Genomic DNA, 115,343 nt, shown 5'->3' on the forward strand with positions numbered 1-115,343 from the left:
TGGGCCGCAGCAAGGCCTTTGGCGAGGCCGACCGGCGCTGGCTGGCCGAGTTCGGCATTGCACTGGAATCCTGTGGCATTTCGCGCCATACCCCGCACGTTTTCCTGTCCGGCGCGCTGACGCTCTATGCCGCCGGTCAGCCCTTGTTGTCTGCCGCCTTGTTGCAAAGCGGCCTGGCACTGGCACCGGAAGCGCTGCTGCAGGTGGATGCAGTACGCGGGGCCGTGCAGATGGTGCGCATAGTGGAAAACCTCAGCGTGTTTGAAGTGCTGACCCGACAAGCCGAGCCCGTACTCACCATCTGGGTGCCGGGTTACCCGCACCGGCGCTGGCTGGACGCGGTGGGGCATGTGCTGGCCTTGCTGCGCTTGCCGGTGCAGGTGGCCTGCGATCTGGACCCGTCCGGCGTAGCCATTGCGCTGCAAGTGGGCGAACTGGCCGGCAAGGCCGGTTGCGCCTGGCAACCCTGGCGCATGCAGGCCGACGACCTGACCCTGGCCTGTGGCGGCCAGCCACTGAGTGCCGACGATCAGCAAGCCCTGGCACGTCTGGCTGGCCGCAGCCTGCCGCCCATGCTGGCCGACCTGGTCGCCGCCATGCTGGAGCGTCAGCTCAAGGTGGAGCAAGAGGCGCTGTTCATCGCCCATGCGGGAGATGCAACGGCCAGTTGATGACAATACCGAGCGCTTGCTTGATAATCGGAACATCCATCATCAAGCGGAGCGCCCATGCGTACCCTGACATCCTTGCTTGGCAATTCCCAGAAACTGGACGGCGGTGCCATGTTCGGCAATGCGCCACGCGCCATGTGGAGCCAATGGCTGGCCCCGGACGAGGCACACCGTGTGCCGCTGGCCTGTCGCTGCCTGCTGGTGCGTGAAGAGGACGGCCGCCGCATTCTGCTGGAAGCCGGTATCGGCGCATTTTTTGCGCCGGAACTCAAAGCCCGCTACGGGGTGGTGGAAGACGGCCATGTGCTGCTGGACAATCTGGCCGCTGCCGGTTGCAGCCACGAAGACATCGACGTAGTAATACTGTCCCACCTGCATTTCGACCATGTCGGCGGCCTGCTGTCCGCCTGGGATGGCAGCCCGGCGCGTTTGCTGTTCCCCAAGGCGCAATTCGTGGTCAGCCGCAGCGCCTGGCAGCGTGCCAAAGAGCCACATGCGCGTGACCGCGCGTCGTTTATTCCCGAACTGATTACCTTGCTGGAAAACAGTGGCCGACTGGTGCTGACCGATGGCGAGACACCGGCCTGCCTGCCGGCTGATTACCGCTTTCATCTGAGCGACGGCCACACACCGGGCATGCTGCTGACCGAAATTCCGCTGGAAGACGGGCCGGTTGTCTATGCTGCCGACCTCATTCCCGGCGCGCCCTGGGTGCATGTGCCCATCACCATGGGTTACGACCGCTTTCCGGAGCAGCTGACCGACGAAAAACGCCAGTTGCTGGAAGGCTTGCTTGCCCGGCAAGGGCGGCTATTCTTCACCCACGACCCGCAGTACGCCATGGCCTGGGTAAACCGCGATGCCAAAGGCCGTTTCCATGCCGCAGACCATATGCCACGCCTGACGGCACTGGCGCGCTGACTGTGGCATTTGTTTAACATTCTTGACAGGGCAGGGCGGCCCGGCTGCCGCGGCCAGCCAGCTGTATAAAGCAGGAGGAATGTTGGCTAAGTCATTGTGTTGTTTGATCAAATAATACGACAATATTATTGATATTTTCAGGTAAGTTATTGTTTATTTGATTGTATCCAATATTGTTTGATCAATTTGCAATGAAAATATTCAACAGGATATCGACAGCGCCCCCATGTCCCGCTTATGCTGCTATGCAGATTGATGCTGATGTCCGCCCACCTGATACGTGCAGGGTGCCATGTTGCTGGCAACATGCTGGCGGGCGTCAATGGGGAATACATCTCGTGGGGGATGTCGTTGACCGGGGCTACGGCTCCGGTTTTTTTTTGCCTGGCTTGTGATGCAGACACAAGACGTAGTGTCGAAACCAACAGTGATGTAATGCACCCCAATCCCCGTGGCGCGCGGCGCGTGTTTACGTGGCGGGGCTGCCCGCCGTGCAGGCAGGGGAGCTGCGTCGCCAGCCCCCCTGCACCCCCAGGCGACCCCGGGTTGCGCGAATTCCCGCTCTTTCCGGGCCGGGCAAGGCGCCGCCGAACTCGCCATTCGCTAACGTCGAATGGCTCAAACAGGGCGGCGGCTTAAAACCTTGCCCAATCCCGGCTACAGCGGCGCGCGCCACGGGGGAATGCTGCGTTGGCCGCGTAAATTCTTAGCGACAATATCCTGAGTCGAATATGTCGTGCATTCACCAGCCAGGTAGCGTAAAGCCAGTAAAAGCCTTGTTTGCAGCAGGCGGTTCAGTTTGATTGAAATGTTGCGCCGCAAAACAGTTGCCAGCCTTCCGCCCGGCATGGCATGGTTGAAACCATGAGCTCACCGCGTTCTTCCCATACTGCCGCTTACTGTCTGCTTACCCTGGCTGCCCTGTTCTGGGCTGGCAACTTCGTCTTGGGCCGTGCCGTCCATGCCAGCATTCCTCCGTTCACCCTGGCTTTTGGCCGCTGGCTGATTGCGCTGGCCGTGCTGCTGCCTGTCGGCCTCAAGCCCATGCTGGCGCAGCGCCCGCTGTGGCAGCCGCACTGGCGACGCATCATCCTGCTGGCCTTGCTGGGCATTGCCAGTTTCAATTCGCTGGTTTACCTGGGTTTGCAGTCCACCAGCGCCACCAATGGCGTGCTGCTCAACTCCTTTATTCCCATCCTGATCGTGCTGCTGGGCGCGCTGTTTTTCCACCTGCCGCTCAATCGTCGCCAGTTGGCTGCGGTGTTGCTGTCTTTTGCCGGGGTGTTGCTGCTGGTGGCGCATGGTGAACCATCCCGCTTGCTGACGCTGGATATCAACCATGGCGATGCGCTGGTGTTTACCGCCATGCTGGCCTGGGCCGTGTATACCCTGTTGTTGCGTGGCCTGCCCGCCGGGCTGGATCGGCTGGGCTTGCTCACCCTGCTGGTGGCCATCGGCCTGCTGGCCATCCTGCCGCTGTTTTTGCTGGAATATGCCCAGGGGCGGCGGGCGGTGCTGAATGTCACCACGCTGGCCAGTTTTGCCTATGTCGGCACCCTGCCCTCGGTGCTGGCTTATCATTTTTACAATCAGGGCGTGGCGCGGGTTGGTGCGGCGCGGGCCGGCAGTTTCATTCATCTGATGCCGGCTTTTGGTGCCGTGTTGTCCATGTTATTGCTGGGTGAGGCCATTCATGGTTATCACCTGCTGGGGATTGCTGCCATTCTGGGCGGCGTGTTGTTGTCGGCGCGCAGCGCAGGACGTTAACAGCGGCTGACAAAACTGCTGCGTCGGCGCGCCTTGCATCAGGGACGCGATGCTATTTTGTTAGCCGCTCTCAATGAACTACAGGCTGCGCTGGGCGCGGCCGGGAAAGGTTGAATCATGAGTCGTTTCTGGAGTCCGGTGGTGCATCAGCTCACCCCCTATGTGCCGGGCGAGCAGCCCAAGCTGGATACGCTGATCAAACTCAATACCAATGAAAACCCCTACGGGCCGTCGCCCAGGGTGCTGGCGGCCATCCGCGCTGCCACCGATGACAGCCTGCGCCTGTACCCGGACCCGAGCGGCGACAAGCTGAAGAATGCGATTGCCGGCTACCACGGTGTCAGCCGCCCGCAGGTGTTCGTGGGTAACAGCTCGGACGAGGTGCTGGGCATCGTGTTTCAGGCCCTGCTCAAGCACGAACAGCCCTTGCTGATGCCGGACATCAGCTATGGTTTTTATCCGGTGTACTGCGGCCTGTTCGGTATTCAGGCGCAACAGGTTCCGCTGGATGACAGCCTGTCCATCCGGGTGGAGGACTACCGCCAGCCCTGCGGCGGGGTGATTCTGGCCAATCCGAATGCGCCCACTGGCCGCCTGCTGCCGCTGTCTGCCATCCGCCAGCTGCTGGATGACCATCCCGACCAGGTGGTGGTGATCGACGAAGCCTATGTCGATTTTGGTGGTGAAACTGCCATCGCGCTGGTGAATGACTATCCCAACCTGCTGGTGGTGCACACCCTGTCCAAATCGCGCTCGCTGGCCGGGCTGCGTGTGGGCTATGCGGTGGGCGATGCCACGCTGATCGAGGCGCTGGAGCGGGTGAAAAACAGCTTCAACGCCTATCCGCTGGACCGGCTGGCGCTGGCCGGGGCGGTGGCTTCGTTCGAAGACGACGACTACTTCCGCCACACCTGCCAGGCGGTGATGCGCACGCGGGAACAACTGACAGCGCAATTGCAGGCACTGGGCTTTGAAGTATTGCCCTCGGCGGCCAATTTCGTGTTTGCCCGCCATCCGCAGCACGATGCCGCCATGCTGGCCACCGGCTTGCGCCAGCAGGCGGTAATCGTGCGCCATTTCACTGCGCCGCGTATCAACCAGTACCTGCGCATCAGCATTGGTACCGATGCCGAATGCGCACGGCTGGTACAAGTGCTGGGCAGTTTGCTGTCCTGAGACAGCAGGCCGATTTCAACCTCGGAAAGGAAGCGACATGAGCGAGCAAGACCGCGCCGCCGGCAAGGCCCGCCGCACCCAGGTGATGGGTGAGGCCTTTGTCGAACGGGCGATGAGCAATCTGGATGGCTTTTCCGCCCCCTTGCAGGACTGGCTGAACGAACACGCCTGGGGCAGCACCTGGCAGCGCGAGGGGCTGGACCTGAAAACCCGCAGCCTGATCACCTGCGCCATGCTGGCAGCGCTGGGCCGCAGCACCGAGCTGAAAGGCCATGTGCGCGGTGCCATCAACAACGGTGCCAGCCTGGTGGAAATCCGCGAGGTACTGTTGCACAGCGCGGTGTACGGCGGCGCCCCGGCGGCGGTAGAGGCTTTCCGCAGTGCGCGCGAAGTGCTGAACGAGCTGGGACTCAAACTGGAAGAATAGGCTGACTGGCGGCAGGGTTGATTTTCTGCCGCCAGGCCCCACACTGAGTGCATCTCCACCCCGGCGGCCGGTCGCAGCATTGGCCGCCTTTGCCTGAAGGACATGAAGATGGCATCTGTAACCCTGCGTGGTAACCCGGTTGAAGTGGCAGGTACCCTGCCGGTCAAGGGCGACAAGGCTCCGGCCCTGACGCTGACCAACGGTGATCTGGCTGACGTGACCCTGGCCGACTTTGCCGGCAAGAAGAAAATCGTCAACATCTTCCCCAGCGTGGATACCCCGACTTGCGCCACTTCGGTACGCAAGTTCAACGAAAAAGCCGCTGGCAAGGCCGACACCGTAGTGCTGTGCGTTTCTGCCGACCTGCCGTTTGCACAAAAGCGTTTCTGCGGCGCCGAAGGCATCGAGAACGTGGTGAACCTGTCCACCTTCCGCAATGCCGACTTCCTGCAAGCCTGGGGCGTGAAGCTGGCTTCCGGCCCGCTGGCAGGCCTGACTGCCCGCGCCGTGGTGGTGCTGGATGCCGACAACACCGTGCTGCATAGCGAGCTGGTGGCCGAAATCGGCAGCGAACCCAACTACGAAGCCGCGCTGGCGGTGCTGTAAGCAGCCTGTTTTGTTGACAAGCCCCTCTCGCTTTCCATAAGGAAAGCGAGGCCCCCTTACAGGGTAAGGGCGGGGGGATAGGGAATAAATGGAAGGCTGCGAAAGTAATCAGTGAATCGAAAGGCCCGGCTTTGCCGGGTCCAGTGCAATCGAATCAAATAACTTTGTCAGCAGCCTGAACGGCAGCCCATGATGGCTGCCGTTTTTGTTTCTTGCACCTCAGTGCTGTGGCTGCAAGCGGAACCAGCTGAGCGCCTGGTGCAGTACCCCGGCAGACTCCGCCAGTTGGTGCATGACAGGGTGGGCATTGCGCATTTGTTCGTCGATGCTGCTGGCCAGGTGGGCCAGTTCAAAACCATGCTGGCGAATGCTGTTGCCGGCCTCGCTCTGTTGCTGGCGCACCTGGCTGATCTGGCCCATCAGCTGGTCCAGCTCGGCCAGCGACTGGTCCACGCCGGACAGGGCAGTGTCCAGTGCCTGCTGGGCATGCTGGTTGTCATGGCTGGCCTTGCCGGCGGTATCAATGGCGTCGCCCAGCGACTGCTTTACCGTTTCCACCTGCGACAGGCAGTCAAAAATGCGCGAAGTGGCGCTGGCGGTGCGCTCGGACAGCTTGCGTACCTCATCCGCCACCACGGCAAAACCCCGGCCCTGCTCGCCGGCACGGGCAGCTTCAATTGCTGCATTGAGCGCCAGCAGATTGGTCTGGTCGGCTACATCGCGAATCAGGGTGCTGATCTGGGCGATATCGCCAATCGACTGGTTCAGCTGCTGCATTTCCTGCATGGCGGAATCAATGCGAGCGGCCAGGTCCTGCATGGCAGAAGCATTGGCACTGCACAGCTGGCGGGCATGCTCCGTGCGTTGCAGCGCCTGTTGCGATCCGCTTTCTGCCTGGGCAATGAATTGCGCCACGCTCTCGGCCTGGCTGGCAATCTGCGCGGCTGCTTCGTTGCTCAGATTGGCCTTGCCGCTTTGCAAGCGGCTGGCGTCGGCCGCCTGGCTGGTGATTAGCTGCAATTGCTGGCTGTCACGCTGATTGCGGCTGGCGTGCTGATGCACATTGCTCAACAGCTCGCCCAGTCGTTCAAGAAAGCGGTTGATGCGTGCGGCCATTTGCGCCAGTTCATCCTGCCCCTGCTCCGGCAAGCGGGCAGCCAGGTTGCCTTCACTCAGTGCATCCACGGCACGTCCCATGGCGGCCATCTGCATTTTCAAGCGCCGTGCCAGTGCCAGCTGAATCAGCACCACCGCCACACTGGCCAGCAGCAAAGGCCCCAGAATGATGATGGCTAGCTGTTGCAGCATGGCATGCATGGCTGCTTCTTCGGCTGCCTGATCCTTGCCGGCCAGCACCAGTTGCTGGTCTAGCAGTGCCACCAGCGGCACCAGGCTTTGCTGATAGGCCTGTTCCGGAATCGACAGCGCATCTTGTGGCGCGGTTTCGGCAATGGTCAGCGCGCTTTCCAGATTCTTGGCGTATTGCTGCCACAGCATATTGCTTTGCTGTGCAAACTTTTCCGCGCTGTCCGCAGGCAAGGCCGCTGCAATGCGGCTACCCAGTTGCTTGACCTGCTGCTTGACCTGTTGCAGATGCTTGGCTGTTTCCGGCTGCAAGGGGTCGGCACGGGACAGGCTGAGCACGCTGGCCTTGAACTGGTAAAGATTGGCCGACAGTTGCTGATGCTGGCTGTAGTCATCCACATGCCGGGTGAGGGAGAACAATTGCTGACTGGTAACGGCCAGCACAATCAGCAGGCTGGCCACGGTAAACAGGATGGTCAGCCATAAACGCTTGATAAGAGACATGATTGCAGCTTCTGCACAATGGATGCTGCGCAGTGTAGACCCTGAGAATGACAGTTCCATGACATGACTTAATGCCAAATGCTTAGAATTGCCTGTGAAATGGCTACATCATTTACAAGCAGGTCTTGGCAATCCGGGCCGGACATCATGCAACAGGGCCTTTGTCACCACCATGCGCCAGAGGCAGGAACCGGCAACCGGGCAGGGCATACAGCAAGCCGCTGCGCGCTCAGCCCTGTCGTATTGCTGTGGCCAGTTCATTGCATCTTCATTGCATCAGCGTTTGGCGCTGATGTTGTCCTTGGCTGCAGTGGAGGGCACGGGCAAGGCAAACACCCGTGACGGCAGCTTGAATTGCAACAGCTTGAGCAAGGCCAGTGGCCCATCTCCAGCGCTGGTGCGCAGGATGTAACGTGCGGTCAAGCCATCTGGCAGGGCAAAGTCCAGTTGAAAACGGGCTTTGTCCAGTTGCACCACCCTGGCTTTTTCCAGCAAGCGGACGAAGGCCCAGCGGCCGCTGAATTCCAGCGTTTGCCGTGTGCCGGTAGCCAGCGACAGCCACTGCAAATAAGTGCCACCGGGCTGCCCGGTCTGCGGCCAATGCATGGCTACCCAGGCCTCGTGCTGGTTGAAGTACTTCAATGCCTGGCCATCAATCATCAGCGTGGTTTCGGCCAGGCCCGGCATGGCAACCGGGCGCAGCTCAAACTGATAGCCGGCATCGCCTTCGGCATACAGCAGGCTGGACAGGCGGCTCAGTGCATTCACCGCATTGAGAAAGTCGGCATCGAAAGGCGCGGCATTCTGCAAGGTGGGGCTGGGCAGCCATTGATCGCCTTCCTGCACCAGCGCTCCAGCCAGTGTACTGCCCAGAAAGCGGGCAATCGCGCCTTGTTCCGGGGCCAGAAAGCCGGTCAGCACCGGAATGGAGCTGTCGTTATCGCTGGCATTGAAGGGAAAGCGCCCGGCCAGCTGACTACCCCAGGGCAGGTAGATGCTACGGCGCCACAAATCATTGATGTCAAAGGCTGCAGGCAGCATCACTACCTGATTGGCACTATCCAGCGGGCTGACAAACAGCTGCTGCGCAAAACCAGCCCATTCTGCCCCCAGGCTGGCCGCCAGCATGGCCGCGTACTCCTGGCCATGGGCCAGCGCATTCTGTTCGCCCTTGAACAGCGCTTGAGCCAGCTGGCGGGAAGCGGCATCGGGGTTGGGCGAGGAGGCCAGCTGTTGCAGCTTCAGCCGCACCGAGGTGACGGATTCCAGATAGCGCGCCAGGCTGATTGTCTGGCTGGCTTGTGCATCATCCGGCGCAGTCAGCCGCAACAAGGGCCCAAAGGCACGAGCCAGCGGGGCGGAAGGCTGTGTCTGCTGCATGGCCGCCTTGTCACCGGACTTGCCCACCAGTGCGCGGGTTTTGTCCAGCAAGTCACTGGCCAGGGACTTTTCCGCCATGCCAGCCTGCCCCTGATACTGGATCATGCTCATCAAGGCCAGCAGCGGCGAGCGCTGCGGGTCGGCATAAGTGCTCAATTGCTCCACCGTGCTGGACAGACTGTTGGCAGATTGCCAGCGCAGCCCGTTCAGCCAGCGTTGCCAGGCGGCGGCGTAGTCATTGAAATAACGTTGCTGCAAGCGGGTTTTCAGCAGGCTGCCTTTACTGCGTGCAGCTTCTGCCCCCATCACCCATAGCGCCTCGCCGCCCTGTTTCGGGTCGGCATTTTCGATGGCCGTGCGGACATGGCCATCCCATGCTTCGCGGGTATAGGCACCGGGCAGGGTGCCGGGCAGAAGGAACAGGCCACGGCTATCCACCCCCGGCAGCAGGCTACTGGCGGTGCGGGCCGGATATTTGTCAGCCGCCTGTTGCAGGATGGACTGGTAAATCGTTTCGTCGCCATGCTCCACCCCGTTGAGGCCAAGCAAGGTCTGTCGGGCAGCGGATACCACGGCAGGGCTGGCCGCCAGCTTCCATTCCGGGTGTGCCGCCAGATGCTGCGCATAAAAGCGCATGATGTCTGCTTGCGGCTGGCCGTCGGATCCACTGCGCAGGCGTAGTTGATCCGACAGGAATACCGCCTGCGTGCGGGACGGTGTGTCCAGCATCAAATAGCCTTTCAGGCTGTCAAACCCCACCTTGCTGGCCAGCGCAATCGCCTCGCCCCCGCCGGATAGCGGCAGCTTGTTCAGCTCAAGCAAAACGCGCTGGATATCCTGTTGCGCAGGCGTAATCACCCACTGCCGGGCAGCCTTGCCGTAAGCGGCAAACAGCGGTGCCTGCACCTTGTCATTCAGGTTCAGGCCAAAGCGCGACAGCAGGGGAATACCGGCGTTGGCTTGCTGTGACAGCTGCTGCAATAACTGTTGGCTGCTCAGCAAGGCTGGCAAGGCCTGCCTGATGGTGCGGGCGGCATTCAGCTGGGCGATGCGGGCCTGGGCGTCCATCACCAGGGTGTGATTGCGCACGGCGGACACGCCCACCGCCACCGCCAGCAGCAGGGACAGGGCACACACAAGCCAGCCGATGAGGTCGGTCAGCGCAAGACGATGGCGGCGCGGTGCACATTGCACACAATCCTCCACCACATGGCCTGCAATATGCGGTAAGTCAGCACCGGCAATCCACGCCAGGCGAATGATGTGCTGCCCGTCTGGCAGGTGGCGGCTGATCTGCGCCAGGGATTCGGCCAGATCATCAATCACGCCGGGCTGATCCAGCGCAGCGGAAAAGGCCAGCGTGGCCGGGCCTTGATGCGCCAGCAAGGCTGCCTGGCCGTCAATGGCGCTCTGCCAGACCAGCTGGCGCAAGTCGGCCCGCGTTTGTGCCGCATCGCCGGGTTGGGTCAGCACGCAGGAAATGCCCTGCTCCGGTACCGTCCAGCCAGTGAGGGCAAGGCAGACCGGCAGCCGCCACTGACAGCGTGCATTCAAATCCAGCAGCTGTTGCAGCTGCATACTCCCGGTTTTCGGCAATGTGTCCGCCACCAGGGTGACGGCATCCAGCGGCACACGCCAACGGCCACGCAAACGGGCGAGGCGCTTTGCAGGCTGTTCCGGGGTGATGCGCAGCAGCAAGGCATCCGGGCTATCCAGCCAGAGCGGTGCCGGGGGCTGGTCGACATCCGCCAGGCTGGACACTACCTTCTCCGGCAATAGCATTGCCACCCATGGCTTGATGCTGCGCCATTTGCCCGGGTACTGATGTCGCATGTATTGCAGAACGGAATCCAGGCCCTCCGACCTGCCATCCATAGTGGTGTTGGCACGGTGAAAGCGAGGCACCGCCAACGCAGCAGGCCCCCGGATCAGCAGCACTAACCAGACAAACACCGCCAGGGTTGGCAGTAACACGGCCCAGAAGAAAAGACTGGTTTGCAACAAGAAGCCATCCGTCGGCCCCTGAAACAGCGTTTTGCCATACAACCAGACCAGCAACAGCGCCAGTGCTCCAATTGCAAACAGGATGAGGGGTATCCAGTAAACGCGGCGCGGGGTAGGGGAAGAGCTTGGCAGGCTGGTCATGGCGATGGCCTCTCACGTTTGGCAATGCAATTCAAAGGACATTCACGCTTACACACGGTCAGCGCTGGCGGAGTTATTGCAAATCAATATGTGGTTTGAGTGACTACTGGCCGGCCTATGCGCCCTGCCTTTGTCGTTACTGGTGGAAAACGCTGGGTGTTATTTGCTTTCATCACCATCCAGTAAATCTGATTTGGACCAATTGCATTCATTGCTGGGTGTATTTGAGTTGTATGCGCCAGAGTCAATTCTGAAATGGTATCTTTTTTTTCTATTCTTGGATAAATATACAAGGCTTGGTACATCGCCTCCTTGCCAAGTGTAAGTGTAATAGCCGGTTCTTTTTTTGTTAACAATTTCTGCATAGGTGTATGAATAACTAATAAGCCTTGCGCCTGGGGCAGTAAGATCTTCATAAGATAGAAATTTCAAAGGTATTCTGGGGCCATTTTTATACTGAATAAAACCAGCGCGCCTTGGATTGTCAAAGTCCAAACTTAGGCTGATAAATATTGGACCTTCCTTTTCTAAGGATGAAAAACAAGCGGTGTCTAATGGATTTTTTTTTGTTGAGATTGTATTGCTAGAATTGGCAATGCCTGCAATAAATACAATAGAAGATGCTAAGGTAGTGAGCATTTTTGACATGTACATGTCCTTGAAATTGACTAAGTAGGGCAATGTTTAATATTTTGAGATTTATGGTCTTTGTAAAATGTAGGGTAAATTGAGCGAATGGATGGTCTCGATATATTTCTTTCTTTCAACCCCATTTTTATCTGTAACTTTTTCTTTTTCGCTATCTCTGCGCCAGGTAAAGGTGATGTTTACACTGTCTTTGGGTGGAATGGCATCATGTAAAATCCATTTGCAGTACTCCAAGGCGTGTAGTCGTCGCTCAAGTCCGTTGATGTATGGATCAAGAACCCAACCATTGACACCCTTGCTAACTTTGACGCCATCAATAATAGATGTGCCTCGATCACACAGGTCGTGCATGCTGGTGAAATTTAGTATTTTTTTGCTGATCCAGTAAAAGCCGCTGCTATCGATGCAGCCAAATAGATTATTGATGGACGGAGGTTTTGTATTTTTTAGGCCCGGTGCTCCTGGCTTTGCAACCAGATTGTCCGGGTCCCAGCCTAATTTCGCATATACGCCAAGCTGTGCATCTGGGGCGGATGGTATTCCTCGGAATTTGCCATATTCCTCATAGGCCTCGAAGTGAGTGAGTTGAATAATGCCGCGCCCCCAATAGGGCTTGTATTTTGCGCTTTGAAGATGTGGCTCGGCTAAAAATGCCAGATAACTGGTTTCTGGAATGGTCTGGGAAATAAAATGGGCTAATCTGCCTTTGCTGTGTAATATTCCATATTTGTTAAAGCCTTGGCATAGTGCCTTTGTCCAGGTTTTGGCTGTGGAGAATGCTGCTTCCCAACTCTTGGATTCGGTTTTGAATTGTGTGCCGTGAAGGTATTTGAGCGTTCTTGGCAGTAATTGCGCAAACTCAAACTCCGACAGCCAATTACATTTCCTGAAATGCAGGATGAACTCCCTGGGGTTGAAGAACCAGACATCTTCCGTTATCGCGCCCTGGTAAAATGCCTTGCTGGCATTGTCTACAGTAGGTAGACAAGCACTGGGGAATTTATTGTTGTTGTCGACGAATCGCTGCCAGAAGCAGGCTTTGTCCAGGTCGTCCATTAATTTCTGGAATTTGCTATTGTCTAGTGGTATGGGGTTGAGCGGGGATGCCACTTTGCGCCATTGTTGGCGCACTGCCTTCTTTGCTTTGTCCCATTCGCTGGGAATTTTGCAAATCATTTTTGATAGTTTGCTACTGACAGCCGGGTCAGTTAATGCCCGTTGTAATGCGGCTGCGTTTTTCTCACTGCCCGCTGGATACAGTAGTGAATGAATGATTTTGCTATCACACAGGCCGTTATCAACCGGGTCATCATCGATGAGGGTCCAGTCTGCCCAGTCCGGGAAATCGCCATCACTAAATACGGTAATGGGCTTTGCGCCCTGGGCGGGTGCGGCATTGAGATTGACCCAGGCCAGGCCCTGTGGTGTGTCAATCTGATGCCAGTGTGGAATGTCATGGCCAATTTTCTGGGTGTTGACCTCATCAATGATGCGCCCAAATTTCAGCATTTCATAAATTGCGCTGGGGGCGATTTTTTTATACTGTTCGCCCATCTTGACTGCTCGGTTATAGAGCTTGTATTCGTATGCCTGGTAGAATTTGTTGTCTTTGGCGCGCTGTGGGATGCTGATGTATTGATTGTCTTTTAATAACTTGCTGCTTATCGTGACTTCACCCTTCTCAAATTTGATGGTGACGTATAAATCTGTCGTACTCGGTGTTGGGTTTTTGAGGGTGGATGCGCTGTAATCTGGCGCTGTCGCCTGGAAATATAAGGGAGTGCCTGCCGGGATGTAGTAGTGGGTATCGCCGTAAACAATGTTTTTCCGGCCGGATTTGGCGAGGTTCAGCTTGCCGCTGCTGCGACCGGTGATTTTCTTTACATTTGCGCCGCTGCAAAATATTTCAAAATGGATGCCGCTATTGTCTGCCACGTTACCGACATGGCCAATCAGGTCTTTTCTATAGACGGGGCTACCCTTGGCGTAGGCTGTCTTGATTGCTTCATTGATGACTTGCAGGTGTTGATAGCAGGAGTAATACACAATGCAGCCTTCTGCCTCGCTGCCAATCTGGGTTTCATGCCTGATGATCACCACTCCGCTGGAGTTGGCGTGCTCGCTGAGGTCTGTCCCTTTGTCCTCGGCGTAATACATGACGGCACCGTCGGCAATCGCCCATACGGCGTTGTTGTCCCCCGATCCGACAAAGCCGGTAATGTGCAGGCCGGGGTGCCATTGGCCGGATTTCCCTACTGGAAATCCGCCCCTGTCGCGATTGGGCATCATGTTTTCCAGCCATGCCCTATCTTCTTTCTGGGTGGTGGTTTGCGCGTGTGCTGGTTTTAGTAGTACAGGTGGTCCGATTAACATGTTTATTCCTTGTTCGGATTGAAAGATGAGCTGGCGAATAATCAATACCCTTCATTCCGAGTAGTTCTGATCAAGGCTTAATTCGGTTTTGGGGAATGCGCTGACTGGATTAGCCAGCCCCGCCTTCCCCTCATTACTCAGCGTGCCGTGCAGCTTGATATCCCCAAACACTTCAACCCCCTTGGCGCTGATGCGGATGCCATGGCCGCCGGCTGCCAGTTCGATGCTGTCGTGCCCGGCCACGCTGATGTGCTGGTTGCTGTTCAGCCGCAGGGACTTGGCGGCGGACACCGCCAGCGGGCCGCCTTGTGCCTGAATGTCCACGCTGCCCTGGTTGGCATAGAAGCGTGCGCCGCCGCTGCGGGCAAACAGGCTGATGGCGCCGTTGGCATTACTGCGGATGTCGCCCAGGGCGGCTTGGCTGATGTGCTGCCCGGCGGTGACGGCGTAGGTGCTGCCTGCCGATTGCTGGATGGTGTGCGGGGTGGTGAGGCCGATGCCGGCCGGGGCGCTGATCAGGATGCCGGCCTGTGCCAGCTGTTTGAGCGACTGTTGCAGCAGGTCGACCTGGGCCTGGACATCCGGCGGCAGCGCTCTGGCGGTGGTGGCGGCATCGGCCAGGGCTTTGGCCAGCCGGTTGGCCTGTTCCAGCTGGTGCAGCGCTGCGGCCATGTCCAGTTGCGGGGTAGCGGCGACGGATTTGCTTTCGGCAGTGATGAGCAGGCCTTTGCCGGCGCGGATGGCTCCCCAGTGGTCGGTGCGCAGTTCAAACCCTTCGCCGCGTGGCGCGCGGGCGGCATCCACCAGGTGGCCGATATTCAGCTGGCTTTTACCGTATTCGCTGGCCAGCTTGATGTGTTCCTTGCCCTGCAAATCCTCCATGCGCAGCTTGTTGTTGGCCTTGGTGCGGATGACATTGCGGCTGTGCCATTGGCTGGTGATGTGGTCTGGCCGCTCGTTGTCATGGGTGATGGCGGCGATGTAGGGGTGGTCGGGGTCGCCATCGCTGAAGGCGAGGTGAACGATGGTGCCGGCGTGGATGGGCATGTGAAAACCGAATTGCCGTCCGGCAAACGGTTTGGCCAGCCGCACCGCGCGCGAATCGCCGCCGGGGCTCCAGTTGTCCAGGTCGAACAGGAAGCGCACGCGGTAGCGGCCATGCTCGTCGATGAAAGGGTAGTGATAGCTGTTATTGCCCGGGCTCACCACCATGGCGGGCAGGGTGCCGTGAATGCGCGGTTTGGGAAGCAGGGCGGGCCGCCAGACGCGATCCGCCGGAATGGCGCTAAAGCTGTTCTGGTAGGCGCTGTCGCGGCTGCCGTGGTGGCTGACGCGGCTGATCAGCCAGCCGTGCGGGGCGTCGGCAAAAGCCTGCGTCAGTTTCAGCACGGTACCGGGCTGCAGCCAGCTGACATTGCTGTCGCCACTGGCCATGCATTGCCGGCTGACCGACAGCTGGTGACGGATCTGCGCCAGCCGGGTGGATTCCTCGTCATCGCGATTATCATCGCCCCAGTCGTAGTCCTCGCCATGCGCGGCGGGCACCTCCCCGGCAAACCCGGCACGGCCATCGGGCAGTGGACTGGCGGCCATGTCGTTGAAGTTGCGCCGCCGCGCAGCCTGCAGCATAGGACTGTGCCGGATGTTGAAGGCGGTGACCGCCTCGGTGCCGACACTTTCCAGCCCGGCCTGCTCGCGCAGGGCGACCGGGTGCAGATGATTGCGGCTGTAGTGCTCCAGGTCGTTGCCAAGCAGGATGACATCCTTGCCGTCGCTGGACTGGCTGAACTGGAAGAAGATGCCGGCCTGCGCGGCCAGACGGGAGAGAAAAGCCAGATCGGTTTCGCGGAACTGGGTGAGGTGCTCGTACACCGCTTGTGCGCCGGTCAGGGTGAAACGGAAATCGCTGCCATCCAGCCCATGCTGGCGCAGCAAGGCTTCCATCACCTGCGCCACCGTCATGTTCTGGAACAGGCGGGTGGTGCGACTGTCCTGCAGCAAGGCCAGGCGCGGGCCGATGTCGAAGGTGTACAGCGTTTCTTCCCGGCTGCTGCGGCCGCGCTGCGCCTGACGCACCACCCCGTGCCAGCTGCGCTGTCCTGCCTGCGCGTCCGGCAGTGGCGGGATGCCGGGAATGCGCAGCGGCGGTGCGGTGGATTGCGGGGTGAGGGTGAAGGTGACCGGCTGGCCGATCAGCGGGGCGAGGGGCAGGTCGCGGTCTGGCAATGTCACTGCCACGCTGAGGTGGTAAGGGCTGTCCAGTGCTTCTTCAAGCTGAAAGGAATGCACGGACGGGGTGAGCTGGAAACGGGTGGGGAAGGTGAGCTGGTAGGGGTTGCGCATGGGCTGGGGCCTGGGGTGGGTCAGATGGTGACCTGCCATTCCTGGCAGTCGTGAATGAGGCGTGGATGAACAGGGCAGCGGCACAGCACCAGATCATTGTTGAGTGCCAGGGTTTTGCCCTTGATATTGTTTTGCCCCAGCGAGCCGCGCGGGCCGGCCATGGCGATGACTCCGATACTGTTGCAGACGTCACAACGCACCCTGGCTCCGATGAAGGACACCGGGATGCCACGCAATGTCGGTCCATCAAGCATGCCTTCAACGACTTCGCCGCGGCCGGTAATACGGCAGCCCTGGCGGATGACAAATCTCATGTGCTGGCTCCTGTTGTGCCTGCTTCGGGTGGCAGAGCAATCCCTGCCCAGTGCTGGTTTTCCTGCCGGGTATGCCAGCCAACCGCTTGCTGCCTTAGCATCGCGGCTTCCAGTGCCATTGCCGCCATGATCCAGCAGCCCAATGCACCGGGATTTCCCCAGTAGGGCTCATGCTCCAGGGCGTCGATTTGCCAGCCTGCTGCGGACAGTTCTTCCGGGCTGTTACGGTTCAGGCTGAAAAAGGAGGTGGGTGGACTGGCCAGTGCAGCATTGCGCTGTGCCAAAGCAAGATGTTCGGGTGCGCGGAACAGCACCGGTCGGGACAGGCTGGCACCTGCACCGGTATGGCTTGCCAGCATGGCAAAGGCGGCTTCGGCAGCGGGTGGGCCATGGCTTGCCCCGAAGCTGGCCGCAGGCGTGGCGATGCCTGCCAGCAGGTGATAGCCGCTGTGTTGCCGGGCATGGAGTGCATCAATCACCAGATCGATGTCATCCGGGCTGTGCAAGCGCTGAGGCTGGGACGTCAGCAAGATGCCCTGTTCGCTGGCATGCTGCCGAAAGCGTAACCACGCGTCTTCGCCGCCATGCCAGGAAACCGCGACTGGTGTGTGCCACACCGTGGGCGGCCAATCGGCCATCATGGCAGCCAGTTTGGCGGGGAGGTATTGGGCCGCGGGAAGGGGTTGTTCCTGTTCTTCCTCCCCGGATGGCATGTCGGATGCTGTTGCATCGTCCGCTAGCAGGATGTCGATTTCTTCGCCGGTTTCATCATCGGCAACTACCTCGTCGTCAGCCGCATAAGCCTGCCATCTGGCTGCGTCTGTATCTTGCTGGCCATCTTCTGCTTCGGTGGTGGATTCCGGCTCTGCCAGATAGGGCGGTGCTGCGGATTCGAACTGCGGTACTGCTAACAGATTGCAGAAAGGCACCGGTTTTGCCCTTTCTTGCCGGAGCAGAACCTGGCGATCCCCCGCGTGGATGCAGGCCGGGCCAAGCAAGGCGATATGCGGGATATAAAGCCGTGCTTTGCGGCGCTGTTCTTCCTGGTGATACGCGGCAAGATGCAAGGCATTGCGGTGATCCACAACCCAGCCTGCCAGCAGCCAGCCGCTGTAGCGCAACAGTGTCCAGAAGCAGGACAAAATGAAACCGGGCGCGGCAGCCTTGAGCCAGAAGCCGGTCAGCGGAGCGTCCTTGGTGCTGTTGACCGCAGTGGTGTAAAAGCTGAGCAGCGTCGAGAGGATGGTGCAGGCAACAATCAACATGACATAGCGCGGCCAGCGGGGTTTGCCCGGTTTGGCCTCTTGCCGTAGTTGGTTTTCGGATGCCTGCATGCCGTGGTGACCCGTCGCTTGGGACTATGGATCGGGCATTAAACTGTGTGACATTTGCATCAGCAATGTCCACTCAGCCAGTTTTACCGGTCAGCCTTGTCTAAAGAATGGTTGGACTGCGTCGGGAGTAGCGCAATGGCCGTGCGCCCTTGCAAGGCGGGAAGGGGTGTCGGTGGACAAGTTCAAGTTGTTACCACCAGCTGGTAAGAATCTATTCCCCCGTCGCCGGGATGATGCTTGATCAGACAAGCGGAGCAGGTGGAGATTAAAGAAGGGAAATGCCCACCCGGTTGGCAGGCCATGGTAATCAGCGGCTGCTCAGTAATACGCAGGGCTGGTCATCAAGTTCGAATTGCGCATCCACCACCATGCCCAGCCGCGTGTGGGCTTTGAGCGAGGCCTGGTTGTCGGCATGTATGAACAGCACGGCCTGCTGGCCGGGCAGCTGCTGCTGTAGCTGCTGCCACATGGCGCTCAGCAAGCCCTGGCCGCGTGCCCGTGGGGCAAGGCAAACCGGGCCATAGAAATAGAATGGCCCGGTGGCATGATGCAGCCTGGCCATCTGCACCGCCACCGGGCTGTCCTGATGCTTGCTGCTACTGGTAAACACTACGCCCAGCAGGCCGGAAGCGTCTTCCGCCAGCACTATCGGCATGCCGTCGGCCAAGGCCTGTGTCAGCCAGTGGCTGATTTTTTCCAGCGGGAAATCGCCATGCAGGCTACCGCCCTGGCTGCTGCTTTCGGGCAACATCAGCGCGGCAATGTCCGCTGCGTCACTCTCTTTGGCATTACGCAACCGTGGCGGCATGGCTTTATCTCCTGCAGGAATTCATTCCAGATTCGGTTTGTGCTTGTTGGCTACGCGAATGTAGTGCTCGGCGGAATACTTGAAGTAGGCCAACTCCTGTTCGGTCAGCTTGCGGGCCTGTTTTACCGGATTGCCCAGGTACAGATAACCCGACTCCAGCCGCTTGCCCGGTGGTACCAGGCTACCGGCGCCAATCAGCACCCGGTCTTCGATGATGGCGCGGTCCAGAATGATACTGCCAATGCCTACCAGCACTTCATCGCCAATGGTACAGCCGTGCAGGGTGACGTGATGGCCGATGGTGACATGCTTGCCGATGTTTAGCGGTGCGCCGACAGGGTCGCTATCGCGCTTGTGGGTGACGTGCAGCATGGCAAAGTCCTGGATATTGCTGCCTGCACCGATATGAATGGCGTTGACGTCGCCACGGATCACGGCAAAGGGCCAAACCGAGGCATTCTCCGCCAGCGTGACATCGCCAATCACCACGGCTGCAGGGTCGATATAGCAGGAGTCGGCAATCTGCGGCGTGCTGCCATCGTAGGGGCGGATATTGCGATTCATCAGAACGTCCTCATCTAACAGGTTCGAGATTCCCTATCATATAGCAATGGCGGTAGCCTGTTGGCCTGCTACCGTCTATTCCGATACCGGCACCGTTCCCCGCCAGCGGCTGCCATTTGCCACAGAAAGTGAACAATGAGCCTGAATCCGCTCCTCGACTTTACCGGACTGCCACGTTTTGCCGAGATTCGTCCGGAACACATCAGCCCGGCCATCGCGCAATTGCTGAGCGAGGCCCGTCACACCGTGGCGCAGCTGACCGCCCATGTGGATAGCCCGAACTGGGAGAACTTTGTCGACCCGCTTACCGACGCCACCGAACGCCTGTCGCGCGCCTGGGGCGTGGTGGGGCATCTGAATGCGGTGGTGAATACGCCGGAACTGCGTGATGCCTACAATGCCAATATCGCGCCGATTTCCGAATTCTGGACCGAACTGGGACAGAACCTGGCCCTGCTCGGCCAGTTCAAGGCCATTGAGGCCAGCCCGGACTATGCCGGCTACAATGCCGCACGGCAGAAGATCATCCAGAACGATTTGCGTGATTTCCGCCTGTCCGGTGCCGAGCTGCCGGAAGCACAGCGCCAGCGCTATGCCGCCATCCAGAGCCGTCTGGCCGAGTTGTCCGCCCGTTTCGAACAGAACGTGATGGACGCCACCGACGCCTTCAGCCTGTATCTGGAAGACGCCAGCGACCTGGATGGCGTGCCGGAAGACGCGCTGGCCCTGTTTGCAGCTGCCGCTCAGGCTGATGAACAAACCGGTTACAAGATCACCCTGCAGTTCCCGTTTTACTTCCCGGTAATGCAGTACGCGCACAACCGCGCGCTGCGCCAGAAGCTGTACGACGCCTATGTGAAGCGCGCGTCGGAGTTCGGCCTGCCCGAGCACGACAATACCGAAATCATCCGCGAAAAATTGCAGCTCACCCGTGAAGAAGCCCAACTGCTGGGTTTTGCCAATTATGCCGAGCTGTCCTTGTTCACCAAGATGGCGGAAAGCCCAGCGCAAGTCATTGCTTTCCTGCGTGACCTGGCAGCCCGTGCCAAGCCTTTTGCACTGAAAGACCGTGCCGAGCTGGAAGCCTTTGCCAGCAAGGAGCTGGGTCTCTCCGACCTGCAAGCCTGGGATATTGCTTACGCTGCCGAAAAACTGCGCGTGGCACGCTATGCCTTCTCCGAGCAGGAAGTGAAGCAGTACTTCCCGGAAAGCAAGGTGCTGCCCGGCCTGTTCGGGGTGGTCAACACCCTGTATGGGGTGCAGGTGCGCGAAAGCAGCGCCCCGGTATGGCATGACGATGTGCGCTTCTACGACATCCTCAAGGATGGCCAGCTGGTAGGCAGCTTTTACTTCGATCTGTACTCGCGCGAGGGCAAGCGCCCCGGTGCCTGGATGGATGACGCCCGTGGCCGTCGCAAGAAGGGCGACACCATGCAAACCCCGGTGGCCTACCTCACCTGCAATTTCACCCGCCCGGTGGGTGACAAGCCGGCGCTGTTCACCCACGACGAAGTAATCACCCTGTTCCATGAGTTTGGTCATGGCCTGCACCATATGCTGACGCAAGTGGAGGAGCTGGGTGTTTCCGGCATCAATGGCGTGGAATGGGATGCGGTGGAGCTGCCCAGCCAGTTCATGGAAAACTTCTGCTGGGAATGGGAGGTGTTGCAAGGCATGACCGCCCATGCCGAAACCGGCGAAACCCTGCCGCGTGCGCTGTTCGACAAGATGCTGGCCGCCAAGAACTTCCAGAGCGGCATGATGACGGTGCGCCAGCTGGAGTTTTCCTTGTTCGACATGCTGCTGTACACCGATTTTGATGCCAGCACCGGCGACTGGCTGGCGCTGCTCGATACCGTCCGTCAGGAAGTGGCGGTGAACTTCCCGCCGTCTTACAACCGCTTCCCCAACAGCTTCAGCCATATCTTTGCCGGTGGGTATTCGGCAGGCTATTACAGCTACAAGTGGGCGGAAGTGCTGTCGGCTGATGCCTATGCCGCTTTCGAAGAAGCAGGTGGTGCCAATGCCGCCACCGGAAAGCGCTTCTGGGATGAGATTCTGGCAGTGGGCGGCAGCCGCTCGGCGCTGGAATCCTTCCGTGCCTTCCGTGGCCGCGACCCGCAGATTGACGCGCTGTTGCGCCATTCCGGCATGGTGGAAGAAGCCGCCTGAAGCGCTGACAAATATTTGCACGGGGGAGGGAACTCCCCTGATTTGCGCTGGCTCTAATCTTTGCTCAACGGGTTATCTCCAAGAGCAGCAAGCGAGCCAGACGCTTATCCCTGCCCCCAAGGACATCGATATCGTGTCTTTTCCTGCCCCCAATCCCCCTTGGGGGTATTTTTTTGGCTGTCGCAAGCGCAAATGAAAACACCGCCTGATGGCGGTGTTGTCTGGTGCTTTCAGTGAGATGACGTCTCCGGGATTCTTGCCGATGGTGGCTGGTACGGCTGGCTGCCATCAGACGGGAATCGCCATTTCACTAAAATCAGTTGCCGGGGCCGTTTTCCGTCTTCTCTGTCTGGCCGAGGCGATGGCGCTGGGCAAAGCCCGGAGTGCGCAGGGTAAAGGCATCGCTGAAAGGGCGCAGGGTAGAGCGGTGAGGATTCTTGGTCGGGCAGAGGGGATGTTGCTGGGAATGCAGGGGTTTGGATTGTCTGGACAATTTGTTTCTCCGGTGATGAACACAGGACCATTCTAGCTGCGCTGCCGTGCAATGACAAATTTGATCAAATATCTGTTGTTTATTTGCCAGATCAACCATTTGAAAAACAAGGTTAAACCGGCGGCAGCAAGGGGGCTGAGCGTCCCCGGCAAGGGGCTGACAAGCAGTGAACCGCGTATCGCCATCCTGTTGCGAAGTTAATCGGGTAAGATGGCGTCGATTTTTCAAACACGCATGCGGCGGCGCAGTCCGGCCGCACTGCTTGCATGGCCTGCTTGTCGTCGCCGCATGAGTGACATTGTGTGTGCCATGCTGTTTATGTGCCGTGGAGCACGCTCTGCGTGCATGCCTTCCTAGTTGATGGGGACATGATGATCTTCAACCGTTCCATCCGGCCAGAGCGCCTCACCTTGCTGGTGTCGCTGGGGCTGGTGCTGTTTTACAACCTGCCATTCTGGCGCGAGATGTTGCGCATTGTCGGCCCGCTGGATGGCCATGGCATCAAACTGCTGCTGGAATCCTTCCTGCTGGTGACGGCGTTTTACAACCTCGTGCTGTCGCTATTCAACTGGCCTTATGTCGGCAAGCCGCTGATTGCCCTGTTATTGCTGACGACTTCGTTCATTACCTATTTCATGAACCAGTATGGGGTGATGATTGATGTACACATGGTGCAGAACGCGGTACAGACCGATCACAAGGAAGTGCGCGATCTGCTGACCATGAAAATGGCGCTGTTTGTCGTGCTGCTGGGCCTGCTGCCCAGCTGGTGGCTGTTTACGCGCCATATCCAGTGGCGCTCCCCGTTGCGTGAGGGCGGGGTGAGGCTGCTGACCCTGCTGGTATCGGCGGCGGTGCTGGTGGGCATTGCCTTTGCGGCGTATCAGGATTTTGCGTCCTTGTTCCGCAATAACCGTCAGCTGCGCCATTACCTGACGCCCTTCAACTATATCCAGGCCACTAACGGTTATATCCAGGACCACTACAATAGTGGTCCCATTGTGGTCAGCCCGCTGGGTGAAGATGCCAAACGCGATGCCAGCTGGCAGCAGCACAAGCGCAAGACAGTCTTCGTGCTGGTGGTGGGGGAAACCGCCCGCGCCGATCATTTTTCACTCAATGGCTACCCACGCAACACCAATCCGAAACTGTCGGCGCAGCCGGGTTTGATCAACCTGCCAAATGTGCATTCCTGCGGTACCGAAACGGCTGTCTCGGTACCCTGCATGTTCTCCGATATCGGACGTGACAATTACAGCGGGGACAAGGCAGCACGTCAGGAAAACGTGCTGGATGTGCTCAAGCGCGCCGGTTATAACGTGATCTGGCGGGATAACCAGTCCGGCTGCAAGGATGTGTGCAACCGGGTGACGCTGGAAGATGTCACCACCAGCAAGGACGACAAGCTGTGCAGCACTGGCGAGTGCTGGGATGAAATTCTGCTGCAGAACCTGCAGCAGAAGATTGACCAGTCCGACCGCGACATCGTGCTGGTGCTGCACCAGATGGGCAGCCATGGTCCGGCCTATTACAAGCGTTACCCGCCGGCCATGGAGCAGTTCAAACCGGTATGCCAGACCAGCGAGCTGTCACGCTGCCCGCGCGAGCAGATCGTCAACGGCTTTGACAACACCATTCTGTACACCGATACGGTGCTGTCCGGCCTGATAGATTTCCTGCGTGCCAACCAGCAGCGCTATAACACCGGCATGCTTTACATGTCCGACCATGGTGAATCGCTGGGCGAAAACGGCATGTATCTGCACGGTACGCCGTATCTGCTGGCACCGGAGGCGCAAAAGCATATTGGTGCGATGATGTGGTTTTCCGACAGCTTCCAGCAGGAAGTCGGGCTGAACCAGCGCTGTCTGGAAGGTCGCAAGGCCGAGCCGTATTCCCACGACAACCTGTTCCACTCGCTGCTGGGTGTGCTGGGTGTGCACACCAGTGTTTATAACAAGCAACTGGACATGTTTGCGCCTTGCCGGCAATCGTCGTGATTTCTGATTCAGATGCAGCCGCCGATGCGTGCGGTTGCCCTAAGTAAACGAGAACTGAAGATATGCAATTAGCCACCTGGAACGTCAACTCACTCAAGGTCCGTCTGCCTCAGGTGCTGGAATGGCTTGCGCAAAGCCCGGTAGACGTACTGTGCCTGCAAGAATTGAAAATGGATCAGGATGTGTTTCCGCTGGCCGAGATCGAGGCCGCCGGTTACCGTGCCGCCTGGTTCGGCCAGAAAACCTATAACGGCGTGGCCATTCTGGTACGCGCGCCCTTGCAGCTGGACGATGTGGTGCAAGGCATTCCCGGCTATGACGACCCGCAACGCCGGGTGATTGCTGCCACGGTAAACGGCGTGCGCGTGATTTGTGGCTACTTCGTCAATGGCGAGGCGGTTGACTCACCGAAGTACCCGTACAAGCTGGAATGGCTGGGCAAACTGCATGACTACGTGGCCGATGAGCTGACGCGTCATCCGCAATTGGCTTTGCTGGGCGACTACAATATCGCCCCGGAAGACCGCGATGTATACGACCCGGAAAGCTGGCACGAGCAAGTACTGTGCAGCACGCCGGAGCGCGCGGCGTTCCGTGGCCTGATCAGCCTGGGCCTGGCCGACAGCTTCCGCCTGTTCAACCAGGAGGACAAGCAGTACAGCTGGTGGGATTACCGCGCCATGATGTTCCGCCGCAACAAGGGCGTGCGTATCGACCACATCCTGATTACTCCGGCCCTGCAGGCGCGGGCGGTGGAGTGCGTCATCGACAAGACGCCGCGCAAATGGGAACGCCCGTCCGACCATACGCCCGTGGTGCTCACGCTGGCAGATTAACCGTATCCCGAGCCGATGACTGACAGACCCCTCTTGCTTGCCGGATGGAAAGTGAAAGGGGTTGATGAGCAGATGGGAACGCTGCGGAATCAGTCACTTGCTTGAACGGCCCGAAAGGGCCGTTTTGCATTTCAGTACTTGGCGGATGAAGGCAAAGCTTGGTCTAGCTCAAATGAAAGCATATTAGCATTTGCTAAAATTTGTTGCCAAATAGCTAATCCGAGGTGCCATCATGAGCCGCAACCACCCACCGCTTCCGTGCAACCCCTACTACGAAGGGGTGCCGGACTACATGACCGAAGTCTACGACTGGGCCTATGTCAATCCGCGCCGCGCAGCGCTGCTCGACCGTAACCTGGTGGTCAGCACGCTGCTGTTTCTCAATGACCAGCGCCTGATGCAGCGCTACTTGCAGCAAATCCGCCCCGGCATGCGGGTGTGGCAGGTGGCGCATGTCTATGGAGATCTGGTACAGAAAGCCGCGGCCAAGGTGCGCAAGCATGGCGAATTCATTCTGACCGATATCACCCCGGTACAGGTTGAACATGGTGTGCGCAAGCTCGCCTGCTACCCGCAGGCACGCGTGGAGCGGGCCGATGCCGCCAGCTACCGGCTGGAACAACCGGCAGACCTGATCTGCAGCTTCTTTTTACTGCATGAAGTGCCGGACGATCTCAAGCACCGCATTGTCGACAACATGCTTTCCCAGCTGCCAGCTGGCGGCAAGGCCGTGTTTGTCGACTATCACAAGCCAGCACCCTGGCAGCCCATCGGCTGGTTGCTCAAGTGGGTCAACCGCGTGCTGGAACCCTTTGCCGAGGAGCTGTGGCGCAATGAAATTTCCAGTTATGCCAGTCAGGCCGAAGATTTTGACTGGCACAAGGAGACGCTGTTTGGTGGCGTGTATCAGGTACTGACCGTCACGCGACGCTAATCCTGTACGTAGCGTTACATGACCTTACATAGCACTCACAGACGGCCAGATTGGGCAGGGCTAGGATACGACTCATGGAAACACCACTGCGGTGTCTCGGAAAGAACACTCCCCACTTGATATTGGAGAACGCAACATGAAAAAACTGACCCTGCTCGTTTTGTCTGCCGCCTTCGGTCTGAGCTCCGCTGCTGGTTTCGCCGCCACCAACGCTTCCGCTCCGGCTGCTGCTTCCGCACCGAAAGCCAAAGCTGCCAAGATTCACCACGCCAAGAAAGGCGTGAAGAAGGTAGAAGCTTCCGCTCAGAAAGCCCAGGCTGCTGACGCTTCCGCTCCGGCTAAAAAGGCTGCCAAAAAGCACCACGCCAAAAAGCACGCTGCCAAGAAAGTAGACGCTTCCGCTCAGAAAGCCCAGGCTGCTGACGCTTCCGCACCGGCTAAAAAGGCTGTGAAAAAGCACCACGCCAAAAAGCACGCTGCCAAGAAAGTAGACGCTTCCGCTCAGAAAGCCCAGGCTGCTGACGCTTCCGCACCGGCTAAAAAGGCTGTGAAAAAGCATCACGCCAAAAAGCACGCTGCCAAGAAAGTAGACGCTTCCGCTCAGAAAGCCCAGGCTGCTGACGCTTCCGCACCGGCTAAAAAGGCTGCCAAAAAGCACCACGCCAAAAAGCATGCTGCCAAGAAAGTAGACGCTTCCGCTCAGAAAGCCCAAGCTGCTGACGCTTCCGCACCGGCTAAAAAGGCTGCCAAAAAGCACCACGCCAAAAAGCACCACGCCAAAAAGCATGCTGCCAAGAAAGTAGAAGCTTCTGCTCAGAAAGCCCAGGCTGCTGACGCTTCCGCACCGGCTAAAAAGGCTGTGAAAAAGCACCACGCTAAAAAGCATGCTGCCAAGAAAGTAGAAGCTTCCGCTCAGAAAGCCCAGGCTGCTGACGCTTCCGCTCCGGCTAAAAAGGCTGCCAAAAAGCACCACGCCAAAAAGCACGCTGCCAAGAAAGTAGAAGCTTCCGCTCAGAAAGCCCAGGCTGCTGATGCTTCCGCTCCGGCCAAGAAGCACGCTGCCAAAAAACATCACGCTAAAAAGCACGCTGCCAAGAAAGCCGCTCCGGCTTCCGCAGCAAACTAATCAGACGTCAGCGTCTGGCTCGCAATAAGAAAAGGGAGGCTTCGGCCTCCCTTTTTTGCATCTGCCATTTCCGCTGATGCCACTGCTGTGGTGTACCGGCAAAGAAAAACGCCATCCGGCAGGATGGCGTTTTGTCATTTCCCCGGAAAAAGCGGAATCATTTTTCCACAAAAGCACGTTCGATGGCGTAGTCGCCCGGTTCGCCCATACGCGGCGATTCCTTGAAACCCATGCCATTCAGGATTTCGCACAGGTCGTGCAGCATGGACGGGCTACCGCAGATCAGCACGCGGTCGTTTTCCGGGTTCAGCTGCGGTAGGCCGATGTCGGCGCACATTTTGCCGTTGGTGATCAGGTCGGTCAGGCGGCCCTGATTGCGGAACGGTTCGCGGGTAACGGTCGGGTAGTAAATCAGCTTTTCTTTCACGATATCGCCAAAGAACTCGTTTTCCGGCAGTTCTTTGGTGATGTAGTCGTGATAGCCCAGCTCATTCACCCAGCGTACGCCGTGGGTCAGGATGACTTTGTCGTAGCGTTCGTAGACTTCCGGGTCCTTGATGATGGACATGAACGGTGCCAGGCCGGTACCGGTGGACAACAGATACAGGTTCTTGCCCGGCAGCAGGTTGTCTTGCACCAGGGTGCCAGTGGGCTTCTTGCTGATCAGCACGGTGTCGCCAACTTGCAGGTGTTGCAGTTTGGAGGTCAGCGGGCCGTCTTGTACCTTGATGCTGTAAAACTCCAGATGCTCTTCGTAGTTGGAGCTGACAATGGAGTAGGCACGCATCAGCGGCTTGCCGTTTACTTCCAGGCCGATCATGACGAATTGGCCGTTGATGAAGCGCAGGCCGGCATCGCGGGTGCAGGTGAAGGTGAACAGGGTGTCGTTCCAGTGGTGAACCGACAATACCTTTTCAGCGGTCAAATTGGGGGAGGACATATAAATTGCTGCTCGCTATCCAATAGAAATCAAGGAATGAGTGGTTGCGGCGATTTTACCCTTTTCAGGGACGCTTGACTAAACATTGCTAGCTGTTCTCACTATGTCATTAAACATAATGATCAAATCGCCACGACGCAAAGCCTGCAACAGCTTTTGGCATGCTATGGCGGGCATACGGCGGGAAAGTCAACTGGAACAGGATGTTACCTTAAAGAGTGGGGCAGCCCTAACGATTTCTTTCCGCTGTGTTTATTCCTGTTTGTTCTTAGCAATGCGTTGATTTAGATCAGCGAATTGTATTGCGCGCTGCGCTAGTGCATAAAACTGTAGCCAGGCGGCTGTTGTCAGACAGTGTACAGTCAGATGCCAATTTGCCATTCTGATGTCATCTTTTTTGTATGGTGCAAAGCCGGACGCGTACAATCTGCTGTCCTGCTGACAGAAAGCGGAGCAAGCAATGAAGCTGTGTGTGATTCCCGGAGACGGGATCGGCCACGAGGTGGTTCCCGTTGCCGTGGGTGTGCTGCAAGCGGTGCTGCCAGGTTTGCAACTGGTGTTTGCCGATGCCGGCTGGGAAACCTTCCGGCGCCAGGGCAAGGCCTTGCCGGACAAGACGCTGGAGGCTGCGCGCGAGTGTGGTGCCGTGTTTTTCGGGGCGGTGAGTTCTCCCATGCAACTGGTTGAAGGGTATCGCTCCCCCATTGTCCAGTTGCGGCGTGAACTCGGCTGTCATGCCAATATCCGTCCCACGCTCAGCCTGCCGCTGACAGTGTGCCGGCAGGGAATCGACCTGATCATCGTCCGGGAAAATACCGAAGACCTTTACGTTGGGGACGAGCAGTCCGATGGCGAAGTGGCGGTTGCCATCAAGCGCATCACGCGTACTGCATCACTCCGCGTTGCCAGAAGTGCGTTTGAACTGGCCAGACATGCCGGCCGCCAGCGCATCACCATTATCCACAAGGCAAATATCCTGCCACGCACCGATGGCCTGTTTCGCGACTGTGCCCGCGAGGTGGCGCGGGAATATCCGGAAATTGTCGTGGATGAAATGCTGGTGGATACCGCGGCCATGCGTTTGGCGCAATCTCCGGAAAGCTTTGACATGCTGCTGGCTCCCAATCTGTACGGCGATATCCTGTCAGACCTGGTCGCTGCTTTTGCCGGTGGTTTGGGGCTGGCACCATCGCTGAATCTGGGCGTGACCGCCGCCATTGCCGAGCCGGTGCATGGTTCTGCCCCGGATATTGCCGGGCAGGGGATTGCCAATCCGTTGGCGGCCATTCTCAGTGCTGCCATGTTGCTGCGTATCTGGTGGCAGCGGGCTGATCTGGCCATGAGGGTGGAACAGGCGGTTCTGGCGACCTTGCAGGATGGCATTGCCACGCCAGATGTGATTTCGCCGGGGGTGAGTACGCAGCATCTGGCGCGGGCGGTGATCGACAGGTTGAAACAGGCGCAGGGATAGAGAAGCAGAAATAGAAAGAGGGCGGCTTGACCGGCCGCCCTCTGTGGTGTGTCACTGCATGCTTGAAAAGAAGGATTTGCGGGATAACGCAAACATCACATACAAGTCTTCACCCTGCCTGGCCCCGAACATGTCTGCCAACGATGCTCTTGACTGCAGCCTTGCAGGTCTACCAAAGAACAGGCTGTATGCACAGCACAAGATAAGCCTCAAACAACTGATGTTACGGTAGTGCTGCCCGGTTTCGTCTGGGCGGTAACATCATGCTCGCTACCTGTTACGGCAGCGCAGAGGGGAATTTCTTCCCGGTTTACTCATCATGCTTTAGCAAAGTCTGTTGTTTCGTGTCTGGCGTACCGACTACCTGTCGTCTGATGCATCCGCAATGGACGCTTGCTGCGCTCTCGGGCAAGCTTGAACTGCCCGCCATCAGTCCTGAAAAGGCGATGGGTTCTGAACGCCGGTGTGAACAAGGTTGTCGGAATCCGGCCAATGACTCATCCCAAACCCTCCCTGTTACTGAATGATTTCAGTATAGGCCTGACATTGGCGGACTCAAGTTTTTTTTCGGTCCCGGTGCAGTTTTTTCTATGCCATTGTTCTGATTGTTTGCCAGCGAAGGCTTGGCCAGCGCTGCGATTTTGCAACGCAGGCCAGGCTGGCGACTCAGCCGGTCTGCGCTTCCAGTCTGGCCACTTGTGCTGGCTGATTGGGATGCAGGTGTCGCTCGAACTGACGGGTGGCGGCAGCCCAGGAATATTGCTCGGCCACGGTCCGAACATGCTCACGGTCCAGTTTGAGCGCTTCCAGACAAGCGTGACGCAGATCGTCGTGCAATACGCCAGCGCCGCTGTGGCCCACCACATCGCGCGGTCCGGCTACCGGATAAGCGGCTACCGGTGTGCCGCAGGCCATGGCTTCCAGCAGTACCAAGCCAAAGGTGTCGGTCAGGCTGGGGAAAACAAAGACATCCGCGGCGCGGTAGAAGCGGGCCAGCTCGGGCTGGGGAAACACACCGGCAAAGTGGACCTCGGGGTATTCGCGTTGCAGCCGGGACAGTAGCGGGCCATCCCCCACCACCCATTTGCTGCCGGGCAGGTCCAGTTTCAGGAAAGCCTCGATGTTTTTTTCCACCGCAACGCGCCCGATATAGACAAAGCGCGGCGCACGGCTTTCTTCCAGCCGGTCACGTTCACCCGGGCTGAACATGCCGATGTCCACGCCGCGGCTCCACAGCACCACTTTGTCAAAGCCGCGGGCACGCAGGTCGTCGGCAATGGACTGGGTGGGCACCATGGTGGCGGCGCCTGCATTGTGGAAGCGACGCATCCAGGCATAGCTGATGGACAGCGGCAGGCGGGTGCGGGCGGCGATGTATTCCGGAAAACGGGTGTGATAAGCCGTGGTGAACAGTAGCTTGTGGCGCAGGCAGTAACGGCGGGCGGCCAGACCAAGCGGGCCTTCCGTGGCAATGTGGATGGCATGCGGCGCCAGTGCTGCGATGCGTTGTGCCACCTGGCGGTAAGGCAGGATGGATAGCCGGATGTCCGGGTAGGTGGGGCAGGGCAGGGTGTGGAATTCCAGCGGGGTGATCATTTCAACCTGATGCCCGAAGGCAGTCAGTTCGCGGCAGGTTTCGGTCAGGGTGCGGACTACGCCGTTGACCTGGGGCTGCCAGGCGTCGGTCACGATCAGGATGCGCATGGGGTCTCCTGGCTGGGGTCGGACTGCGAAGGGATGGTGTCGTGGTATTGCAGGGCCTGCGGGACGGGTATGCCGGGTTGGCCCAGCGGGCTGTGTTCAATGCCGGCTTGCGGTTTGTCCTGGGACGCGCGCACTTTACGGCTGGTTTTCTCCGGCTGGCTCAGCAGCGTGGTCCAGTACACCACTTCCAGCCGGCCATCGGCATGTTCAACCAGGGCTGACAGGCTTTCCACCCAGTCGCCACTGTTGCCGTACAGTACCCCGTCGATGTCGCGGATTTCCGCCTTGTGGATGTGGCCGCAGATCACCCCGTCGTAATGGCGGCGGCGCGCTTCTCCGGCCAGGATTTTTTCAAAGTCACTGATGAAGTTCACCGCGTTCTTCACCTTGTGCTTGAGGTATTGCGACAGCGACCAGTAAGGCAGGTCCAGCTGCTTGCGCAGCCAGTTGAAGCCGCGATTTAGTTGCAGGATGACGGTGTAGAGCGAGTCGCCCACATAGGCCAGCCACTTGATGTGCTGGATGACGCCATCGAATTCGTCGCCGTGGATGATGAGCAGGCGCTTGCCGTCGGCGGTGACATGTTCGGCTTCGCGCCGGATGGCGATGCCGCCAAAATCCAGCCCGGTGTAATGACGGGCGGCTTCGTCATGATTACCCGGTACGTACACCACCTGACAGCCCTTGCGCGCCTTGCGTAGTACTTTCTGCACCACATCGTTGTGGCTTTGCTTCCAGTACCAGGATTTCTTCAGCTGCCAGCCGTCTACGATATCGCCCACCAGATAGAGGTGGTCGGATTCGTTGTGCTTGAGAAAGTCCAGCAGATGGTCGGCGCGACAGCCGGCAGTGCCCAGATGGACGTCGGAAATCCAGATGGCGCGGTAGTGGCGCGGTTTGACAGTGTCGGTGGCGGGCTGCATATCGGGTCCGTTCTACCGTGGTGTACAGCGCCATGCTGCATGTGCCAGATGACGGGGCGATGAGGCTTTGGTGACGGCTGCATGACGCAGGCGGTTTAAGTCGGGTTTAAGGCAGATGTGCTTTACTGGCGCAAGCCAGGCTGGGGCTCGCTTGATCAGCGCCATGGTTTTTGGGGGTGGGATCGTGTTGCAATAAGCCAGCCAGTCGGCTGTGATGGCGTTAGAGACAAGGAAATCAACATGCGCATACTGGTGGTGGAAGATGACCCGCTGATTGGCGATGGCCTGAAAATGGGACTGAGCCAGCTGGGCTTCGCAGTGGACTGGTTCCGGCAGGGGCGTGAAGGCCTGGCGGCACTGACCGCTGCGCCATTTGATGCCGTGGTGCTGGACCTGGGCCTGCCGGGCATGGACGGCATGGATATCCTGACCGCCTGGCGCAAGGCCGGGCAGGATGTGCCGGTGCTGGTATTGACGGCGCGTGATGCACTGGATGACCGGCTCAAGGGGCTGGATGCCGGTGCCGATGACTATCTGGTCAAACCCTTTGCCCTCAGTGAAGTGGCTGCCCGGCTGCGGGCCTTGATTCGCCGCCGCCACGGCCAGACCAGCAATCGCCTGAGTCATGGCCGGGTGAGCATGGACCCGGTGGCGCGCACGGCCTGGCTGGGTGAGGTGCCACTGGAGCTGACCGCCCGTGAACTGGCCTTGCTGGAGCTGCTGCTGTCCAGCAAGGACCGGGTGCTGCCGCGCGAGCTGATCGAAGAAAAACTGTATGGCTGGGGGCAGGAGCTTGAAAGCAATGCGGTGGAAGTGTATGTGCACCACCTGCGCAAGAAACTGGGCGCGGCATTCATCCGCACCCAGCGCGGGGTGGGCTATGCACTGGGTGAGCCGGCATGACACGCCAGCCTACCTTGCAACGGCGCCTGGCCATCCTGCTGCTGGTGACCGTGCCCCTGATCTGGCTGGTGTCCACCGGGGTGGCGGCCTATGTGGCGCACCACGAAGTGGACGAATTGTACGATACCCAACTGACCTTGTTTGCCCGCCAGTTGCTGATCGTGAACATGGGCGAGCATGGTGACGACCTGCCCTTGCTGCCCAAAACCAAAAAGCTGATCCGTGGCGGTGATCGCGGTGAAGCCGAGGACGACGACATCGGCCTTGCCGTGTGGAATGCCGATGGCAGCCTGCTGCTGAGCGATGGCAAGGGACGGCGCTTTACCTTTGATGCCGGCCGGCGTGGCTTCTACAGCGTGCGCGGTGATGACGGCAAGGATGAATGGCGTCTGTTTTATCTGCCTGCACCTGATGGCACGCGACTGGTGGCCGTCGGTCAGCGACAGAAGCTGCGCCACGAGGTGGTCATCAAGGTGATAGAAGGGCAGCTGCTGCCCTGGTTGCTGGGACTGCCGGTGCTGTTGTTGCTGATTTTGTGGGCCGTGCGCAAAGGCTTGCGGCCCTTGCAGCAGGTGGCAGGCGAACTGGGCCGGCGCAGTGCGCTGGACAGCACGCCATTGTCGGAAAACGTGCCCGGTGAAGTGCTGCCCATGGTGCAGGCACTCAATGCCCTGTTTGCCCGCATTGCCGAGGCCATGGAGCATGAACGGCGTTTTACCGCCGATGCCGCCCATGAGTTGCGTACTCCGCTGGCCGCCCTGCAGGTGCAGGCCGAGGTGATGGCACTGATGCCGGACGAAGCCGGACGGCAACATGCCCTGCAGCAATTGCAGCTGGGCATACAGCGCGCCACCCGCCTGCTGGCGCAGCTGCTGGCACTCTCCCGGCTGGACCCCATGCAGGGATTGCCAAGCCGTCAGCCGGTGGACTGGCAGCAAGTCAGCCGTGATGCGCTAAGCGACGTGACTGCTGCGGCTGCCACAAAAGACACGGTGCTGGAAACCCACTGGCAGATCAGCCCGGAAGCGGTATTGCCATTAAGCGGCGATGCCACCTTGCTGACGCTGTTATTGCGCAATCTGCTGGACAATGCGGTGCGCTACTGCCCGGCAGGCAGCCGGGTCGAACTGCTGCTGTCGGCGGATGAAGTGGTGGTGCAGGACAATGGACCGGGCATTGAAGCCCAGTGGCTTTCACGGGTGCAGGAGCGTTTTTTCCGCCCGCCGGGGCAGGAAATGCCGGGTAGCGGGCTGGGTTTGTCGATTGTCGAGCGCATTGCCAGCTTGCATGGCCTGCGCATGCAACTGAGCAACCGGGGTGAGGGCGGATTGCGTGTCAGCCTGCATCGGGCGGCTTAGGTGCTGCGACAATCTGTCGCATTGTCATGGGCCGTCAAGGGCTTTAAGGTAGCAAGCAATGCCGGATGACAGGTTTTGCCCCCTGTAACGGCACACTCCAAGGTGTGATTGCCCGCCCCGACCAGGCGGGCTTTCTTTTTGTCGCAGCCAGTTGCTCAGGCTGGCTTGCCACCCGCGCTGGTGGCAGGCAAGTGCCAGTACAGTGCATTGCACACCGCTCCGGCCACTGCGCCCACATAGTAGTTGAACACCGGGTCGTACAAGGCAGGTTGCAGCCAGCGGCTGTAATACAGGGTGATGACCCCGCCTATCAGTGCGCCGGGCAAGGCAGCCAGCAACAGCAGACGCCAGCGCGGCCAGCGCGTTTGCCACTGGCTGATGCTGGCCTCCAGCGACAGCCGCAACAGCACCAGCAACACACCGGCCAAGGCTGCGGGCAAGGCACCCAGCATGTAGGCGAGCATGGGCATGACGCCGGTCGCCAGCAAGCCCACCAGCGGCCCCAGCGCAATAAACAGGGTCAGGCCGCAGCCTGCAAGTTTCAAATGTTTCATCCGCACGCGTTCGACAAAAAGTGTTGCAAGACTAGCAGACTGTCGCGATGGCGACGAGCCATGCGCAGACAGTGGTGCGGCATTATGTCGCAGCCACCAATCCGGCGGTGGAATGCTAAAGTGTCGGCCATGCTGGCCCAATTATTATCTTCTTCTGCGCGCCTGGTGGCCGACCTGCCCGATGCGGTGCGCCTGATTGCCCGTTTGCGCTGGCTGATGCTGGCTGCCGGCCTTGTCTTGCTGCTGCTGTGTGCGGCCAGCGGCCTGAGTTTGCCCTGGCTGCTGCTGTTGCAGGCGCTGGCCACCCTGGCCGGGTTCAACTTCATCCTTGGCCGCAATGTGGCGCGTCATGGCTCGCCCTTGCTCATGCTGCGCCTGGGCCTGCTGGCCGACGTGCTGGCGCTGACCGAGTGCCTGGCCTTCAGCGGTGGTGCGGCCAATCCGCTGGCCTCCCTGTATTTGCCGCCGGTGCTGTTTGCCGCCTTGTTGTCGCCGGGGCTGTTTGCCTGGGGACTGTCACTGCTCAGCATGCTGGCCTATGCCTTGCTGTTTGCCTGGCATTTGCCCTGGCCCTTGCAGGGCAGTGATGCCGCCTATGCCTTTTCCCTGCATCTGGTGGGGATGTGGCTGACCTTTGCCCTGTCCGCGCTGCTGATCACCAGCTTTGTGTCCTGGCTGGCCCGTCAACTGGCTGCACGCGAGGCCGCACTGGCCGCTGCACGGGAAACCCAGTTGCGCGATGAACAACTGCTGGCAGTGGGGATGCAGGCGGCCGGTGCCGCCCACTCCCTGTCCACCCCCATCAACACCCTCAGCCTGCTGGTGGATGACATGCTGCAACAATATGCGGCGGATGCGAACCTGCAAGAGGATCTGCGCCTGATGCGGGCCCAGCTGGGCAGTTGTGCCCAGGCACTCAGCCGCTTGAAGCAGGGTATTGCCCAGAGCGATACCGCCCAGCCGCTGTTTGCCACGCTGGCCCAGCAGCTGTCCGGCTGGCGCAGCTTGCGGCCGGATGTCCAGCTGCAATGGCAGGCTGCTGCCGGGCCGGACCCGCAGGTACGGCTGGATGCCGCGTTCTGGCCGGCGTTTTTCAACCTCATCAATAATGCCGCCGAAGCCGGTGGCGGTGCCTTGACGGTGACGGCCGCGCTGTCCGGCAACTGGCTGCAACTGGACATCATCAATCCGGTTGGCTGTCTGTCTGCCGCGCAGTTGCAACGCGCTGGCCTGGCACCGCTGACATCCGACAAACCGGCGGGAATGGGACTGGGCGTCATGCTCAGCCATGCCACGCTGGCGCGGCTGAACGGTACGCTGACCCTGGATAACCGACCGGAAGGTGGCGTGCACGCCTGTGTACGCCTGCCCTTGCGGCTGGAGGAATGAGCATGGCTCTGGATTTTTTGCTGGTGGATGATGACGAGGCCTTCAGCAGCGTGCTGGCGCGTTCGCTGGGCCGGCGTGGCTTCCGGGTGGAATGTGCGGCGGACGGCGCGCAAGCCTTGCAGCTGCGCGATGAGCCGCCGCTGCGCATTGTGCTGGACCTGAATCTGGAAGGGGAAAGCGGCTTGCGCTTGTTGCCGGACTTGCGCCAGCGCTATCCGCAGGCTGCGGTGGTGGTGCTCACCGGTTATGCCAGCATTGCCACTGCGGTGGAGGCCACCAAGCTGGGCGCGGTGCAGTATCTGGCCAAGCCGGCCAGCGTGGAGGATATCCTGGCGGCTTTCCAGCAAGTGGCAGCCAACCCGGAGTTGCCATTATCCCCGCAGCCCATGTCGCTGCGTCGTGTTACCTGGGAGCATCTGCAACGGGTGCTGAACGAACATGATGGCAATATTTCCGCCACCGCCCGCTCCATGGGCATGCACCGACGCACCTTGCAACGCATGCTGGCCAAGCGGCCGGTGAAAAGCTAAAACGCATCAGCTGTTGCATGTAAATGACAGCTGAAAATCTGCCAGCTGGAAACAAGCTTTCCATCTGGCTTTGCGCCAGTCCTGCAAGCAGCACGCGTCCTGTGCTGCACATTCGCCGCAATGCCGCTACTGTCCGGCATCTCCTCCACTGATGTACCAAGCAAGCGCTCGGATGTTTCCAATGTCATGAATGGAAACATCGGTTTTCATCAGCAGCTCTTTCCGGATTGCATCAGAAAAAATGATTGGAGCCCTCGCCATGAAATGCATATGGTCTTTTGATGGACTCACAAACCACGACAATAGAGGGGAACAAGATGCGTGGACAAATGATGGAGCAGCCGCTGCTGATCTCCGCCTTGCTGCAACATGCCGAAACCTATCATGGCGACAGTGAAATCGTGTCGCGTACCGTGGAAGGCCCGATTCACCGCTACACCTACCGCGAGGCAGCACGCCGCAGCCGGCAACTGGCCAATGCGCTGGCCGGCCTGGGAGTAGGGCATGGCGATACGGTGGGCACGCTGGCGTGGAACGGCTACCGCCACTACGAAATCTACTTTGCCACCTCCGGTTCCGGGGCCATTTGTCACACGGTCAATCCGCGCCTGTTTGCCGAGCAGATCAGCTACATCATCAATCACGGCGAAGACAAGGTGCTGATGTTCGACCTGAGCTTCCTGTCGGTGGTGGAGCAGATTGCCGCCGAACTGGCCACCGTGCAGCACTTTGTCCTGCTGACCGACCGCGCCCACATGCCGCGCGAGTCCACACTGGACAACCTGTTGTGCTACGAAGACCTGGTCAACAGCCATAGCGACCACTACCAGTGGCCGGACTTCGACGAAAATACCGCTTCCAGCCTGTGCTACACCTCGGGCACTACCGGCAACCCCAAGGGCGTGCTGTATTCGCACCGCTCCACCGTGCTGCATGCCTTTGCCAGTTCGCTGCCGGACAGCCTGGATATCTCGGCCCAGGGTGCCATCATGCCGGTGGTGCCGATGTTCCACGTCAATGGCTGGGGCCTGCCTTACAGCTGCACCATGAACGGGGCCAAGCTGGTGTTGCCCGGCCCCAAGATGGATGGCGTCAATCTGTACGAGCTGATCGAGACCGAAGGCGTCACCATGGCGGCAGGCGTGCCCACCATCTGGATGATGCTGTTGCAGCACTGCCAGAAGAACCACCTGAAGATTCACAGCCTCAAGCGTGTGATTGTCGGCGGTTCGGCCGCGCCGGAAAGCATGGTGGACCAGCTGGCCGAACACGGTGCCGAACTGCGCCAGCTGTGGGGCATGACCGAGCTGTCGCCCTGTGGCACAACCAGTACGCCCAAATTCAAGCACAACGGCTGCGACACACCGACACTACGTGCACTGCAAACCAAGCAGGGCCGTCCCATTTACGGCGTGGCCATCCGCATTGTCGATGACGAAGGCAAGCCGCTGCCCAACGATGGTGTGGCCTTCGGCAATTTGCAGGTGAAGGGTTCCTGGGTGCTGTCCCGCTACTTCAAGCGCGAGCTGGACGATTCCCATACCGAGGACGGCTGGTTCAATACCGGCGATGTGGTCACCATCGACCGTGACGGCTACATGAAGATCACCGACCGCACCAAGGACGTGATCAAGTCCGGCGGTGAATGGATCAGCTCCATCGAACTGGAAAACATCCTGGTGGGACACCCGGCGGTGGCCGAGGCGGCCGCCATCGGTGTGGTGCATCCCAAGTGGGATGAACGCCCGCTGATGGTGGTGGTGCTCAAGCCCGGTGCCAGCGCGACCCGCGAAGAGTTGATCGGCTTTTATGAAGGCAAGATCGCCAAGTGGTGGACGCCGGACGATGTGGTGTTCCTGGATGAGCTGCCACACACCGCCACCGGCAAATTGCAAAAGATGAAACTGCGTGAAATGTTCAAGGATTATCAGTGGGCTTGAGTGCTGACTGCTGCTGACAAAAGCTGGTAGAGAACCCGGGCCAAGGCGCGCCGACGCAGACAGTACAGAAAGTACGGCAAGGAGGCGCAACGCAGGCGCGGAGGTTTTGTCAGCGGGTCTAAGCCGCTGAATTGAATGGACAGAATAGAGCATTTGCGCTAAATTGTGCATCGCACTGAAGGTCGCAAGACCTTTTGTGGTGTTAGCCCCTCGAAGCATCAAGCTGGCAACCCCAGCCAGATGTTTCTTCCTCGTGTTGGCCCCTGAGAACCCTCAGGGGATTTTTTTTGCCTGTCGTTCTCCCTGCCCCTCTTTCTTGCACCCTGCACGCCTGCTGCAAAGCCGCTTTGCTGTTCTGGATCAAAATGTAAATAAGTATTTCATAATTTAATGTCAAGATTGTTGGCAGCCAGGTGTCCGCTGCCAGAAAGTGCTTGCGCTCATGCTTGGGACATCACCATTTTCGCCAGGGGGAAAAAATGAAATCCTTGCGCAGTAAACTTATTGTATTCAATGCCTTGCTGATGGCGGTGTTCGGGCTGGTGCTGGTGCTGATTGTATTCATCCAGATGCGCGGCGAAATTCTCAATGGCCTGAACCATGAATTCGACTCCGCGCTGAAAGGGCAGGGCAGCGTGGTGAAAACCTGGCTGGATGAAAAGAAACAGGAAATCGCCGCCCAGGCCGAGGTGGCCACACAGGCCGATGCCCTGCGCTTTCTCAAAGTGGGCGCGCGCGCTGGCTTCAATGTCAATTACGCGGGTTTTGCCGATGGCCGCTCGGTGTTTTCCGATGACTGGCAGGCACCTGCCGACTACAAGGTCACCACGCGTGACTGGTATCAGCAGGCATTGGCCGCAGGCAAGCCGGTGGTGACCGAACCCTATGTGGATGAAGCCAGCAAGAAGCTCACCATCACGGTGGCGGCGCCTATCTTGCAAGGGGGCAAGCCAGTCGGTGTGGCCGGTGGTGATGTGTTTGTCGACAGTCTGGTGCAGTCGGTACTGTCCTTGAAAGTCAGGGGCAATGGCTATGCCTTCATCACCGACGGCAAGGGCACCATCCTCGCGCATCCGCAGGCCGGGCTTACGCTCAAGCCCATCAGCACGCTGGCACCAACGCTGAATGCTGCCCGGCTGGCCGAGCTGGCGGGCAGCCAAAGCCTGCAGCAGGTGGAGCTGGATGGTCAGGACATGCTGTTATCGATACAGCGCATTCCGGGGAGTGACTGGCTGATTGGCCTCGCCACGCACCGTGCTGACATCCTGGCACCGCTCAATACCCTGCTGCTGACCGTGGCCGGCTTGAGTGCGCTGATTTTCGTGCTGCTGATTCCGTTGGCCGGGGTGCTGCTGGGACGCATGCTGGGCGGGCTGGTGGCATTGCAACAGGCCATGCAGGATATTGCCCACGGCGAAGGCGACCTGACACTGCGGCTGAAAATAACAGGTCAGGATGAAATTGCAGCCACGGCGACGGCATTCAACCAGTTTGTCGAGCAGCTGGGCAGGCTGTTCCGCGGGCTACGCGACGATGCCGGCGGGGTGGTAGTGGGCGTGAGCCAGGTATCCGGACAGGTGGGCGAGGTGGCCGAGCGGGCGCGTGGTATTTCCGATATGTCCTCCTCCAGTGCGGCCACGCTGGAGCAGATTACGGTCAGCATCGCCCAGATTGCCGACCACGCGCGTGAAGCCGCGGTGCTGGCCACCCGTACCGGCCAGGGCCTGGATGCCGGGGCCAACGGCATGCATCAGCTGGCCAGCGGCATGGAAAGCACCGGCCAGTCGGTGTGTGCGCTGGAAGGCATGCTGGCCGCGCTGGAGCAGCGCTCGCAGCAGATTTCCGGCATTACCGAGGTGATTCGCGATATTGCCGATCAAACCAATCTTTTGGCGCTGAATGCTGCCATCGAGGCCGCCCGTGCCGGTGAACAAGGTCGTGGCTTTGCCGTGGTGGCCGACGAAGTACGCAAACTGGCGGAACGCACGGCCCAGGCCACGGTGGAAATAGCCGGCATGGTCAGCGCCATCCGCACGGAAACCGGCAAGGCGGTGGACGACGTCCAGCGCACGGTGCATGTGGTGAATGACGGTGTGCAGCTGACGCGTGATGCGGTGGCCAATATCCAGTCCATCCGCCATTCCATGCAGGACGTGGTGAGCAAGATGTCGGAAATATCCCATTCCACCCAGGAGCAGCACAACGCCAGTACGCTGATTGCGCAAAGCTCGGAACAGATCAACAGCCGGGTGCTGGAGAACGATGACATGCTGCAACAAGCCAGCCATACCTTGCAGGGGCTGGCCGACAAGGCCGGACAAATGAATGGCCAGTTTGCCAAATTCCACTTGTAGGCTTTTACAATGGCGGGGCTGCTGATGTGCCGGATGCATGGCAGCATCGATCAGGAGCGCCGCCATGAACTTGTCCCCACTGGCCTTGCGGGCCGCCACCTTGCTGGCGGAACACAATCTGCCCGCTGCCTTGCAGGCGGCGCAGGCCTGTTTGCAGGCCGAGCCGGACAATGCGCCGGTGTGGAATCTGCTGGGCGTCTGCGCGGCCCGGCTGGGGCAGGGCGAACTGGCCGAACAATGCTGGCAGCAGGCTTTGCAGCTGGATGCCAGCGTGGCCGATGCCCATTACAACCTGGGCTGCCTGTACGCTGAAACCGGTCGGCCGGAACAGGCCGAACAGCACTACCGCGCCGAATTGCAGCGTCAGCCGGACCACCCGGCAAGCCTCGGCAATCTGGCCAGTCTGCTGGCCGATGGCGGCAGGCCGGACGCAGCGCAAGCTTGCTGGGAAGCATTGCTGCGCGTGCAGCCACACGATGGCGCTGCTCTGGCCGGGTTGGCGCAGTGTCATCAGCAGCGGGGCAACCCTGCTGCTGCCGAGGCTTGCTGGGAGCAGTTGCTGCAGCAAGATCCGCATCACCTGGTTGCCCTCAACAATCTGGCCCTGCTCCACCAGCAGCAACAGCGTTGGGCGCAGGCCGACAGCCTGCTGCAGCACGCCTTGCAACAGCCAGACCCGCCTGCAGAAATCTGGCTGAATCAGGCCAATGGCCTGTTGCTGCAAGGCAAGGCCGAAGCTGCACATGCGCTGCTGCAGCAAGGCATTGCACACCATCCGGTAGCGGCGGCCTTGCACGACGCTTTGGGCATGGCCTGCAGCGAACTACGCCTGGCCGATGCCGCAGAGCAAGCCTTGCGCACGGCCGTGCAACTGGCCCCGCAGCAGCCGCGCTTCCGGCAAAACCTGGGCTATCTGCTGCTGTCGCAACAGCGCTGGGACGAAGGCTGGCCGCTGCTGGAGGCCCGCTTGCAACGTACGCCGGGCAGCGCCGCTGTGCCGCAGATAGCTTCGCAGTGCTGGCAGGGTGAGGCACTGGCGGGGAAACACCTGCTGGTGTGGTTCGAACAGGGGCTGGGTGATGCGCTGCAATTCTGTCGCTATCTGCCCTTGCTGCAGCCCGCCCGTTTGACCGTGGTATGCCGTCCCGAACTGTTGCGCCTGCTGCAAAGCCTGCAACTGGATTGTCCGGTGGACTGGCTAGCCATGCAGCGGCTGGACATGGACTTGCCCGCGCATGATTGCCATGTATTTGCCATGAGCCTGCCGCGCTGGCTGGCTGCCGACCCGGCCTCCGTGGCAGCGGCCCGTTTTGTGATGCAGTCAGCCGCCAGGGCGCGGCCGGCTACGCGGCCTCGCAAGCTGGGTCTGGTATGGCGCGGGCATGCCCGTCATCCGTTCGACCATCATCGCTCGCTGCCGGATGTGCGACTGCTGGAACCCTTGCTGACCTTGCCCGGTATGGAATGGACCAGCCTGCAATTGCCGGTGCAGGCCGCCGAGCAGCAATGGCTGATGGGGTTTGCCAACTGCCAGGCAGCGGAAAACGGGCTGGATGATCTGGCCGCCACGGCGGCGGTACTGGGCGGGCTGGATGGCCTGGTGACGGTGGATACCGCCATGGCGCATCTGGCCGCCAGTCTGGGCTTGCCTACCTGGCTGCTCTTGTCTGCCAGCCACACCGACTGGCGCTGGGGCTGGCAGGGCGAAACCAGTGTCTGGTATCCCTCCATGCGCCTGCGCCGTCAGCAGGCTGCAGGGGATTGGACCGGGCTGATCAGCTGTCTTGCTGCCGAGCTGGCGCTGCCCGCAGCCTGATGTCTCAGTGAGGAGCGGGCGACAGCCACTTGCCCGGATTCATCAGCCCCTGCGGGTCCAGCAGTTGCTTCACCCCTTGCATCAGCTGCAAGGCAACCGGGTCCTGATAGCGTTGCAGCCAGTGGCCCTTGAGCTGGCCCACGCCGTGTTCTGCCGCCAGCGTGCCCTGATGGCGGTAGACCAGATCGTAAACAATGGCGTTGACACTGGCTTCGTCGGCGAACAGTTCCGCGTTATCGGGCCGGGTGTAGCTGATGTTGTAGTGCAGGTTGCCGTCGCCGGCATGGCCAAAGGCGATGATGCGCACGCTGGGAAAAGCGGCGCGCAGTGCTGCTTCGCATTCGGCCAGGAAGGCCGGAATGGCGGAGCTGGGCACGCCGATATCGTGCTTGATGCTGGCACCGTCGCGCTTCTGGGTTTCTGACATGGCTTCGCGCAGCTGCCACAGTTGCTGGCGCTCGGCCTCGCTGTGCGCCAGTACGCCATCGGCCAGCTGTTGCGTGCTCAGCCATTCCACCAGCTGTTGTTGCAGCGGATGACTGTCGCCACTGTCGGACAGCTCCATCAGCACCGCCCAGGGCTGGATGAAGGGCAACTGGCCCGGATGGTATTTTTCCAGCAGCTGCTGGCAGGGCTGCGACATGATTTCAAAGGTGGTCAGCCGGTCGCCAAAGGCCTGGCGCAAGGCGGACAGCAGGTCGATGGCAGCCTGGCTGCCATCCACGCCCAGCCAGGCGGTGGCGTGGGCGGTGGGCCGCGGGAACAGCTTGAGCGTGGCGGCAGTAATCAGCCCCAGCTGCCCTTCCGCGCCGATAAACAGCTGCTTCACGTCCAGCCCGCTGGTGTCCTTGCGCAGGCCGGACAGCTGGTGCAGCACGCGTCCATCGGGCAGCACCACTTCCAGCCCCAGCGTCAGTTCGCGCATGGTGCCGTAGCGCAGCACCGCCAGCCCGCCGGCATTGGTCGACAGGTTGCCGCCAATCTGGCAGCTGCCTTCACTGGCCAGCGACAGCGGAAACAGCCGGTCGGCATCGGCGGCCAGTTGTTGCAGCGTGGCCAGCGTCATGCCGGCTTCCACCGTGATGCTGTTGTTGGCGGTGTCGATGGCGCGCAGGCGGTTGAGGCGCTGCATGGCCACCACCAGTTGCTGTCCGGAGCCATCCGGCGTGGCCGCACCGCAAGTCGAGGTGTTGCCGCCTTGGGGCACCACGGCCACCTGCTGGCGCTGGCACAGCTGCAGCAGGGCCGCCACTTCGGCGGTGCTGCCCGGCAACACCACGGCCAGGGGCTGGCCCTGATAGCGGCGACGGTAGTCCAGCGTATAGGGTGCGGTATCTTCCGGCCGGATCAGCACATGGGCCGCACCGACAATGGCTGCCACGGCATCAAGGATGTGGGGCATTTCAGCCATGCTCCTGTTGCGCACGCAAGGCATCCGGCAGACCGTCGTGTTTGCCCTGCAACTGGCCGGGGCAATCTTGCCAATGGCGGTGGCCAAGTGCGCTGTTGCGCGCAGGGTGCAGCGGGTAGTGCAACTGATTGTCTTCGCGATTACGGTCCCCTACGCACAGCAGCCGCACATCGTGCGCCGTGTTGTTGAGGAAGCTGTGGGCAATGCCACTGCCGGCTGGAAAGCCTACTGCATCGCCGGGCTGCAGGCGGTGCAGCACGCCATCCAGCCAGACATCCGGTTCGCCTTCCAGTACGTAGACGAACTCGTCTTCAGTCTTTTCTGCATGGGGCCAGGAGGTGCGGCGGCCCGGTGGTAGCAATTCGTGGTGAATGCCAATGCGTTGCAGCCCAAAAAAACGTCCCAGAGGTGAGCCGATGGACAGCAATTCGCTGCTATCCGGGTAACTGGCGTTGTCCGGCTCTTGCAGTTCGCGCCAGTGTTTGATGCAGGATGGCCGTTCCATCATCTGTCCTCTTGCTGATATCAGTCCGGAATTTCCGCGGCCATCAGCTCGTCCGGATGCTGCCAGCCGGGCAACTGGCTGATGCGTTCCAGCCAGGCAGCCACGTGCGGCCAGCCGGCAATATCCAGCCCGGCATCGCCCAGCCACCACAGGTAGGCGCTGGCCGACAGGTCGGCAATGGTCAGTGTGCTGCCAATCAGGTAGGCATGACGGCTCAGCGTGCTTTCCAGCTCGTTCAGGTCCGCCTTCACCCTTTGTTCCAGCCAGTCGGTGACTTCGGCCGGCTGCGGGAAGAATTTGCGTGCCAGGCGCAGGTTGGGCAGGGAAAAGCCGATGCGATTGCTTTCCCAGCACAGCCATTCACGTACCAGCTGGCGCTCGCCCGGCGCGCCATCCAGCCGGCCGTAACTGTCGGCCAGCCATTGCAGGATGGCATTGGACTGGCACATCGGCGTGCCATCGGCCACCAGTACCGGTACTTCGCCAAAGCGGCTGGCGGCACGGAAGTCTTCCGGCCGCTCGGCACGTGGCAGGGCCAGGTCCACATGCACGTAGTCATGGGAAACATCGGCCAGCATCAGCGCCAGGCGTACTTTGTAGCTGTGTCCGGAAAAACAGTTGCCGTACAGGGTAAGAGTGGTCATGTAGTGAGGTCTTGTCGTGATGTTGATGATGCTTGTTCAGTTGCCGTGGCCAGATGCAGTGTCTGCGCCTGCGCCATTGCCGTCAACGGGCTTCACCCGCCGCCAGCCTGCGGAGGCCAGCCAGGCGGCAACAAAGGCGAAGGGGACGCAAAACAAGGCCGGATTGGCATAAGGGAACAGCGGGTGTGCATGGCCCAGCATGCCCACCCAGACTGCGGGTCCGGTCAGGATGCAAAGCAGGGCGGCCAGCATGCCGCCATAGCCGCCAGCCAGCACGCCGGACACGCGCAGCCCAGGCCAGTACAGGCCCAGCAACAGTACCGGGAAATTGCTGGACGCGGCGATGGCAAAGGCCAGCCCTACCAGAAAGGCAATGTTCAGGTTCTGGAAGCTGCTGGACAGCAGCAGTGCCACCACGCCAAGCACTACACTGGCCAGCCGCGACAGCTGCCATTCTCGCTTGGGGTCGGCCTTGCCATGGCATAGCCACAGCGCGTACAGGTCGTGGCTGATGGTACTGGCACCGCTGATGGCCAGGCCGGCCACCACTGCCAGAATGGTGGCAAAGGCCACCCCGGCAATCAGTGCTTGCAACCAGTTGCCACCCAGCAGGCTGGCCAGATGCAGCGCCGCCATATTGCCACCGCCCAGCAGTTTGCCTGCCGCGTCGTGAAAGCGGCTTTCCGGAGCCAGCAGGACCAGCGCACCATAGCCAATGATGATGTTGAGGCAGAAGAACAGGCCGATCAGGCAGGTAGCCCAGCCAGCCGAACGACGTGCGGTCCTGCTATCGGCCACGGTGAAAAAGCGCATCAGCACATGCGGCAGCCCCAGCAGGCCGAGACTGAGCCCGAGCCCCAGCGATAGCGCCTCCACCGGATTGGCCAGTGATTTGCCTGGCAGCAGCAACTGGCCGTGGTCGATTTGTGCGACGCGGGCAAACAAGGCAGGTGCACTGAAACCGAAGCGGGACAGTACACCACCGGCCAGCACCAGCGCACACAGCAACATCAGCACGGCCTTGACCATCTGGATCCAGCTGGTGGCCAGCATGCCGCCCAGCGCCACCTGCAGCACCATCAGGACAATGACCAGCCCCACCGCAAACAGATAGGGCAGGCCAAACAGCAATTGCAGTAATTTGCCTGCGCCAACCAGTTGCACGATCAGATAGCACACCGTCACGGTCAGCGAGCTGATGATGCCCAGCAGGCGTACGCGCGGGTCGTCAAAGCGACTGTTGAGCACCTCTGCCACGCTGTAACGTCCCAGTGCGCGCAGCTTGTCGGCCAGCAACAGCATCAAGAGGGGCCAGCCGGCCAGCGTACCCACGGCATAAACCAGTGAATCGTAGCCCTGGCCCACATACATGCCGATGGCACCCAGAAAGGCAGCGGCCGACAGATAGTCTCCAGCCAGTGCCAAACCGTTTTGCCAGGCAGGTAACTGCCCGCCGGCGGTATAAAAATCACCGGAGGAGTGGGTGCGTCTGGCTGCAAACAGGGTCAACAACAGGCTGGAGGCGACAAACAGCAGGAAAAACATACTGGCTGCCGTCATTCGGATTGCTTCCGGTCGCTGACGCCAACCTGCCACACGGTAATGGCCAGAAACAGTGCAAACAGCAGCAGGGCCAGCAAGATGCTGCGCGGCCAGCCCGCCACACTGCCCACTAACAGACCGGGGGCGCAGGCGATGAGCAGAAAGTAGCCCAGACAGCACAGCAGTATCAGTACGGCCAGGCTGCCGGGGCGGAGAATGCAAGACTTCATCATGAACGGTATCGCACAGGCGGAACGCAGCGGCGAGCCAGCGGGCTGCTGCTGGCCGAAACTATTTTTGCCAGTAGGTTTTGACATTAACGAATTCGTACAGGCCGAATTCGGACAATTCACGGCCATAGCCAGACGCCTTCACGCCGCCAAACGGCAGGCGCAAATCGGAGCTGGTATGACGGTTGATGAACACACTGCCCACTTCCAGCTGGCGCGCCAGCTCCCAGCCATGGGCGGTATCAGCGGTGTAGATGGAAGCGCCCAGACCAAACGGCGTGTCATTGGCCAGCCGGATGGCATCGGCCTCATCGCGTGCACGCAGGATGCTGGCCACCGGGCCGAATACTTCTTCGTGATACACGCGGCAGGACGCATTGACATGGTCCAGCACCGTGGCCGGGTAGAAAAAACCCGGCGGAGGTGGCAGCTGTCCTCCCAGCAACAGGCTGGCACCCTGATGACAGGCATCCATCACCTGTGCATGCAGGGCTTCACGCAGGTCGCCGCGGGTGAGGGGGGAGAGCGTAGTGGCAGGATGGCGCGGGTCGCCGGGGCGCAACTGGCTGGCAGCCGCGACAAAAGCGGAGACAAAGGCTTCGGCAATTTCCGGTACCACAATCATGCGTTTGGCCGCGTTGCAGCTTTGCCCGGCATCGCGAAAACGCGAGTTGACGGCATCTTGCGCGGCGGCTTCCACATCGGCATCGGCCAGCACGATGAAAGGATTGCTGCCGCCCAGCTCCAGCACCGTTTTTTTCAGATGCTTGCCAGCCAGACTGGCAATGATGCGTCCGGTATGGGTGGAGCCGGTAAAGGCCACTGCGTCGCTGCGCCGGATGGCTTCTTCAACCAGTTCATGATCTATCCAGGCAATATCCAGACAATCCAGCCCGGCTGCCCGGACCAGCTCCAGCAACAACTGTGTGCACTGCGGCACCGAGGGGGCCGGTTTGACCAGGCAGGTGTTACCCGCCATCAGGGCCGGCACGGCAAAACGCAGTAGTTGCCAGATCGGATAATTCCACGGCATCACGGCCAGTACACAGCCCAAGGGTTCAAATGCCACCCCGCTCTGGCTGGCCTGAGTGGGAATGGCTTGCGGTGCCAGCAGGGTGGGTGCCAGCTCGGCGTAATAGCGGATCAGCTGGGCCGATTTGTCGATTTCCGCCAGGCACTCTGCCGTGCGCTTGCCGACTTCCAGTGTAACCAGCGCCGCCAGTTGCTCGCGGTGTGCCTCCAGCTGGGTTGCCAGTTGCAGCAGGTGTTCGGCGCGTTGCGCCACCGAGAGCGATGCCCAGCGCGATTGGGCGGCTTTCAGGCGATCCAGGGTATGGTCGAGTTGGTCCCGGCTCCAGCCCGGACGGGTAAATACCACTTCTGCGGTGGCGGGGTTACAGCTGGTAAAGGCATTCATGGCCGGCAGGCAAAGGAATCAGCAAGAGCTGGGACTGTAACAAATCGCCCTGGCTTGTGACAGGGTTTTGTCATGTTTGCGCGCTGGGGTGCAGACAGCGCAAGCGGGCCGGGGGAGTGGACGCCGCCACATGCATCCAGACAAAAAAAGGGCCCCGTGGGGACGGGGCCGAATCTTTCAGGTGAGTGCATGGGTCAATCAAAAGAGACTTGCAGATAGAAACACCTCCTGCAATCACCCGGTTTGTACAAGCGCATGACTGCAATCGGTCTGGCGATTCTAACCAGCAGTTGCTGCGATGTTTACTGGCTTTTAGACGGTATCTGCCGACTTGCCAGATGCTCATGTCACACCGGCAACCGAAGTCAGGCCAAGTTGCAGGCCAATCACGATGGCGTGGGTCCGGTTGTTGGCATTGAGCTTGCGGATGATATTGGCGACGTGGAATTTCACCGTACGCTCGCTGATGCCCAGAATGGTGGCAATTTCCCAGTTGGTCTTGCCATGGCTCATCCAGTGGAAAATGTCGAACTCACGCTGGGACAGCGGCATGGTGGCCGGTGCTGCCGGGGCCAGATTGGCCACCCGGCCTGCTGCCTGGCGCAAATGCAGCAACAAGGCATTCAGCATTTCCGTCAGCTGGCTGTCCTTGCCGATTTCACTGCCGGAAACCGACAGTACACACACCAGGTTCTGGCGCTCGGACAGTGCGCTGAAACTTACCCCGTTGCCCATGCCGATTGAATTGAGTTCCTGGATGAACTGCTTTTCCTGCTGCCCCTTGGCGCGGGAAAACTTGTCAGCCCAGTGGATGGGCCCCTGGCCCATGACCGAGCGCAGGATGGGATCGCAACTGATGTAGTTGTGATCCATGTAATGGGACACCCAGTCTTCGGGAAAACTGACATTGACCACCTTTTCCACCCGCTGCAACTGCTGGTGCTGGTTGATGCGCCCAAGGGTAATCACCATGTGCTTGGTGGGCAGTTGGGTCTGCAGGTGGTCCAGATAGAGTTTGAATTCGTTTTCGGTTTCTATCTGCCCTGCATCGTGTATCCACTCCAGCAGGGTTTTCTGGCTGGATGGGGTCAGGTTGGCCGGTAGTGGCTGTGTGAACGGAAGCTTGTTGTGCATGATGACGTGACCTTCATATTCGGGTGGTCAGGACGGTGGTCCGCTTCTAACGTTCCAGCGTTAATCATCAAGAGGTGGCTCCGTGACATCGTGCCTGGCTCCATTGCGATGGTTGCTGGTTGATCTGGAGTGTATTAAGCACTTGGCAAGTGAAACCAGTGGGCAGAATGCCAAGTAGAGCGATCGGCATGCTGAATAAGTAATTTCTCTGTACTTGCTGGGATTTGGAGGAAATTTCTGGCTGTTTTGAACGGAATTTCCGGCAATCAAGTCGATTCCTGGATGGCTTGTTGCATCTCTTTCCGTGCAGCCTGCGTCACGGGGATGAATGCTACCCGCGTCGCTCTTGATCAAAAGCATGGTGAATGGAGGGCTGACGAGTGCAAGATGCCGGTATGCAGTCATGACATGACCAAGGACTGCGCTGAGAGAGTGGTGGGTAGCTGATTGCACAATCTTGATCAAAAGGCTGTTGCCAAGCCCGTTTTCCCTGCTATCACTTGATGGATAAGCTTGGAAATTTGACGTGAAACTGGGTGTTTATTTTTGAAAGTGAAGCCTGATTCTGTGCTGCCTGCATGGGCAGACCGAACCGGTTTGTGAAATTTGAAACAGATTACTGGTATTTCAGCGCGGAAAGGAAAGTCAAACTTCATTATTCACTGGAACTGGTGTACGCTTTTTAAAGAAGAACTACTTAATAATGAAGCTGGCAAATCATGTGGCTGGGGCGGGGATGGTCTTCATCAAAGCAGCCGTATGGGTTTAATGCCGCTCAGGGAACGTTTCTGCTATGGATACTTTAAAAGCTTTGATGGTCTTCATGACCACCGCCGAGAACGGCAGCTTCTCGGATGCTGCAAGAAAACTCGGCGTATCGCCGGCGGCTATCAGTCAAAGCATTGCCCGACTGGAGCAGGAGCTGGAGGTGCGTCTGTTCAACCGGACCACCAGGCAGTTGACGCTGACCGAGGATGGTCGTCGTTTTTACGCCCAGTGCCGAGGACCGGTGAACAATCTGGATTCGGCCATCAACCAGCTCAAGGCCAGTCGTGACGAGCCGGCTGGCCATCTGCGCGTGAGCATGCCCAATTCTTTTGGCCGTCGTTTCATTCTTCCCATCATGGGCGAATTCTGCGAACGCTATCCCAAGGTGCGGGTGTTTTTTGGCCTGGACGACCATTTCAGCGATTTGATCGAAGATGGTTACGACGTTGGCGTGCGTATCGGCATGATGCCGGATAGCCGCATGGTGGCGCGCAACCTGGCGCAGATTCCGCAGTATGTGGTGGCGTCGCCCGAATACTGGGACAAGAACGGCCGCCCGGAAACGACCGAAGAATTGAGCAACCACGATTGCATCAACTTCCAGTTTCCTACCTCCGGCCGTTTGTACAAGTGGGAATTCGACCGCCGCGGCGAGCGTATTCCGCTGGAAGTGACCGGCACGTATACCCTGAACGAGATGGAAGCCGTGTGTGAGCTGGCACGTCTGGGCATGGGTGTGGCACAGCTGCCGGGGCACGAGGTGGTGCACCTGATTCGCAGTGGCGAGCTGGAGCCGGTACTGACCGATGTGGTGTCGCTGGAGCGTTCCATTTACATCTGCTTCCCGCATCGCGACCACATCGCGCCGCGTACCCGCGTCTTTGTGGACTTTGTGGTGGAGAAGCTGGCCGATCATCCGGATATCATGGCGGATCTGCCGGGGCTGGATTTGTCCGCCAAACGCAAGGCGGCAGCGCAGCTCATGGGCTGATGCCAGTCTGTTTGCCAATAAACAAAGCCCGGCATGTGCCGGGCTTTTTGCTGTTTGTCTGTCAGACCCGTTTACACGGCCATGAAGCGTTGCAGCGGTGTGGCGCTCCAGTCCACGCTGTCCAGCAGGTTCTTCACGATCAGCCCCAGCTCGGTATCCCCTTCAATCACCAGTTTGCGGTTGAAGAACAGGGTGTCCGGGTCTTCTTCGCGCAGCATCATGCGGGCAAAGTCGGCCAGGTTGGCCGCCAGGCGCAGGTCGGGTTCTGACGGGGTGCTGTCCACGCTGAAACGCGCGTCGTCTGCGGTGAAGCGCAGGCGCATGTCGGCATCCAGAATATGGACTTCAAAGCTGTGCCCGGCCAGCAGGCTCATGTCTACCGGCAGGATGTCGCGCTTTTTCAGTTGATTGAGCGTGGTGACCAGCGCCCAGCAGGGCGGTGTGCTGGGCAGTTTGCCCAGTATGCTGGCCAGCTTTGCCGGCAGGGTCAGGTCAGGAATGTGCATGGCTGGTTTCTCCTATGGCGCTGATGCCGGCACTGCCGCGCCAGTAACCGTCCACCAGCAGGCTGTCGGAATACGGGCTGAGGTCCACTTCGCCGGTAGTGCGTGATTCGATGGCAGCAACAGCCTGCTGGTAGCCCTGTACTACCTGGGCCGTGTGTTGCCACTGCGGGCTGATGCGCAGGGCGGTAATGCCCATGGCGCTGATGTCGGCCAGGTGTGGCAGCAGGGACTGGCAGCCGTCGGACATGGTCTGGATGCCGTTGATGGTGAGGAAGGCCTGTTGTTCGCGCGTGTTCAGGCGCAGGCCGTCCGGGTGCTCCATGCAGCGGAACTGGCAGTCGTCCTTGGACAGGTTGTAATGCCGCGCGGTGAAGCAGCGCGCGGACAGTGCCAGTGGCAGCCTGCCCCAGGCAAACAGCTCGGTTTCGATCTGTACGCCATTGAACGCCGCCTGACCCAGTACAGCAGACAGGGTGTCGCGGTCCATTTCCACCGGCGGAATCCAGCGCCGCGCGCCCAGTGAGCGGATCAGCGCCAGGGTGTCGGCGTTGTAGATATTCAGGTGATGACCGGCAACAAAGGGCTGGCCTTGTTGCTGCGCCAGCCGGGCTGCGCCCAGATCATTGGCTTCCAGCTGCAGTTCGCCGTTTTCCACCAGCTTGCGCAGGCGGCGCAAGTCGGATTCGCTTTCGATCAGCGCCTGGCTGGACAGCACCACCTGGCGTCCGCTCTGGGCCAGTTCGCGTCCCAGGCTGATCCAGTCCTGGCCGCGCAATTGCTGGCGGCGCGAGCAGACCGCCTCGCCCAGATAAATGGTTTCCAGCGGCCAGTCGGCGGCCTCGCTGTAAAAGCGCAGGATATCGTCGCGGGACCAGTAAAACAGTACCGGGCCCAGTGTCAGTTGCAATTTTTTCATATCAGGCCTGCTTGTGAGGCCGGCAAGGCAGCTTGCCCGCCGGCACACGGTATGTCATTTCCAGGGCCGGTTGTAGGCACCCAGCGTCTGCTGCTGGCCTTCCGCCAGCTTGGACAGGGCCTGGGTCCAGGCGGGCTTGACGGCAAAGCGCTGCTTGTCCCGGCCTGCGGCATCCAGCGCCTCGCGCAGCGTGCGGGTGACCTGGGCCACGTAGGCCGGGCTGCGCTGGCGGCCTTCCACCTTGATGGCCGCCACGCCGATGTCGATGATCTGCGGCAGCATGCTCATCACGTTCAGGCTGGTGGGTTCTTCCAGTGCGTAGTAGGTATCGCCTTCCACTTCAAAGCGCCCTTTGCACAAGGTGGGGTAGCCCGCCGGTTCGCCCTGCTGGTATTCGTCGATCAGGATGCCGTTCAGCCTTGCTCCCAGTGCTTGCTGGCCATGTTCCCAGCGCACGAACTTGGCTGGCGAGCACACGCCATGGCTGTTGGGTGATTCGCCGGTGGCATAGCTGGACAGCAGGCAGCGGCCTTCCACCATCACGCACAGGCTGCCAAAGCCGAATACCTCGATTTCCACATTGGTGTGGTCAATCACCTGCTTGACCTGATCCAGCGTCAGCACGCGCGGCAGGACAGCTCGGCGGATGTCGAACATGTCCTGGGCCAGCTTGATGGCTTCGTAATTGGTGGCGGAGCTTTGCACCGACATGTGCAGGCGCAGGTCCGGGTAACGGTCGCGCGCGTATTTCATCAGGCCGATGTCGGCCAGGATGATGGCGTCCACGCCCAGTGCCGCACCTTCGTCGATGGCGCGATGCCAGCGGCTGATGTCGCCGCCCTGGGCATAGGTGTTGATGGCCAGCAGCACCTTGCGGCCATGCTGGTGCGCGTAGTGGATGCCTTCGCGGGCGGTACGGTCGTCAAAATTCAGCCCGGCAAAGTTACGGGCATTGGTATCGTTTTTCAGGCCGAGGTAGACGGTGTCGGCACCGTTATCCACGGCTGCCTTGAGGGCAGGCAGGCTGCCCGCCGGACAAACCAGCTCCGGCAGGGGGCGTGTGGCAGGCATGATGGCAAAATGTCGGCAATTGAAACCGCCAGACATTAGCAGAGCGTTGCAGCGCGGGACTTGTTCTGGGTCAAGTCGCCGGGATGGTGTGGGGCTGGGCGTGGCCGGGATGGCACAGGCCATCCCTCATCCTGGAGTCCGGGTCAGAACGGCAGCACCAGTTTGGTCTTGGCCACCAGCACGATATACGCCACCACCAGCAGCGCACAGAGCAGGGCGATGCTGCGTATCTGCTTGGTGCGGCCGCGCTTCAGCGCAATGGTACCCAGCGCCACATAAGCCAGCAGGCCGGCTATCTTGGCCAGCAGCCATGGCGTTTGCAGCAGCGGCCAGCCGCCCACCACCACCAGGGTGATGCCCAGTGCCAGCAGCGCGGTATCAATCACATGCGGCAGGATGCGCAGCAGCTTGCTGGCCAGGATTTGCTGTTTGTCGGCCAGCATCAGCCCGCCACGCAGCGCGAACAGGGTGATGGTGAGATAGGCCATGCCCATGTGGGCGTGTTTGAGAATCTGGTAAGTGTTCATGCCTGCGTCTGCCATTTATGCCTTCTGCATGGGGTGATGAGGGCCAAAGGCTGATGGTACACTGAAGCCTTCGTTTCATCAGCGTTCCCGACCATGCTTTTTCTCTATCAGTCCAATCGCCTGGAGCAATTGGGCCAGCTTTATGCCGCCATGTTGCAGGCACAGCCGCTGAGCGACCCGTTTGCCGCCGAAACGGTGATCGTGCAAAGCCGGGGCATGGGGCGCTGGATGACGCTGGACCTGGCGCAGCAATGCGGCATTGCCGCCAATACCGACTTTGTCTTGCCCGCTGCCTTTGCCTGGCGGCTGATGCAAAAGGCCATTCCCGGCTTGCCACGCAAGTCATCGTTCAGCCCGGAAGTGCTGAGCTGGCGGCTGATGGAACTGCTGCCCACCCTGCAAGGCGAGGTGTTTGCCCCCTTGCAGCGCTATGCCGCCGGTGGCGAGGCCGCTGCGTTCGAGCTGGCTGGCAAGGTGGCTGATATTTTCGACCAGTACCTGGTGTTCCGCCCGGACTGGATCCGCGCCTGGGAAGCCGGAGAACGGCTGGATCTGGGCGATGACGAAGCCTGGCAGGCCGCGCTGTGGCAGCAACTGGCAGCACAGGACCCGGCCCGTCACCGCGTACGCATGCTGGATGAATTCTTTGCCGCCTTGCGGCCGGAACACCTGCCGGAGCGCATCACCCTGTTCGGCATTGCCAGCCTGGCACCGATGTATCTGGCGCTGATCAAGCGGCTGGCCGAACTGACCGATGTCTGCCTGTTCACCCTCAACCCCTGCGAAGCTTACTGGGGCGATATTGTCGATAACCGGCGCAAGCTCAAGCTGCGGGAAAAGGGTGATCTGTTCGCCACCGAAGGCCACCCGCTGCTGGCCTCGCTGGGCAAGCAGGGGCGCGACTTTTTCGAGCTGATTGCCGCTGATGCCGAGCTGGACGCCCGGCCCTTGTTTGCCGAACCGGCCGGTGACAGCCTGCTGGCGCGCTTGCAGCGCGACATCCTGCAATTGCAGATGCCGGGCGAGGATGGCCAGTGGCTGGCGGCGGATGACGGCTCGGTGGAGCTGCATGCCACCCACGGTCCGATGCGCGAACTGGAAGTACTGAAAGACCGCCTGCTGGCCATGCTGGCGGAAGACCCCTCGCTCAGCAGCGCCGACATTGCCGTGCTCACCCCCGATATCAACAGCTATGCACCGTATATCGACGCGGTGTTTGGCAAGCGCGACGATGCGCCCAGCCTGCCCTATGCCATTGCCGACCGGCAGGTGGAGCGGGAAGAACCCTTGCTGGCCGCCATCGGCACGCTGTTGCAGTTGCTGGATTCCCGCTTTGCTGCCGATCAGGTATTGGCTTTGCTGGACAGCCCGGCGCTGTTGCAACGCTTTGGCCTGCAAGCCGAAGACCTGCCCTTCATCCAGGACTGGGTGCGGCAGAGCGGCATCCGCTGGGGCCGGGATGCCGCGCACAAGGCGGCACTGGGCCTGCCGGCCGACCCGCTGTTTACCTGGCGCTGGGGGCTGGACCGCCTGCTGTTGGGCAGCATCCTGCCACCGGCCATGGCCGGGGATGACAGCGGCCTGTTTGCCAACCTGCTGCCGCAGGGTGGCGCGGGCGGGCAACTGGCCGAGGTGCTGGCCCGTTTTGCCAACTGTTATGCCGTGCTGGATGAATTGGCGGTCAGCTGGGCCACGCCAGCCAATGCCGCCGACTGGGCGCTGCGTCTGCTGGAAGGCATTGACCGGCTGTTTGCCGTGGATGACGAAGGCGAAGCCGCGCTGGGTGTGGTGCGCGATGCGCTGCAGGAACTGGTGGACGATGCCGCCATGGCCGGTTTCACCCAGGCCTTCAGCCTGCCGGTATTGCGCGACTGGCTGCAACGCAAGCTCACCATGGCCTCGCCGCTGGGCTTTTTGTCCGGTGGCGTCACCTTTTGCGCCATGGTGCCGATGCGTTCCATTCCCTTCAAGGTGCTGTGCCTGATCGGCATGAATGACGGGGCATATCCGCGTGACGAGCGCCCGGTCAGCTTCGACCTGGTGGCGCGTCATCCGCGCCGGGGCGACCGTTCACGCCGCTTTGACGACCGCTACCTGTTTCTGGAAGCCATCCTGTCGGCCCGCCAGCGGCTGTATCTGTCCTATGTCGGCCTGTCTGCCCGCAATAACGAGCCGCTGCCGCCCTCGGCGCTGATTGCCGAATTGCTGGACTGCTTCAAGGCCATGTGTGGCGAAGCCGCTGCGGCACAACTGCTGGTGCGACATCCCTTGCAACCGTTCTCGCCGCGCTGCTACGACGGTAGCAATCCCCAGCTTGCCAGTTTCGACCCGAGCTATGCTGCCGCACTGGCGGCACCGCCAGCCCAGCCGCAGCCCTTTGCCTGCGTGCTGCCACCCTTGCAGTCGCTTGCGGTGGTTCACGTCAATGACTTCATCCGCTTCTGGAAGAACCCGCCGCGCGCCTGGCTGGCCGAGCGGCTGTCCATCCGCTTGCAAGGACAGGAAGAAGAACTGCCGGTACGCGAACCCTTCAGCGTGGACCGCGATGCCAGCCGCACCATGCGCACCCAGCTGGTACAGCGCATGCTGGCCGGCAAACCGGTGGCACCGGTGCGCCAGCGTCTGGTGGGGGCCGGCTTGCTACCACCCGCACAACTGGGGCAGGCCTGGCTGGGCAGCGAAACCGCCAGCGCAGCGCGTCTGGCGCATCGCCTGCCTGCTGTGCTGACCGAAGCCACCTTGCCGCCGCTGCCCATCAGCCTCACCCTGCATGGCACCACGCTGGCCGGGGAACTGGGAGGGCTGCGCCCGGAAGGGCAGATCCGGCTGGTGATTGGCAAGATGAATGCCGCCGAACGGCTGGAGTGGTGGCTGACCCACCTGCTGCTGTGTGCCACCCGTCCGGCAGGCATTGCCTGCCAGTCCATGCTGTACGACGACAGCGGCCATTACCGACTGGATGACGAAGCGGATGCCGCCGGGCTGCTGGAAGCCTGGGTGGTGCGCTGGCAGCAGGGCCAGCAACAGCCATTGCCCTTCTTTGGCCGCACCAGCTGGGCCTATGCCGAACAGCTGTTCAAGCAGAACGATGCCCCGCAGCTGGCACTGGAAAAGGCGCTGGACAAGTGGGACCCCAGCTTTGTCGGTGACTTTGCCGCCCCGCAATGTGAAGAACCGGTCAACCGGCTGGTGTTCCGTCACCAGGACCCGCTGGCCGATCCGCTGTTTGCCCAATTGGCAGAAACCCTGTTGCTGCCACTGGTGGCCAGACTGGAGGGGCAGGCATGAGTCTGCAAGTACTGGACGCCCTCAACTGCCCGCTGGCAGGCGTCAATCTGATCGAAGCCTCGGCGGGTACGGGCAAGACCTGGACCATCGCCGCGCTTTACCTGCGTTTGCTGCTGGAAGATGTGGACGGCGAAGCGCCGCCGGGCATCGACAGCCTGCTGGTGGTGACCTACACCAAGGCCGCCACTGCCGAGCTGCGTGAACGCCTGCGCCAGCAACTGAGTGATTTTCTCGAGGTATTACAGGACAAGCCCACCGGCAACCCCTTCTTGCAGGCGCTGGCGGCCCGTTTTGCGCCGGGCAGCGTGCGGGAACTGGCCATGCAGCGCTTGCAAGCGGCCATCAGCGGTTTTGATGCCGCCGCCATCTACACCATTCACGGCTTCTGCCAGCGCGTGCTGACCGACGCCGCCTTTGAAAGCGGGCAAACCTTTGCTGCCGAACTGGTCAGCGATGACGACCGCCTGCTGGTGGAAGTGGTGGACGACTTCTGGCGTCAGCGCGTGGTAACCAGCCCCTTGCTGTCGCAGGTGCTGGCCGAGGCCGGGGAAACGCCCGATGGCTGGCTGGCAGAAATCCGCCCCTGGCTGGCCAAACCCTATTTGCAGCTGGTGCAGCCTGCCGCGCATGATTTGCAGCAGGCCTTGCAGCAGGTGGAACAGCACTGGCACGCGCTGGCCGCCGACCCGGCTACTATCCAGGCCGGGTTTGATCTCTTGCTGGCAACGGCAGGTTTCAAGGCCACCAGTCACAGCCCGGCCCAGCTGGAGCGCAGCATGGACGAGCTGCAACAGTGGCTGGCCGAACCGGACAGCCTGCCCATTATCGGCAAGGATGCGCTCAAACAGCTCACCCGGCTGACTCCGGCCGCGCTGGCCAAGGGCATGAAGAAAGGCTTTGTCGCGCCTGAGCATGCATTGTTCCAGCGCATTGGCGACTGGCTGGAGGCCTGGGACGGCTATCTCGCCCAGCTGCAACTGTCGCTGGCGGGCCTCAAGCTGGAACTGATTGACTGGGTCAACCAGGAGCTGGCGCGCCGTCGCAGTCAGGAGCGGGTGCGCAGCTTTGACGACCTGCTCACCGAACTGGGCGACGCGCTGGCCGACCCGGTTGGCGGTGCACAGCTGGCTGCGGCGGTGGCGCGCAGCTTCCGCGTGGCGCTGATTGATGAATTCCAGGATACCGACCCCATCCAGTACAGCATTTTCCAGCAGTGTTTTGCCGTGCAGCAGCGGCCGCTGTTTCTGGTGGGCGACCCCAAGCAGGCCATTTACAGCTTCCGCGGGGCGGATATCTTTGCCTATCTGGACGCCCGCAGCGACGCCCCCAGCGCCCAGCACTACTCGCTGGATACCAACCGCCGTTCCGACGTGCCGCTGGTACACACCGTCAACCAGCTGTTCAGCCGCACGCGTCCGTTCCTGCTGGATGAAATTGCCTACCAGCCAGTGCATGCTGCGCCCAGCTCCGGTGCGGTACTGGAGGTGGACGACGATGATGCCGCATTTACCGTGCTGTGGCAGGAGCCAGAAACCGACAAGCCGCTGAACAAGGACAGTGCCGCCCGAGCCAGTGCGCAGGGCTGCGCCCATGAAATTGCCCGCCTGTTGACGCTGGCCGGGCAAGACCGGGCCGCCATCATCAAGAATGCCCAGCGTCGTCCGCTGCGTGGCGGTGATATTGCCGTGCTGGTGTCCACCCACCGCCAGGGCGACCAGATGCGCCAGGCGCTGGCTGAACGCGGCGTGCCCAGCGTGGCGCTTACCCAGGAAAGTGTGTTTGCCAGCCGGGAGGCCGGTGAGATGCTGGCCCTGCTGCGCGCCTGGGCCGAGCCGGCCAGTGAAAGCCGCCTGCGTGCGGCACTGGTGACCGAACTGTACGGGCTGGATGCCACCTCATTGCTGGCCGACGTGGAAGACGAAGCGCGCTGGGAGGCCCGTTTGCTGGCCAATGCGGCCGATCATCAGCGCTGGCTGGAACATGGCTTCATGCGCGCCTGGCGGCAGTTCATGGCGCGCGAGCAACTGGCCGTGCGCCTGCTGCCCTTGCCCGATGGCGAGCGGCGGCTGACCAATCTGTCCCATCTGGCCGAGCTGCTGCAAAGCGAAACCGACCGCCGCCATGGCATGGCACCCTTGCTGGCCTGGCTGGAGGGCAGGGTGGCCAACCCGCCAGGCGGTGAAGAAGCCATGCTGCGGCTGGAAAGTGATGCCGCGCTGGTGAAAATCGTCACCATCCACACCTCCAAAGGCCTGCAATATCCGGTGGTGTTCTGCCCTTATCTGTGGGATGGCGCGCTGGAACGACGCAATACCAGTTTCTGGCGCTACCGTGCCGCTGAACGCGCCATGCTGGCACCGGACGTGCTGGCCGACGCCGCCGTGCGTCAGCAAGCCGCCAGTGAAATGCTGGCGGAAAAACTGCGCCTGCTCTACGTGGCGCTGACCCGTGCCCAGCACCGGCAATACCTGGCCTGGGGCTGGGTGAAGGACATGCACACCGCCGCGCTGTCCTGGTTGCTGCATGCGCAGGATTGCCCCGATCTGGCTGCGCTGCGCGAGCTGGAGCTCACCGCCGCCCAGCTAGCCAGCCAGCTGGTGACGTGGCAGCAAGCCCTGCCACAGGCCATGACATTGCGCGCGCTGGAGCAGGGGCTCAACCCCTTGCCTCTGGCGCAAGACAGCCGGCAGGACTATAGTGCGCGCCTGTTCGAGCGGACGGTTTACAGCCCTTGGCGAGTGGCCAGCTTCACCTCGCTTGCCCACGGGCAGAGCGGCAAGTCCAGCGAGCGACCCGACCACGACAGCACGCCGCAGCAAGTTGTGCCAGCGCAGCAGGAAGATGCGTTGCCGCCGGATAGCCCGTTTGCCTTTCCGCGTGGCGCGCGCGCTGGTACTTGCCTGCACGCCATGTTCGAAAACATCGACTTCGGCATGGCTGATGAAGAACTGCAGGCCCCGGTGGCCGAGCAATTGCGACGCCATGGTTTTGCCGAGGAATGGCAGCCAGCCGCCATGCAGTTGCTGCGCCAGACGCTGGATGCCGAACTCGACCCCGGTGTGCGCTTGTCGGCGGTGCCTGCCGGACAAAAGCTGGTGGAAATGGAATTCACCCTGCCGGTACGGCAACTGGACGTTGCCGCCCTGCGTGCGGTGCTGGCCGACCCTGCCCATGGCCTGGCCGAGCCGCTGCGCCAGGCCGCAGCGGAGCTGGATTTCCACACCGTGCGCGGCTATCTCAAGGGCTTCATCGACCTGGTGTTTGCCGTGGACGGCCGCTTTTATCTGGTGGATTACAAGTCCAACCACCTGGGCAATCAGCCGGACGACTATGCCCCGGCGCAACTGGTGCAGTCGGTGGCGCGTGAACATTATTATTTGCAGTACCTGATTTACTGCGTGGCGCTGCGTCGCTATTTCAGCGCCCGCCAGCAGGATTTTGCCAGCCGCTTTGCCGGGGTGCGTTATCTCTATCTGCGCGGCATGGGGCAGCCCGGTATGGGGGTGTGGTGCGACCAGCCTTCCGCCAGCCTGTTGGCTGCGCTGGATGATTTGCTGCGTTGACGGGAAGGGGTTGAAGGGAATGGGCATTGCCTTGCCATTGGCATGGAGTAGACTGCTAAACATCAGCCCCGCCTCACAAGGCGGGCAAGCACAATGGCTGCGATGCGGCCGGGGAGACAGGAATGTTTGAATCGGCAGAAATCGGCCACGCCATCGACAAGGACACTTATCGCCAGCAGGTGCCGGTATTGCGCGAAGCGCTGCTGGACGTGCAGTACGACCTGAAGGAAAAGGCCGATTTCCCGGTGTTGATCCTGATTCACGGTTTTGACGGCGCGGGCCGTGGCGAAACCATGAACCTGATCAACGAATGGCTGGACCCGCGGCTGATCGACACCGTGGCCTTCTCCACGGCCAATGACGAAGAACGCGCCCGCCCGTGGATGTGGCGCTACTGGCAGAAGCTGCCGGCCAAGGGACGTATCGGCATGTTTTTTGGTTCTTACTACTCGGATGCCCTGTTCGACCGGGTGTACGAGCAGATCGACCACGACGCCTTCGACCGCGAAATATTCGACATCATGCGGCTGGAACGCATGATCAGCCAGGATGGCGCGCTGATTCTGAAATTCTGGTTCCACCTGACCAAGGACAAGCAGCGCAAGCGCCTGAAAGAACTGGAAAAAGACCCGGCCACCCGTTGGCGCGTGACGGCGGACGACAAGGCCAATATGGAGCGCTACGACACCATACGCAAATATGGCGAGCACATGATCCGCCTCACCAATACCGCCTACGCGCCGTGGATCGTGGTGGATGGCGAGGATGCCAATTTCCGCAGCCTGACCGTAGGGCAGACCATTCTCAAGGCCATCCGCAACCGCATGAGCCAGAACGGCCATGTGGTGGATGCCTCGGAAGCGCCGCCCTTGCTGGCCCCGATTGACGACAAGGTGATCCTGGACACACTCAAGCTGGACCAGGACATGGACAAGGCCACCTATAAGAAACGGCTGGCCGAGCTGCAAGGCAGGCTCAACAGCCTTACCCGCGACGAACGCTTTCGCAATCATTCGCTGGTACTTGCCTTTGAAGGCAATGATGCCGCCGGCAAGGGCGGTACCATCCGTCGCATTACCCAGGCACTGGATGCCCGCAGCTACCGGGTGATTCCGGTGGCCGCCCCCACCGAGGAAGAGCGCGCCAAACCCTGGCTGTGGCGCTTCTGGCGCCGGGTGCCGGGCAAGGGCGGCATCACCATCTTCGACCGCACCTGGTATGGCCGCGTGCTGGTGGAACGGGTGGAAGGCTTTGCCCGCGAACCGGACTGGATGCGGGCCTATTACGAAATCAACGACTTCGAGCACCAGCTGTGCGAAAACGGAGCCATCGTGCTGAAGTTCTGGCTGGCCATCAGCAATGAAGAACAGATGGCCCGCTTCAAGCTGCGCGAAGAAACCGGCTTCAAGCGTTTCAAGATTACCGAGGAAGACTGGCGCAACCGTGAAAAATGGGATGCCTACAAACTGGCAGTCAGCGATATGGTCGATCGCACCAGCACCAGCAAGGTGCCGTGGACACTGGTGGAAGCCAACAACAAATACTATGCCCGCATCAAGGTGCTCAGCACCATTTGCAATGCGCTGGAGGCCAGACTGGGTGCGTAGTGTCCTGTTGCTGCTGTGCTGCCTGCTGCTGATGCCGGTGCAGGCGGCTGAAGTCAATCTGCGGGCCGGGGTGGTGGTGGACAATGCCGGCCCCTATAACTTCACGCCGGACAGCCCGATGGCCGGTATCTACCGCGAGGTGCTGGAGCATATCGGCAAGCACAGCGGCGTGCGTTTTGACATCGAATATTACCCGGCCCTGCGCATCGAGCAGTTGTTCGAGGTAGGCAGGCTGGACGTTGAAGTCGGGGTCAATCCCTCCTGGCGCAGTATGTCACCGGTGGGCGGGTTTTATACCCAGCCCATCGGCACCCTGGAGTTCCAGCTATGCAGCCGACCGGGCGGCAGCCGGCTGCGCAATCTGGAAGAACTGCGTGGCCAGCGCATCGGCCTGTTGCAAGGGCAGCCGCTGGTCAGCTTTGCCGCCGATTTGCAGCGCTATGGCATACGCTATGAAATGTCCCAGGGCGAGAACGAGGCACTGAGCAAGCTGCGCCTGGGGCGCTTGCAGGCGCTGGTGCTGGAAAAGCGCCAGATTGAGCGCATGAACATGATTCCCGAAGAGCTGCGCTGCGAGCCGGGCGGGGTGATTGCCGTGCAGCCGGTGATGCTGCGCATACACCCGCAATATCGCCAGTGGCTGCCGGCACTCAATCGCGCCATCGCCCAACTGCAGGCCAGTGGCAGACTCAAGGCCATTTTCCAGAAACCACGCGGATGAACACCGTTTTAGCTACCCCGACCGAGCCGCAGCTGGCCACCCAATTGCGCCAGTTGTTCCTGCGGCTGGACCCGGCACTGGATGACAGCGTACTGGCCCTGCTGGGTGAACTGGCTGCCGCCAACCAGAGCGGACACGTCTGCCTGCCCATCGGCCACCGTCCGGAGCGACAGCGCTTGCAAGCCTCGCCGCTGCTGGGGGAGCCGGGCAGTTATGCACCCCTGATTCTGGATGCCGCCAGCCGCTTGTACTTTGCCCATCACTGGTTTGACGAACAGTGCCTTGCCCGGCAACTGGCCCGCCTGGCTGCCACGCCGCTGCCACAGGACGCCCATGCAGTCGCCCAGGTACTGGAGCAGCTGTTTCCCCCCGGCCAGAGCACAGGACCGGACCGGCAAAAGCAGGCCGCAGCCCTGGCTGCACGCCAGCGCCTGCTGGTGGTGTCCGGCGGCCCCGGCACCGGTAAAACCACCACGGTGGTGCGTTTGCTGGCCATGTTGGCCATGCTGGCGGAACGACCACTGGTCATGGCCATGGCCGCGCCCACCGGCAAGGCCGCTGCCCGCATGAGCGAGTCAGTGCGCAACGCCCGTGACACGCTGCCGGTGGCCGACGCCATTCGCCAGCAGCTACCGTTACAGGCACAAACCCTGCATCGACTGCTTGGTTTGCGACCGGGCAGCGCCCAGCCGCGCTTTCATGCAGCCCAGCCACTGCCGCTGGATGTGTTGGTGGTGGATGAAGCCTCGATGATCGACCTTGGCATGATGGCGCGCCTGCTGGATGCACTGCCGTCACAGGCCAGGCTGATTTTGCTGGGCGACCGCGACCAGCTGGCCTCGGTGGATGCCGGTGCCGTACTGGGCGACCTGTGCACGCAGGTGGCCTACCGGCCGGCTACCCGTGATTGGCTGCAACATGCCGGTGCCGGGGAGCTGCCCCCGGACGAAGGTAAAGCAGGGCTGCTGGCGGACAGCGTGGTATTGCTCACCCATAGCCACCGCTTTCGCGCTGACTCGGGTATCGGCAGGCTGGCCGCGCTGGTCAACCATGGGGATGCCCTGGCAGCCTGGGCCTTGCTGCAAGCCGGGCAATACCCGGACATTGCCGCGCTCGCCCAGCTGGACGATGCCGCGCTATGGCAGCAACGCCAACCGTATCTGGCTGCCATTGCCACAGACCAGCCACTGGCCCAGATACAGGCAGCGTTTTCGCAGTTCATGCTGCTGGCCGCCCAGCGCAGCCAGGTTGCCCTGGTCAACCAGCGCATGGAACAACTGCTGGAGCAGCAAAACCGCAAACAGGCCGGGCGCGACTGGTATGCCGGTCGGCCGGTGATGATTACTGCCAATGATTACGGCCTTGGCCTGTTCAATGGCGACATCGGTTTTACCGTCGTGCGAGACAGGGGCCTGCGGGTTGCATTTCCGGCGGCCGACGGCAGCTGGCGCGAATTTGCACCGGGGCGCCTGCCGCAGCATGAAACGGTGTTTGCCATGACTGTCCACAAAAGCCAGGGCTCGGAATTCGACACCGTCTGGCTGCGATTGCCAGCCACACCGGGGCCGCTGCTTGATCGCGCCCTGGTATACACCGCCATTACCCGTGCCCGTCGCCAGTTTGCGGTGTGCGGTGACGAGGAAACCTGGCTGCAGGGCGTGAGGCTGGCCCCGGTACGGCATTCCGGTCTGGCAGATCTGTTGCTGGACGGGGGGCGATGATTTTCTGCAACACTTCCAAATGGAATAATCGGATTTCAGCGGCAAGATGCTGAAAAAGTTGGGCAAATCCGGTTTTGCATCCTATGATGGCGCCTTCCCGCAATAGGCAGTCTGTTCGGAGTCATCATGCAAGTGGATGGAGTCCTGGGGTATCTGGCCAAGATCACCCGTTTCGATCGCAGCGCATTCACCCCGTTGTTTATCGCAGGTCAGCCCATGGGCTGTGTCAACCAGGTATGGCTGGCGCGGCTGCTGGAGAGCGAAGCCGCCTTGTTCCGCTTGCAGGCGGATGGTTTGCACTGCACGGTAGAGGGCGATTACGCCGCCATCAGCCATCAGCTGGACCAGGCCGCAAAACGCTGGCAAGCCGCCGGCTGGCTCAATGGCTGGCGCAATGAAAACTTTACCGCCTTCCTGCCGGATGCCACGCCGCTGTTCGAACTGGAACGCGCCGCCTTCCGTCCGCTAGGCCTGACCAGCCGTGCCGTACACCTGAACGGACTCACTCGACTGCCAGATGGCGAAGTACGCATGTGGCTGGGCCGCCGCAGCCCGGACAAGGCGGTAGACCCCAACCGCATGGACAATATGATGGGTGGCGGTATTGCTGCCGGCGAGTCCATCGAGCTGGCGCTGGAACGTGAAGGCTGGGAAGAGGCAGGTATTCCCGCCGACAAGCTGGAACTGTTGCCGCAAACCGGCGTGCTGCTGGCCGAGCGCCCGGTGCAGCGCGGTCTGCATCGCGAGTGGCTGCATGTGTACGACCTGTGGCTGTCTGGCAAGGAAGAGCCTTGCAATCAGGATGGCGAGGTGGCCGAGCATGTCTGTGTGCCACTGGCCGAAGTCGAGAATTTGCTGGTGGCAGAGCGCTTCATGATTGATGCCGCCCTGGTGGCCATTGATTGCCTGCTGCGCTTGCAGTATTGGGGCCCGCACAATCAGCAGGTGGCAGATGCCATGGCTGATTTACGCTTCCAGCCCGGTTTTGCCGAACACGCGGCGCACTGACAGCGGACTTTGCCCGTCCATGCACATGCCGGCCAAGAGGCCGGCTTTTTTGTGTCCGCTTCACGATCAGGGGCAGGTCTGGCATCATGTGCCGATCGTCGCAATAATTCCATTGGAAACCCCCTCGACTGGAGTGCATGATGTACCGATTGCGCCTGATTTCGCGTGAATTTGGCGTAGATGACACCGGGCCGTGGCATTCTACGCACGAGCAGGCACGCAAGGCCGCCAAGCTGATGTATCTGTTGTACAAGGGCAAGATCCGCGTCGAGATTCACCGGGTGGTAGACTTGCGTACCCGCAAAATGGAAAAAGTCGAAGACCTGCAATAAGCCCTGCTGGCAACATGACGGGTCAACAGCGTCGTCCCTAGGCTTTTGCCTGACAACACCCTCCACTTGGCATGCGCAGTCAATGCCTTGTCTTTACTGAATTTTCAGTCTTTCTTTAAATGGCTGTCTTCTTGCTTATTCTCGTCTACTAGTCCTAAGTATTACTTAGTATTTTTGAGAAATTTCCCCAATACTGTTCAGAAGTAGTTTGCTAGAAAAAGACAAATGCCAACGTACCCTCTGGCTGGGTGGTATTGGCTCATGCATTCGATGGTAGCTGCCACACCCTGCCTGGCTCGCCTTGCTTCTGGACGAGTGACCGGAGGCCGGCACATCGAATACTGAACAGTGGGAATGCCATGCACTTCTTGTTTCGCTGCTTCGTCATCTGCTGTTGTTTGCAGGCCATGCCCGGCATGGCGGCAACCTCGCTTGCTGCACCGACTACTGCTCCGCAGCCACTCACCTTGCTGGCTCAGCCACTCAATGTGCCAGGGCTGCTGGAGCTGACGCCGGAGGAAAGCAAGTGGCTGCATGACAAGCAAGTGCTGCGTCTTGGTGTTGCCCGCGATTTGCCGCCCTTTGACATCAGCAATATGAGCGGCACCTTTCAGGGCGTGAGTGCCGATGTGCTTGGCTATCTGGGCCAGACGCTGAAAGTAAAGCCCGTTGTGGTGAGCTATGCCAGCCGTCAACTGGCCATGGAAGCAGTGATGCGCGGTGAGATTGATTTGCTCAGTGCGGTCACGCCCTTCGAACTGCAACTCAACAAGTTGCAGCTGAGCAAGCCCTATCTGCGCGACATGCCTGTGCTGGTGGGGTTTGAGGAACCCAATCCGCACAAGGTGCGCATTGGCATGCGTCATCTCTACCATTCCCCTGCGCTGGCCAGGGAGGTCTACCCTGAGGCGGATATCAGTTATTTCGAGTCGGTAGCCAAAGGCTTGGCTGCCTTGCAAGCCCACCAGATTGACCTGTTCATGGGCGACGCCACCGCCATCAATTACGAAGCCAATCAGAATCTGGTGGATGACCTGCGCATCATTCGCCGTGCGCGCTGGGACAGTAACTGGTCCTTTGCCATGCCAGGTGGCAGTGGGCCCTTGCAAACGGCGGTCAACAAAGCGCTAGGACAGTTGGGCCAGGCCCAGCAGTTGCAATTGATGCAGCGCTGGAGTGGCGGCGCCATGTTCTTGCAGCCCTATGCCTTCCCCATCAACTTCACGCCGGCGGAGCGGGAATGGCTCAAACAGCACCCTGTGCTGCGAATTGCGGCCAGCCATACACTGGCACCGATTTCCTTTTTTGATGACCAAGGCGAATGGCGGGGTGCCACCGCCGAGCTGCTGGAGCTGATTGCGCCTCGCATCGGGGTGCGACTGGAAGTGAAGAAGTCGCACTCGCTGGAAAACACCATGGAAATGATGCGCTACAAGCAGGTTGACCTTGCGGTCACGCCAGTGCGCATTGGTGGTGAACACAAGTCGGGCCTGCTGCTGTCTGATCCGGTGACCTATCTTTCCTACAATCTGGTCATTCGCAACAATGCCGATGCGCCACGCAGTGTGGAAGACCTGCACAACAAGGTGATTGCGGTCAATCGCGGCCTGGTGGAAGCCATGGGCTGGGGCAAGGTACTGCCCGGTGCCATTTTCAAGGAGGTGAATAACCCGGTATCGGCATTCGACTTGGTGGAAAACGGCAAGGCCGACATGGCGCTGGTGGCCACCATGAACAGCCGTTACTACCTGCCCTTGCTGTTCAACGGCAAGCTGCGCGAGGTCAATATCACCGGCCTGCCCACCAATGCGCTGACGCTAGCCGTGCAGGCAGACGAGCCGATGCTGCGCGACATCATCAACAAGGCCTTGTTCAGCATCGGGCCGGAAAGCCTGGACAATCTGTTCAACGAACGCTGGCGCACCAATGTAGGGGCCAGCAACCAAAGCTGGTATGACTACAGCCTGGGGCTGATCTATCTGGTGATCGGAGTAGCCAGCATCCTGTTGCTGGTGTCCCTGGCCTGGAACAGCCGTTTGCGCAAGCAGATCGTCAAGCGGCAAACCGCCGAAAAAGCCCTTAACGACCAACTCAACTTCATGACCACGCTGATCGATGTCACCCCTTATCCGGTTTATGTGCTGGACCGAAAGGGCTTGCTCATCAGCTGCAACGAGCATTATTTGCAGGCGCTGGCGCTGACGCGTGAAGAGGCCATGAGCCATCGCGACAATATTGGCGGCCTCATCGACATTGATGACAAGACCCGCACCACACTGGCCCAGGATTACCAGCTGGCCATCGAATACGGTGTACCCATCCAGCGGGACCGGGAGGTCATGCTGAACAAGCAGCATGTCTCTGCCTTTCACTGGATCCAGCCGTTCCGCGATACCGAAGGGGTGATTCGCGGCGTGATATGCGGCTGGATTGACATCAGCGAACGGCGCCGGCTGATTGAAGAACTGCAAGCCGCCAAGGATCAGGCCGACAAGGCCAGCCAGGCCAAGACCACCTTCCTGGCCACCATGAGCCATGAAATCCGCACGCCGATGAGCGCCGTCATCGGCATGCTGGAGCTGGCCTTGCGTCAGGCCGAACACGGCATGGTCGACCGGCCGTCCTTGCAGGTGGCGTATGACTCGGCACAGGGGCTGTTGGGGCTGATTGGCGACATTCTGGATATCGTGCGCATCGAATCCGGTCATCTCAGCCTGAACCCGGAGCCTTGCAACCTGCTGGAGCTGTCCCAGTCCGTGGTGCGCGTTTTTGACGGACTGGCGCGGCAAAAGCAGCTGGGACTGTTTCTGGATGTGGAGCCGCCAGACCCGGCACAGTGGCAGGTCATGCTCGACCCGCTGCGCTTCAAGCAGATCCTGTCCAATCTGCTCAGCAATGCCATCAAGTTCACCACCCAGGGCAGCGTCAATGTCCGGGTCCGCCAAAGCCTGCTGCCCGATCAGCAGTTGCTGGTGCACATCCGCGTCACCGATACCGGTATCGGCATTTCCGAAGAAGACCAGCAGCGCCTGTTCATGCCGTTTGGCCAGGCACGTGGCACGGCACGCAATGTACACAGCGGGACGGGCCTGGGGCTGGTGATCAGCCGCACCCTGTGTGAAATGATGCAAGGCTCGCTCAACCTCAGCAGTCGCCTGTATGACGGCACCCGGCTGGATATCGAACTCAGGTTGCCGCTGTCGGAACAGGCCTATGTCCCGCCTGCGCCGGCCAGTCAGACCCCGGGCAGCAACGGGCTGGCCGATGAACTGGCCTTGCGCATCCTGGTGGTGGACGACAATGCGGCAAACCGGCTGCTGTTGGCCCAGCAACTGCGCTATCTGGGACACCAGACCAGCACGGCCACCCACGGCCGCGAAGGCCTGATGCTGTGGCAGCAGGGGCAGTTCCACGTGGTATTTACCGACTGCAACATGCCGGAAATGAATGGCTATCAGCTGGCACAGGCGATCCGGCAGCAAGAAGAACAGGAGCAACGCCCGCCTGTGTTGTTGCTGGGCTTCACCGCCAATGCCCTGCCGGACGAAAAGGCACGCTGTCTGGCTGCCGGTATGGACGACTGCCTGTTCAAACCCGTCAGCCTCTCCGGCCTGCGCGTCTGCCTGCAGCATCACATGAAAGACCGGCTGGAACTGGAAGAAAGCATCCCCGCCGTCAGTTACAGCCTGAATGAACTGGAGTTCATGGAAGACGAGCAGCTCCATCAGTTGCTGTCGCATCTGCGGCAAGGCTTGCAGGATGACACCGAGGCGCTCAGATCCCTCGTACTGCTGGGCAACAGCCCGGGGGTGGCCCGCCAGGCACACCAGATCAAGGGAGCCGCCCGCATCATCAGTGCCAGCCAGGTGATCAACAGCTGTCAGGCGCTGGAAGCCTATTGCCACGCGCATGAAGACATCAGCGAAGCCCTGCCACAGGTGCAAGCCCTGTATGCCGCGGTGGATGATTTGCAGGCGGTACTAGACAAGCAACTGCAAGCGCTCAGTTCGGCACAGGCCAATCAGGGTTCTTCATCCTGAGCCAGAACAGGACTGTTGCACCTGTCGTGCATTGACCGCGGCATGGTACTAGACTGATGACTTCAGAACCTTGCACGGACACCATCCGGCAAGCTGATATACCCGTTACAATCCGTGATGTTCATGTGCTTAAGGCCGTGGCCTGGGCACAGCTGTATATCACCGACGGAAGGAATTCCCTTATGCAAGGCAAACAAGCCATTATTGATTTGCTCAACACGCTGCTGGCTGGAGAGCTCACCGCGGTCGACCAGTACTTGCTGCATGGTGAAATGTATGCCGACATGGGCCTTGGCAAACTGGCGGAAAAGGCATTGCACGAATCCGCCCACGAGCGCGAACACGCGCAGGCCATCATCCAGCGCATCCTGTTTCTGGAAGGCAAGCCCGACCTGAGCAAGCGCGAAGCACTGCACATCGGCAAGACTGTTCCCGACATGCTCAAGGCAGACCTTGCACTGGAGTACAAGGTCACTGCTGCCTTGAAGCAAGGCATTGCCCAGTGTGAACAGGCAGAAGACTTTGTCAGCCGTGAAATGCTGGTACTGCAACTGGATGACACCGAAATGGACCACGCCTATTTCCTGGAAAAACAGCTGCGACTGATTGACCTGACCGGCCTGCCCAACTACCTGCAAAGCCAGATGGCGTAAGGACACCCATGAAAGCAGACAAATCCGTCATCAAGCTGCTCAACCACGTCTTGCGCAACGAACTGACCGCCATCAACCAGTATTTCCTGCACGCCCGCATGTTCCGTAACTGGGGCCTGGAGAGGCTGAACGACTACCAGTACAAGCAATCCATCCGCGTGATGAAGGAAGCGGATGAACTGATCGAGCGCATCCTGTTTCTGGAAGGCCTGCCCAATCTGCAAGACCTGGGCAAATTGCATATCGGCGAAAACGTGGAAGAGTGCCTGCGCAGCGACTTGCGCTATGAACTCGAAGTACAGCGCCCCTTGCTGGTAGAGGGCATCGCCCATTGCGAACAGAAGCAGGACTACGTCAGCCGCGAACTGCTGCAAGAACTGCTGGAACACTGCGAAGAAACCATAGACTGGCTGGAAACCCAGCTCAGCCTGATCCGGGATGTCAGCCTGGCCAACTACCTGCAAAGCCAGATCCAGTCCTGACCCATATCTTTATAGATGTCTACGCTGTAACCCCAGCCAGCCTGCAAACGCACGCTGGCTGTTTTACTGTAACGCATTCGACGTTCCGCATCCTTAGCGCATTTGCATTAGTGGCTCACCCAGGGCCTTTGCTCGATACACGCCCATACCTGTCCCACGCAGCCACACGTCCTTTGGTTGCTGCGGAGAAGGTGGATTGCCCAGGCCATGCCAAGGCGTAGCCCCGACAAAGGACATGGATCGATGAGATGGGGCAGACCAGTTTGTAGTCGACCGAAACTACTACCCTGGGGGTAGATGAACATTGTGTTCATGTATTTATGGTTGTTGGGTATGCTGGCAGTAGGATGTTTTTCTGAGGCTATCTAATAAATTATAAAGTTAGCCATGTAATCCAGCCGTTCCTTTACCTTTTCCCAGCTAGGCATCACTTGTCCCATGAGCCGGTAGAAGCGCTCACTGTGGTTGTGTTCGGCGAGGTGGCATAGCTCGTGCAGGATGACGTAATCAATACAATCTCTTGGCGCTTTGACCAGGTGAGGATTGAGCGTTAAGCGCCCAGCAGGGGAGCAACTACCCCATTGGGTTTGCATGCTTAGGACTCGCAGTGGTGGCTTTTCGCTTACCCATAGGGCTTGTTCCAGCATGGCTTCCAGTCTACGGGCAAAGACTTCTTTGGCACGTGTGTTGTACCAATCAACAAGCAAGGCGCTGATCTTCTCTGCCGACTTTTCACGTACCGTGACTTCGATCTTGCCTCGCAGCAGTTTTACTGCTGGCTTGTCTGAGGGGCTTTCGATGACCTTCAGGACGTACTGCTTGCCCAGGTAAAAGTGGCTTTCACCGCTGATGTACTGTCGTGGACGCACATGCTCCAGGCGTGAGCGGAACTCGCGAATTTGCTGATAAATCCAGCGACTACGCTGTTTAGCCGCTGCGATGACTTGCTCATCACTTGCTGATTCTGGTGCGCTGATTTGCACACGACAATCCGGCAGCACCTTGATCAGGATTTTGCTGCTGCTCTCTGTGCGCGGTAGCCGTTCGAAGTGAATCTGCTCGTCTGCATAGTTGAATGACAGTTTCGTTTTGCTTGGCTTTGGTTTTATTGCAACGTTCACCTCAAACCCCAGCAGCATTGAGGCCAACCCGGGTAATCTGCACCACCCATTCCACCATCGCCTTGGCCTGATCCATACCTGCTCCAATGGCTTTGCACTCTTTGAACAAGCGTGGCAGCAATTGCTTGCGGATGTTCGCCTCGATGTTTTGCGGGTTGATCGAATGCTCGCCAACCACTGTCTCAACCAGTTGGTCGATGTCAAAAGCCAGCTTCACCCATTTGCCCATCACCTGCGCATCGCTGATAGCGAAGACCTCGGGCAGTGTCTTCTTGAAAATGCCGAAATAGGCTTGTGCATGACGGTTGCCATTGAATGCATCCGGTAGCTCATCCAGCTGGCGTTGCTGCACTTTTTGTTCAAACTCGTGGAATAACAAGAATTGCTTGAGCGGGTGATCGAACAGCTTTTCAGCCTCGGCAATCGCGTCACGCAGCAGCTTGGAGAAAGCCTCTTGCGCATACGGATCATCACGCAACTCCTGCTCAATCATCTTGGCGACACGGGTTTTGATGATATCGGTTTCGTTGCGGGTTTTCTCTTCTGGCCAGTCTTCCGGTTTGGCTTTACTGCCCATCTTGCCGACTTCATAGGTGCCGCCCGGTTCACGTACGTCAACACCGACCACGTGCTTATCCAGCAATTTTTTTACCTGGGCGGCGTAGTCGTCGTAGTTGATGGTTTCGCCTGAATCTTGCTTTACCAATTGGCGCAGGCTGGAGAACTGCTTCACCGTTTCTTTGTAATGCTGGCGATCTGCGTCGCTAAAACTGGTGTCCTCAAAGAAGGTCGCAGACTGCAGTGCCACTTTCAGGCAGCCGGAGAACTCGCTCAGCGCTTCGTAAAAGTCATCACGCACCTTCTGGTTCACATCAACCAGCTCGCCGTTGCGCTCTTCGGTTTTCGGAATCAGTACCTGGCGCAGTTGTTCGATGTCGTTCTTGTTTTTGACACCATCAAAGATTGCCCACAACTGTTTGTATAAGCGCGGCAGGCGTTTGTATTCGGTGCTCATCTGGTTATAGAGGCCTGCGATATCGTTGATGTCGTAGCCGCCCTGAGTGCGCGAGGCCAAGTCCTGATACTTGGCAATGGTGGTATCCAGCTCGGCCAGAATGCCGCGATAGTCGATCAGCAAGCCGAATTTTTTCAGCGGATGCAGCCGGTTCACGCGAGCAATGGCCTGAATCAGGTTGTGCTCTTTCAGCGGCTTATCGATATACAGCACAGTGTTTTTCGGCTCATCAAAACCGGTCAGCAGTTTGTCCACCACAATCAGCAGCTTCAGTGCTTCATCCTTGTCGAAACGCTCGATGACCTGTCTGGTGTAGGCCTGCTCGTCTTGCGAGCCGACATTGTCTTTCCACCACTGAGTTACCTCCGGGATCGACGCCTCATCCACTTCCGAATTACCCTCGCGGGTATCTGGTGCGCTGATCACCACGGCCGATTCAAACAGCCCAGCTTCATCAAGGTATTTCTTGTACTTGATGGCTGATGCTTTACTGTCGCATGCCAGCTGGCCTTTCAGGCCGGCAGAGATGTTCTTGTCGAAGTGCTCGGCTATATCACGGGCAATCAGCTGAATACGATCATCTGCGCGATAAAGCTCACCGCGTTTGGCGTATTTACGTTTCAGGTCTGCCTTCTGATCTTCTGTCAGTTTGGTGGTAATGCGGGAAAAACCGGCATCAATCGCTCTGTCGTTGATATCCAGATCAGGAATGCGCTCTTCGTACAGCAATGGGGTGACCGCTTTGTCTTCCACTGCACGCTGCATGGTATAGGCATGCACAATCGGGCCAAATTTGCTGGTGGTCTTGTCGTCCTTCAGCAGCGGCGTGCCGGTAAAGGCCACGAAGGCGGCATTGGGCATGGCCAGCTTCATGCGGATATTGCTCTCGCCGCCCTGGCTGCGGTGGCCTTCATCAATCAGCACAATGATGTCGGGGCTGGTATTCACACACTCCGGCAGCTTGGTTGCGGTATTGAATTTCTGGACCAAGGTGAAAATGATGCGTTCGGTACCACTGCCAATCTGCTCTGCCAGCCGCTTGCCAGAGGTAGCCAGCGCAGCTTCCTTGTCTTTCTTGCCGGAAAGCTCTCCGCCAGAAGCAAAGGTTTTGGAGAGCTGGCCTTCCAGGTCTACCCGGTCAGTCACCACCACAATGCGGCATTGCTTGAGCGAAGCATGCAGGATCAGCGCCTTGCTCAGGAACACCATCGTGAACGACTTGCCCGAACCCGTGGTATGCCAGATCACGCCGCCTTCACGTCCACCGTCAGCGCGGCGGGTATTGATACGGGCAATCAAGCTCTTGATGCCAAACACCTGCTGATAGCGGGCCACGATCTTGCCGACTTTTTTATCGTACAGCGTAAAGTAACGCACCATCTCCAGCAGGCGGGCTGGCCCAAGCAGACTGATCAGCAACTTGTCCTGTCCGGTTACCGCCAGTTCACCGGCAGACAGCAGCGATTGATACCAAGCCAGATCCTTCGCCTGGCGGTGATCAAACAGGGTGTTGGTCTGTAGCGGGTTAAGTGGTTTGTTCTTGATCGCATACATTTCGGCATCAGAGATATCCTCTTCGCGCCATGCAGCGAAAAATTTCTCTGGCGTGCCGCAGGTGCCATAGCGGCCATCGGTGCCGTTGATGGATAAAATCAGCTGGGCATAGGCAAACAGGCGCGGGATTTCATCAAAGCGCTGGTTGCGCAGTGATTGCGAAATTCCCTCGGCAATGGTTGGGCCATTTTTGGCATTACCATCGGGGCGCTTGGCCTCGATCACCACCAGCGGAATGCCATTCACAAAGCAGACGATATCAGGGCGACGGCTATCAATGCCGCCCGTCCGCGTTACGCTGTATTCCTCGGTAAACAGGAAGCTGTTGTTCTCTGGCGTTTCCCAATCGATCAGCGCAATGGTCGGGTTGGCCTTTTTACCATCGACGAACTCGGTCACCGAAATGCCGTACAGCATGTGGTTGTAGAGCTTTTCATTGGCCAGCGCCAGGCCTTCATTCAGCGCCGGGCTGCACACCTCGGCGATCAGCTTATCAACCGCTTTATCCGACAAAGCCTGTTCACGCCCCTCGAAGCGAAAGCGGCGTGTTTGTAGGACCTGCCGTAGCTCGTCACGCAACACCACTTCATCGTACTTGTTACCACGCTTGGCCAAAGCCTGATCCGGTGGCAGGAAAGTCCAGCCAAGGTTGGTGAGTAGCGCTAGTGCGGGGATTTTTGCGCTGTATTCTTCTTGAAATTTTGGAGAGGGATTCATCCCATCATTCCTTTGTGTGCATGTACTAGGCCCGTCATTGATAGCGGCTTGCTCGATCCGGCGATGAACTCACCTGTATTTGCGAAGAGGTCACTCGTATTTGCGAAGAGGTCACTCGTATTTGCGAAGAGGTCACTCGTATTTGCAGCGAAGTCACCTGTATTTGGGCAGAGGTCACCTGTATTTGAAGGGCAAGTCACTCGCATTTACCACGGAGGTCAGTTGTTCGGCTTTACCGAGCAACTGAAACTTCAACGTTGATGTTATGCCGCAAGGCGGCCACGCAAAATATTGCTAAGAACAGGTGCAAACGGCTCCAGCTTGCCGTTTTGAGGCCGGGCCAGATCATCTATCAACATGCGGATCAGCTCTGCATCTTCTTCAAGCTGGAGCTGATCAGGATCGTCGCCATAATTGGCCCAGATCAGGCCATCTACTAGCTGTTTGCGCTTTTCAATCAGGGCTTTGTTGTTTTGCTCTGTATCACCGAGATTCAGCACTCTGATGGCTTCGCGAGCGCGGTCTGATAGGCCTTCCACCCGACCACTCAGCTTGAAGCGCAGCTCGGTTTCGCACTCGGACATCAGCGGAGTAAGCGGCAATGGTTGGGAGCCATGAGCGGCATCACATTGCTTCTTTGTCTTACAGCTAGCAACAATATTGAGGTGATCCAGACTTCTTCGCCGATTGAGTTTTCTGGCTTCAACATGCTCGTTCACGGTGTCTGCACTATCCCCCGTGATGCGATCACAACAATAAGCGCACAGATAAAATTGCTCGTGCGCATTACAGTGGCTCAGGTCGGAAACAATACCCCATTGCTGCTGTTGGTAAAGTGCTTCGAACCATTGGTTTTCATCTTGATCGGCTGGCTTGCGCCGGACCCAGTCAGTGAAGCTGGGAGGAGGTGCTAGCGCCTTAGTTATTTTTCGCACGGCGCAGCTCCTCTTTGCGCAATAGCAGACGTGCTTTGGCCAGCTCCAGGTTCTGAGCGGGTAGTTCTGCTTGCAACTCATTCAGCAAGGCTTGCGCCGCATCGAGCCTGCCATCTTCAATCAAATCCCGCAGATCGTTGATGCGTGTGTTGATCGTTGCATTGCGGATATCGGTATGCATCACATCCAGCAATACCGTATTGGCATCCTGACCGTACTGCGATGGCACTGGCGTCAGCTCGCCATTGTCCAGCGCATATACCAACACATCTTTGCAATCACTGATGACCAATGGCGAATGCGTGGTCAGTACAAACTGGCAATTCGGGAAAGTGCTGGTCAAGCGCGCGATGATGGTGCGCGCCCATTGCGGATGCAGGTGCATGTCCACCTCGTCGATCAGTACGATTCCGTCGCCATGCAAGGGGTTTTCCAGCGTCGGATTCATCATCGCCAGGCGGCGGGCAATATCGCCCACCAGTGCCATCAGTGATTTTTCACCCTGCGACAGCTGGAGGACATTGAGCGTCTCGCCGTCTTTATCAATCGACATATGCAGACGTGGCCTGCGGCGCACTTTCAGGTTGGAAAAGCCTGGCATGAACATTTCAATGGCAGTGCGAACGGCGGTCAATTGCCGGTCTTTTGCCGAGGCATTGATTTTCTGCAATTCCTTCCAGATCGCCTCATTCCTGGTGTGAGCAATCACTTTCTGTAGTTGCTCCAGCACTTCATCAGGAACTGCTGCTTCGTTTTCGCTGTCTTCGCGCTCGCGAAACCACTCAAAGAAACGGCGAAAGTCGACACCCTGATTCAAGGAGTTGTCATAGCCATCCAACTGCAAAAACGAATGTTTCTCCTTGATTTTGAGCGGAATATCCAGCACCACGCGTTCTACCGGGTAAAAGGCAATCAGTGGCAGGCTGGCATGTTCGTCAGCAGTCAGACTGGTGCGGTACTTATCAGCCAGACGGGCCGTATCATGCAGGGACGAGCTGTGTTCAGCTTTTTTACCAGGACGTGATCTGGCAAGCGTCCATTGAAAAAATACACCGTGATCAAGAATGGCCACATGAACAGCCGCCGACGCGGCACCATTCAGAATTACCTCTTCCGGAATGGGGCTGCCAGCACCCTTATCGCTACGCAGCCTTGCCACAAACCAGCTCAGACTGGTAGCCAGTGACTTCAGAATCGAGGTTTTACCTGCCCCATTGTTGCCGATCAGCACCGTGACATTGGATGGCACTGATGTCGTAGGTGCGAGCGCAATCTCCTGGGCGCGAAAACGGCCGAGGTTCTCCAGCGCGAGTTTGCTGATTTCCATATTTCTTACCCCTTGTTGGCCTGCGCATCGACCTTAACCCGCCGCTTGCCGGTGAGCAAGGCTTGCATCAGGGCTTTTTTCTCTTGTTTCAGACCGTCGAGCTGGGATTGCAGGCTTTCGATTTCTTGATCAGTATCCATCAATACGGATGCAATTTTTTGTTGCTCAACCAACTCTGGAAGTAAGAACTCCATTTTTTCGAAGTCATGCTTTGATAATTCCAAAAAAGTGGAGCCGGACGCTTTTCTAATGAATTGATGAATGAAAAAAGCAAACAAGAAGTAAAGAAACTCGACACAGTGCTTGTCGTTTGGTATGAGATTTTTAAATCCCTGATTTGTTGTTATCTCAGTAGTTGAAATTGCCATGGCACCGATAGTTGCTCGGGTACAAATCAATAGCGTTCCCGGTGGAAGCAATTTGGCTGCGCTATCTTTAACGCCTGCAGCAGTGATTTTTCGACTCGTTTCTTTTACATATTTCCCCGTGAGCGCTGTCACGTCGGTTGGAGTTAGCCAATTAATTTCTCCATTCCAATAGTCTTCATTGTCAGTATCAGGTGTGCCACCTGAAACGACTCTCCCCATTTGCGCAATACTGGTTAGTTTCCACTCCCCCTCAAGCCCCGGAAAGCGTTTTTTGCCAGTGAGCAGTTGTTGCATCAGGGCTTTTTTTTGCTGACGGGCGAGGTCGAGCAGACGCTCGGTGGTGGCGATAGCCTGATCCCAAGCAGAGAGGATTTGGGCGATTTTCTTTTGTTCATCAATAGGTGGAATTAACCCGACTACTGAACATAATCTATCAGGTGATGTGTGCTTAACTTTTGTTCCCGTTGATTGTTCTGTTATTTGCTTTCGCGAAGAAGGGTTATTGAAAAATAAATACAAAAATTCCAAGCAAACTTTACTTGAATTTAATATTTGAACCAAGCCCAACCGCTGGTTATGAAGATATTTATCATTTTCAGGAACAAAAAGTGCACTGCCTAGCAAGCCTTCAGCCTGCTCTGTCATTGCCAGCAACATGTCGCCTTTAGTTAATAAATAACCATCAGGAACATCGCCAAAGTAATACTTTGTTTTCGATTTTTGATCTCGAAACCCTCCATCTTCATAAAAACTTCCGGGCGTTAACAAGACAAGCGAACCACTGTCAGTGAAGTATTCACTTTTGAATGCAAAACCGTGTTTTATCGAGATGTATTCTTGTAGGTTTCTTTTTTCCCACCCATTAGGCACCATAACCCAGCTCCTGCAGATATTTTACCATCTCGGTTTCCAGCGCGTTTAATTGCGCTTTCAGCTGCTCGCGTTCGGCCCGTACCGCCAACAGGTCGATTTCCTCTTCTTCTTCAAAGGTATCGACGTAGCGCGGGATGTTGAGGTTGAAGTCGTTATCCTTGATCTCGGCAAAGCTCGCCAGATAGGCGTATTTATCAATGCTCTGGCCTTCGCGGTAGGTGCTGACGATTTTGGCGATGTTGTCTTCGGTGAGCTGGTTCTGGTTTTTACCGGCTTTGCATTCGCGGCTGGCGTCGATAAACAGCACGTTGGTGTCGGACTTTTCCTTGCTGAAAATCAGGATCGCCGCCGGAATACCGGTGCCGTAGAACAGTTTTTCCGGCAGGCCGATTACGGCGTCGAGCAGGTTTTCTTCGATCAGCTTCTGGCGGATGGCGCCCTCGCTGCTGCTACGGAACAGCACGCCATGCGGCACCACCACCCCCATGCGGCCGCTGCCGGGTTTCAGTGTTTCGATCATGTGCAGGATAAAGGCGTAGTCGCCCTTGGTTTTGGGTGGTATGCCACGGCGGAAGCGGCTGTATTTATCGTTTTCGGCTTCGTCATGCCCCCATTTTTCCAGGCTAAACGGCGGGTTGGCGGTGACGATGTCGAACAGCATCAGCTCGCCGTTTTTATCCAGCAGCTTGGGGTTGCGGATGGTGTCGCCCCATTCGATCTTGTGGTTGTCTTCTCCATGCAGAAACATATTCATCTTGGCCAGCGACCAGGTCGAGCCGATGGCTTCCTGCCCGTATAGCGCGTAGTTTTTGCTGCCGTGATTGCTGACCACTTTGCGGCCACACTTCATCAATAGCGAGGCCGAGCCGCAGGCTGGGTCGCAAATGGTGTCGCCCGGCTGCGGGTCGAGCAGCTCGGCGATCAGTTCGGAAACTTCGGGAGGAGTATAGAATTCACCGGCTTTCTGGCCACCGCTGGCGGCGAAGTTCTTGATCAGAAACTCATAGCCGTTGCCGATGATGTCGAGCGTGCCGACGAGGCTGGGTTTGAGGTTGAGTTCGGGCTTGGCAAAATCTTCCAGCAGGTGACGCAGAATGGTGTTTTTCTGCTTTTCTTCACCCAGCTTGTCGGTGTTGAAGCTGATGTCCTGAAACACGCTTTTGCCTGCGTCCTTGAGCTTGGTGCCGTTGGCTTCTTCAATCGCGTGCAAAGCCTGATCAATACGCTCGCCATTGCCCGGCTCGTGCCGGCGTTCGTACAGCTTGTAGAAGCTGGCCTCGCGGGGCAACACGAAGCGTTCGTTTTTCAGCATTTCTGCTATCAGTTCGGGCTCGTCACCGTATTCTTTTTGATAGCCGTCGTAGTGGTCCTGCCATACATCGCTGATGTACTTCAGAAACAGCATGGTGAGCACGAAATCTTTATAAGTATCGGCGCTGATGGTGCCGCGGAAGGTATCGCAAGCCGCCCATAGCGCTTTGTTGATGTCGTCCTGATTGATTTGGTCGGTCATGGTGCTTCCTTTGATGGCGTATTTTTAACGATATTGTTTGGCAGTAACTGGCTTGGGGAGCAGGTCGGCGGCTAGCTGATTGGCAATTGCCGCCTGCATTTGCTCGTTATTCCGGCGTAGTTGTTCGATCAGACGCAGCTCTTGCTGCAAGGTATGGGTTAGGCCAACGATGGTGTGTTGCCTTGCCATCGAAGGTACGACAATGGGCATCTCGTCCAATGCACTGCGCTTGATGGCTTTGGTCAGGGTCCCTTCGGCGTTCAGGTTAAAGTAACGCTGGCAGGGTGGCTGGTTGAGAAACCAGCACAGGTATTCCGGCAGTATCTTGTTTTTCGCAACGCGGACAATGAAAAACTGCGGTGCGGCAATGGCTTGCTTGCCAATTACTGTGAGTGTCGCGTCAATCAGTACCGCGTAATTGTGACTGCCACGCGCAGCAACCAGGATGTCACCAATTTGCAGATAGTCATTCCGGTGACCAGTGGGTTCGGTTTCAATGCACTCAGCCCAATTCACATTGTCCAGTACTGATGCATCTTTCATCTGTACAGCCACCACGCCGGAGCCTCGACTCTCGATAATTTTCCCTCTGAAGGGGTGTCCGGCAGAGATTCTGGCAAGGTCTTTCATGCGTAGTAGTTGCATAGCCACAGATGTTTCTTTGTTGATGATGCACTTTATGCTGCTTGCGTTGTGTCTGTCAAATTCTTTGTTTCTTGCTTGTTACTGCACAAATTCCACGCATATGAACGTGGCTTTATGCATGAAAAGTTTGATCCATGCCATCAGTTTCCAAGGCGACACTGGGGTGCTAGAGGGGCAACACTATATTTCTTTGCAACAATCGTGCTTGTATAGGTGCCGATTGATGGTCGAATTCACTGGCCCTGGTGTTGCAAGCCATGCGGTGCAGTACCGCTAAGGTGCGGTTGGAGAGCGGCACTAGGTGTCCGGGGCGGTGTTCTTGAGTTTTTCCTGCAGCTTGTGGTGCTTTGGTGGAATGGTCCACAAGGCCTTATTGAAGTCGATCTCTTTTCATCTTGGCTCTGACGGTTCACTAACTCTGGTGAGCGTAAGAGGCCCAGTTCCATCATTAAAGCGGTCTGTTTGCTGCAATCGAAAGATTTGTGGAGGCTTGAGGAAGTCTGACCAGTCATTCTGATGTAGTTCACGGCGTGGATAGCTGGGTTGGTCTGGTCGCTGGTTGCCATCGCCACAACACATTCTTCGAAAGAAAATTTGCAGATTCTGGCTATGGCTACGTCAAAGAAGACCGAGGGGAATTTCAGGTGTGACGGATGAGGGGTAAGTCGGGAAATGCCGAGAGTCCCCCAGGAAGTCCCCCAGAGGTATTTTGAGTGTTGCTGCGTGGAGTTGTGTTGCGATAAATTATTGATTTTATTGGCGCACCCGACAGGGATCGAACCTGTGACCTTCAGCTTCGGAAACTGACACTCTATCCAACTGAGCTACGGGTGCGCTGTGATGTTGCTGCAAAGCAGGGCGGATCATAGCGCAAAGGGCATGCCCGAGTCCAGTGTATGGTTTTTGCCTTGCTTCGCGGCTTACCGTATAATCCCACTCCATCTTAATTGTCATTTTTTTCAGGCGAGGCTCGAATGAGTAATGAGAACGGAATGGCTCCCGGTCAGGTTATCAAGGTCCTGGTTGGCGTCGTTGTTGGTCTGGTAGTGGCAATCTGGTTGCTGGCCAAGCTGGCTACCGGTGGTTACAACGTTGATGCCGAGGTCATGACCAAGGAGGCTGTTGCCGCTCGTCTGAAACCGGTAGGCGAAGCCAAGGTCAGCGATGCACCTCCGGGCATGCGTACCGGCGAGCAGGTATTCAAGGCCATTTGTATTTCCTGTCACGGCCAGGGCCTGGCTGGTTCGCCCAAGTTTGGTGATGCCGGTGCCTGGGGCCCGCGTATTGCCAAGGGTTGGGATGTGCTGACCCAGCATGCGCTGCAAGGCTTCAACGCCATGCCGGCCAAGGGTGGCGCTGCTGACCTGACCGACGATGAAGTAAAACGTGCTGTTGCCTACATGGGTAATGCAGGTGGTGCCAAGTTTACCGAACCGCCGGTTGGTGGCGCTGCTGCTGGTGCTCCGGCTGACCCGGCTGTGGTTGGCAAGAAGATTTACGAAAGCGTTTGCGTGGCCTGCCATGGCAGTGGTGCTGCCGGTGCGCCGAAGTTTGGCGACAAGGCTGCCTGGGCTGAGCGTACCAAGGTGGGTCTGGACGAAGTGGTGAAGATTGCTACCAAGGGCCTGAACGCCATGCCGCCCAAGGGTGGTTTCGGTGGTAGCGATACGGAATTCCGTGCAGCTGTCGAATACATGGTGAATAACGCCAAATAAGCGGAACACGCTGCCAATGAAAAACGCGCTGCTTGCAGCGCGTTTTTTTATGTCTGGATGACAAGAGAGGGTCAGTTATCTGCCGGCTTGGTCTTTTCTGCCAGCATGGCCGAAAGGCTGGCCAGCCGCGATTTGCCTTCGCTCTTGCTGACAATGGGTTCGGCACCGGGGCGGCCAAAGTGGCGCAGGTCGCTGCCGTCGATTTCGGCAATGAAGCGTGATGGTTCGACAAACTGCCATTCGCCCGCACGGCGGCGTTTCACACAGTAGGAGAGGGTGAGCATGCGCTGGGCGCGGGTGATGCCCACGTACATCAGCCGCCGTTCTTCTTCCACCATGCCGTTATCCACCGATTCGCTGTGCGGCAGAATGCCTTCTTCAGTTCCCACCAGGAAGACATACGGATACTCCAGCCCCTTGGATGCGTGCAGGGTGGACATTTTCACCGCATCCACTTCGCCTTCGTCGCGGCCTTCCAACATGGTGATCAGGGCGATGGTCTGTGACAGCTCGATCAGGTTCTTGCCATCGGCCTCGCCCTTCTTGGCCAGCCATGCCACCAGCTCCAGCACGTTTTTCCATTTGGTTTCGGCAATGCGCGGGCTGTCCTCGCTGTCATACAGCCAGGCTTCATAGCCGATGGCCTTGACCAGTTCCATGGCCAGTTCGCCAGCCGGTTCACGGATGACACGGTATTGCAGGCGGTTGATGAAGTCGCAGAACTGGCTGAGCGGTTCCAGCTGGGTATTTTGCACTTGTACCCGGAAACCCGGTTCGAAGGCGCTGGCAAACAGGCTTTTGCCGCACTGACCGGCCCAGCCGCCCAGTTTTTCCAGTGTCCCGGCTCCTACGCCGCGTTTGGGCGTGGTGACGGCGCGGATGAAGGCCGGGTCGTCATCCGGGTTGGTCAGCAGGCGCAGATAGGCCAGTACGTCCTTGATTTCCGGCTTGTCGAAGAAGCTTTGTCCGCCGGCCATCTGGTAGGGAATACGCTGGTTGCGCAACGCCTGTTCAAAAATGCGCGCCTGATAGTTGCCACGGTACAGGATGGCGTAGTCCTTGAACTCGGTACGGTATTCAAACTTGTGCGCCAGCAAGCGTTGCACCACCAGTTCGGCCTCGTGTTCTTCGTCCTTGCATTGCACTACGTGGATGGGTTCGCCCAGGCCCAGTTCGCTCCACAGCTGCTTTTCAAACAGCTTGGGGTTATTGGAAATTACCGAGTTGGCGGCGCGCAGGATACGCGCGGTGGAACGGTAGTTCTGCTCCAGCTTGATGATGCGTAGCTGCGGGTAGTCTTGTTGCAGCAGGCGCAGGTTTTCCATATTGGCACCGCGCCAGGCGTAGATGGACTGGTCGTCATCGCCCACGGCGGTGAACTGGCCGCGCACCCCGGCCAGCAGCTTCACCATCTGGTACTGGCAGGTGTTGGTATCCTGATATTCGTCGATCAGCAGGTAATGCAGCTTGCCCTGCCACTTGAGCAGCACTTCCGGGTGGGTCTTGAACAGCTGTACCGGCAGGCGGATGAGATCGTCAAAATCCACCGCCTGATACGCCGTCAGCGTGTCCTGATAGGCCAGATAGGTGCGCGCGCAGATGCTTTCCCATTCGCCTTCTGCCTCAACCAGCATCTGGTCCGGGCCTTTCAGGTCGTTTTTCCATAGCGATATCTGGCTTTGCACCTTGCGCACTTCGTCCTTGTGCGTGCTTTTCAGGATGTCAGCGATGATCTTGCCGGCATCGAAGGCATCCAGAATGGAAAACTGTGGCTTGTAGCCGAGGTGAGTGGCTTCCTGGCGCAGTATCTGCATGCCAAGCGAGTGGAAGGTGGACACGGTAATGCCGCGGATTTCCTGGGCGGTGAGCAGCTTGCCCACCCGTTCCAGCATTTCGCGCGCGGCCTTGTTGGTAAAGGTGATGGCAGCGATATGCCGTGCCGGGATATTGCCGTGGCGGATCAGGTGGGTGATCTTGTAGGTAATCACCCGCGTTTTGCCGGAGCCTGCACCAGCCAGTACCAGCAAGGGACCGTCGAGGTGATGGATTGCTTCGCGTTGCGGCGGATTAAGCTGTGGTGCGGCCATGGGTGGAATTCCGGCAATGAAGGCAGACGCTGGCAGAAACGCTCAGCAGCGTTGCATGGTGGTAACCAAGGTGCTGCATTGTAGCATGCGGTATCATGTGGCTCCCGGCGGCTGGCCCCGGCTTGGCCTGTCGCACTGTCCGAGGTGAAGATGGCAACATACGCAATTGGCGACATTCAGGGCTGTTTCGGCCCATTTCAGCAACTGCTGCGGCAGATTGACTTCAATCCCGGCAAGGACACGTTGTGGTTGACCGGCGACCTGGTCAATCGTGGGCCGGAATCCTTGCAGGTGCTGCGCTGGGTATTCCAGCAGCAGGACCGGGTGCAGATTGTATTGGGCAACCACGACCTGCACTTGCTGGCCGTGTCAGAAGGCTTTGGCAAGCTGCACCGCAGCGATACGGTGGAAGACATTCTCAATGCGGCGGATGGCAAGGTATTGCTGGACTGGCTGCGCTGTCAGCCCTTGATGATTGCCGAGCAGGGCTATGCCATGGTGCATGCCGGCCTGTTGCCCGAGTGGAGCATCGACCGGGCACTGCGTCTGGCGGAAGAGGTGGAAGATGGCCTGTCCGGCCCTTACTACCGCGAATTCCTGTCCCGGCTGTATGGCAACAAGCCGGTTCGCTGGTCGGATGAACTCAAGGGGGCCGAGCGCCTGCGCGTCATCGTCAACGCCATGACCCGCATGCGCTTCATTACCCGGGATGGTGAAATCGACCTTGCCTACAAGGGCGAGCGTGATGGTGCACCGGCCAACCTGATTCCCTGGTTCGAGGCCAAGGGGCGGCGCAGCAGCCATACCCCCATCATCTGCGGTCACTGGTCGGCGCTGGGCTTGCACCTGACCGAGGATGTTCTCGCCATCGACAGCGGCTGCCTGTGGGGCGGCAGCCTTACTGCACTTCGGCTGGAGGACAGGCAGACGTTTTCGCTGCCGTGCCCGGCGTATCGGGAAGTGGCAGCCTGAGCCCGAGGCAGACTTCGCGGAACGCACGTTCCGACAGGGCGAAGCGCGTGGTCAACTCGCCTTCGCCCGCCTTCATCGGCTGACCGTAGGTGAGGGCAACCTCCATCGCCGGCTGCGCCAGAATCAACTTGATGCTTTGCCAGAAGGTGGTGTCACCGGCATAAGCCGGTGCAGTGGTCAGGCTGCCATCCGGCAGTTGATAACGCATGGACACCGGCTGCACCGTGCTGCGCGAAGGCAGGGCGGCTTCAAACAGTGAGGCCTTGAACGGCAGGATGCCACGGCCATCCGAAGTGGTGGCCTCGGGGAACACTGCCATGCAGCTGCCCTTGCCCAGTGCGTCGGCCAAGAGCTGATTCACCCGGCTGGCATCGCGGCGGTTGCTGCGGTCGATGAACAGCGTACCGCCCGCATTCACCACCCAGCCAATCAGCGGCCAGGAGCGGATTTCACGCTTGGCGACAAAGCGCGAGACCGTGCAGCTGCTGAGCACGAAAATGTCCAGCCAGGACACATGATTGGCCACCAGCAGGGTATTGGGCGGATAAAAGCCCGGGTTCACCCCCTCCACCTTGACCGTGATGCCGAGAATCTTCAGCAAATGACCAGACCAGCGCCGGGTCACCACCGCACGCTCGGCCTGCGCCAGGCGCGGATAGCGGGTGGCAACAATGAAAATGCCCAGGGCAATGTGGCAAACCAGGCGCAGCAAACGGCTGGCGCGGGTGAAATAAGACGTAGAGGCAGTTGACTTCAAGATACGCGGCGCTTCATGTGCGGGTTTGAATGATTTGCCACTCTAGCATGGCTGACACAGCGGGCAATAGTAGGAACTCCGTTGGCCCTGCCGTATCTGATGAATCGGACTGCCACAAGCGCGACAGGGCTGCTCTTGCCGGTCGTAGACATAGTAATCCTGCTGGAAGTAACCCGACTTGCCTTCGGTATTCACAAAATCGCGCAGTGTGCTGCCGCCGGCCTCAATGGCCAGTGCCAGTACCCGCTTGATTTGTGTTGCCAGTCGCTGGCAATCGGCCAGGCTCAGCGCGCTGGCTTCGCGTGCCGGATGAATGCCGGAGTGGAACAGGGATTCGTTGGCGTAGATATTGCCCACGCCCACCACCACGTGGTTGTCCATGATGGCCAGCTTGATGGCGCTATTGCGCTTGCGGATGGCCGCATGCAGCACCGCGCCGTCAAACGCGTCGGACAAGGGTTCCGGGCCCAGCTTTTGCAGCAGCGGATGATGTTCCGGCGGGCCGACATGCCATAGCATGGCACCAAAACGGCGTGGGTCGCGGTAGCGCAGCACGTGGCTGCCCAGCTTCAGGTCGATGTGATCATGTTTTTGCGGCGGCGTATCGGCCGGGATATAACGCAAGCTGCCGGACATGCCCAGGTGGATCAGCAAGGTGCCGCTGTCGAAATGTATGAGCAGGTACTTGGCACGACGCGTGACTGCGCGTACTGTCAAACCGGCAAGGAGACTATCCAGCTGTGGTGGCACCGGCCAGCGCAAGCGGGCCTCGCGCACGATGGCACCGTGCAGGGTGGCGCCATCCAGATACGGCGCTACGCCGCGGCGGGTGGTTTCGACTTCCGGCAGTTCGGGCATGCTGCTTTCGCTTTCAGGACAAGATTGACTAGATCAAATAACCGAGCGTGCTATTCTACGCGCTCAACCGGCACAGACTCCATGCGAATGAAACCGCTGAATCGACCCCTTTCCCTGCTGCTGGTGCTGCTGTTGTCAGCCTGCACCAGCCTGAAGACGCCAACCCAGGTCAAAACGGCTGCAACTGCTGCCGAGCAAAGCGCGGATGAAGACACTACCGCAGTGGCCGAGGACAATTCCAATTTGCCGCGGGTAGAGCTGACCCCGCAAATCGTCTACGGTGTGCTGGCCAGTGAAATTGCTGCCCAGCGCGGTGCTGCCGCCTCGTCAGCGGTGACCTACCTCGATCTGGCCAGGCAAACGCGCGACCCCCGTCTGGCCCAGCGTGCAGCGGAATTCGCCCTGTTTACCGGCCAGCTGAAAGAAGCGGCCAATGCGCTGGAACTGTGGATGACGCTGGACCCGACATCGCAGATTCCGCGCGAGCAGCTGTTCATTACCATGTTGCGCGCAGGCAAGCTGGCTGAAAGCCAGCCGCTGGTGGAGGACCTGCTCAAACGTGAACCGCAGCGTGCACGTGATGTATTTGTCCAGCTGGCCAGACTCACCGCCCGCCAGGACGACAAGCAAGCGGCTTATACCCTGGTGAAGCGGCTGGCCAGCCAGTATCCCGATTTGCCCGAGGCACGCTTTGCCGTGATTGCCGTCGCTGCCGAAGTGAATGATGACGCCACCATTCAGCAGGAATTCGACCGGCTGGCGAAAGTCGCTCCCAAGTGGGACTTGCCGGTGGCCTGGCAAACCGACCGCCTGCGCCACATCCGGCTGGGGCAGGCCATCGACTTCTTGCAGCAGGAACTGGCACGACGCCCGGATGCCGGGCTGGAGTTACGCATGGCCTATCCGCGCCTGCTGGTGGGGGCCAAGCGCTTCCCCGAGGCCCGCGTCGCGTTTGAGGCCTTGCTCAAGCAAAACCCGGACAATCCCGACCTGCTCTATGCCACCGGCCTGCTGGCCTATCAGCTGCGCGACCTGGACGTTGCCGACCAGCGCCTGAGCGCCGCCCTGCAGCAAAAGCATCCGGAGGCCGACTTCATCCGTTTCAGCCTGGGACAGATTGCCGAAGAGCGGCAGGACAAGGCAGCCGCGCGGCAATGGTATGAAACCGTGGCCAGTGGCCAGCAATACCTGCCAGCCCAGGCGCGGCTGGCTGCACTGGATGCCGAGGCCGGCAAGCTGGATCAAGCCCTGCAAAGACTGGCACCGCTGGGGCAGGGCGAGCAGGAAAAAGTGCAAGTAGCCATGCAGCAGGCCGATCTGGCACGGCATGCCAAGCGCTATGACCTGTCCTATCGCATTCTCAGCCAGGCGCTGGAAAGCTGGCCGCGTTCCCCGGAATTGCTGTATGACCGCGCCCTGGTTTCCGACCAGCTGGGCAATCTGGGCGATGCCGAGCGCGACCTGAAAGCCTTGCTCAAGGAAAAGCCGGACGACACCCAGGCACTCAATGCCCTGGGTTACACCCTCACCAACCGCAGCAACCGTCATCAGGAAGCGCTGGGTTATATCGAGAGGGCGCTCAAGGCCGATCCGGAAAATCCGATGATCCAGGACAGCATGGGCTGGGTACTGTACAAGCTGGGCCGCACCGAAGCCGCGCTCAAGTACCTGCAACGCTCCTACGCTGCGCTGCCGGATAGCGAAGTGGCGGCCCATCTGGGTGAAGTCATGTGGAAGCTGGGCCGCAAGCAAGAGGCCGTCAGCCTGTGGCAGCAAGCGCTGGGCAAGGACCCGGATAATGAAGCCCTGCAAGATGCGCTCAAGCGCTTTCATCAGCCATGAAGCAGCGCCTTGCCCTGATGTGGCTCGCCGGCAGCCTGTTGCTGACCGGCTGCGCCACTGAAACCGTTTTCCGTCCTGCCGCCAGCGCGAGCAGCACCGCGCGCGATCAGGCCTTCAATGTCAGTGGCCGTATTTCGGTCAATATGGATGGCAAGGGCTCGGTCGGGCAGTTTGACTGGGCGCATCAGCCGGATGCAGACCAACTGTCCGTGAATAGCCCGCTGGGTACCACCGTGGCCAGGCTGCAGCGCAACCCGGCTGGTGTCAGCCTGCAAGCTGATGGCAAAACCTGGCAAGCCACGGATGTCGAATCACTCACCCAGGATGTACTGGGCTGGACACTGCCGCTGGGCAACCTGGTGTGGTGGATACGCGGCCTGCCGGCCCCGGATGCCCCGTACCAGTTCGCCGCCGATGGCAGCCTGGCGCAGCAGGGCTGGACCATCCGCTTTGTCAGCGATGCCGACGTACCTTCCCTTTACCCGAAGCGGGTGGACATGCAGCGCGACCGCCTCACCGTCCGCCTGTTGCCGCAAAACTGGCATTGAAGCCGCGCCCCGATTTTACGTATTCACCGAATCCGCTTTCGTATGAACCAAACATTCCATTCCTATCCTGCTCCGGCCAAACTCAACCTGCTGCTTCATATTGTGGGCAAGCGCGCTGACGGTTATCACCTGCTGGAGACGGTATTCCGCTTCATCGACTTCAGCGACACGGTGGAACTGTCCGTACGCGACGATGGGCAGATCGTGCTGCTCAACCCGATTGACGGTGTTGAGCCCGAGCAGGACCTTACCGTGCGTGCTGCGCGTTTGCTGCAACAAGCCAGTGGCGCTACCCGGGGAGCCAGCATTCGTCTGACCAAACGCATCCCGATGGGCGGTGGACTGGGGGGCGGAAGTTCGGATGCCGCCACTGTTTTGCTGGCGCTGAATCATTTGTGGCAGACAAATCTGTCGCGTGAAAAATTGATGGAACTGGGTTTGCAGCTGGGAGCAGACGTTCCGGTGTTTATTTTCGGCAAGAATGCGCTGGCTACCGGAATTGGTGAAAAACTGAATGAAATCAATCTCAAACCGGCATGGTATGTTGTAATTCATCCCGGGGTACATGTACCAACTGCAGAAATATTTAAGAAATTTGCAGGAAGGGTGTTGACAGAGGAAGGCAGCATCAGCATAATGCGAATCCTCGAAACAACGCAGCAACGACGAAACGAGCTGCAGCAAGTTGTTTCAGGGTTGTACCCGGCGGTGAATGAAGTACTGAGCGAGTTGAAAAAATATGGTTCGCCGCTGATGACTGGTTCCGGAGCATGTGTGTTCCTTGAGTGCCAGTCGAAGGAAGAAGCCGATAAAGTTTATCAGGCAATGTCCGGAAAATATAAGGGATTTGTTGCAGAGGGGCTGAATAGCCACCCCTTGTTGGACATTGTTTAAAAGTTTATTGGGGAGTCGCCAAGTGGTAAGGCACCGGATTTTGATTCCGGCATTCGTAGGTTCGATCCCTACCTCCCCAGCCAAGACTTTCTCTCAATAAGAGAGAGCATGAAAAAAGCGTGTAAGAATCCCTTACACGCTTTTTCTTTATCCTGCTAAGGCAAATGGAATCATGGCGTCATACGACAGTTTGATGGTATTTACCGGGACCGCTAACCCGGAACTCGCTCAAAACGTAGTCAAGCATCTGGATATCTCCCTGGGCCGTGCCGATGTCGGCAAGTTCAGCGATGGCGAAGTTGCTGTCGAACTGCTGGAGAATGTCCGCGGACGCGACGTGTTCATCCTGCAGTCCACCTGTGCTCCCACCAATGACAACCTGATGGAAATCCTGACCATGGCCGACGCGCTCAAGCGTGCTTCTGCCGGCCGGATCACCGCAGCCATTCCGTATTTTGGCTACGCCCGTCAGGATCGTCGTCCGCGTTCCGCCCGTGTGCCGATTTCCGCCAAGCTGGTGGCCAACATGCTGACCAGTGCCGGTATCGACCGCGTGCTGACCGTCGACCTGCATGCTGACCAGATCCAGGGCTTCTTCGACATCCCGGTAGACAACGTTTACGCCACCCCGGTACTGCTCAAGGACATCCGTTCCCAGCGCATCGACGACCTGATCGTGGTCAGCCCGGACGTGGGCGGTGTGGTACGTGCCCGTGCCATGGCCAAGGCGCTGAACACCGATCTGGCAATCATCGACAAGCGTCGTCCCAAGGCCAATGTGGCCGAGGTGATGAACATCATCGGTGATGTATCCGGTCGCACCTGTCTGATCGTGGATGACATGATCGACACCGCCAATACCCTGTGCAAGGCCGCTTCTGCGCTGAAAGAGCGCGGTGCCCAGCGCGTACTGGCCTATGCCACCCATGCGATTTTCTCCGGCCAGGCCGTGGATCGCATCAAGAATTCCGACATCGACATGGTCGTTGTCACTGACACCATTCCGTTGACTGCACAGGCCCTGGCCTGCCCGAACATCCGGGTTGCCAGCATCGCCGGCCTGCTGGCCGAGACGCTGCGCCGCATCAACAACGAGGAATCGGTGTCCTACCTCTTCAATGAGGAACTGGTTTCGTCGGGCGCTTGCCTGCCGTAACATCAGGCCCGCTGGTCGCGGCGGGGCTGGTGCCTTTAACTTGAAATACTGGAGTATTACATGTCTTACGAACTGATCGCCGCCAAGCGCGAAGAGATGGGTACTGGTGCGAGCCGCCGCCTGCGTCACGCTGGCAAACTGCCGGCCGTGGTATACGGCAATGGCGCTGCTGAGTCCATCGTTCTGGACCACAACACCATTTTTTACGCACTGAAGGAAGAAGCTTTCCACTCTGCGATCCTGGATCTGGTTATCGACGGCCAGAAGCAAGCTGTCATCCTGCGTGACTTCCAGAACCACCCGTACAAACAGCAAGTTCTGCACATTGATTTCCAACGTGTTGACCTGAGCCAGAAAGTACACGTAAAGATTCAACTGCACTTCGTTAACGCCGACCAATCGGAAGCCGTTAAGCTGCAAGGCGCCAAGATCAGCCACATCATCAATGAAGTGGAAGTTCGCGCACTGCCGGGCGACCTGCCGAAGTTCATCGAAGTTGACCTGTCCGCCATCAAGGCTGGCGAAGCTGTTCACCTGTCCGACCTGAAACTGCCGGCTGGTGTTGAAATCACCGCTCTGGTACGTGGTGAAGACGCCGCTATCGCTCTGGCCAACGCCTAAGCACTAGTGTTTGTCTGAACAAGGGCTCGTTGTGAGGCTTAGGCCTGCAGCGGGCCTTTTTACTGGAAAATCCGATCATGTCCTCCATTCGCATGATTGTCGGTCTGGGCAACCCCGGGCCGGAATATGAAAGAACCCGTCATAACGCCGGTTTCTGGCTGCTGGACGAGCTGTGCTGGAAATACAAGGGCAACTGGCGGACAGAAGGCAAGTTTCACGGTGATATTGCCCGTGTTGCGATAGAAGGTCAGGATATCTGGCTGCTCAAGCCGATGACCTTCATGAACCTGTCCGGGCAGGCGGTACTGGCGCTGGCGCATTTCTACAAGATTCTGCCTGATGAAATCCTGGTGGTGCATGACGAGCTGGACCTGCCGCCGGGTACGGCCCGCCTGAAGCAGGGCGGTGGCCATGGCGGTCATAACGGCCTGAAAGACATCGCGGCCCGTCTGGGTTCTCCCGCTTTCTGGCGTTTGCGTCTAGGCATCGGCCATCCGGGCGACCGCAACGAAGTGGCGAATTTTGTGCTGAAAAAGCCGCGTGCCGAAGAACAGAGCGCCATCGACGACGCCGTGCTCAAGGCACAGACCTACCTGCCGCTGGCCATTGCCGGCAACATGGCGATGGCGATGAAAGAGCTGCATACTGCAGCCAAGTGATTTCACGGGCCGGACCACATGCCGGCCTGCATCTTAGTGAACCTAATCAAGGAATGCTGACATGAGTCTGAAGTGCGGTATTGTTGGCCTGCCCAATGTTGGCAAGTCCACCCTGTTCAATGCGCTGACCAAGGCCGGTATCGAGGCCGCCAACTATCCTTTCTGCACCATCGAGCCCAATGTGGGCATCGTGGAAGTGCCGGACCCGCGTCTGGCCGAGCTGGCCAAGATCATCAACCCGCAAAAAATCCAGCCGGCCATCGTCGAGTTTGTCGACATTGCCGGTCTGGTAGCCGGTGCTTCCAAGGGTGAAGGCCTGGGTAACCAGTTCCTGGCCAACATTCGCGAAACCGACGCCATCGTCAATGTGGTGCGCTGCTTTGACGACGACAACATCGTGCACGTGGCCGGCAAGGTAGACCCGATTGCCGACATCGAAACCATCGGCACCGAACTGGCGCTGGCCGACCTCTCCTCGGTAGAAAAAGCCATGCAGCGCGAAGGCAAGAAAGCCAAGTCCGGTGACAAGGACGCCCGCGCACTGATCGCCGTACTGGAAAAGCTGGTGCCGCATCTGGACCAGGGCCAGCCGGTGCGCTCGCTGGAGCTGTCCGACGAAGAAAAGGCCATCCTCAAGCCGCTGTGCCTGCTCACCATCAAGCCGGCCATGTATGTGGCCAATGTGTCGGAAGACGGCTTCAGCAACAACCCCTACCTGGACAAGCTGCAGGCACTGGGCGAGCGTGAAGGCGCGCCGGTGGTTGCCTTGTGTGCGGCCATCGAAAGCGAAATTGCCGACCTGGACGATGCCGACAAGGCTGAATTCCTGGCCGAAATGGGCCTGGAAGAGCCGGGTCTGGACCGTCTGATCCGTGCCGGCTACAAGCTGCTGGGCCTGCAAACCTACTTCACCGCCGGTGTGAAGGAAGTACGCGCCTGGACCATCCACGTGGGCGACACCGCACCGCAGGCTGCCGGTGTGATCCACACCGACTTCGAACGCGGCTTCATCCGTGCGCAAACCATTGCCTACAACGACTTCATCACCCTGGGTGGCGAAGCCAAGGCCAAGGAAGCCGGCAAGATGCGTTCCGAAGGCAAGGAATACGTGGTGCAGGATGGTGACGTGATGAACTTCCTGTTCAACGTCTGATCAGCCTCACCCACGCCCAATCAAAAACGCCCCCGGATGCCAAGTCCGGGGGCGTTTTTGATTGGCTGGCGTCTAACGGCCCCGGTTGGCGCAGCGGATGATGGCAAGGTCGCCGTGCTGGCGCAGGCAGTAGCGCAGGTCAAGCCGGGGGCCGGGCAGGCGCATGTGGCCTTGTCCTGCTTTGGCTTCCGGTGACGATGCCGGTGCCGCCGTGGCAGCAGGGGCAGCAGCAGGGGCTGGTGCTGTGCTGGCCGGAGGCATGCTTGCGGCCGGGCTTGTTGCCTTGCTGGCTGGTGCAGGTGCTGTGCTGGCCTGCTGCTCGGCCGCTGTCGGCATGGCCGGCGCAGCTTCCGGCGCTGGTGCAACTGGTGCGGGCCTGTTGTTCATCCCCGACATGAGGCCCGGCAGGTTCAGCGGCTGGCCATTGGCTTTTACCCCGTTGCGATCAATCAGCAGGCTGCTGCTGATGACCTTGCCATCGTTCTTGATCAGTCCCTGCGTTTGCCATTGGGTCAGCATCATCTCGGCTTGTGCCTTGGCCTGGCTGGAAGGGGCCAGGGCGTCGAGCAGGCTGCGCTCGACCGCCAGGCTGGCTTTCAGCGTGCTGCGCTGCTGGCCTTGTGCAGCAAGCCAGGGCAGGGTGATGTCGGCGGCCTTGACGCCACTGCCATCAAAGCCGATGGAGAAACTGCCCTGGATAGTGCCCTTGGGCATGTGCAGCGACAGGCGTTGCAGATTGAAGGACGGGGATTGTGCCAGGAAGGCACCCATGTGCTTGTAGACCAGCGCCATGGATGCCTGATGTATGGCGGCGGGATTGTTGCGCAGGTCGGCACGGCTGGCCAGTGCCATGGTGTCGGCTTGCCAGGCAAGCAAGGCCTGCTTGTTGAGGTTGTTGTAGCTGAAGTCGAGGTCGATATTGTCCTGCTCCTGCGGGGGCAGGCCGGGAGGGGATAGCTTGAGGCTGTCCAGATGAGTCAGGTAGCTGATGTCGAAATTGCCACCCTTGTCATCCAGTTTGATCTCCATGCGGCTTGGGCCCACCTGGGCCAGCGGCGTGGCACCAGCCAGCAGGCTGGCACCGCCCAGTTGCTGCTTCATTTGTGAGGCCCATGCGGCATCGGGCTGATTGAAAGCGCTCACCTGGCCATTGAGCTTCAGATCATTCATGCGCAGGACCAGGCCATTATTGCCACTGTTGGCGGCGAGGAAGCTGAAGGTGGGCAGTGTGAAGTCGTAGCTTACCGGCTCGCCTTCTTTGGTGTGTGCCTTGCCTTCGATGCTGAAGGTGAAGGTACCGGCCGCCGTGTTGACGATGACGTCATGGCCGGCAAGATGGCTTTCATTGCTGCCATCGGTCTTACGGATGCTTTCCAGCGTCAGCGGCAGGGGCAGGCCTGGTTTGCCTTGTTCATCCACTGGCGTGAAGCTGATGTCGGTGCGGGACCAGCGGATGAAAGGCAGCGGCAACTGCTTGATCTTGTAGTCCAGCTGAATCACCTGTACCTGGCTGCCGATGGGCAGCTTCAGTTGCACCCTGGCAGTGGAGGTGAACCAGCCACGGTCGAACTGTTGCAGGCTGAGCATGGAACCACCAGCCTTGTCGGCCATCGTGGCAAAGTCACTGCGCATTTTTTCTTCATAGCGCATGCCGACAATGCCGGGGGCAATGGCACACCATCCCGCCACCGCGAGGCCTACTAGCGCTGCGCTTATCTTGATTGCCTTCATTGCATCTCCCTGTGGCGCTGAATGACATACGCCTATCGCTGACATGTTTGCCAGACTATCAGGGGAAGGAAGGCCGCACCAGCCCGCTTTTGCATTGCCGGCAGCACATGCCGGGGAACATCCGGGTGTCCATGCCCTGGCATTCCGGGCAAAATGGAGCGTTTGTTGCCGGACAATCCCCAGCCGATCCATCTTGGAGCCGTTCATGTTTCATTTTTCGCAGCCTTTACCGCTACCCCTGCTGGCACTGATTGCCGCAGCCGGCCTGTATGCCGGCATCCAGAATGCGCTGGCGGGAGGCGGCTCCTTCATTACCTTTCCCGCCTTGCTGCTGGCCGGGCTCAACCCGCTGGCGGCCAATATGAGCAGCACCATTGCGCTGTTTCCCAGCCAGATCACCTCGGCGCTGGCCGGGCGCAAGCTGGTGGGTGGCGTGGGGCCGGTACCGTTTCGTCATCTGTTTGTTGTCAGCCTGATTGGCGGCGTATTGGGTGCCTTGCTGCTGCTCTCCACCCCGGTCAGCATCTTTACCCGGCTGGTTCCGTGGCTGGTGCTGTTTGCCACCAGCGTGTTTGCCTGGGGCAGTTTCCGTCGCAAGCCGGTGGTGGACCCGGAGGCGCCGCCGCGGCACTTGCCCACCCCGCTGTTGCTGCTGATTCAGGGTGCAATTGCGGTGTATGGTGGTTATTTTGGTGGCGGTATCGGTTTCCTGATGCTGGCGGCACTCACCATTGCCGGCCAGCAGGTGCGTATGGCCACTGCCACCAAGAACGCACTGGCCATGACCATGAATGCATCGGCAGTGGCCATTTTCGCCATGTCGCCACAAATCAACTGGGCTGCGGTGCTGGCCTTGGGGGCTGGCGGCATTGCCGGTGGCGTGGTGGGCGGCTGGCTGATGCACCGTTTGCCGGAGCGCCAGTTGCGCGCCTTTGTGGTGGTGGTGGGAACCGCACTGACAATATGGCTGTTTATCCGCTGAGGCTGGAGTATGCTGGCGACTTCTGTCCCCGCCAGCCCGTTACGGCCTGCCACCTGGTTGGCGGAAGGTTTCTGTTTTCATAATCTGATGGATGATCTGTAATGAAAAAAATCCTGTGTGCGTCCCTGTTTGCCGCTTTTGCCAGCCATGCCATGGCTGCTGACCTGCTGGATACCGTCAAGCAGCGCGGTACCCTGAAAATTGCCGTGGAAGGCACTTACCCGCCCTTCACCTTCAAGGATGCCCAGCAGAACCTGACCGGTTTTGATGTGGAAGTGGCCACCGAAGTGGCCAAGCGACTGAAAGTGAAGCCGGAATTCACCACCGGCGAGTGGAGCGGTCTGCTGGCTGGCCTGCAGGCAGGCAAGTTTGACGTGGTGGTCAACCAGGTGGGCATTACCGACAAGCGCAAGGAAACCTTCGACTTTTCCCAGCCCTACACCTTCTCCAGTGCCCAGTTGATCGTCCGCAAGAACGAGACGCGCGTATTCAAGTCGCTGGATGACCTGAAAGGCAAGAAAGTGGGCGTGGGCCAGGGCAGCAACTACGCTGACATGGTCAAGGCAGTGAACGGTATCGAGGTGAAGGTATACCCGTCTGCGCCGGAAAACCTGCAAGACCTGGCCTCTGGCCGGATTGACGCGGCACTCAACGACAGCCTGCTGATTCCGTTTGCCATCAAGCAAGCCAAGTTGCCGCTGAAGGCTGGTCATCCGGTAGGCGATGTCACCACCATGGGCATTCCGTTTGCCAAGAACAACCCCAAGTTCAAGCAGGCGGTGGACAAGGCACTGAATGACATGAAGGCCGATGGCAGCTTCAAGAAGATTTCGGTGAAATGGTTCGGCATCGACGTGTCCAAGGCACCGACTGCCGCCAAGTAAGCAGGACTGGCCCCGTGCGGCCATCGTGTTTTGCCTTCAGTACCATTAGAATGTGCTGATTGCTGCGCCCCTGCCGGTCAGGGGCGCAGGTGTTTCTGAATGGGGATAAAAACATGGAGTGGGCAGATCTGATTGCGGCGGCCCTGCCGGTAATGCTGAAAGGGGCGCTGTACACGCTGATGTTTGCCGTGGTGGCCATGGTGCTGGGCTTGCTGCTGGGCTTCGTGGTGGCCTTGCTGCGGGTGGGCAAGGTGCCGGTGCTGTCGCAGCTGGTGGCTTTTTACGTCAGCGCCATGCGCGGCACCCCCCTGCTGGTGCAGATTTTTGTGATCTATTACGGCTTGCCCGGCATCGGTATCGAACTGGACCCGGTACCGGCAGGCATCATCGCCCTGACCTTGAATGTGGCGGCTTATCTGTCGGAAAGCCTGCGTGGCGGCATTGCCGGGGTGGAGCGTGGCCAGTGGGATGCCGGGCTGTCGCTGGGTTTCAGCTGGTGGCAGACCATGCGCTACATCGTGGCACCGCAGGCTTTGCGCCTGTCCGTGCCCAGCCTGTCCAATTCGCTGATCAGCCTGATCAAGGACACCTCGCTGGTGTCTGTCATTACCGTTACCGAGCTGATGCTGGCCACCAAGGAAGTGATTGCCCAGACCTTTCAGCCGCTGCCGCTCTATCTGGGTGCTGCAGCACTGTACTGGGTGATGAGTGCCAGCTTCGAGCGCCTGCAAAAGCGGGTGGAGCGCAAGCTGGACATGGCACATCAGCGCTGAATGCGCTACTGGCCAATAAAAATCCCCGCACAAGGCGGGGATTTTCATGACTGGCCTGTCACTCAGGCGTGGCGGTACATGCTTTCTATCAAGGCCTGACAGCGCTGGCTGATGACCTTGCGGCGCAGCTTCAGTGTGGGAGCCAGTTCGCCGGCGTCCACACACCAGGGCTTGTCCAGCAGGGCAAACTTCTTGATGTGCTCCCAGCTGCCAAAGTGGCGGTTGAAGCGCTTGATCTCGCGTTCTATCAGTTCCACGATGCGCGGATGCAGCCGCATTTCACTATGGCTGGTATAGGTGATGCCCTGTTCCTGGCACCATTCCTGCAGCTTTTCATACAGCGGCACAATCAGCGCGGCAGCGAATTTCTGCCCATCGCCCACCACCATGATCTGGTCAATATAGGCCGACTCCTTCAGCTTGTTTTCCAGTAGCTGCGGCGCGATGTACTTGCCATTGCTGGTCTTGAACATTTCCTTCTTGCGGTCGGTAATGCGCAGATAGCCCTGTTCCAGCACGCCGATGTCCCCGGTATGCAGCCAGCCCTGTTGCAGGGTTTCGGCAGTGAGTTCCGGCTCGCGGTAATAGCCCACCATCACATTGGGGCCGCGCACCAGGATTTCGCCATCTTCGGCCAGTTTCAGTTCCACACCTTGCAGGGCGATGCCGACGCTGCCAATGCGTACCTTGTCTGGCGAAAAGGGATTGGCAGTGATCACCGGCGCGGCTTCCGTCATGCCATAGCCTTCGGCCACAGCAATGCCGCTGGCCCATAGCAGTCGTGCCAGACGCGGTTGCAAGGCAGCAGAGCCCACATTCACCCAGCGTAACTCGCCACCCATGGCTGCGCGCCATTTGCGGTATACCAGACGGTCGGCAATGGCATGCCGGATGGCGGCCAGACCGCGTGGCGGCTGGTTCGGTTCGTAGGCTTCGGCCCGTGCCAGTGCCCACAGATAAAAGCGGCGTTGCCAGCCCTTGAGCGTGGCAGCCCTGGCGTGCAGCTTTTCATGCACTTTCTCCAGCACGCGGGGAACCGCGCTGAAGGTGTGCGGGCGGACTTCGGCCAGGCTGCCGGACAGCGCCTCGACGCTGGAAAAATACACGCCGCTGCCGGTCAGCAGGTAATACAGCACGCCGGCGCGCTCGAAAATGTGTGACAGCGGTAAAAAGCTCAGCGCCCGGCACTGGCCGGCGGGCAGGCGGGTATGATCTGCCGTGGCGGTGACGGTGCTGACCACATTGCGGTGGGACAGCATCACGCCCTTGGCGCGGCCGGTGGTGCCGGAGGTATAAATGATGGTGAACACATCATCCGGCTGGATGCTGTTACGCAGCAGCGCCAGTTGCTGCAGCTTGCCCTGGCGTCCGGCATCGCGCAGCGCCGTCCAGCATGGCAGGCCGTCTAGCGGTTTGAGCCCATAGCAAGGGCAGGGGCGGCCACAGAGCGCCTGTTCCAGCTTGCGCTGCAATGCGCTGCTGCCGACAAACGCCAGCTTGACCGCGGCATGCTCCAGGATATAGCGTGCATCTTCCAGCGTGCAGGTAGGGTAGAGCGGTACGCTGATGGCACCGATCTGCTGCAGGGCAAAGTCGACAATCACCCATTCGGGGCAGTTGTCGGCAGCAATGGCCACGGTATCGCCACGCTGAATGCCTTGTTGCAACAAACCCAGGCTGAGTGCATTGACAGCCTCCATCACGGTGCTGCTGCTCATGGATTGCCACTTTCCGTCGACTTTGCCACTCAGGCAATCTGGCCGCGGCAGGCTTTCCAATTGATGAAAGAGGATGTCAAAAGCGCGTTCTAGCTTCATTCGTACAAATGTTTGATTCAAGGACGGCGCAAATTAGCCCTATTCCCTTGCGGTGTAAAGAAAATTGCGGTCTGTTTTTGGGAATAATCAATAAATTGCCGGTAAAGTGCCGGTTTCAGTCATGATCGTGCAGTTATTCATGCCATTGGTATCACTCGGTCGTCGGGCGCTAACTGTCGTCCTGATCAGGGTGTCACTGGCACAGGACCACCAGGAACAATAATGAAATTTGCCACCAAGACCATCCATTCCGGCTATGACAGCAGCCAGCACTGCAAGTCGGTCATGCCTCCCATTTATCAAACCTCGGCCTTTGAATTTGCCGAAGTCGGCGAGCAACTGCCATTTGCCTATGCCCGCACCGGTACGCCTACTCGCGCTGCGCTGGAAAGCTGCCTGGCCAGTCTGGAAAACGCCAGGCACGGCCTGGCTTTTGCCAGCGGCATGGCTGCCATTGATGCCGTGTTGCGCGCCACGCTGAAACCGGGTGACGAAGTGATTGCCGTGGCCGACCTGTACGGTGGCGCTTATCGCCTGCTCACCAAGGTGATGGCACCGGCCGGTATCACGGTGACTTTTGTCGACCTGACCGACCCGGCCAATTTGCAGCAAGCCATCAGCGCGCGCACCAAGCTGCTGTGGCTGGAGTCGCCCACCAACCCGCTGCTGAACCTGGTGGACATCACCGCCTTGTCTGCCATTGCGCACCAGCATGGCGCGGTGGTGGCGGTGGACAGCACCTTTGCCACACCGTATCTGCAGAACCCCATCGACCTGGGCGCCGACATCGTGGTGCATTCCGCCACCAAATACCTGGGCGGCCATTCCGACGTATTGCTGGGACTGGTGGCGGTCAGCGACGACAAACTGTTTGCCGACATCAAGTTCATCCAGAACTCGGCCGGTGGCGTGCCGGGGCCGCAGGATTGCTTCCTCACCCTGCGCGGCATCAAAACCCTGCACCTGCGCATGGACCGCCACTGCGACAATGCCGAACAAGTAGCGGCCTTCCTGCAGGGCCATCCCAAGGTGGAAAAAGTATTCTTCCCCGGCTTTGCCGACCATCCCGGTCATGACATCGCCAAACAACAGATGCGTCGCTTTGGCGGCATCGTCACCATCTGGCTGAAAGAAGACACCCGTGCCGAAGCCAGCCGGGTGGCCAGCAAGCTGCAGCTGTTTGCACTGGCCGAATCGCTGGGTGGGGTGGAATCGCTGGTCAACCACAGCTACACCATGTCGCACGGCGGTATGCCACCGGAGCAGAAAGCTGCACTGGGCATCCGTGAAGGCGGCCTGCGCCTGTCCATCGGCGTGGAAGATATCGAAGACATTCTGGCGGATCTGGCACAGGCACTGGCCGATTAAGCCGTCATGAGGTGAAACGGGCTGCGCGGCAAGCCGGGTCTGGCTTGTTGTGGCGGCCCTGATGCGGTAAATTACCTGAGTAAATTACTAAGGTATTACTCATGAGCGCCCCCGCAGCAGAAAAATACACCACCCAGACCATTCTTTCCTTGCAGCACTGGAGTGAAAAGCTGTTCAGCTTTCGCCTGAGCCGCCCTGAATCCTGGCGTTTTGTCCCCGGCCAGTTTGCCCGGCTGGGCCTGCCGCTGGAAAACGGCGGCATGGTGTGGCGGGCATATTCCATGACTTCCGCCAGTTGGGACGAGCATCTGGAGTTTTTCTCCATCGTGGTGCCGGACGGGCTGTTCACCTCACGCCTGGCGCGTTTGCAGGTGGGTGACACGGTATTGCTGGACAACAAGGCCAACGGTTTCTTCACCGTGGACCGTCTGCCCGATGGTGATGACCTGTGGCTGCTGGCTACCGGTACAGGTCTGGCACCCTATCTGTCCATCCTGCAGCAACCCGAGGTGTGGCAGCGTTTTGCCCATATCGTACTGGTGCACTGTGTGCGTGAGGTCAGCGAACTGGCCTACCGCAGCGAGATTGATGCGCTGCGCCAGCACCCCTTGTGGGCGGAGTGGGGCGACCGGCTGCACTATGTGCCGGTGGTAACTCGTCAGGCCGAACCCGGCATGTTGCAACAGCGCATCCCCGCCTTGCTGGCCAGCGGTGAGCTGGCCGAGGCTACCGGCCTGCCGCTGACAGTGGAGCGTACGCGCTTCATGATCTGTGGCAATCCGGCCATGGTGGAGGACACCCACCGCCAGCTGATGAAAATGGGCTTCCGCCTGAGCCGGCTGAGTGCTCCCGGTCATCTGGTGCTGGAGAACGGCTGGTAAGTCAAAACAAAAAAGCCCCACTGCAGTGGGGCTTTTGACTTGATGGTTCGCGTTTACTTGACGCAATCCACGCAGTACACCTTGCGGCCTTCCACATCGGTGGCCACCAGGCCGTGGACGTCGGTCTCGAAGCCCGGCAGTTCGCGGTTGAAGGCCTGGGCAAAGCGCAGGTAGTCAACAATGGTCTTGTTGAAACGCTCGCCCGGAATCAGCAGCGGTATGCCCGGCGGATACGGGGTGAGCAGTACGGCGGTGACGCGGCCTTCCAGCTGGTCTACCGGCACGCGTTCGATCTCGCGGTGCGCCATCTTGGCAAAGGCATCGGCCGGACGCATGGCCGGCTCCATCTCGGACAGATAGATCTCGGTGGTCAGGCGGGCGATGTCGTGCTTGGTGTACAGCGCATGAATGCGCTGGCACAGGTCGCGCAGGCCCACGCGTTCGTACTGCGGGTAGCGCGAGACAAAGTCCGGCATGGCGCGCCACAACGGCTGGTTCTTGTCGAAGTCGTCCTTGAACTGCTGCAGCAGCGAAATCAGCGTGTTCCAGCGGCCCTTGGTAATGCCGATGGTGAACATGATGAAGAAGCTGTACAGGCCGGTTTTTTCCACCACCACACCGTGTTCGGTGAGGTACTTGGTGACGATGGCGGCCGGAATGCCCATTTCTTCGAAGCTGCCGTCCACGTCCAGACCCGGGGTCAGCACGGTGGCCTTGATCGGGTCCAGCAGGTTGAAGCCTTCTTCGATACCGGCAAAACCGTGCCAGTGCGCGCCGGGTTTCAGTTCCCAGTCCACCGGGTCGCAGATGCCGTCGTCGGACAGCTCGTCCGGGCCCCATACGCTGAACCACCAGTCGTTGCCGTATTCCTCGTCCACCTTGCGCATGGCGCGACGGAAGTCCAGTGCTTCCACCAGCGATTCTTCCACCAGTGCCTGGCCGCCCGGCTGTTCCATCATGGCGGCTGCCACGTCGCAGCTGGCAATAATGGAATATTGCGGGCTGGTGGAGGTGTGCATCAGATAGGCCTCGTTGAACCAGGCGGTATCCAGCTGACGGTTTTGCGGGTCCTGCACCAGAATCTGCGAGGCCTGGCTGATACCGGCCAGCAGCTTGTGGGTGGACTGGGTGGAGAAAATCAGACTGTCCTTGCAACGCGGACGGCCTTCGCCAATGGCGTGGAAGTCGCCATAGAAGTCGTGGAAGCTGGCGTGCGGCAGCCAGGCTTCGTCAAAGTGCAGCGTGTCCACTTCGCCATCCAGCAGGCCCTTGATCTCTTCCACGTTGTACAGGATGCCATCGTAGGTGGACTGGGTGATGGTGAGGATGCGCGGCTTGAGCTTGGGGTTCTTTTCCAGTGCTTCGCGGGCAAAGGGGTTGGCCAGAATCTTCTTCTTGATGCTTTCCAGCTGGAATTCCGACTTGGGAATCGGGCCGATGATGCCGTAGTGATTGCGCGTGGGCATCAGGAATACCGGAATGGCACCGGTCATCATGATGGCGTGCAGGTTGGACTTGTGGCAGTTGCGGTCCACCAGCACGATGTCACCGGCTGCCACGCAGCTGTGCCATACGATCTTGTTGGAAGTCGAAGTGCCGTTGGTGACGAAGAACAGGTGGTCGGCATTGAAAATGCGCGCTGCATTGCGTTCCGAGGCGGCAATCGGGCCGGTGTGGTCCAGCAACTGGCCCAGTTCGTCCACCGCATTGCACACGTCGGCGCGCAGCATGTTTTCGCCAAAAAACTGGTGGAACATCTGGCCGACCGGGCTCTTCAGGAAGGCCACGCCACCGGAGTGACCCGGGCAGTGCCAGGAGTAGGAGCCATCGTGGGCGTAGTCCACCAGCGCGCGGAAGAACGGCGGGGCCAGGCTGTCCAGGTAGCTCTTGGATTCGCGGATGATATGGCGTGCCACGAATTCCGGCGTGTCTTCGTGCATGTGGATGAAACCATGCAGCTCGCGCAGGATGTCGTTGGGAATATGGCGCGCGGTACGGGTTTCGCCATACAGGTAGACCGGGATGTCCGGGTTACGGCGGCGGATTTCCGCCACAAAGCTGTACAGCTGGCCCAGGGCGTTTTCCGATGCGTCGTCGGTCTGGAACTCTTCGTCGTCGATGGACAGGATGAAACCGGCTGCCCGGCTTTGCTGCTGGGCAAAAGAGGTGAGGTCACCATAGCTGGTGTAACCAATCACGCTCATGCCTTCGGCCTCCATGGCTGCTGCCAGTTCGCGGATGCCGGAGCCGCTGGTGTTTTCCGAGCGGAAGTCCTCGTCGATGATGACGATGGGGAAGTGAAAACGCATACCTGAGTCCTTGTCGGTCAAAACTCGGACACCACAGCCGGGGATGGCCATTCAGGAAGGCAGCCCTTGCCATGGGCAAGGACACTACCGTGCACCTGTAACGCCTGTCGGCCCGCAGCTTGCTGCAGTGTCACTCGGTGCGCGTTGGGGCGCAGTCGCCGGGTTGGCGAGGCTGGCCTTGAGGCGCGTAAAAACGGGGCGCTTTGCGCCGCGGTGCGCACGAAAACCGGGGTGCATCCTGCAGGCTGACGTGGAGTGGCCGCAGATCCCCGGCTTCCTTAGGGAGCACGATGAGCGTGCGTCCTTCACGTCGGCCGGCTTGGAGAACATCCCAAGAAAGCGCGCATTGTAGTCCTTTTACCGTGCTTGTGTTGCAAGGCAATATCAGAGAGTGAAAATATTCTGCAGGTTTGATCAAATATCCTGCTGAAATCCTTGTCTGGCAAGGCTTTCAGCAGGACGCAGCAGGCTTAAAGGATTGTTTTAAGACGGTTTAGCCCGCAGGCGGGACTGGCGGTTTGAGATTATTTTTTGTCTCGCCCAACTGTTGTTTTTTTTCATTGCGCCGCCGATACAGGCCCAATGCCTTCAACACGATGGCGCCACCGCTCAGGGTGAGCAGGAAAACCAGCGGGCCGGCCACCAGCCAGGGAAACAGGGCGGCCAGTACGGCAAAGCCCAGCAGGCTCAGGCCGATGGTGAGAAAAGCGGTGGCTTCGCTGCTGTCTATGCTGCGGGTGCCGCGCACCACGGCACCCAGTGCATCGCCAATGCGCGCGGCCTGCCGGGCGGCCGCACTGGCCCCGCTGCGCGCTGCATGCCCGGCACTGGGAAACAGGAAGGAGGCTTGCTGGCGCTGGCGCGGGTGGGTCAACACCGGTGTGCGCTTGTGACCACTGAGCACCACTTCGGTGGATTGTTCCAGATCCTGCAAAAAGCGGGCGGCCAGTTCGCCAGCCACGCATTCGTCCTCGATGGCGACATCGATTTCGCGATTGGCCAGCCAGCTGGAAATGTTCAGGTTGGTCGAACCGATACGCGCCCAGCGGCCATCCGCCACGGCGGTCTTGGCATGAATCATCGGGCCGTTCCACTCGAATACCCGCACGCCGGATTCCAGCAGTGGCCGGTACATGGTACGCGACACGGTGGCAATCCAGCGGATGTCGCTGGAGCGGGGCACCAGCAGCCGCACATCAACGCCATCGCGCGCCGCCTGTTTCAGCGCGGACAGATAGGTGCTGGTGCCCATGAAATAGGCATCGGTCAGCCACAGGGTACGGCGGGCAAAGCTGGCAATCAGCAAATCCAGCCGCATCATGTGGGCGGTGGACGGGGTGGTGGCAATCAGGCGGGCGGCAATGGTGCCGCTGTCCGGGATCGGGGTGGGAAAATCCAGCCATTGCGCGTCCAGCGCCGGGCCACAACTGGCCCAGCTGTCAGCAAACGCCGCCATGGCCTCGCTCAGCAGCGGGCCACGCAAGGACAGGCCGGTGTCGCGCCACGGGGCAATGCCGTCTTGCGGCCGGCCTTCCCAGCTGGAACTGATGCACAAGCCGGAAATGAAGGCCTCCTGCCGGTCCACCACGATCAGCTTGCGATGATTGCGCCCCAGCAGGCTCAGGCCGCCAGTCAGCGTGGGGGGATTGTAGGCCCGCACCTCGACCCCGGCGGCCAGCAGCGGGCGGAAAAAGCCGGTGAGCCATGGCCGCCAGCTGCCCAGCCAGTCATAAAGCAGGCATACCTTGACGCCAGCCGCGGCCTTGTCGGCCAGCAACTGGCGGATTTCACGGCCAAACGCGTCGTTGGCCACGATATACATCTCGATGAACACCGACTCTTCTGCTGCGGCAATGGCCTGTTTCCATGCCGGAAAGTTGTCCGTACTGTCGTACAGCAGCCTGACCTGATTGCCGGCAATCAGCGGTGCTCCGGCCGAACGCGAGAAGGCCTGGTCGGCCAGCTGGCGCACGAAATCCTGAGCGGGGGCTGTAGTGCTGTCGCTACGCATGGTGAGTGATGTATGTTGTCCTACAATATTCATTAATTGGCGGTTTTGGCTATTTTGGATTTGCCAGCCGTGCACCAGAATGGGTCGTAATTTTGAATATGGGTGTCACAAAACTGGAAGAAAAATGGACTTTTTTTACGGGTTTTCCCTGATTTTTTTGGCGAAAATTTAAATCAAGTCTTTGAAAAATAAAGGTTATTGCGTTGCGAGAAAATTGGCAATAACTGGTTGCAAGGTCAAGCAAGTTGCCCTTAGAATCAATTCATTCGATTCACAATTATAAGCAGGACAGAGCAATGGACAGACAGCGCTGGTTGCAGGGTACCCTGTACCACCCGGATTTCGAGCAGGACAGCTGCGGATTCGGCCTTATCACCCAACTGGACGACAAACCCAGCCACTGGCTGGTGGAAACCGCCATCTCCTCGCTGGCCAAACTGACACACCGTGGAGCGGTGGCGGCAGACGGCAAGTCGGGCGACGGCTGTGGCTTGCTGTTTCGCAAGCCGGACGGTTTCCTGCGTGAAGTGGCCGCCGAGGCCGACATCGCGCTGAAGGCAGTGTACGCCGCAGGTCTGGTATTCCACCACCCCGACAGTGAAATCGGTGCACGCAGCTTGCGTCGCCTCAAGGAATTCCTGGAAGCCCAGCAACTGGAAGTTGCCGGTTTCCGCGTGGTGCCGACCGATGTCAGCGCCTGTGGCGAAGCCGCACTGGCCAGCCTGCCTGCCATTTCCCAGGTCTTCGTGAACTGTCCTTTCGGTATGGACGAGCTGACTTTCCAGCGTCGTCTGTACATGGGCCGTCGTCAGGCCGAAAAAGCCAACAAGGTGGACGATCCGTCCTTCTACCTGCCCACGCTGTCGCCGCACACCCTGTCCTACAAAGGCCTGGTGACCCCGGAAAACCTGCCCAAGTTCTTCCTGGACCTGAACGACCCGCGTTTTGAATCTAGCCTGGCGGTATTCCACCAGCGCTTCTCCACCAATACCTGGCCGCAATGGAAGCTGGCACAGCCCTTCCGCTTTCTGGCACACAACGGTGAAATCAACACCGTACAGGGCAACCGTTACTGGGCGCGTGCCCGTGAGCGCATCATGGCCTCGCCGCACCTCGACATGGACGCCGTGCGCCCTATCGTGCAGACCGACGGTTCGGACTCCATGAGCCTGGACAATATGCTGGAAGGCCTGCTGATGGGCGGCATTCCGCTGTTCCGTGCGCTGCGCCTGCTGGTGCCGCCGGCCTGGCAGAACGTCGACTCCACCGACAAGGACCTGCGCGCCTTCTACGAATACAACTCCATGCACATGGAGCCGTGGGACGGCCCGGCCGGCATCGTGCTGACCGATGGCCGCTACGCCGCCTGTATGCTGGACCGCAACGGTCTGCGTCCGGCACGCTGGGTGCTGACCAAGGATAATATCCTTACCATCGCCTCCGAAGTGGGCGTGTGGGATTACAAGCCGGAAGACGTACTGCGCAAGGGCCGCGTGAAACCGGGCCAGCTGTTTGCTGCCGACCTGGCTACCGGCGAGCTGCTGATGCCGGAAGACATCGACGCCATGCTCAAGAGCGCCAAGCCGTATCGCCAGTGGATCAAGGACAGCGCCAAGTATCTGGAACTGTCGATCGAGGACGATGCCGGCATCGAGGCGGTGAGCAAGGAAGAACTGTCCCGTCTGCAAAAGCTGTACAACTTCAGCTTTGAAGAGCGCGACCAGATCCTACGTGTATTGGCCGAAGACGGTCAGGAGGCTGTTGGCTCCATGGGCGATGACACCCCGATGGCGGTGCTCAGCCAGAAAGTGCGCTCGCCCTTCGACTACCTGCGCCAACAGTTTGCCCAGGTGACCAACCCGCCGATCGACCCCATCCGCGAAGCGGTGGTGATGTCGCTCAACAGCGTGTTTGGCCCGGAACGCAATATGTTCGAGGAGAGCGCCGAGCACGCCAAGCGTCTGGAAGTGCGTTCGCCGGTGCTGTCGCACGAAAAATTCGTGCGCGTTACCACTCGTCCGGAACCGTATCTGAAGGCCACCACCTTCGACCTGTGCTACGACCCGAACGAAAGCTCGCTCAAGCAAGCCATCGAAAAGCTGTGCCAGCACGTGATCGAAGCCGTTCAGGAAGGCACGGTGATCGTGGTGCTGTCCGACCGCATCATCACCCAGGGCCGTCTGCCTATCCATGCGCTGTTTGCCACCGGTGCGGTACACCATGCGCTGATTGAAAGCGGCCTGCGCTGCAAGACCAACATCCTGCTGGAAACCGGCACCGTGCGCGACGCGCACCAGATGGCCTGTGTCATCGGTTATGGTGCCACCGCGGTTTATCCTTACCTCGCTTACCAGAGCATCATCGACCTGGTGAACAGCGGCGTGGTCAACTGCAAGATCAACGAAGCACTGCAGCACTACCGCAAGGGCATCAACAAGGGCCTGCTCAAAGTGCTGTCCAAGATGGGTATTTCCACCATCGCCTCCTATCGCGGCGCCCAGCTGTTTGAAGCCGTGGGCATCCACAAGGACGTGGTGGACCTGTGCCTGAAGGGCACCGTGTCGCGCGTATCCGGTGCCAGCTTCGAGGACTTCGAAGACGACCAGCAACAACTGCTGCGCTTTGCCTTCAACCCGATGCGCCCGATTTCGCAAGGCGGCCTGCTCAAGTACGTGCACGGCGAGGAATACCACGCCTACAACCCGGACGTGGTGCAACTGCTGCAAAAAGCGGTACAGAACGACGACTATCAGGCCTACCAGCAATACGCCGACACGGTGAACACCCGTCCGGTAGCCATGCTGCGCGACCTGATGAAGGTGAAACTGGCCGAACAGCCGATCTCCATCGACGAAGTCGAGCCAATCGAAGCCATTCTCAAGCGTTTCGACTCTGCCGGCATGTCGCTGGGTGCGCTGTCGCCGGAAGCCCACGAGGCACTGGCAACCGCCATGAACCGTCTGGGTGGCCGTTCCAACTCCGGTGAAGGTGGTGAAGACGCCGCCCGCTACGGCACCGAAAAGATGTCCAAGATCAAGCAGGTGGCCTCCGGCCGCTTTGGCGTCACCCCGCATTACCTGGTGAATGCCGAAGTGCTGCAGATCAAGGTGGCCCAGGGCGCCAAGCCGGGTGAGGGTGGCCAGCTGCCGGGCGACAAGGTGACCGGCCTGATTGCCCGCCTGCGTCACGCCAAGGAAGGCATCAGCCTGATTTCGCCGCCGCCGCACCACGATATTTACTCCATCGAAGACCTGGCCCAGCTGATCTTCGACCTGAAGCAGGTCAACCCGACCGCACTGGTATCGGTAAAACTGGTGGCCGAGCCGGGCGTGGGCACCATTGCCGCCGGTGTGGCCAAGGCCTATGCCGACCTGATCACCATCTCCGGTTACGACGGTGGTACCGGTGCGTCGCCGCTGACCTCGGTGAAGTACGCTGGCTCGCCGTGGGAACTGGGCCTGTCCGAAGCACAGCAAGTGCTGCGTGCCAACGGCCTGCGTGGCCGGGTACGGGTGCAGACCGACGGTGGTCTGAAAACCGGTCTGGACGTCATCAAGGCAGCCATCCTCGGTGCGGAAAGCTTCGGCTTCGGTACCGGCCCGATGGTGGCGCTGGGCTGCAAATACCTGCGTATCTGCCACCTGAACAACTGCGCCACCGGCGTGGCCACCCAGGAAATCAAGCTGCGCTCCAAGTACTTCCTCGGCCTGCCGGAAATGGTGATGAACTACTTCCTGTTCATCGCCCGCGAAACCCGCGAATGGATGGCCAAGCTGGGCGTACGCAGCATGGAAGAGCTGATCGGCCGCATGGACCTGATGGAACTGCTGGAAGGCGAAACCACCAAGCAAGGCAAGCTAGACCTGTCGCCGCTGCTGTCACAAGGCACGGTGCCGGATGATGTGCCGCGCTTCTGCATCAGCGACAGCAACCCGTCCTTCGACAAGGGCGAGCTGGCCGAGCAGATCCTGGCCGATGCACTGCCTGCCATCCATAACAAGCAGATGCTGGAACTGTCCTACCCGATCGAGAACATCCACCGTTCCATTGGTGCCCGCCTATCCGGCGAAATCGCCCGTGTACACGGTGCGGCTGGCCTGCCGTTTGGCTGCCTCAAGGTCAAGTTCAACGGCAGCGCCGGTCAGAGCTTTGGCGTATGGAACGCGCCTGGCCTGCACCTGGAGCTGGAAGGCGATGCCAACGACTACGTGGGCAAGGGCATGGCCGGTGGCCGCGTCACCATCTACCCGCCGAAGAATGCGGCGTATGAAAGCGGCGAAGCCATCATCATCGGTAACACCTGCCTGTACGGCGCCACCGGTGGCCAGCTGTTTGCCGCCGGTGTGGCCGGCGAGCGTTTCGGTGTGCGTAACTCCGGCGCGCTGGCGGTTATCGAAGGTGCGGGCGACCACTGCTGCGAATACATGACCGGCGGTACCGTCATCGTGCTGGGCGAAACCGGCTACAACTTCGGTGCCGGCATGACCGGTGGCTTCGCCTTCGTCTACGACCCGGGCGAGCGCTTTGCCTACCGCTACAACAATGAACTGGTCGACATTCATCTGATCAACGGCGAAGCAATGGGCATGTACCGTGCCTTCCTGCTGGAGAAGATTGCCAAGCATGTCGAGCTGACCGGCTCTGAAACCGGCCGCGCCATGCTGCAAAACTTCGACGACTACGTGGACTACTTCTGGCTGGTGAAGCCGAAGGCCGCCACGTTGGACAGCCTGCTCAAGGATTGAGGTAAGCCGGGAGTGGTGAGTAGGGAGTAGGGAGTGGACAAGCCGCACAAGCAGCTACACGCCTGGCAGGAAAGCATGAATTTGGCACAGTTGATTTATCAATTAACCGCCAGCTTTCCTGCCGAAGAAAAGTTCGGTCTGACAGCCCAGCTTAGGCGCGCAGCAGTGTCCATTCCCTCCAATATTGCTGAAGGGGCCGCACGCAGTACCACCAGAGACTATGTCCATTTTCTGGTTGTGGCGCGTGGCTCACTCAGTGAGATGGATACACAGCTGGAATTGGCAGTCCGCCTTGGCTATCTCCCACCGCATCATTCAGGAATCCCGGCACTCAACAAAACCGGAAAGCTGCTTTCTGCATTGATCAGCAGTTTGCGAAACAAATTGAAAGATTAAGTGGGTTGGTCGGTACGTGGTTACTCTCCACTCCCGACTCCCCACTCCCAAACAGGGAGAAAACGATGTCAGGTGATGTTTTTCAGTTCATGAAGCTCTCCCGCAACCCCGGCGAAAAAGTCGAAGCCGCGGTGCGCAAGATTGAGTTCAAGGAAATCTATCAACCGCTGCACAAGGTGGATGCCGCCGACCAGGCAGGCCGCTGCCTGTCCTGTGGCAACCCCTATTGCGAATGGGAATGCCCGGTACACAACTACATTCCCAACTGGCTGAAGCTGGTGACCGAAGGCAAGCTGTTCGAAGCGGCCGAAATGTCGCACAAGACCAACAGCCTGCCGGAAATCTGCGGCCGTGTATGCCCGCAAGACCGCCTGTGTGAAGGCTCTTGCACGCTGAATCAGGGTGGTTTCGGTGCCGTTACCATCGGCAGCATCGAAAAATACATCACCGACGAAGCCTACAAAGCTGGCTGGCGTCCGGACATGTCCAAGGTGATCTGGAGCGACAAGAAGGTTGCCGTCATCGGTGCCGGCCCGGCAGGCCTTGCCTGTGCCGACGTGCTGGTACGCAACGGCGTGAAGCCGGTGGTATACGACCGCTACGAAGAAATCGGCGGCCTGCTTACCTTCGGCATCCCGGAATTCAAGCTGGAAAAGGCAGTCGTTCAGCGCCGCCGCGAAATCATGCAAGGCATGGGCGTGGAATTCGTGCTGAATACCGAAATCGGCAAGGACATCGAAATCGAAGCCCTGCTGGAACAGTACGACGCCGTATTCATGGGCATGGGTGCTTACAAGTACATGAAGGGTGGCTTTGCCGGTGAAGACCTGCCAGGCGTGCTGGAAGCACTGCCGTATCTGGTGAACAACGTGCGCCAGTGCATGGAAACCCTGCCTGCAGACGAGCCTGCCATCTCCATGGCCGGCAAGCGCGTGGTGGTGCTGGGTGGTGGCGACACCGCCATGGACTGCAACCGCACCGCCATCCGTCAGGGTGCCAAGCGTGTCACCTGCGCCTACCGCCGTGACGAGGCAAACATGCCGGGCTCCAAGCGCGAAGTGGCCAATGCCAAGGAAGAGGGCGTGGAATTCCGCTGGAACAGCCAGCCGGTGGGCATCGAACAACTGCCCAATGGCGCGCTGGCGGTGATCCTGGCTGAAACCCGCCTGGGTGAGCCGGATGCCAAAGGCCGTCGCAATGCCGAGATCGTACCGGGCAGCGAAGAGCGCATCGAGTGCGACCACGTCATCATCGCCTTCGGCTTCCAGGCGGAAGCAGCCAGCTGGTTCGACCGCGCCGGCATCAGCAGCCAGCCCAATGGCCGCACCATCGCCTCGGAAAAGTCCAGGTTCAAGTACCAGACCAGCCACGCCAAGATCTTCGCCGGTGGCGACCAGGTACGCGGTGCCGACCTGGTGGTACGTGCCGTGTTCGAAGGTCGTCAGGCGGCAGAAGGCATCCTGAGCTACCTGCAGGTGTGGTAAGCAGGGACTGCCTGATAGCTTGAGTAAAGAAGCCCGCCGTCTGGCGGGCTTTTTCTTTACGCATGCGGTATGTGGCTGTACTCAAGGCAGCTGTTACAATGTGCCGTTTTTGATTTTGATTATGCAGACTGGTTTGCACACCATCTGCTCGGTCCGCACGCATTTTGGAATGTGGCTGCCTGCACACCGTGTGTACACGGCGAGATGCATGCCTGGCCATCATTGTTTGCCATGTATGAGGTATTCATGAGTCGTTTTCTGTCGATCAGCGACACGGCGGCCAGCAAGGGCTGGCACGCAATAGCGGTACTGTTGCTGTCTTTCATCTATGTTGCCGTATGCAGTGTGGGGCATACGGTAGCGCTGCGCTATGCCTTGCAAGGCGGCCTGCTGCTGTTGGCGCTGCCTTTATTGCGCCACAGCTGGCCCACCTTCCGCGCTGCCAGATATCCCATCATCCTGCTGGCCCTGTTCATGGCTTATGCCACTCTGCATACCTTGTTGTTATCACGCTGGCCAGCCATTTCCATGGCGGAACTGCGCAGCCAGCTGGGCATGGCTACCTTGTGGTTCTTTATCGGGATGGTTTTGTACCGGGTATGGCGCAAGTATTCCATCATTGATGTCGTGATTGCCGGTGGGGTAGCGCTGGCGCTGGCCGAGTTCGGCCTTGAGGCCTACCAGTATCTTGCGACTGGTACCTGGCCTTATCGCGAAACATTTTCCACACCCACGTATCTTGAGTTCACCTTCCTGATCAACTTTGTGCTGGCCTTTGTCGTCGCTACCCTGTGTTTTGGTCATTGGGGCCGGCAACGGGTCAGCC

At 59.4% G+C, this 115,343-nt stretch carries 87 protein-coding genes and 2 tRNA genes (2 of these 89 cut by a window edge); 49 read left to right on the forward strand and 40 right to left on the reverse strand.

Going from position 1 to position 115,343, the window contains the following annotated elements:
• The 6 genes from DKK66_RS09685 to tpx all read left to right on the forward strand — a co-directional run.
• A protein-coding gene (locus tag DKK66_RS09685; protein ID WP_131357530.1) for a DUF2399 domain-containing protein crosses the window boundary here: on the forward strand, nt 1–671 show its 3' portion. The gene continues 559 nt to the left of window position 1, outside the view; only the last 671 of its 1,230 coding nucleotides appear in the window; the start codon falls outside the window, past its left edge; its stop codon occupies nt 669–671.
• 57 nt (nt 672–728) lie between these two features.
• The gene (locus DKK66_RS09690) at nt 729–1,592 is read left to right on the forward strand and encodes an MBL fold metallo-hydrolase (RefSeq protein ID WP_131357533.1); all 864 of its coding nucleotides are present in this window, start codon (nt 729–731) and stop codon (nt 1,590–1,592) included.
• Between the two features lie 864 nt (nt 1,593–2,456).
• On the forward strand, nt 2,457–3,359 hold the full coding sequence (locus tag DKK66_RS09695; protein ID WP_045847916.1) for a DMT family transporter: 903 nt from the start codon (nt 2,457–2,459) through the stop codon (nt 3,357–3,359).
• Nucleotides 3,360–3,476: 117 nt separating this feature from the next.
• Nucleotides 3,477–4,535 (forward strand): histidinol-phosphate transaminase, encoded by a 1,059-nt coding sequence (hisC, locus tag DKK66_RS09700; protein ID WP_131357536.1) that lies wholly within the window; start codon nt 3,477–3,479, stop codon nt 4,533–4,535.
• A 37-nt stretch (nt 4,536–4,572) separates the two neighbouring features.
• Complete coding sequence (locus tag DKK66_RS09705) at nt 4,573–4,962, forward strand: carboxymuconolactone decarboxylase family protein (protein WP_045847912.1); 390 nt, start codon at nt 4,573–4,575, stop codon at nt 4,960–4,962.
• Between the two features lie 108 nt (nt 4,963–5,070).
• Complete coding sequence (gene tpx, locus DKK66_RS09710) at nt 5,071–5,568, forward strand: thiol peroxidase (RefSeq protein WP_045847917.1); 498 nt, start codon at nt 5,071–5,073, stop codon at nt 5,566–5,568.
• Nucleotides 5,569–5,787: 219 nt separating this feature from the next.
• Here the strand turns inward: tpx and DKK66_RS09715 are convergent, their stop codons facing one another.
• The 9 genes from DKK66_RS09715 to DKK66_RS09755 all read right to left on the reverse strand — a co-directional run bounded on the left by DKK66_RS09715 (nt 5,788) and on the right by DKK66_RS09755 (nt 19,286).
• Complete coding sequence (locus DKK66_RS09715) at nt 5,788–7,377, reverse strand: methyl-accepting chemotaxis protein (protein WP_045847913.1); 1,590 nt, start codon at nt 7,375–7,377, stop codon at nt 5,788–5,790.
• A gap of 276 nt (nt 7,378–7,653) precedes the next feature.
• Nucleotides 7,654–10,902, reverse strand: coding sequence for an ImcF-related family protein (locus tag DKK66_RS09720; RefSeq protein WP_131357539.1), 3,249 nt, complete (start codon nt 10,900–10,902; stop codon nt 7,654–7,656).
• A gap of 159 nt (nt 10,903–11,061) precedes the next feature.
• Nucleotides 11,062–11,550 (reverse strand): hypothetical protein, encoded by a 489-nt coding sequence (locus DKK66_RS09725; RefSeq protein ID WP_131357542.1) that lies wholly within the window; start codon nt 11,548–11,550, stop codon nt 11,062–11,064.
• A gap of 51 nt (nt 11,551–11,601) precedes the next feature.
• Nucleotides 11,602–13,923, reverse strand: a complete 2,322-nt coding sequence (locus DKK66_RS09730; protein WP_131357545.1) for a M23 family metallopeptidase — start codon at nt 13,921–13,923, stop codon at nt 11,602–11,604.
• A gap of 51 nt (nt 13,924–13,974) precedes the next feature.
• Nucleotides 13,975–16,266, reverse strand: coding sequence for a type VI secretion system Vgr family protein (locus tag DKK66_RS09735; protein WP_165494145.1), 2,292 nt, complete (start codon nt 16,264–16,266; stop codon nt 13,975–13,977).
• A 20-nt stretch (nt 16,267–16,286) separates the two neighbouring features.
• Nucleotides 16,287–16,580 (reverse strand): PAAR domain-containing protein, encoded by a 294-nt coding sequence (locus DKK66_RS09740; protein ID WP_045848943.1) that lies wholly within the window; start codon nt 16,578–16,580, stop codon nt 16,287–16,289.
• A complete protein-coding gene (locus DKK66_RS09745) occupies nt 16,577–17,914 on the reverse strand; it encodes a hypothetical protein (protein WP_131357551.1) in 1,338 nt (445 codons plus the stop codon). Before DKK66_RS09745 ends, DKK66_RS09740 begins: the two co-directional genes overlap by 4 nt.
• A 307-nt stretch (nt 17,915–18,221) precedes the next feature.
• On the reverse strand, nt 18,222–18,722 hold the full coding sequence (locus DKK66_RS09750) for a GNAT family N-acetyltransferase (RefSeq protein ID WP_131357554.1): 501 nt from the start codon (nt 18,720–18,722) through the stop codon (nt 18,222–18,224).
• A gap of 21 nt (nt 18,723–18,743) precedes the next feature.
• Nucleotides 18,744–19,286, reverse strand: a complete 543-nt coding sequence (locus tag DKK66_RS09755) for a gamma carbonic anhydrase family protein (RefSeq protein WP_131357557.1) — start codon at nt 19,284–19,286, stop codon at nt 18,744–18,746.
• A 135-nt stretch (nt 19,287–19,421) separates the two neighbouring features.
• Between DKK66_RS09755 and DKK66_RS09760 the strand changes: the two genes are divergently transcribed.
• The gene (locus tag DKK66_RS09760) at nt 19,422–21,458 is read left to right on the forward strand and encodes a M3 family metallopeptidase (RefSeq protein ID WP_131357560.1); all 2,037 of its coding nucleotides are present in this window, start codon (nt 19,422–19,424) and stop codon (nt 21,456–21,458) included.
• 316 nt (nt 21,459–21,774) lie between these two features.
• Here DKK66_RS09760 and DKK66_RS20155 read toward each other — a convergent pair whose 3' ends face one another.
• Nucleotides 21,775–21,951 (reverse strand): hypothetical protein, encoded by a 177-nt coding sequence (locus DKK66_RS20155; RefSeq protein ID WP_156157109.1) that lies wholly within the window; start codon nt 21,949–21,951, stop codon nt 21,775–21,777.
• 368 nt (nt 21,952–22,319) lie between these two features.
• Here DKK66_RS20155 and DKK66_RS09765 point away from each other — a divergent pair, with 368 nt between their 5' ends.
• The 4 genes from DKK66_RS09765 to DKK66_RS20310 all read left to right on the forward strand — a co-directional run bounded on the left by DKK66_RS09765 (nt 22,320) and on the right by DKK66_RS20310 (nt 26,847).
• Nucleotides 22,320–23,951 (forward strand): phosphoethanolamine transferase, encoded by a 1,632-nt coding sequence (locus DKK66_RS09765; RefSeq protein WP_131357563.1) that lies wholly within the window; start codon nt 22,320–22,322, stop codon nt 23,949–23,951.
• A 62-nt stretch (nt 23,952–24,013) separates the two neighbouring features.
• Complete coding sequence (gene xth, locus DKK66_RS09770; RefSeq protein ID WP_131357566.1) at nt 24,014–24,787, forward strand: exodeoxyribonuclease III; 774 nt, start codon at nt 24,014–24,016, stop codon at nt 24,785–24,787.
• A gap of 232 nt (nt 24,788–25,019) precedes the next feature.
• Nucleotides 25,020–25,721: a rhodoquinone biosynthesis methyltransferase RquA gene (gene rquA, locus DKK66_RS09775; protein ID WP_131357569.1), complete on the forward strand. Its 702-nt coding sequence runs from the start codon at nt 25,020–25,022 to the stop codon at nt 25,719–25,721.
• Nucleotides 25,722–25,857: 136 nt separating this feature from the next.
• Complete coding sequence (locus DKK66_RS20310; RefSeq protein WP_131357572.1) at nt 25,858–26,847, forward strand: hypothetical protein; 990 nt, start codon at nt 25,858–25,860, stop codon at nt 26,845–26,847.
• Between the two features lie 157 nt (nt 26,848–27,004).
• Here the strand turns inward: DKK66_RS20310 and DKK66_RS09785 are convergent, their stop codons facing one another.
• Nucleotides 27,005–27,787, reverse strand: a complete 783-nt coding sequence (locus DKK66_RS09785; RefSeq protein ID WP_045846727.1) for a ferredoxin--NADP reductase — start codon at nt 27,785–27,787, stop codon at nt 27,005–27,007.
• Nucleotides 27,788–28,247: 460 nt separating this feature from the next.
• Here DKK66_RS09785 and DKK66_RS09790 point away from each other — a divergent pair, with 460 nt between their 5' ends.
• Nucleotides 28,248–29,258, forward strand: coding sequence for an isocitrate/isopropylmalate dehydrogenase family protein (locus tag DKK66_RS09790; protein ID WP_062788880.1), 1,011 nt, complete (start codon nt 28,248–28,250; stop codon nt 29,256–29,258).
• 666 nt (nt 29,259–29,924) lie between these two features.
• On the opposite strand, the gene DKK66_RS09795 is transcribed toward DKK66_RS09790, so the two are convergent.
• Both DKK66_RS09795 and DKK66_RS09800 read right to left on the reverse strand, forming a co-directional pair.
• On the reverse strand, nt 29,925–30,962 hold the full coding sequence (locus tag DKK66_RS09795; RefSeq protein WP_131357575.1) for a glycosyltransferase family 1 protein: 1,038 nt from the start codon (nt 30,960–30,962) through the stop codon (nt 29,925–29,927).
• Nucleotides 30,950–31,885 (reverse strand): UDP-2,3-diacylglucosamine diphosphatase, encoded by a 936-nt coding sequence (locus DKK66_RS09800; protein ID WP_082086431.1) that lies wholly within the window; start codon nt 31,883–31,885, stop codon nt 30,950–30,952. Before DKK66_RS09800 ends, DKK66_RS09795 begins: the two co-directional genes overlap by 13 nt.
• Before the next feature lie 240 nt (nt 31,886–32,125).
• On the opposite strand from DKK66_RS09800, the gene DKK66_RS09805 reads away from it, so the two are divergent.
• Nucleotides 32,126–32,788 (forward strand): response regulator, encoded by a 663-nt coding sequence (locus DKK66_RS09805; RefSeq protein ID WP_045846724.1) that lies wholly within the window; start codon nt 32,126–32,128, stop codon nt 32,786–32,788.
• Nucleotides 32,785–34,146: an ATP-binding protein gene (locus DKK66_RS09810; protein ID WP_131357578.1), complete on the forward strand. Its 1,362-nt coding sequence runs from the start codon at nt 32,785–32,787 to the stop codon at nt 34,144–34,146. Before DKK66_RS09805 ends, DKK66_RS09810 begins: the two co-directional genes overlap by 4 nt.
• Before the next feature lie 155 nt (nt 34,147–34,301).
• On the opposite strand, the gene DKK66_RS09815 is transcribed toward DKK66_RS09810, so the two are convergent.
• Nucleotides 34,302–34,700 (reverse strand): hypothetical protein, encoded by a 399-nt coding sequence (locus DKK66_RS09815; protein ID WP_062788877.1) that lies wholly within the window; start codon nt 34,698–34,700, stop codon nt 34,302–34,304.
• Between the two features lie 129 nt (nt 34,701–34,829).
• Between DKK66_RS09815 and DKK66_RS09820 the strand changes: the two genes are divergently transcribed.
• The 5 genes from DKK66_RS09820 to DKK66_RS09840 all read left to right on the forward strand — a co-directional run bounded on the left by DKK66_RS09820 (nt 34,830) and on the right by DKK66_RS09840 (nt 42,729).
• The gene (locus DKK66_RS09820) at nt 34,830–36,089 is read left to right on the forward strand and encodes a HAMP domain-containing sensor histidine kinase (protein WP_165494146.1); all 1,260 of its coding nucleotides are present in this window, start codon (nt 34,830–34,832) and stop codon (nt 36,087–36,089) included.
• 2 nt (nt 36,090–36,091) lie between these two features.
• Complete coding sequence (locus DKK66_RS09825; RefSeq protein ID WP_062788876.1) at nt 36,092–36,619, forward strand: response regulator transcription factor; 528 nt, start codon at nt 36,092–36,094, stop codon at nt 36,617–36,619.
• A 317-nt stretch (nt 36,620–36,936) separates the two neighbouring features.
• Entirely contained in the window at nt 36,937–38,559 is a 1,623-nt protein-coding gene (locus tag DKK66_RS09830; protein WP_131357581.1) for a 3-(methylthio)propionyl-CoA ligase, read from the forward strand.
• Between the two features lie 479 nt (nt 38,560–39,038).
• On the forward strand, nt 39,039–40,913 hold the full coding sequence (locus DKK66_RS09835) for a methyl-accepting chemotaxis protein (protein WP_131357584.1): 1,875 nt from the start codon (nt 39,039–39,041) through the stop codon (nt 40,911–40,913).
• A gap of 64 nt (nt 40,914–40,977) precedes the next feature.
• Nucleotides 40,978–42,729, forward strand: a complete 1,752-nt coding sequence (locus tag DKK66_RS09840; RefSeq protein ID WP_165494147.1) for a tetratricopeptide repeat protein — start codon at nt 40,978–40,980, stop codon at nt 42,727–42,729.
• A gap of 4 nt (nt 42,730–42,733) precedes the next feature.
• Here DKK66_RS09840 and DKK66_RS09845 read toward each other — a convergent pair whose 3' ends face one another.
• The 7 genes from DKK66_RS09845 to DKK66_RS09875 all read right to left on the reverse strand — a co-directional run bounded on the left by DKK66_RS09845 (nt 42,734) and on the right by DKK66_RS09875 (nt 49,612).
• Nucleotides 42,734–44,131, reverse strand: coding sequence for an FAD-binding oxidoreductase (locus tag DKK66_RS09845; protein WP_131357590.1), 1,398 nt, complete (start codon nt 44,129–44,131; stop codon nt 42,734–42,736).
• A gap of 1 nt (nt 44,132) precedes the next feature.
• Nucleotides 44,133–44,648 (reverse strand): cupin domain-containing protein, encoded by a 516-nt coding sequence (locus DKK66_RS09850; protein ID WP_242673605.1) that lies wholly within the window; start codon nt 44,646–44,648, stop codon nt 44,133–44,135.
• A gap of 17 nt (nt 44,649–44,665) precedes the next feature.
• Complete coding sequence (locus DKK66_RS09855) at nt 44,666–45,289, reverse strand: glutathione S-transferase family protein (protein WP_131357593.1); 624 nt, start codon at nt 45,287–45,289, stop codon at nt 44,666–44,668.
• A gap of 36 nt (nt 45,290–45,325) precedes the next feature.
• Entirely contained in the window at nt 45,326–46,849 is a 1,524-nt protein-coding gene (locus DKK66_RS09860; RefSeq protein WP_131357595.1) for a cation/acetate symporter ActP, read from the reverse strand.
• A complete protein-coding gene (locus tag DKK66_RS09865) occupies nt 46,846–47,064 on the reverse strand; it encodes a hypothetical protein (protein WP_131357598.1) in 219 nt (72 codons plus the stop codon). The genes DKK66_RS09860 and DKK66_RS09865 overlap by 4 nt, the downstream gene beginning before the upstream one ends.
• 58 nt (nt 47,065–47,122) lie before the next feature.
• Nucleotides 47,123–48,478 (reverse strand): NAD-dependent succinate-semialdehyde dehydrogenase, encoded by a 1,356-nt coding sequence (locus DKK66_RS09870; RefSeq protein ID WP_131357601.1) that lies wholly within the window; start codon nt 48,476–48,478, stop codon nt 47,123–47,125.
• Between the two features lie 342 nt (nt 48,479–48,820).
• Nucleotides 48,821–49,612, reverse strand: a complete 792-nt coding sequence (locus DKK66_RS09875) for a LuxR family transcriptional regulator (protein ID WP_045846712.1) — start codon at nt 49,610–49,612, stop codon at nt 48,821–48,823.
• Nucleotides 49,613–50,405: 793 nt separating this feature from the next.
• Here DKK66_RS09875 and DKK66_RS09880 point away from each other — a divergent pair.
• Entirely contained in the window at nt 50,406–51,371 is a 966-nt protein-coding gene (locus DKK66_RS09880; RefSeq protein WP_045846711.1) for a LysR family transcriptional regulator, read from the forward strand.
• A 71-nt stretch (nt 51,372–51,442) separates the two neighbouring features.
• Here the strand turns inward: DKK66_RS09880 and DKK66_RS09885 are convergent, their stop codons facing one another.
• From DKK66_RS09885 to DKK66_RS09900, 4 genes are all read right to left on the reverse strand, one after another.
• Nucleotides 51,443–51,877: an SCP2 domain-containing protein gene (locus DKK66_RS09885; protein WP_062788869.1), complete on the reverse strand. Its 435-nt coding sequence runs from the start codon at nt 51,875–51,877 to the stop codon at nt 51,443–51,445.
• On the reverse strand, nt 51,864–52,793 hold the full coding sequence (locus tag DKK66_RS09890) for a U32 family peptidase (RefSeq protein WP_131357604.1): 930 nt from the start codon (nt 52,791–52,793) through the stop codon (nt 51,864–51,866). Before DKK66_RS09890 ends, DKK66_RS09885 begins: the two co-directional genes overlap by 14 nt.
• 54 nt (nt 52,794–52,847) lie before the next feature.
• A complete protein-coding gene (locus DKK66_RS09895) occupies nt 52,848–53,864 on the reverse strand; it encodes a peptidase U32 family protein (protein WP_045846743.1) in 1,017 nt (338 codons plus the stop codon).
• A gap of 143 nt (nt 53,865–54,007) precedes the next feature.
• A complete protein-coding gene (locus DKK66_RS09900; protein WP_242673606.1) occupies nt 54,008–54,406 on the reverse strand; it encodes a SirB2 family protein in 399 nt (132 codons plus the stop codon).
• A gap of 78 nt (nt 54,407–54,484) precedes the next feature.
• Here DKK66_RS09900 and recC point away from each other — a divergent pair, with 78 nt between their 5' ends.
• The 10 genes from recC to bfr (DKK66_RS09950) all read left to right on the forward strand — a co-directional run bounded on the left by recC (nt 54,485) and on the right by bfr (DKK66_RS09950) (nt 71,806).
• On the forward strand, nt 54,485–57,679 hold the full coding sequence (gene recC / locus DKK66_RS09905; protein ID WP_131357609.1) for an exodeoxyribonuclease V subunit gamma: 3,195 nt from the start codon (nt 54,485–54,487) through the stop codon (nt 57,677–57,679).
• Complete coding sequence (recB, locus tag DKK66_RS09910; protein WP_131357612.1) at nt 57,676–61,242, forward strand: exodeoxyribonuclease V subunit beta; 3,567 nt, start codon at nt 57,676–57,678, stop codon at nt 61,240–61,242. The genes recC and recB overlap by 4 nt, the downstream gene beginning before the upstream one ends.
• Before the next feature lie 122 nt (nt 61,243–61,364).
• The gene (pap, locus tag DKK66_RS09915; RefSeq protein ID WP_045846706.1) at nt 61,365–62,849 is read left to right on the forward strand and encodes a polyphosphate:AMP phosphotransferase; all 1,485 of its coding nucleotides are present in this window, start codon (nt 61,365–61,367) and stop codon (nt 62,847–62,849) included.
• On the forward strand, nt 62,821–63,570 hold the full coding sequence (locus DKK66_RS09920) for an ABC transporter substrate-binding protein (protein ID WP_165494148.1): 750 nt from the start codon (nt 62,821–62,823) through the stop codon (nt 63,568–63,570). Before pap ends, DKK66_RS09920 begins: the two co-directional genes overlap by 29 nt.
• Nucleotides 63,567–65,291 (forward strand): exodeoxyribonuclease V subunit alpha, encoded by a 1,725-nt coding sequence (recD, locus tag DKK66_RS09925; protein WP_131357618.1) that lies wholly within the window; start codon nt 63,567–63,569, stop codon nt 65,289–65,291. Before DKK66_RS09920 ends, recD begins: the two co-directional genes overlap by 4 nt.
• A 126-nt stretch (nt 65,292–65,417) precedes the next feature.
• Nucleotides 65,418–66,299 (forward strand): NUDIX hydrolase family protein, encoded by an 882-nt coding sequence (locus DKK66_RS09930; protein WP_131357621.1) that lies wholly within the window; start codon nt 65,418–65,420, stop codon nt 66,297–66,299.
• Between the two features lie 137 nt (nt 66,300–66,436).
• Nucleotides 66,437–66,631, forward strand: a complete 195-nt coding sequence (locus DKK66_RS09935; RefSeq protein WP_062788859.1) for a hypothetical protein — start codon at nt 66,437–66,439, stop codon at nt 66,629–66,631.
• Between the two features lie 359 nt (nt 66,632–66,990).
• Nucleotides 66,991–70,671: a transporter substrate-binding domain-containing protein gene (locus tag DKK66_RS09940; protein WP_131357624.1), complete on the forward strand. Its 3,681-nt coding sequence runs from the start codon at nt 66,991–66,993 to the stop codon at nt 70,669–70,671.
• A 182-nt stretch (nt 70,672–70,853) separates the two neighbouring features.
• Nucleotides 70,854–71,324 (forward strand): bacterioferritin, encoded by a 471-nt coding sequence (bfr, locus tag DKK66_RS09945; RefSeq protein ID WP_045846700.1) that lies wholly within the window; start codon nt 70,854–70,856, stop codon nt 71,322–71,324.
• Between the two features lie 8 nt (nt 71,325–71,332).
• Nucleotides 71,333–71,806, forward strand: coding sequence for a bacterioferritin (bfr, locus tag DKK66_RS09950; protein WP_045846699.1), 474 nt, complete (start codon nt 71,333–71,335; stop codon nt 71,804–71,806).
• A 365-nt stretch (nt 71,807–72,171) separates the two neighbouring features.
• On the opposite strand, the gene DKK66_RS09955 is transcribed toward bfr (DKK66_RS09950), so the two are convergent.
• The 8 genes from DKK66_RS09955 to DKK66_RS09995 form a co-directional block, all read right to left on the reverse strand.
• On the reverse strand, nt 72,172–72,945 hold the full coding sequence (locus tag DKK66_RS09955) for a M48 family metallopeptidase (RefSeq protein WP_131357627.1): 774 nt from the start codon (nt 72,943–72,945) through the stop codon (nt 72,172–72,174).
• A complete protein-coding gene (locus tag DKK66_RS09960) occupies nt 72,929–76,213 on the reverse strand; it encodes a type I restriction endonuclease subunit R (protein ID WP_131357630.1) in 3,285 nt (1,094 codons plus the stop codon). The genes DKK66_RS09955 and DKK66_RS09960 overlap by 17 nt, the downstream gene beginning before the upstream one ends.
• Nucleotides 76,214–76,476: 263 nt before the next feature.
• Nucleotides 76,477–77,148, reverse strand: a complete 672-nt coding sequence (locus DKK66_RS09970) for a hypothetical protein (RefSeq protein WP_131357636.1) — start codon at nt 77,146–77,148, stop codon at nt 76,477–76,479.
• Complete coding sequence (locus DKK66_RS09975; RefSeq protein WP_131357639.1) at nt 77,132–78,475, reverse strand: AAA family ATPase; 1,344 nt, start codon at nt 78,473–78,475, stop codon at nt 77,132–77,134. Before DKK66_RS09975 ends, DKK66_RS09970 begins: the two co-directional genes overlap by 17 nt.
• A gap of 5 nt (nt 78,476–78,480) precedes the next feature.
• Nucleotides 78,481–79,716: a restriction endonuclease subunit S gene (locus tag DKK66_RS09980; protein ID WP_131357642.1), complete on the reverse strand. Its 1,236-nt coding sequence runs from the start codon at nt 79,714–79,716 to the stop codon at nt 78,481–78,483.
• Nucleotides 79,706–81,229: a type I restriction-modification system subunit M gene (locus DKK66_RS09985; protein WP_207389866.1), complete on the reverse strand. Its 1,524-nt coding sequence runs from the start codon at nt 81,227–81,229 to the stop codon at nt 79,706–79,708. The genes DKK66_RS09980 and DKK66_RS09985 overlap by 11 nt, the downstream gene beginning before the upstream one ends.
• 24 nt (nt 81,230–81,253) lie before the next feature.
• Complete coding sequence (locus tag DKK66_RS09990) at nt 81,254–81,859, reverse strand: restriction endonuclease subunit S (RefSeq protein ID WP_207389867.1); 606 nt, start codon at nt 81,857–81,859, stop codon at nt 81,254–81,256.
• A gap of 772 nt (nt 81,860–82,631) precedes the next feature.
• Nucleotides 82,632–82,708, reverse strand: a tRNA-Arg gene (locus tag DKK66_RS09995).
• 140 nt (nt 82,709–82,848) lie between these two features.
• On the opposite strand from DKK66_RS09995, the gene DKK66_RS10000 reads away from it, so the two are divergent.
• Nucleotides 82,849–83,589: a cytochrome c5 family protein gene (locus DKK66_RS10000; protein ID WP_045846698.1), complete on the forward strand. Its 741-nt coding sequence runs from the start codon at nt 82,849–82,851 to the stop codon at nt 83,587–83,589.
• A 71-nt stretch (nt 83,590–83,660) separates the two neighbouring features.
• Here DKK66_RS10000 and DKK66_RS10005 read toward each other — a convergent pair whose 3' ends face one another.
• Nucleotides 83,661–85,676, reverse strand: a complete 2,016-nt coding sequence (locus tag DKK66_RS10005) for a UvrD-helicase domain-containing protein (RefSeq protein ID WP_045846697.1) — start codon at nt 85,674–85,676, stop codon at nt 83,661–83,663.
• A gap of 150 nt (nt 85,677–85,826) precedes the next feature.
• Here DKK66_RS10005 and DKK66_RS10010 point away from each other — a divergent pair, with 150 nt between their 5' ends.
• Nucleotides 85,827–86,648 carry a symmetrical bis(5'-nucleosyl)-tetraphosphatase gene (locus DKK66_RS10010; protein WP_045846696.1) on the forward strand — a complete coding sequence of 274 codons (822 nt, stop codon included), beginning with the start codon at nt 85,827–85,829 and terminating at the stop codon, nt 86,646–86,648.
• Here the strand turns inward: DKK66_RS10010 and DKK66_RS10015 are convergent.
• Both DKK66_RS10015 and mutM read right to left on the reverse strand, forming a co-directional pair.
• A complete protein-coding gene (locus tag DKK66_RS10015) occupies nt 86,575–87,405 on the reverse strand; it encodes a 1-acyl-sn-glycerol-3-phosphate acyltransferase (RefSeq protein ID WP_045846695.1) in 831 nt (276 codons plus the stop codon). The genes DKK66_RS10010 and DKK66_RS10015 overlap by 74 nt on opposite strands.
• 42 nt (nt 87,406–87,447) lie before the next feature.
• Complete coding sequence (gene mutM, locus DKK66_RS10020) at nt 87,448–88,263, reverse strand: bifunctional DNA-formamidopyrimidine glycosylase/DNA-(apurinic or apyrimidinic site) lyase (RefSeq protein ID WP_131357651.1); 816 nt, start codon at nt 88,261–88,263, stop codon at nt 87,448–87,450.
• An 87-nt stretch (nt 88,264–88,350) separates the two neighbouring features.
• Here mutM and DKK66_RS10025 point away from each other — a divergent pair, with 87 nt between their 5' ends.
• The 8 genes from DKK66_RS10025 (at nt 88,351) to ychF (ending at nt 95,136) form a co-directional block, all read left to right on the forward strand.
• Complete coding sequence (locus tag DKK66_RS10025) at nt 88,351–90,105, forward strand: tetratricopeptide repeat protein (RefSeq protein WP_242673470.1); 1,755 nt, start codon at nt 88,351–88,353, stop codon at nt 90,103–90,105.
• Nucleotides 90,102–90,653, forward strand: coding sequence for a lipoprotein insertase outer membrane protein LolB (gene lolB, locus DKK66_RS10030; RefSeq protein ID WP_131357661.1), 552 nt, complete (start codon nt 90,102–90,104; stop codon nt 90,651–90,653). Before DKK66_RS10025 ends, lolB begins: the two co-directional genes overlap by 4 nt.
• A 42-nt stretch (nt 90,654–90,695) precedes the next feature.
• Nucleotides 90,696–91,547, forward strand: a complete 852-nt coding sequence (gene ispE, locus DKK66_RS10035) for a 4-(cytidine 5'-diphospho)-2-C-methyl-D-erythritol kinase (protein ID WP_131357664.1) — start codon at nt 90,696–90,698, stop codon at nt 91,545–91,547.
• An 8-nt stretch (nt 91,548–91,555) separates the two neighbouring features.
• Nucleotides 91,556–91,630: transfer RNA gene (locus DKK66_RS10040), tRNA-Gln, on the forward strand.
• Between the two features lie 89 nt (nt 91,631–91,719).
• On the forward strand, nt 91,720–92,703 hold the full coding sequence (locus tag DKK66_RS10045) for a ribose-phosphate pyrophosphokinase (protein ID WP_045846690.1): 984 nt from the start codon (nt 91,720–91,722) through the stop codon (nt 92,701–92,703).
• A 60-nt stretch (nt 92,704–92,763) separates the two neighbouring features.
• The gene (locus DKK66_RS10050) at nt 92,764–93,324 is read left to right on the forward strand and encodes a 50S ribosomal protein L25/general stress protein Ctc (RefSeq protein WP_045846689.1); all 561 of its coding nucleotides are present in this window, start codon (nt 92,764–92,766) and stop codon (nt 93,322–93,324) included.
• Between the two features lie 74 nt (nt 93,325–93,398).
• Nucleotides 93,399–93,983: an aminoacyl-tRNA hydrolase gene (gene pth, locus DKK66_RS10055; protein WP_197077171.1), complete on the forward strand. Its 585-nt coding sequence runs from the start codon at nt 93,399–93,401 to the stop codon at nt 93,981–93,983.
• Between the two features lie 61 nt (nt 93,984–94,044).
• On the forward strand, nt 94,045–95,136 hold the full coding sequence (gene ychF / locus DKK66_RS10060) for a redox-regulated ATPase YchF (protein ID WP_131357667.1): 1,092 nt from the start codon (nt 94,045–94,047) through the stop codon (nt 95,134–95,136).
• A 72-nt stretch (nt 95,137–95,208) separates the two neighbouring features.
• Here the strand turns inward: ychF and DKK66_RS10065 are convergent, their stop codons facing one another.
• Entirely contained in the window at nt 95,209–96,867 is a 1,659-nt protein-coding gene (locus tag DKK66_RS10065) for a DUF945 family protein (protein ID WP_165494149.1), read from the reverse strand.
• Nucleotides 96,868–97,072: 205 nt separating this feature from the next.
• Between DKK66_RS10065 and DKK66_RS10070 the strand changes: the two genes are divergently transcribed.
• The 3 genes from DKK66_RS10070 to DKK66_RS10080 all read left to right on the forward strand — a co-directional run bounded on the left by DKK66_RS10070 (nt 97,073) and on the right by DKK66_RS10080 (nt 99,506).
• Nucleotides 97,073–97,849 (forward strand): sulfite exporter TauE/SafE family protein, encoded by a 777-nt coding sequence (locus tag DKK66_RS10070; protein ID WP_131357673.1) that lies wholly within the window; start codon nt 97,073–97,075, stop codon nt 97,847–97,849.
• Nucleotides 97,850–97,950: 101 nt separating this feature from the next.
• Entirely contained in the window at nt 97,951–98,733 is a 783-nt protein-coding gene (locus DKK66_RS10075; RefSeq protein ID WP_045846684.1) for a transporter substrate-binding domain-containing protein, read from the forward strand.
• Between the two features lie 113 nt (nt 98,734–98,846).
• The gene (locus tag DKK66_RS10080) at nt 98,847–99,506 is read left to right on the forward strand and encodes an amino acid ABC transporter permease (RefSeq protein ID WP_062788883.1); all 660 of its coding nucleotides are present in this window, start codon (nt 98,847–98,849) and stop codon (nt 99,504–99,506) included.
• A gap of 62 nt (nt 99,507–99,568) precedes the next feature.
• Here the strand turns inward: DKK66_RS10080 and DKK66_RS10085 are convergent, their stop codons facing one another.
• Nucleotides 99,569–101,224, reverse strand: coding sequence for a long-chain fatty acid--CoA ligase (locus tag DKK66_RS10085; RefSeq protein ID WP_242673471.1), 1,656 nt, complete (start codon nt 101,222–101,224; stop codon nt 99,569–99,571).
• A gap of 321 nt (nt 101,225–101,545) precedes the next feature.
• Between DKK66_RS10085 and DKK66_RS10090 the strand changes: the two genes are divergently transcribed.
• Together DKK66_RS10090 and DKK66_RS10095 are read left to right on the forward strand one after the other, a co-directional pair.
• A complete protein-coding gene (locus DKK66_RS10090; RefSeq protein ID WP_131357679.1) occupies nt 101,546–102,691 on the forward strand; it encodes a PLP-dependent aspartate aminotransferase family protein in 1,146 nt (381 codons plus the stop codon).
• 101 nt (nt 102,692–102,792) lie between these two features.
• Nucleotides 102,793–103,572, forward strand: a complete 780-nt coding sequence (locus tag DKK66_RS10095) for a ferredoxin--NADP reductase (protein ID WP_131357682.1) — start codon at nt 102,793–102,795, stop codon at nt 103,570–103,572.
• Between the two features lie 53 nt (nt 103,573–103,625).
• Here the strand turns inward: DKK66_RS10095 and DKK66_RS10100 are convergent, their stop codons facing one another.
• Nucleotides 103,626–105,881: an arginine/lysine/ornithine decarboxylase gene (locus tag DKK66_RS10100; protein WP_045846677.1), complete on the reverse strand. Its 2,256-nt coding sequence runs from the start codon at nt 105,879–105,881 to the stop codon at nt 103,626–103,628.
• A 493-nt stretch (nt 105,882–106,374) separates the two neighbouring features.
• Nucleotides 106,375–107,892 (reverse strand): phosphatidylserine/phosphatidylglycerophosphate/cardiolipin synthase family protein, encoded by a 1,518-nt coding sequence (locus DKK66_RS10105; protein WP_131357685.1) that lies wholly within the window; start codon nt 107,890–107,892, stop codon nt 106,375–106,377.
• A gap of 296 nt (nt 107,893–108,188) precedes the next feature.
• Here DKK66_RS10105 and gltB point away from each other — a divergent pair, with 296 nt between their 5' ends.
• The 4 genes from gltB to DKK66_RS10125 all read left to right on the forward strand — a co-directional run.
• Nucleotides 108,189–112,637 carry a glutamate synthase large subunit gene (gene gltB / locus DKK66_RS10110; protein ID WP_131357688.1) on the forward strand — a complete coding sequence of 1,483 codons (4,449 nt, stop codon included), beginning with the start codon at nt 108,189–108,191 and terminating at the stop codon, nt 112,635–112,637.
• 33 nt (nt 112,638–112,670) lie between these two features.
• Complete coding sequence (locus DKK66_RS10115; RefSeq protein ID WP_089085106.1) at nt 112,671–113,033, forward strand: four helix bundle protein; 363 nt, start codon at nt 112,671–112,673, stop codon at nt 113,031–113,033.
• Between the two features lie 65 nt (nt 113,034–113,098).
• Nucleotides 113,099–114,517, forward strand: coding sequence for an FAD-dependent oxidoreductase (locus DKK66_RS10120; protein ID WP_131357691.1), 1,419 nt, complete (start codon nt 113,099–113,101; stop codon nt 114,515–114,517).
• Nucleotides 114,518–114,763: 246 nt separating this feature from the next.
• Nucleotides 114,764–115,343, forward strand: partial view of an O-antigen ligase gene (locus DKK66_RS10125; RefSeq protein ID WP_165494150.1) — the start only. It continues 758 nt past the right edge of the window; 580 of the gene's 1,338 nt are visible here — the first part of the coding sequence; it begins with the start codon at nt 114,764–114,766; its stop codon lies off the right edge, out of view.

It is taken from the genome of Aquitalea sp. USM4 (genome assembly GCF_004328945.1).
Lineage (GTDB): Bacteria > Pseudomonadota > Gammaproteobacteria > Burkholderiales > Chromobacteriaceae > Aquitalea > Aquitalea pelogenes.

Bases quoted from the DNA above. Each gene is read 5' to 3' on its own strand.
- DKK66_RS09690 (WP_131357533.1), top strand. From the start codon at position 729: ATGCGTACCCTGACATCCTTGCTTGGCAATTCCCAGAAACTGGACGGC.
- DKK66_RS09695 (WP_045847916.1), top strand. From the start codon at position 2,457: ATGAGCTCACCGCGTTCTTCCCATACTGCCGCTTACTGTCTGCTTACC.
- hisC (WP_131357536.1), top strand. From the start codon at position 3,477: ATGAGTCGTTTCTGGAGTCCGGTGGTGCATCAGCTCACCCCCTATGTG.
- DKK66_RS09705 (WP_045847912.1), top strand. From the start codon at position 4,573: ATGAGCGAGCAAGACCGCGCCGCCGGCAAGGCCCGCCGCACCCAGGTG.
- tpx (WP_045847917.1), top strand. From the start codon at position 5,071: ATGGCATCTGTAACCCTGCGTGGTAACCCGGTTGAAGTGGCAGGTACC.
- DKK66_RS09715 (WP_045847913.1), bottom strand. From the start codon at position 7,377: ATGTCTCTTATCAAGCGTTTATGGCTGACCATCCTGTTTACCGTGGCC.
- DKK66_RS09720 (WP_131357539.1), bottom strand. From the start codon at position 10,902: ATGACCAGCCTGCCAAGCTCTTCCCCTACCCCGCGCCGCGTTTACTGG.
- DKK66_RS09725 (WP_131357542.1), bottom strand. From the start codon at position 11,550: ATGTCAAAAATGCTCACTACCTTAGCATCTTCTATTGTATTTATTGCA.
- DKK66_RS09730 (WP_131357545.1), bottom strand. From the start codon at position 13,923: ATGTTAATCGGACCACCTGTACTACTAAAACCAGCACACGCGCAAACC.
- DKK66_RS09735 (WP_165494145.1), bottom strand. From the start codon at position 16,266: ATGCGCAACCCCTACCAGCTCACCTTCCCCACCCGTTTCCAGCTCACC.
- DKK66_RS09740 (WP_045848943.1), bottom strand. From the start codon at position 16,580: ATGAGATTTGTCATCCGCCAGGGCTGCCGTATTACCGGCCGCGGCGAA.
- DKK66_RS09745 (WP_131357551.1), bottom strand. From the start codon at position 17,914: ATGCAGGCATCCGAAAACCAACTACGGCAAGAGGCCAAACCGGGCAAA.
- DKK66_RS09750 (WP_131357554.1), bottom strand. From the start codon at position 18,722: ATGCCGCCACGGTTGCGTAATGCCAAAGAGAGTGACGCAGCGGACATT.
- DKK66_RS09755 (WP_131357557.1), bottom strand. From the start codon at position 19,286: ATGAATCGCAATATCCGCCCCTACGATGGCAGCACGCCGCAGATTGCC.
- DKK66_RS09760 (WP_131357560.1), top strand. From the start codon at position 19,422: ATGAGCCTGAATCCGCTCCTCGACTTTACCGGACTGCCACGTTTTGCC.
- DKK66_RS09765 (WP_131357563.1), top strand. From the start codon at position 22,320: ATGATGATCTTCAACCGTTCCATCCGGCCAGAGCGCCTCACCTTGCTG.
- xth (WP_131357566.1), top strand. From the start codon at position 24,014: ATGCAATTAGCCACCTGGAACGTCAACTCACTCAAGGTCCGTCTGCCT.
- rquA (WP_131357569.1), top strand. From the start codon at position 25,020: ATGAGCCGCAACCACCCACCGCTTCCGTGCAACCCCTACTACGAAGGG.
- DKK66_RS20310 (WP_131357572.1), top strand. From the start codon at position 25,858: ATGAAAAAACTGACCCTGCTCGTTTTGTCTGCCGCCTTCGGTCTGAGC.
- DKK66_RS09785 (WP_045846727.1), bottom strand. From the start codon at position 27,787: ATGTCCTCCCCCAATTTGACCGCTGAAAAGGTATTGTCGGTTCACCAC.
- DKK66_RS09790 (WP_062788880.1), top strand. From the start codon at position 28,248: ATGAAGCTGTGTGTGATTCCCGGAGACGGGATCGGCCACGAGGTGGTT.
- DKK66_RS09795 (WP_131357575.1), bottom strand. From the start codon at position 30,962: ATGCGCATCCTGATCGTGACCGACGCCTGGCAGCCCCAGGTCAACGGC.
- DKK66_RS09800 (WP_082086431.1), bottom strand. From the start codon at position 31,885: ATGCAGCCCGCCACCGACACTGTCAAACCGCGCCACTACCGCGCCATC.
- DKK66_RS09805 (WP_045846724.1), top strand. From the start codon at position 32,126: ATGCGCATACTGGTGGTGGAAGATGACCCGCTGATTGGCGATGGCCTG.
- DKK66_RS09810 (WP_131357578.1), top strand. From the start codon at position 32,785: ATGACACGCCAGCCTACCTTGCAACGGCGCCTGGCCATCCTGCTGCTG.
- DKK66_RS09815 (WP_062788877.1), bottom strand. From the start codon at position 34,700: ATGAAACATTTGAAACTTGCAGGCTGCGGCCTGACCCTGTTTATTGCG.
- DKK66_RS09820 (WP_165494146.1), top strand. From the start codon at position 34,830: ATGCTGGCCCAATTATTATCTTCTTCTGCGCGCCTGGTGGCCGACCTG.
- DKK66_RS09825 (WP_062788876.1), top strand. From the start codon at position 36,092: ATGGCTCTGGATTTTTTGCTGGTGGATGATGACGAGGCCTTCAGCAGC.
- DKK66_RS09830 (WP_131357581.1), top strand. From the start codon at position 36,937: ATGCGTGGACAAATGATGGAGCAGCCGCTGCTGATCTCCGCCTTGCTG.
- DKK66_RS09835 (WP_131357584.1), top strand. From the start codon at position 39,039: ATGAAATCCTTGCGCAGTAAACTTATTGTATTCAATGCCTTGCTGATG.
- DKK66_RS09840 (WP_165494147.1), top strand. From the start codon at position 40,978: ATGAACTTGTCCCCACTGGCCTTGCGGGCCGCCACCTTGCTGGCGGAA.
- DKK66_RS09845 (WP_131357590.1), bottom strand. From the start codon at position 44,131: ATGCCCCACATCCTTGATGCCGTGGCAGCCATTGTCGGTGCGGCCCAT.
- DKK66_RS09850 (WP_242673605.1), bottom strand. From the start codon at position 44,648: ATGATGGAACGGCCATCCTGCATCAAACACTGGCGCGAACTGCAAGAG.
- DKK66_RS09855 (WP_131357593.1), bottom strand. From the start codon at position 45,289: ATGACCACTCTTACCCTGTACGGCAACTGTTTTTCCGGACACAGCTAC.
- DKK66_RS09860 (WP_131357595.1), bottom strand. From the start codon at position 46,849: ATGACGGCAGCCAGTATGTTTTTCCTGCTGTTTGTCGCCTCCAGCCTG.
- DKK66_RS09865 (WP_131357598.1), bottom strand. From the start codon at position 47,064: ATGATGAAGTCTTGCATTCTCCGCCCCGGCAGCCTGGCCGTACTGATA.
- DKK66_RS09870 (WP_131357601.1), bottom strand. From the start codon at position 48,478: ATGAATGCCTTTACCAGCTGTAACCCCGCCACCGCAGAAGTGGTATTT.
- DKK66_RS09875 (WP_045846712.1), bottom strand. From the start codon at position 49,612: ATGCACAACAAGCTTCCGTTCACACAGCCACTACCGGCCAACCTGACC.
- DKK66_RS09880 (WP_045846711.1), top strand. From the start codon at position 50,406: ATGGATACTTTAAAAGCTTTGATGGTCTTCATGACCACCGCCGAGAAC.
- DKK66_RS09885 (WP_062788869.1), bottom strand. From the start codon at position 51,877: ATGCACATTCCTGACCTGACCCTGCCGGCAAAGCTGGCCAGCATACTG.
- DKK66_RS09890 (WP_131357604.1), bottom strand. From the start codon at position 52,793: ATGAAAAAATTGCAACTGACACTGGGCCCGGTACTGTTTTACTGGTCC.
- DKK66_RS09895 (WP_045846743.1), bottom strand. From the start codon at position 53,864: ATGCCTGCCACACGCCCCCTGCCGGAGCTGGTTTGTCCGGCGGGCAGC.
- DKK66_RS09900 (WP_242673606.1), bottom strand. From the start codon at position 54,406: ATGGCAGACGCAGGCATGAACACTTACCAGATTCTCAAACACGCCCAC.
- recC (WP_131357609.1), top strand. From the start codon at position 54,485: ATGCTTTTTCTCTATCAGTCCAATCGCCTGGAGCAATTGGGCCAGCTT.
- recB (WP_131357612.1), top strand. From the start codon at position 57,676: ATGAGTCTGCAAGTACTGGACGCCCTCAACTGCCCGCTGGCAGGCGTC.
- pap (WP_045846706.1), top strand. From the start codon at position 61,365: ATGTTTGAATCGGCAGAAATCGGCCACGCCATCGACAAGGACACTTAT.
- DKK66_RS09920 (WP_165494148.1), top strand. From the start codon at position 62,821: ATGCGCTGGAGGCCAGACTGGGTGCGTAGTGTCCTGTTGCTGCTGTGC.
- recD (WP_131357618.1), top strand. From the start codon at position 63,567: ATGAACACCGTTTTAGCTACCCCGACCGAGCCGCAGCTGGCCACCCAA.
- DKK66_RS09930 (WP_131357621.1), top strand. From the start codon at position 65,418: ATGCAAGTGGATGGAGTCCTGGGGTATCTGGCCAAGATCACCCGTTTC.
- DKK66_RS09935 (WP_062788859.1), top strand. From the start codon at position 66,437: ATGATGTACCGATTGCGCCTGATTTCGCGTGAATTTGGCGTAGATGAC.
- DKK66_RS09940 (WP_131357624.1), top strand. From the start codon at position 66,991: ATGCACTTCTTGTTTCGCTGCTTCGTCATCTGCTGTTGTTTGCAGGCC.
- bfr (WP_045846700.1), top strand. From the start codon at position 70,854: ATGCAAGGCAAACAAGCCATTATTGATTTGCTCAACACGCTGCTGGCT.
- bfr (WP_045846699.1), top strand. From the start codon at position 71,333: ATGAAAGCAGACAAATCCGTCATCAAGCTGCTCAACCACGTCTTGCGC.
- DKK66_RS09955 (WP_131357627.1), bottom strand. From the start codon at position 72,945: ATGCTGCTGGGGTTTGAGGTGAACGTTGCAATAAAACCAAAGCCAAGC.
- DKK66_RS09960 (WP_131357630.1), bottom strand. From the start codon at position 76,213: ATGAATCCCTCTCCAAAATTTCAAGAAGAATACAGCGCAAAAATCCCC.
- DKK66_RS09975 (WP_131357639.1), bottom strand. From the start codon at position 78,475: ATGGAAATCAGCAAACTCGCGCTGGAGAACCTCGGCCGTTTTCGCGCC.
- DKK66_RS09980 (WP_131357642.1), bottom strand. From the start codon at position 79,716: ATGGTGCCTAATGGGTGGGAAAAAAGAAACCTACAAGAATACATCTCG.
- DKK66_RS09985 (WP_207389866.1), bottom strand. From the start codon at position 81,229: ATGACCGACCAAATCAATCAGGACGACATCAACAAAGCGCTATGGGCG.
- DKK66_RS09990 (WP_207389867.1), bottom strand. From the start codon at position 81,859: ATGAAAGACCTTGCCAGAATCTCTGCCGGACACCCCTTCAGAGGGAAA.
- DKK66_RS10000 (WP_045846698.1), top strand. From the start codon at position 82,849: ATGAGTAATGAGAACGGAATGGCTCCCGGTCAGGTTATCAAGGTCCTG.
- DKK66_RS10005 (WP_045846697.1), bottom strand. From the start codon at position 85,676: ATGGCCGCACCACAGCTTAATCCGCCGCAACGCGAAGCAATCCATCAC.
- DKK66_RS10010 (WP_045846696.1), top strand. From the start codon at position 85,827: ATGGCAACATACGCAATTGGCGACATTCAGGGCTGTTTCGGCCCATTT.
- mutM (WP_131357651.1), bottom strand. From the start codon at position 88,263: ATGCCCGAACTGCCGGAAGTCGAAACCACCCGCCGCGGCGTAGCGCCG.
- DKK66_RS10025 (WP_242673470.1), top strand. From the start codon at position 88,351: ATGAAACCGCTGAATCGACCCCTTTCCCTGCTGCTGGTGCTGCTGTTG.
- lolB (WP_131357661.1), top strand. From the start codon at position 90,102: ATGAAGCAGCGCCTTGCCCTGATGTGGCTCGCCGGCAGCCTGTTGCTG.
- ispE (WP_131357664.1), top strand. From the start codon at position 90,696: ATGAACCAAACATTCCATTCCTATCCTGCTCCGGCCAAACTCAACCTG.
- DKK66_RS10045 (WP_045846690.1), top strand. From the start codon at position 91,720: ATGGCGTCATACGACAGTTTGATGGTATTTACCGGGACCGCTAACCCG.
- DKK66_RS10050 (WP_045846689.1), top strand. From the start codon at position 92,764: ATGTCTTACGAACTGATCGCCGCCAAGCGCGAAGAGATGGGTACTGGT.
- ychF (WP_131357667.1), top strand. From the start codon at position 94,045: ATGAGTCTGAAGTGCGGTATTGTTGGCCTGCCCAATGTTGGCAAGTCC.
- DKK66_RS10065 (WP_165494149.1), bottom strand. From the start codon at position 96,867: ATGAAGGCAATCAAGATAAGCGCAGCGCTAGTAGGCCTCGCGGTGGCG.
- DKK66_RS10070 (WP_131357673.1), top strand. From the start codon at position 97,073: ATGTTTCATTTTTCGCAGCCTTTACCGCTACCCCTGCTGGCACTGATT.
- DKK66_RS10075 (WP_045846684.1), top strand. From the start codon at position 97,951: ATGAAAAAAATCCTGTGTGCGTCCCTGTTTGCCGCTTTTGCCAGCCAT.
- DKK66_RS10080 (WP_062788883.1), top strand. From the start codon at position 98,847: ATGGAGTGGGCAGATCTGATTGCGGCGGCCCTGCCGGTAATGCTGAAA.
- DKK66_RS10085 (WP_242673471.1), bottom strand. From the start codon at position 101,224: ATGAGCAGCAGCACCGTGATGGAGGCTGTCAATGCACTCAGCCTGGGT.
- DKK66_RS10090 (WP_131357679.1), top strand. From the start codon at position 101,546: ATGAAATTTGCCACCAAGACCATCCATTCCGGCTATGACAGCAGCCAG.
- DKK66_RS10095 (WP_131357682.1), top strand. From the start codon at position 102,793: ATGAGCGCCCCCGCAGCAGAAAAATACACCACCCAGACCATTCTTTCC.
- DKK66_RS10100 (WP_045846677.1), bottom strand. From the start codon at position 105,881: ATGCGTTTTCACTTCCCCATCGTCATCATCGACGAGGACTTCCGCTCG.
- DKK66_RS10105 (WP_131357685.1), bottom strand. From the start codon at position 107,892: ATGCGTAGCGACAGCACTACAGCCCCCGCTCAGGATTTCGTGCGCCAG.
- gltB (WP_131357688.1), top strand. From the start codon at position 108,189: ATGGACAGACAGCGCTGGTTGCAGGGTACCCTGTACCACCCGGATTTC.
- DKK66_RS10120 (WP_131357691.1), top strand. From the start codon at position 113,099: ATGTCAGGTGATGTTTTTCAGTTCATGAAGCTCTCCCGCAACCCCGGC.